The sequence below is a fragment of the Haemophilus sp. HMSC068C11 genome (assembly GCF_001815355.1).
Classification (GTDB): Bacteria; Pseudomonadota; Gammaproteobacteria; order Enterobacterales; family Pasteurellaceae; genus Haemophilus_D.
The window spans coordinates 341,627-422,537 of the sequence record NZ_KV820360.1; the positions used below are offsets into that span (position 1 = coordinate 341,627).

At 39.4% G+C, this 80,911-nt stretch carries 69 protein-coding genes, 4 tRNA genes and 1 riboswitch; of the genes, 22 read left to right on the plus strand and 51 right to left on the minus strand.

Annotated elements, in window-relative coordinates:
* Positions 1-77 precede the first annotated feature (77 nt).
* The 6 genes from HMPREF3020_RS03400 to gloB form a co-directional block, all read right to left on the minus strand.
* Positions 78-152, minus strand: a tRNA-Gln gene (locus HMPREF3020_RS03400).
* Between the two features lie 27 nt (positions 153-179).
* A tRNA-Leu gene (locus tag HMPREF3020_RS03405) sits at positions 180-264 on the minus strand.
* Positions 265-269: 5 nt separating this feature from the next.
* Positions 270-346 (minus strand) — tRNA-Met (locus HMPREF3020_RS03410).
* A 123-nt stretch (positions 347-469) separates the two neighbouring features.
* Positions 470-1,213 carry a phosphodiester glycosidase family protein gene (locus HMPREF3020_RS03415; protein WP_070775557.1) on the minus strand — a complete coding sequence of 248 codons (744 nt, stop codon included), beginning with the start codon at positions 1,211-1,213 and terminating at the stop codon, positions 470-472.
* On the minus strand, positions 1,197-2,519 hold the full coding sequence (gene hemA, locus HMPREF3020_RS03420) for a glutamyl-tRNA reductase (protein WP_070775558.1): 1,323 nt from the start codon (positions 2,517-2,519) through the stop codon (positions 1,197-1,199). Before hemA ends, HMPREF3020_RS03415 begins: the two co-directional genes overlap by 17 nt.
* A gap of 135 nt (positions 2,520-2,654) precedes the next feature.
* Positions 2,655-3,356 carry a hydroxyacylglutathione hydrolase gene (gene gloB / locus HMPREF3020_RS03425; protein ID WP_070775559.1) on the minus strand — a complete coding sequence of 234 codons (702 nt, stop codon included), beginning with the start codon at positions 3,354-3,356 and terminating at the stop codon, positions 2,655-2,657.
* A 10-nt stretch (positions 3,357-3,366) separates the two neighbouring features.
* Between gloB and HMPREF3020_RS03430 the strand changes: the two genes are divergently transcribed.
* A complete protein-coding gene (locus HMPREF3020_RS03430) occupies positions 3,367-4,083 on the plus strand; it encodes a class I SAM-dependent methyltransferase (RefSeq protein WP_070775560.1) in 717 nt (238 codons plus the stop codon).
* Here the strand turns inward: HMPREF3020_RS03430 and HMPREF3020_RS03435 are convergent, their stop codons facing one another.
* Entirely contained in the window at positions 4,084-4,422 is a 339-nt protein-coding gene (locus HMPREF3020_RS03435) for a YegP family protein (protein ID WP_005695704.1), read from the minus strand. It abuts the gene before it with no gap.
* Between the two features lie 179 nt (positions 4,423-4,601).
* Between HMPREF3020_RS03435 and ycaO the strand changes: the two genes are divergently transcribed.
* Positions 4,602-6,365, plus strand: a complete 1,764-nt coding sequence (gene ycaO / locus HMPREF3020_RS03440) for a 30S ribosomal protein S12 methylthiotransferase accessory factor YcaO (protein ID WP_070775561.1) — start codon at positions 4,602-4,604, stop codon at positions 6,363-6,365.
* A gap of 153 nt (positions 6,366-6,518) precedes the next feature.
* Complete coding sequence (gene gyrA, locus HMPREF3020_RS03445; RefSeq protein WP_070775562.1) at positions 6,519-9,164, plus strand: DNA topoisomerase (ATP-hydrolyzing) subunit A; 2,646 nt, start codon at positions 6,519-6,521, stop codon at positions 9,162-9,164.
* A 98-nt stretch (positions 9,165-9,262) separates the two neighbouring features.
* Here gyrA and HMPREF3020_RS03450 read toward each other — a convergent pair whose 3' ends face one another.
* Genes HMPREF3020_RS03450 through sstT form a run of 6 tightly spaced genes read right to left on the minus strand, consistent with a single transcriptional unit; the run spans position 9,263 to position 14,660 of the window.
* Positions 9,263-9,820 (minus strand): TorD/DmsD family molecular chaperone, encoded by a 558-nt coding sequence (locus HMPREF3020_RS03450; protein WP_049370903.1) that lies wholly within the window; start codon positions 9,818-9,820, stop codon positions 9,263-9,265.
* A gap of 26 nt (positions 9,821-9,846) precedes the next feature.
* Positions 9,847-10,449: an NAD(P)H-dependent oxidoreductase gene (locus HMPREF3020_RS03455; protein WP_065243116.1), complete on the minus strand. Its 603-nt coding sequence runs from the start codon at positions 10,447-10,449 to the stop codon at positions 9,847-9,849.
* Positions 10,446-10,901 (minus strand): NfeD family protein, encoded by a 456-nt coding sequence (locus HMPREF3020_RS03460; protein WP_065243115.1) that lies wholly within the window; start codon positions 10,899-10,901, stop codon positions 10,446-10,448. Before HMPREF3020_RS03460 ends, HMPREF3020_RS03455 begins: the two co-directional genes overlap by 4 nt.
* Positions 10,902-10,953: 52 nt before the next feature.
* On the minus strand, positions 10,954-11,868 hold the full coding sequence (locus tag HMPREF3020_RS03465) for an SPFH domain-containing protein (RefSeq protein WP_049370905.1): 915 nt from the start codon (positions 11,866-11,868) through the stop codon (positions 10,954-10,956).
* A 44-nt stretch (positions 11,869-11,912) separates the two neighbouring features.
* A complete protein-coding gene (gene modF / locus HMPREF3020_RS03470; protein WP_070775563.1) occupies positions 11,913-13,361 on the minus strand; it encodes a molybdate ABC transporter ATP-binding protein ModF in 1,449 nt (482 codons plus the stop codon).
* Positions 13,362-13,418: 57 nt separating this feature from the next.
* Complete coding sequence (gene sstT, locus HMPREF3020_RS03475; RefSeq protein ID WP_070775564.1) at positions 13,419-14,660, minus strand: serine/threonine transporter SstT; 1,242 nt, start codon at positions 14,658-14,660, stop codon at positions 13,419-13,421.
* Positions 14,661-14,933: 273 nt separating this feature from the next.
* On the opposite strand from sstT, the gene HMPREF3020_RS03480 reads away from it, so the two are divergent.
* On the plus strand, positions 14,934-15,383 hold the full coding sequence (locus HMPREF3020_RS03480; RefSeq protein WP_080971343.1) for a LexA family protein: 450 nt from the start codon (positions 14,934-14,936) through the stop codon (positions 15,381-15,383).
* 84 nt (positions 15,384-15,467) lie between these two features.
* Here the strand turns inward: HMPREF3020_RS03480 and HMPREF3020_RS03485 are convergent, their stop codons facing one another.
* The 4 genes from HMPREF3020_RS03485 to aceE all read right to left on the minus strand — a co-directional run bounded on the left by HMPREF3020_RS03485 (position 15,468) and on the right by aceE (position 22,353).
* The gene (locus HMPREF3020_RS03485) at positions 15,468-16,019 is read right to left on the minus strand and encodes an NlpC/P60 family protein (RefSeq protein WP_005695690.1); all 552 of its coding nucleotides are present in this window, start codon (positions 16,017-16,019) and stop codon (positions 15,468-15,470) included.
* Between the two features lie 163 nt (positions 16,020-16,182).
* A complete protein-coding gene (gene lpdA, locus HMPREF3020_RS03490) occupies positions 16,183-17,607 on the minus strand; it encodes a dihydrolipoyl dehydrogenase (RefSeq protein WP_070775565.1) in 1,425 nt (474 codons plus the stop codon).
* Between the two features lie 91 nt (positions 17,608-17,698).
* Complete coding sequence (aceF, locus tag HMPREF3020_RS03495) at positions 17,699-19,597, minus strand: pyruvate dehydrogenase complex dihydrolipoyllysine-residue acetyltransferase (RefSeq protein WP_070775566.1); 1,899 nt, start codon at positions 19,595-19,597, stop codon at positions 17,699-17,701.
* An 89-nt stretch (positions 19,598-19,686) separates the two neighbouring features.
* Positions 19,687-22,353, minus strand: coding sequence for a pyruvate dehydrogenase (acetyl-transferring), homodimeric type (gene aceE / locus HMPREF3020_RS03500; RefSeq protein ID WP_070775567.1), 2,667 nt, complete (start codon positions 22,351-22,353; stop codon positions 19,687-19,689).
* Between the two features lie 308 nt (positions 22,354-22,661).
* Here aceE and mgsA point away from each other — a divergent pair, with 308 nt between their 5' ends.
* Positions 22,662-23,120, plus strand: a complete 459-nt coding sequence (gene mgsA, locus HMPREF3020_RS03505) for a methylglyoxal synthase (protein ID WP_070775568.1) — start codon at positions 22,662-22,664, stop codon at positions 23,118-23,120.
* Between the two features lie 85 nt (positions 23,121-23,205).
* Here mgsA and HMPREF3020_RS03510 read toward each other — a convergent pair whose 3' ends face one another.
* Positions 23,206-24,708, minus strand: coding sequence for a YdgA family protein (locus HMPREF3020_RS03510; protein WP_070775569.1), 1,503 nt, complete (start codon positions 24,706-24,708; stop codon positions 23,206-23,208).
* A gap of 268 nt (positions 24,709-24,976) precedes the next feature.
* Between HMPREF3020_RS03510 and dnaK the strand changes: the two genes are divergently transcribed.
* The 4 genes from dnaK to dnaJ all read left to right on the plus strand — a co-directional run bounded on the left by dnaK (position 24,977) and on the right by dnaJ (position 30,132).
* The gene (gene dnaK, locus HMPREF3020_RS03515; protein ID WP_070775570.1) at positions 24,977-26,878 is read left to right on the plus strand and encodes a molecular chaperone DnaK; all 1,902 of its coding nucleotides are present in this window, start codon (positions 24,977-24,979) and stop codon (positions 26,876-26,878) included.
* Positions 26,879-26,998: 120 nt separating this feature from the next.
* Positions 26,999-27,397 carry a GyrI-like domain-containing protein gene (locus HMPREF3020_RS03520; RefSeq protein ID WP_070775571.1) on the plus strand — a complete coding sequence of 133 codons (399 nt, stop codon included), beginning with the start codon at positions 26,999-27,001 and terminating at the stop codon, positions 27,395-27,397.
* 76 nt (positions 27,398-27,473) lie between these two features.
* Positions 27,474-28,742 carry an O-acetylhomoserine aminocarboxypropyltransferase/cysteine synthase family protein gene (locus HMPREF3020_RS03525; protein WP_070775572.1) on the plus strand — a complete coding sequence of 423 codons (1,269 nt, stop codon included), beginning with the start codon at positions 27,474-27,476 and terminating at the stop codon, positions 28,740-28,742.
* A gap of 253 nt (positions 28,743-28,995) precedes the next feature.
* Positions 28,996-30,132: a molecular chaperone DnaJ gene (dnaJ, locus tag HMPREF3020_RS03530; protein WP_070775573.1), complete on the plus strand. Its 1,137-nt coding sequence runs from the start codon at positions 28,996-28,998 to the stop codon at positions 30,130-30,132.
* A gap of 59 nt (positions 30,133-30,191) precedes the next feature.
* Here the strand turns inward: dnaJ and modC are convergent, their stop codons facing one another.
* From modC to modA, 3 genes are all read right to left on the minus strand, one after another.
* Entirely contained in the window at positions 30,192-31,247 is a 1,056-nt protein-coding gene (gene modC, locus HMPREF3020_RS03535; protein ID WP_070775574.1) for a molybdenum ABC transporter ATP-binding protein ModC, read from the minus strand.
* Positions 31,234-31,950 carry a molybdate ABC transporter permease subunit gene (gene modB, locus HMPREF3020_RS03540; protein WP_257281792.1) on the minus strand — a complete coding sequence of 239 codons (717 nt, stop codon included), beginning with the start codon at positions 31,948-31,950 and terminating at the stop codon, positions 31,234-31,236. Before modB ends, modC begins: the two co-directional genes overlap by 14 nt.
* Before the next feature lie 94 nt (positions 31,951-32,044).
* Positions 32,045-32,806, minus strand: coding sequence for a molybdate ABC transporter substrate-binding protein (modA, locus tag HMPREF3020_RS03545; RefSeq protein ID WP_070775576.1), 762 nt, complete (start codon positions 32,804-32,806; stop codon positions 32,045-32,047).
* A 137-nt stretch (positions 32,807-32,943) separates the two neighbouring features.
* Between modA and HMPREF3020_RS03550 the strand changes: the two genes are divergently transcribed.
* Complete coding sequence (locus HMPREF3020_RS03550) at positions 32,944-33,711, plus strand: TOBE domain-containing protein (RefSeq protein ID WP_070775577.1); 768 nt, start codon at positions 32,944-32,946, stop codon at positions 33,709-33,711.
* A 51-nt stretch (positions 33,712-33,762) separates the two neighbouring features.
* Here HMPREF3020_RS03550 and yfbR read toward each other — a convergent pair whose 3' ends face one another.
* From yfbR to HMPREF3020_RS03595, 9 genes are all read right to left on the minus strand, one after another.
* Entirely contained in the window at positions 33,763-34,359 is a 597-nt protein-coding gene (gene yfbR, locus HMPREF3020_RS03555) for a 5'-deoxynucleotidase (protein WP_070775578.1), read from the minus strand.
* A gap of 6 nt (positions 34,360-34,365) precedes the next feature.
* Complete coding sequence (gene degS / locus HMPREF3020_RS03560; protein WP_054418592.1) at positions 34,366-35,388, minus strand: outer membrane-stress sensor serine endopeptidase DegS; 1,023 nt, start codon at positions 35,386-35,388, stop codon at positions 34,366-34,368.
* 3 nt (positions 35,389-35,391) lie between these two features.
* Positions 35,392-36,522 carry a bifunctional diaminohydroxyphosphoribosylaminopyrimidine deaminase/5-amino-6-(5-phosphoribosylamino)uracil reductase RibD gene (gene ribD, locus HMPREF3020_RS03565; protein ID WP_070775579.1) on the minus strand — a complete coding sequence of 377 codons (1,131 nt, stop codon included), beginning with the start codon at positions 36,520-36,522 and terminating at the stop codon, positions 35,392-35,394.
* A gap of 1 nt (position 36,523) precedes the next feature.
* Positions 36,524-36,973 (minus strand): transcriptional regulator NrdR, encoded by a 450-nt coding sequence (gene nrdR / locus HMPREF3020_RS03570; RefSeq protein ID WP_005695670.1) that lies wholly within the window; start codon positions 36,971-36,973, stop codon positions 36,524-36,526.
* Positions 36,974-37,050: 77 nt separating this feature from the next.
* Positions 37,051-40,410 carry an exodeoxyribonuclease V subunit gamma gene (recC, locus tag HMPREF3020_RS03575; protein ID WP_070775580.1) on the minus strand — a complete coding sequence of 1,120 codons (3,360 nt, stop codon included), beginning with the start codon at positions 40,408-40,410 and terminating at the stop codon, positions 37,051-37,053.
* A gap of 37 nt (positions 40,411-40,447) precedes the next feature.
* A complete protein-coding gene (locus HMPREF3020_RS03580) occupies positions 40,448-40,714 on the minus strand; it encodes a DUF5374 domain-containing protein (RefSeq protein ID WP_014065666.1) in 267 nt (88 codons plus the stop codon).
* Positions 40,715-40,727: 13 nt separating this feature from the next.
* On the minus strand, positions 40,728-41,414 hold the full coding sequence (locus HMPREF3020_RS03585; protein ID WP_070775581.1) for a DUF2572 family protein: 687 nt from the start codon (positions 41,412-41,414) through the stop codon (positions 40,728-40,730).
* Positions 41,411-42,127, minus strand: a complete 717-nt coding sequence (locus HMPREF3020_RS03590; protein WP_080970278.1) for a type II secretion system protein J — start codon at positions 42,125-42,127, stop codon at positions 41,411-41,413. Before HMPREF3020_RS03590 ends, HMPREF3020_RS03585 begins: the two co-directional genes overlap by 4 nt.
* On the minus strand, positions 42,124-42,642 hold the full coding sequence (locus tag HMPREF3020_RS03595; protein ID WP_070775582.1) for a prepilin-type cleavage/methylation domain-containing protein: 519 nt from the start codon (positions 42,640-42,642) through the stop codon (positions 42,124-42,126). Before HMPREF3020_RS03595 ends, HMPREF3020_RS03590 begins: the two co-directional genes overlap by 4 nt.
* 200 nt (positions 42,643-42,842) lie before the next feature.
* On the opposite strand from HMPREF3020_RS03595, the gene suhB reads away from it, so the two are divergent.
* Positions 42,843-43,643 carry an inositol-1-monophosphatase gene (suhB, locus tag HMPREF3020_RS03600; protein ID WP_005695663.1) on the plus strand — a complete coding sequence of 267 codons (801 nt, stop codon included), beginning with the start codon at positions 42,843-42,845 and terminating at the stop codon, positions 43,641-43,643.
* A 44-nt stretch (positions 43,644-43,687) separates the two neighbouring features.
* On the opposite strand, the gene bioB is transcribed toward suhB, so the two are convergent.
* The 9 genes from bioB to ompA form a co-directional block, all read right to left on the minus strand.
* Complete coding sequence (gene bioB / locus HMPREF3020_RS03605; protein WP_049374926.1) at positions 43,688-44,704, minus strand: biotin synthase BioB; 1,017 nt, start codon at positions 44,702-44,704, stop codon at positions 43,688-43,690.
* A 73-nt stretch (positions 44,705-44,777) separates the two neighbouring features.
* Complete coding sequence (thiQ, locus tag HMPREF3020_RS03610; RefSeq protein ID WP_049366108.1) at positions 44,778-45,407, minus strand: thiamine ABC transporter ATP-binding protein; 630 nt, start codon at positions 45,405-45,407, stop codon at positions 44,778-44,780.
* Positions 45,400-47,004, minus strand: a complete 1,605-nt coding sequence (thiP, locus tag HMPREF3020_RS03615) for a thiamine/thiamine pyrophosphate ABC transporter permease ThiP (protein WP_049366110.1) — start codon at positions 47,002-47,004, stop codon at positions 45,400-45,402. Before thiP ends, thiQ begins: the two co-directional genes overlap by 8 nt.
* 5 nt (positions 47,005-47,009) lie before the next feature.
* Positions 47,010-48,008: a thiamine ABC transporter substrate binding subunit gene (gene thiB / locus HMPREF3020_RS03620; protein WP_070775583.1), complete on the minus strand. Its 999-nt coding sequence runs from the start codon at positions 48,006-48,008 to the stop codon at positions 47,010-47,012.
* Between the two features lie 35 nt (positions 48,009-48,043).
* Positions 48,044-48,136, minus strand: a riboswitch (TPP riboswitch).
* Between the two features lie 144 nt (positions 48,137-48,280).
* Complete coding sequence (gene grxD / locus HMPREF3020_RS03625; protein WP_005699458.1) at positions 48,281-48,607, minus strand: Grx4 family monothiol glutaredoxin; 327 nt, start codon at positions 48,605-48,607, stop codon at positions 48,281-48,283.
* Between the two features lie 75 nt (positions 48,608-48,682).
* Entirely contained in the window at positions 48,683-49,477 is a 795-nt protein-coding gene (locus HMPREF3020_RS03630) for a TPM domain-containing protein (protein WP_049374043.1), read from the minus strand.
* The gene (locus HMPREF3020_RS03635) at positions 49,470-49,919 is read right to left on the minus strand and encodes a TPM domain-containing protein (RefSeq protein WP_014065676.1); all 450 of its coding nucleotides are present in this window, start codon (positions 49,917-49,919) and stop codon (positions 49,470-49,472) included. Before HMPREF3020_RS03635 ends, HMPREF3020_RS03630 begins: the two co-directional genes overlap by 8 nt.
* A gap of 9 nt (positions 49,920-49,928) precedes the next feature.
* The gene (locus tag HMPREF3020_RS03640; protein WP_049364356.1) at positions 49,929-50,510 is read right to left on the minus strand and encodes a LemA family protein; all 582 of its coding nucleotides are present in this window, start codon (positions 50,508-50,510) and stop codon (positions 49,929-49,931) included.
* 101 nt (positions 50,511-50,611) lie between these two features.
* A complete protein-coding gene (gene ompA, locus HMPREF3020_RS03645) occupies positions 50,612-51,685 on the minus strand; it encodes a porin OmpA (protein ID WP_070775584.1) in 1,074 nt (357 codons plus the stop codon).
* A gap of 401 nt (positions 51,686-52,086) precedes the next feature.
* On the opposite strand from ompA, the gene HMPREF3020_RS03650 reads away from it, so the two are divergent.
* Complete coding sequence (locus HMPREF3020_RS03650) at positions 52,087-55,164, plus strand: D-2-hydroxyglutarate dehydrogenase YdiJ (RefSeq protein WP_070775585.1); 3,078 nt, start codon at positions 52,087-52,089, stop codon at positions 55,162-55,164.
* An 82-nt stretch (positions 55,165-55,246) separates the two neighbouring features.
* Here HMPREF3020_RS03650 and valS read toward each other — a convergent pair whose 3' ends face one another.
* From valS to HMPREF3020_RS03675, 5 genes are all read right to left on the minus strand, one after another.
* The gene (valS, locus tag HMPREF3020_RS03655) at positions 55,247-58,111 is read right to left on the minus strand and encodes a valine--tRNA ligase (RefSeq protein ID WP_070775586.1); all 2,865 of its coding nucleotides are present in this window, start codon (positions 58,109-58,111) and stop codon (positions 55,247-55,249) included.
* Between the two features lie 22 nt (positions 58,112-58,133).
* On the minus strand, positions 58,134-58,604 hold the full coding sequence (locus HMPREF3020_RS03660) for a hypothetical protein (protein ID WP_070592434.1): 471 nt from the start codon (positions 58,602-58,604) through the stop codon (positions 58,134-58,136).
* Positions 58,601-58,918, minus strand: a complete 318-nt coding sequence (gene yqfB / locus HMPREF3020_RS03665; protein WP_070592437.1) for a N(4)-acetylcytidine aminohydrolase — start codon at positions 58,916-58,918, stop codon at positions 58,601-58,603. Before yqfB ends, HMPREF3020_RS03660 begins: the two co-directional genes overlap by 4 nt.
* A gap of 76 nt (positions 58,919-58,994) precedes the next feature.
* The gene (locus HMPREF3020_RS03670; RefSeq protein ID WP_070775587.1) at positions 58,995-59,576 is read right to left on the minus strand and encodes a hypothetical protein; all 582 of its coding nucleotides are present in this window, start codon (positions 59,574-59,576) and stop codon (positions 58,995-58,997) included.
* A gap of 31 nt (positions 59,577-59,607) precedes the next feature.
* A complete protein-coding gene (locus tag HMPREF3020_RS03675) occupies positions 59,608-60,039 on the minus strand; it encodes a DNA polymerase III subunit chi (protein ID WP_005695644.1) in 432 nt (143 codons plus the stop codon).
* 238 nt (positions 60,040-60,277) lie between these two features.
* On the opposite strand from HMPREF3020_RS03675, the gene fumC reads away from it, so the two are divergent.
* Positions 60,278-61,672, plus strand: a complete 1,395-nt coding sequence (fumC, locus tag HMPREF3020_RS03680) for a class II fumarate hydratase (protein ID WP_049384494.1) — start codon at positions 60,278-60,280, stop codon at positions 61,670-61,672.
* A 112-nt stretch (positions 61,673-61,784) separates the two neighbouring features.
* Positions 61,785-62,387, plus strand: coding sequence for a chalcone isomerase family protein (locus tag HMPREF3020_RS03685; protein ID WP_049370214.1), 603 nt, complete (start codon positions 61,785-61,787; stop codon positions 62,385-62,387).
* A 38-nt stretch (positions 62,388-62,425) separates the two neighbouring features.
* Here HMPREF3020_RS03685 and HMPREF3020_RS03690 read toward each other — a convergent pair whose 3' ends face one another.
* Positions 62,426-63,325, minus strand: coding sequence for a RimK family alpha-L-glutamate ligase (locus HMPREF3020_RS03690; protein ID WP_070775588.1), 900 nt, complete (start codon positions 63,323-63,325; stop codon positions 62,426-62,428).
* 130 nt (positions 63,326-63,455) lie between these two features.
* Here HMPREF3020_RS03690 and HMPREF3020_RS03695 point away from each other — a divergent pair, with 130 nt between their 5' ends.
* A complete protein-coding gene (locus HMPREF3020_RS03695; RefSeq protein ID WP_049366131.1) occupies positions 63,456-63,719 on the plus strand; it encodes a GrxA family glutaredoxin in 264 nt (87 codons plus the stop codon).
* Between the two features lie 49 nt (positions 63,720-63,768).
* On the opposite strand, the gene HMPREF3020_RS03700 is transcribed toward HMPREF3020_RS03695, so the two are convergent.
* The 6 genes from HMPREF3020_RS03700 to rsgA form a co-directional block, all read right to left on the minus strand.
* Entirely contained in the window at positions 63,769-66,795 is a 3,027-nt protein-coding gene (locus HMPREF3020_RS03700) for a glycoside hydrolase family 2 TIM barrel-domain containing protein (RefSeq protein WP_070775589.1), read from the minus strand.
* A gap of 121 nt (positions 66,796-66,916) precedes the next feature.
* Positions 66,917-68,116, minus strand: a complete 1,200-nt coding sequence (gene manA / locus HMPREF3020_RS03705; RefSeq protein WP_070775590.1) for a mannose-6-phosphate isomerase, class I — start codon at positions 68,114-68,116, stop codon at positions 66,917-66,919.
* 73 nt (positions 68,117-68,189) lie between these two features.
* On the minus strand, positions 68,190-68,690 hold the full coding sequence (gene crr, locus HMPREF3020_RS03710; protein ID WP_049374055.1) for a PTS glucose transporter subunit IIA: 501 nt from the start codon (positions 68,688-68,690) through the stop codon (positions 68,190-68,192).
* Between the two features lie 59 nt (positions 68,691-68,749).
* Positions 68,750-70,477, minus strand: a complete 1,728-nt coding sequence (gene ptsI, locus HMPREF3020_RS03715; RefSeq protein WP_070775591.1) for a phosphoenolpyruvate-protein phosphotransferase PtsI — start codon at positions 70,475-70,477, stop codon at positions 68,750-68,752.
* Positions 70,478-70,556: 79 nt separating this feature from the next.
* Positions 70,557-70,814: a phosphocarrier protein Hpr gene (ptsH, locus tag HMPREF3020_RS03720; RefSeq protein ID WP_005695633.1), complete on the minus strand. Its 258-nt coding sequence runs from the start codon at positions 70,812-70,814 to the stop codon at positions 70,557-70,559.
* Between the two features lie 152 nt (positions 70,815-70,966).
* Entirely contained in the window at positions 70,967-72,004 is a 1,038-nt protein-coding gene (gene rsgA / locus HMPREF3020_RS03725) for a small ribosomal subunit biogenesis GTPase RsgA (protein WP_070775592.1), read from the minus strand.
* A gap of 76 nt (positions 72,005-72,080) precedes the next feature.
* On the opposite strand from rsgA, the gene orn reads away from it, so the two are divergent.
* The 7 genes from orn to glnE all read left to right on the plus strand — a co-directional run bounded on the left by orn (position 72,081) and on the right by glnE (position 80,758).
* Positions 72,081-72,629, plus strand: a complete 549-nt coding sequence (gene orn, locus HMPREF3020_RS03730; RefSeq protein WP_049366140.1) for an oligoribonuclease — start codon at positions 72,081-72,083, stop codon at positions 72,627-72,629.
* 93 nt (positions 72,630-72,722) lie between these two features.
* Positions 72,723-72,798, plus strand: a tRNA-Gly gene (locus HMPREF3020_RS03735).
* A 116-nt stretch (positions 72,799-72,914) separates the two neighbouring features.
* Entirely contained in the window at positions 72,915-73,385 is a 471-nt protein-coding gene (gene tsaE / locus HMPREF3020_RS03740) for a tRNA (adenosine(37)-N6)-threonylcarbamoyltransferase complex ATPase subunit type 1 TsaE (RefSeq protein ID WP_070775593.1), read from the plus strand.
* An 11-nt stretch (positions 73,386-73,396) separates the two neighbouring features.
* Complete coding sequence (locus HMPREF3020_RS03745; protein ID WP_070775594.1) at positions 73,397-75,010, plus strand: N-acetylmuramoyl-L-alanine amidase; 1,614 nt, start codon at positions 73,397-73,399, stop codon at positions 75,008-75,010.
* A gap of 8 nt (positions 75,011-75,018) precedes the next feature.
* Positions 75,019-76,866 (plus strand): DNA mismatch repair endonuclease MutL, encoded by a 1,848-nt coding sequence (mutL, locus tag HMPREF3020_RS03750; protein WP_070775595.1) that lies wholly within the window; start codon positions 75,019-75,021, stop codon positions 76,864-76,866.
* Position 76,867: 1 nt separating this feature from the next.
* The gene (gene miaA, locus HMPREF3020_RS03755; protein WP_070775596.1) at positions 76,868-77,821 is read left to right on the plus strand and encodes a tRNA (adenosine(37)-N6)-dimethylallyltransferase MiaA; all 954 of its coding nucleotides are present in this window, start codon (positions 76,868-76,870) and stop codon (positions 77,819-77,821) included.
* 3 nt (positions 77,822-77,824) lie between these two features.
* Positions 77,825-80,758 (plus strand): bifunctional [glutamate--ammonia ligase]-adenylyl-L-tyrosine phosphorylase/[glutamate--ammonia-ligase] adenylyltransferase, encoded by a 2,934-nt coding sequence (gene glnE, locus HMPREF3020_RS03760; RefSeq protein WP_083315427.1) that lies wholly within the window; start codon positions 77,825-77,827, stop codon positions 80,756-80,758.
* The last annotated feature ends 153 nt before the right edge of the window (positions 80,759-80,911 follow it).

Genomic DNA, 80,911 nt, shown 5'->3' on the forward strand with positions numbered 1-80,911 from the left:
CCCGGTGCCTTACCGCTTGGCGATACCCCAACAGAAATTCTTTGATTGAAAATAAAGAAGATTTTATTTAGATAGTATGGCTGGGGTACTAGGATTCGAACCTAGGGATGCCGAGATCAAAACCCGGTGCCTTACCGCTTGGCGATACCCCAACTACTATTTGACTGCAAGCTGATAAATGGTGCGGGACGAGGGACTTGAACCCACACACCTCTCGGCGCCAGAACCTAAATCTGGTGCGTCTACCAATTTCGCCAGTCCCGCAAATTTGGTGGCTACAGCGAGATTCGAACTTGCGACCCCAACATTATGAGTGTTGTGCTCTAACCAACTGAGCTATGTAGCCATCATTTGCTTTACCTTATCGGCTTTGCGGGGCGTATTATCCTGATTTGACCTATTCTCGTCAATCATTTTTTTGCAAAAAACGGATTTTTTGATTTAGTTGATTATAAATAAAACGCTTTTGCTATTTTTTGTTCACATCAAGAACGGAGATCATTCCCACAAAATGCTTCCAATGCAAAGAGCTAAATTGCCCTGGAATGTACCAATTAGAAATGGTTCCATCAAGATATAAAGCATCCTGGCAACCAATTTTAAGCAAACCTTGACTCAAGGTATAAAGATTAGGCTCACCTTTTATCGTCATCAAAAATAGTAATTCATTTTGCTTCGTCAAACACACTGCATTACGCTTATGATAGCTTTCTAGATTTGCTTTAAATTGCGAATTCATTTTGCCATGAATAATCAACATCGGGCCTGATTGAAGCGCAAAATCTGGCTTGAGTTTGCTTTTCTGATAAGCGACTGTAGTTAAAATGTAGGGCTTATTTTTTGCAATGGCAAACACACCATTGGGTTGTACATGAAAGTTACCTTTGCCTGATTTTGTATTTAACGCATTGAGCTCTTTTCCATGTTCAATCCATAATCCCGCTGGCGTGTTATTCATGCTATAAATGCCTGCATTCATGATCATTTTCACGTTATAGCTAGGCTCTAAGGCATTTTTGAGACGCGTTAGACTTTGATAATCTTTACCTTCAGCATCTTTCCAATGTAGCTGTACTTCTTCAGGCTTTGCTTGAAAAATTCCGTAAGTAATATTGCCATCATCAAAAGTTCGGTATTCCGCTAGGGCTGGCACACTCATCAGTAACGATGCGCTACTGAAAAGTGCGGTCAAAAATTTAATCGTTTTTTTCATTTAAAGGATGGGTTAAATGCAACGCATTTGAAAAGGCATGCAACCCTTCTGCATTACCCGATCTCATCATGGATTGCATAGTTTGGGTTGGTGTATGAATGAGTTTATTTGTTAATTTATAACTTAATTCTTGTAGAATCTTTTCAGCATTCTCACCTTGTTGAATTTGGTGTAACGCTTTTTCGAGTAATTCTTGGCGAGTATTTTCTGCCTCATCACGATAATGACGAATTAAATTAGAGAACTGTTGCACTTTCAACCACTCAAAGAAGGCATTACATTCTTGCGTGATGATATCTTGTGCTTGCTCTGATGCTTGCTCACGTTGAGAAAGATTACGTTGGATAATATCTTGCAAATCATCCACGGTGTAATGATATACACTTTCTAATTCCGAGACGTTTTCATCAATATCACGAGGTACGGCGATATCAACCATTAAAGTCGGTCTAAATTGGCGTGCTTTCTCCGCAATTTCAGCCATCGCTTTAGTGATTAAAATAGTCGGACTTCCTGTAGAGCTGATAACAATATCGGCTTGATTTAGCGGGGTTTGCAATTCATCAAGCGAATACACATCAATCGGTGTATTAGACGCTAATTTTTCCACCAACTGCTCAGCACGAGATAAAGTGCGGTTAGCAATCATCAATTTTTTTACACCGTGGCGTAATAAATGACGACTCACCAATTCAATGGTTTCCCCTGCCCCAACGAGCAAAATTTGTAATTCACGTAGAGATTCAAAAATTTGACGCGCTAAGCTACAAGCTGCATAAGCCACCGATACAGCACTTTCACCAATATTGGTTTCAGTACGCACTCGTTTTGCTGTTGCAAAGGTTTTTTGGAACAATCGAGAAAGCGTGCTCGAAAGCGGAATATTCGCCGCTTGATAATAATCTTCACTAATTTGGAAAGCTTGCTTCACCTGTCCTAAAATTTGCGGCTCCCCCAAAATTAATGAATCCAAACCACAGGCCACTCGCATTAAATGATTTGCGGCTTGTTGATTTTGATGTGTGTAAATACTTTTATTTAACTCATCCACAGAAAGCTGATGAATGTTAGCAAACCAATTTGTACAGTTCGTTTGCCATTGCTTACACTCTTGGGGGGAAATTTGACGATGGTGAAGATAAATCTCTGTACGGTTACAAGTAGAAAGAATAACCGCACTTTCAGCCAAATCTTGTTGGTGAATTTGTTGTAAGGCAAGCTGCCGCTTTTCTTCAGAAAAAGCGACTTTCTCACGAACAGCGACAGAAGCTGTTTTATGATTAATGCCTAGAACAAGAAGGGTCATAAAAACCTAATAAAAACAACCGCACTTTTATGAACATGCGGCTTAAGTAGAAAGTAAAAGTTTCGCTATTTTAATGAATTGTTGAGAATTGAGCAAATTTCAATAGAAAAAACTCAAACAAATAACTAAAATGAGTTAAAACTTATCTTTCGCTAAACGCCATTGTGTAAATTCGTCTAAATTTTTTGCCTGTAAAAACGGATTAATTTGTTTCTCTAATCCAATTGTTGTCGGCAAACTCTGTTTCCCCTCTGATCGATAACGCTCCACTAAAACACGTTGATTTTCAACCGCACTTTTATCCGCCAATACGGTTTCCGCAAAAGCTAAATTACCCAGCGTATATTCATGAGCCGGGCAAACCACGGTTTCATTAGGTAATTGATTAAAACTCTGCATGGTTTCAAACATTTGAGCAAAATTTCCCGTGAACACGCGACCACAGCCCGCAGAAAATAACGCATCGCCACAAAATAGATGCCCATCCACTAAATAGCTGACATGCCCTGCCGTATGGCCACCGCTTGGCAAAACTTCAATATGATAATGTGCCGTATTAATCACACCACTATCCACGATATTGGTTGCTCCTTTATTTGCACATTCTGTTGGGCCGAAAACAGGTACATTTGGATAATATTGCTTAAATTCCGCGACACCTTGCACATGATCATCGTGATTATGGGTTAATAACACCGCCTCTACGTCTAACTTATTCGATTCTAAATACGGAATTAAACGGGTTATTTCTGGGATATCGATCACAATTACGGGGAAATTTTCTCGTCTATAAAGCCAAATATAGTTATCATTGAGCGCAGGAATAGGAACTAGCATAAATTACCTTATGAAAATAGGATTAACATTGAATTGGAAAGCCAAATGGCACAAACCACTTCTTTCACCTGAAAGTTGGCAAGCGTTACCACAAGGTGAAGCCTATTGTAACGTATTAACCGATTATTTTGCCCAATGGACACCAAAAATTTTAGGCTATCAAATTCTGAAAATCGGGGCTTTAAGTGGTGAAATCGCCTTTGACTTGCCTTTACGTCACCAAATTGTATTAGCTGAAAAAACAGCGTATTTTCCTACCGCACTTTTAAATGAAAGTGATAGCTTACTCCAAGCATCGCCATTAGCCTTGCCTTTTATTGAAAAAGAAATGGATGCCTGCTTATTGGCAAACACCTTAAATTTTGCGCAAGATCCTCACCAAATATTGCGTGAAGCACATCGCGTTTTAAAGGATGACGGCTGGATTTTCATCACGTTATTTAGTCCGATTAGTCCATTGCTTTTCAAACCGAAGTTAGGTGACTTCAAATTCCGACAATATGCTACTTGGCGAGTCATTGACTGGTTATCGTTATTAAATTTTGATGTGATTGCAGAAGAAAGACTATCTATAAAACAAGAAAAGATCACGCTCTGCTCTCCGCTCACGGTCATCGTTGCTCAAAAACGAACCTATCCATTAACACTAAATCCTGAGAAAGCGCGGTCAAAAATGCCGGCGTTTTTAGAGCCGGCAGGTGCATTTAAAGAAATAAGAACAGAATGATTATTCTGTTACTTCTTTGATTACTGCAGAAGATGCGTTATTGATCACTGACTCAACGCCTTTTTCTGCTGCAGCTTGAGAAGAATAATATTGGCTACGGCCAATTTCTTGGTGGTTAGCTGCTTTTAATACGAAATAAGGTTTATCATTTTTCGCTACGCGATATTCAAAGTTTTTCGCATCTACGCCATTTTTTTGCACTGAAGCAATACCGTTTTCAGCTGATGCTTTAGTTTTATAAAGTTCGCTAGTTAAAATCACTTGTCCGTTTGCTGCTTTTAAGTTGAACATAAATTGTCCGTCTTTAGCCACTTTTAATTCATAAAATCCTTGAGCCATAATATCTCCCAATTGGTTGATTTGTTTATAATTTTACCCACACAGAAAATGCCTTTCTGCGCCAAGCTAATTTACCCTTAAAAATCAAGGAAAACAAGAGCAAAAGTGAATAAATTTTATGCTTGATTAGCTCTCTAAACTCCCCTATGATGCTGGGGCTTTTTATAACAGGAACAATTATGACCGAACAAACATTTATTCCCGGCAAAGATGCCGCACTTGAAGACAGTATTTCAAAATTTCAACAAAAATTGACCGCACTTGGTTTCAATATTGAAGAAGCCTCTTGGCTTAATCCTGTGCCAAATGTATGGTCTGTACACATTCGTGATAAGGATTGCGCACAATGTTTTTCTAACGGCAAAGGCGCAAGTAAAAAAGCAGCGTTAGCATCTGCATTAGGTGAATATTTCGAACGTCTTTCCACCAACTATTTCTTTGCTGATTTCTATTTAGGACAAGAAATTGCTAACGGTGATTTTGTTCATTACCCAACTGAAAAATGGTTTCCAATTGAAGACGACGCCCTTTTACCAGAGGGAATTTTAGATGATTATCTATGGGATTATTTCGATCCAAATCAAGAACTAACCCCAGAATTGCTTGTGGATCTGCAATCCGGTAATTACGATCGTGGTATTGTCGCCATGCCTTATGTGCGCCAATCCGATCAACAAACCGTCTATATTCCGCAAAGTATCATTGCGAATTTATATGTTTCTAATGGGATGTCAGCTGGCAACACAAAAAATGAAGCGCGTGTGCAAGGGCTTTCAGAAGTCTTTGAGCGCTATGTGAAAAATCGCATTATTGCAGAAGCGATCAGTCTTCCTGAAATTCCAAAATCCGTCATGGATCGCTATCCATCCATTCAAGCCTCTATTGCCAAATTAGAGGAAGAAGGTTTCCCTATTTATGCCTTTGACGCCTCATTAGGTGGCAAATATCCTGTGATTTGCGTGGTATTGCTCAACCCCAATAACGGCACGTGCTTTGCCTCTTTTGGTGCACATCCAAACTTTCAAGTGGCACTAGAGCGTACCGTAACGGAGCTTTTACAAGGCCGCAGTTTAAAAGATCTCGATGTATTCTCGCCTCCATCATTCAATAACGATGATGTAGCTGAACACGCTAACCTTGAAACTCACTTCATTGATTCTAGTGGTTTGATTTCTTGGGATTTATTTAAAAATACGCCAGATTATGTATTTGTAGATTGGGATTTTTCAGGTTCAACGCAAGAAGAATATGAAAACTTGATGGCAATCTTTAATACAGAGGGAAAAGAAGTCTATATCATGGATTATAACCATTTAGACGTTTACGCTTGCCGCATTATTGTGCCTAGCATGTCTGATATCTACCCTGCTGATGACCTCATTTATGCTAATAACAATATGGGGATGGACTGGCGCGAGATCTTATTAGATTTACCACACCATCATCATGATGCTGAAACTTATGAAGAGTTATTAGCAGAATTAGATGAGCAAGATATTGACGATGCCACACGTGTTCGAGAATTTATCGGTATCGTGGCACCAAAAGCAAGCGGTTGGACAACATTACGTGTTGGTGAGCTCAAATCCATGCTTTACTTAGCATTAGGTGAATTAGAATTAGCCTTAGATTGGGCAAACTGGACGATGAATATGAACAGCTCTGTGTTTACACCAGAGCGTACAAATTACTATCGTGCTTTAATCAGTATCATTGAATTGCATTTAGACAATACTCGCGATCCTCAAGAATATCGTACTGTATTTGAAAGAATGTATAGCAAAGAAGCTGTTCAACAAGCTTGGGCTGCGGTGGCAGAAAAAGGTAATCCGTTCTATAACTTGCCAGCCAGCGATGAAACGCTTGAAAACTTTAAAGAACATCAAGCTTTACTTGGCGCTTATGCGAAATTACAAAAAGCTAAACGAGAAAATTGGAAATAGACGATTTTCTCTCAATCATAAGGCGGACTTTATGTCTGCCTTATTTATTTCCGCATTAAAAAACTGCTTTAAAATCAACCGCACTTTTCACACAAAAACGCTTAAATTTATGCTATAATTCGTCACAATTTTTTGATCAAAAAAGGAATAAAAATGACGGATTCAATCCATTCCTCTATTACCCCAGTCAATATTGAAGAAGAACTAAAATCTTCTTACCTTGACTACGCCATGTCGGTGATTGTTGGGCGTGCTTTGCCCGATGTGCGTGACGGTTTAAAACCGGTGCATCGACGTGTGCTTTTCTCCATGGATCAATCTGGCATCACTGCCGGCAAAAAATACGTAAAATCTGCCCGTGTGGTAGGTGATGTAATCGGTAAATATCACCCGCACGGTGATTCTGCGGTGTACGACACCATTGTGCGTATGGCACAGCCGTTCTCATTGCGCTACATGTTGGTAGATGGGCAAGGTAACTTCGGTTCAATCGACGGTGACGCGCCTGCGGCAATGCGTTATACCGAAGTCCGTATGCAAAGAATCACCCAAGCGTTATTAACTGACTTGGATAAAGAAACCGTAAATTTCTCGCCAAACTATGATGGCGAATTAATGATTCCGGATGTATTACCAACCCGTATTCCTGCACTTTTAGCAAACGGTTCGTCCGGTATCGCGGTGGGGATGGCAACCAACATTCCACCACATAACTTAAATGAAGTTTTAGATGGCTGCTTGGCTTATATTGATAACGAAAACATCACCATTGATGAGTTAATGCAATATATTCCTGGCCCAGACTTCCCGACAGCGGCATTAATTAATGGCCGTAAAGGGATCGAAGAAGCTTATCGCACCGGTCGCGGCAAAGTGTATGTTCGCGCTCGTGCTAGCGTAGAAACCACAGATAAAGGCAAAGAGCAAATCATTGTTACCGAATTACCTTATCAGGTGAATAAAGCCAAATTAGTGGAAAAAATTGCTGAGCTTATCAAAGATAAAAAAATCGAAGGCATCAGCAATATTATCGACCTTTCTAACAAAGAAGGGATCCGCATTGAAATTGACATCAAACGTGATGCCGTAGGTGAAGTGGTATTAAATCACCTTTATGCCCTTACCCAAATGCAGGTGACTTTCGGGATCAACATGGTGGCCTTAGATCACGGTCAACCACGTTTATTCAACTTAAAACAAATCATTGAAGCCTTTGTGATGCACCGTCGCGAAGTGGTGATTCGCCGTTCTTTATTTGAATTGCGTAAAGCCCGCGAGCGTACGCATATTTTAGAAGGTTTAGCGGTTGCAACATCAAATATCGATGAAATCATCGATATCATCCGTCAATCGAAAGAGCGTAAAGAAGCGGCGGAAAAATTAATTTCTCGTCCTTGGAAACTGAATAACGAAATTTTAGGTTTGTTTGATGCAGCGGCACGTCCGGCTGAGTTAGCGGCTGAATTTGGTATTAAAGGTTCTGATTACTACCTTTCTCCTGAACAAGTTGATGCAATCCTAGAACTTCGCTTACATCGCTTAACTGGTCTAGCTACCGAAGAAGTGATCAATGAATACAAAGAGTTATTAGTTAAAATTACAGAACTTCTGCACATCATCAACAGCCCTGAGCGCTTGATGGAAGTGATTCGTGAAGAGCTTGAACAAGTACGTGCACAATTCGCCGATGAACGTCGTACTGAAATTACCGCAGCTTCCGGTGATATTGATTTAGAAGATTTAATTGCCCAAGAAGATGTTGTCGTGACCCTTTCTCACGAAGGTTATGTGAAATATCAACCACTTACCGACTACGAAGCTCAACGTCGTGGTGGTAAAGGTAAATCCGCAACGAAGATGAAAGATGAAGACTTCATCGAAAAACTCTTAGTGGCGAATACTCACGATACGATTCTCTGCTTCTCTAGCCGTGGTCGTTTATATTGGTTGAAAGTCTATCAATTACCACAAGCGAGCCGTGGCGCGCGTGGTCGTCCGATTGTGAATATTCTACCGTTACAAGAAAACGAACGTATCACTGCAATCTTGCCAATCTCTGCTTATGAAGAAGATAAATTCGTCATCATGGCAACGGCCGGCGGTATTGTGAAGAAAATTGCACTAACCGAATTCAGCCGTCCACGTTCAAGCGGTATCATCGCCTTGAACTTACGTGATGAAGATGAATTAATCGGTGTGGATATCACTGACGGTTCTAACGAAATCATGTTGTTCTCTTCGCAAGGTCGCGTAGTACGTTTCGCGGAAAGTGCAGTCCGTGCAATGGGGCGTTTAGCAACAGGTGTACGCGGTATTAAACTTGCCCTTACTAATGACATCGCTGACGATGAAAGTGCGGTCGAAATTGAAGAGGTTTCTGACGATAATGCAGAAGAAACCCTCGATCTCAATATCGATAAAGTGGTTTCCTTAGTTGTACCGAAAAATGATGGTGCAATTCTTACCGCAACGCAAAATGGTTACGGTAAACGCACACAATTAAGCGAATACCCAACCAAATCCCGTAATACCAAAGGGGTGATTTCGATTAAAGTGAGCGAACGTAACGGTAAAGTCGTTGCGGCGACACAAGTGGAAGAAACCGACCAAATTATGCTTATTACCGATGCGGGTACCTTAGTGCGCACTCGTGTAAGTGAAGTGAGCATCGTTGGCCGTAACACTCAAGGGGTTCGTTTAATTCGCACCGCAGAAGATGAGCATGTAGTCAGTCTTGAGCGTGTTTGTGATGTGGATGATGAAGACGAAGGCTCTGAAGATGTGACTTCTGAAGAATAATTGGCCTTCCATTAAATAAAAGCCCCGCGTTTTGACACGCGGGGCTTTTTTATTATTGTCTAAAAATCTCTTTTAGGGATCTATTCTATTGATGAAAACTACTCGCCTTCTTCTAATTCATCAGCCATTGCAGCCAAGATTTCACGGGTTAAATACGCTAATGAACGATAGAAAGGAAGTGTGGCATAAGTTTCCACTTGGGTTAAGAATTTCGCTGCACAAGGTAATAAGAAATCACCGAATAAATCTTGTTGAGCGGATAGCGATTCCGTGTTGTCTTCTAACCAAGAGGCTGTAAGCAATAACAAGGCGAAATGATCCACATTCTCTGCCTCTGGCACGTTACGAGCATGACGGAAATCCATAAAACGTTGCACATCTATATCATAACTTGAAATAGCTGTCGGCACGTTACCGTTTGGACCAAACAATTTTTGATATTCTTGATCAAGTAACGTTAAATCAATTTTCATCTGTAAATTATCAATGGCGGCTTCACTTTCTTTATCTGTAGAAAGTGCCCAAACTTGACTTAAACCTTGTTGTTGCAGCCAATCAAATACTCCACTTAAAATTGGATCCGTAGGGCTGCGATAAAATAAATTGCCGAATAAGCGGCTAATTAAAGAGAAATTATTGACTTGAGTTTCTGACATCCGTTGCTTTCCTATAATTGTGCTCACTATTGAGCTAAAAGTGCGGTCAATTTTGCCGTTGTTTTTTCAGCGGCTTCGTCAAGCATCGCTTGGCGGGCTCCATCATCGATAATGTGAATATCTCCGAACAGCGTGTAATCCACATTTTCAATACCGCAATAATTAAATAAACCATTAACCAAACAATGATTAAGGGATTTATCTACGCCAAATTCTTGGTATTGCGCCACGCTGCTACCAATGGTGATAAATTGCTGCATTGCTTTACCGTGAATAAGCCCTTTGGACTCACCATTCTCCGTTTTATAGGCAAAACCATGCGTGAGTACGCGGTCTAAATAGCCTTTTAGCATCGCCGGAAAGCCCATCCACCACAACGGATAAACCATCGTAATCAAATCCGCTTGGCGAATAAATTCATGTTCCTGCTGGATTTCTGCTGGGATAATGCCTTTATTGGCCGATTGTAATTCTTCAAAGGAAATAATCGGGTTAAATTCCATCGTGTACAGATCACGCAAATGGGTTTCAACACCAAGTTGTTGGCTTGCTTTTACAATACGTTCCACGATTGCACGACCAAAACTTTTTTGGCTATTGGGATGTGCAAAAATAATTAAATGATTCATTCTGCTACCTTTTTAACTAACAATGTGATGCCATCAACGCGTTCGACCACCACAAGATCATTCACCGTTAAATGCTCGCCTTGAATGCGCCATGTAGTATCAGCAAAAGCACCTCGACCAATCCCGTTAGAACCGATTTCTAATACCGTACCTTTTTTACCTAACAGAGTATGATCTCTTTGATTTAAGGTTGTATGAGATTGATCCTGATTATCTTTGCTATGTTGGTATTTCCACCAAAGCAACGAGAGAATAATCGCTAAAATTGCATAAAAAACGGCTAACGCGGTTAAGGATAAACTCGGCACCAACGCCATTACGCCTGCTGCCACAATCGCAGCCAAGCCCCACCACAATAAAAATACGCCGGGTACAAGGATTTCAGCAATTAACAATACAAAACCTAATACCAACCAATGCCAAACCGACCAAGTTGTTAACCAATCTGCCATATCAACTCCTTGAGAGAAAAAGTGCGGTCATTTTTAACCGCACTTTAAGAAATTACGCTTTTTTATCGCCTTTTAACAGTTCGGCAATACCCGCTACCGAGCCAATTAAATTGCCTGCTTCAAGCGGCATCATAACCACTTTACTATTCGGTGAGCCACCGATTTGTTTTAAAGCTTCCGTGTATTTTTGTGCGATAAAGTAATTGATCGCTTTGGTATCACCGCTAGCAATCGCTTCTGACACCATTTGGGTTGCTTTCGCTTCCGCTTCCGCTGCACGTTCACGTGCTTCTGCTTGTAAGAAGGCTTCTTGACGCTCCCCTTCCGCTTTCAGAATACGGGCTTGTTTTTCCCCTTCTGCACGTAGAATTTCCGCCTGACGAATCCCTTCCGCTTCCAAGACTTCCGCACGTTTATTACGTTCTGCCTTCATTTGCGCATTCATGGAATCAATCAATTCACGTGGTGGACGCACATCACGAATTTCAATACGGGTAACTTTAATCCCCCAAGGATTGGTCGCCTCATCCACAATTGCCAACAAACGACCGTTAATGGAGTCACGTTGGGAAAGCATTTCATCCAATTCCATCGAACCTAATACGGTACGAATGTTGGTCATAGTTAAATTGATAATCGCCTGTTCTAAATGGTTCACTTCATAAGCTGCACTACGAGCATCAATCACCTGAACGAAACAGACCGCATCAATGGATACGTTGGCGTTATCCTTAGAAATGACTTCTTGTGAGGGAATATCTAATACCTGTTCCATCATATTGATCTTACGGCCAACACGATCCACAAATGGTACGACAAAGTTTAAGCCAGGCATTAAAGTGTGGGTATAACGCCCAAAACGCTCAATCGTCCAGTTATAACCTTGCGGTACAGTTTTGAGTGCTGAAAAAAGTACGACTACAACTAATACAATAAAGACGATTGCGGCAACGGATAAGCCTTCCATAGATTGCTCCTTAATGTGAGGAAATATGAGAAAAGTCTAACAAATTAGACCGCACTTTGTATATAAATATATTTATCGTTTTCTCTTATAAATTCAAAAAGATGTGTAATGCAATTCGGGGCATCTAAATCTTGATGAGAAACAAATAAAAGCTGTGTTTCACTATTATTAACGAGTTGCTCAATAAAATGTTTTACTAACTTGCGATTTAATCCATCAAGCCCTTGAAAAGGCTCATCTAAAATTAAAACAGGTGGATGCTTCACCATCGCTCGTGTAATTAAAAGCAAACGTTGCTGTCCCCAAGAAAGTGAACGAAATGGCTTTTTTGCTAAATGAGTCAGATTTAAACGAGCTAACCATTGCATGGCTTTCAAACGAATTGCCTCTGGCACTTGTTGATAAATCCCAATACTGTCAAAAAAACCTGAAATGATCACATCTAGCACGGAACAATTCACACGATAATCTAAATGCAGTTGGCTGCTTACGTAACCAATTTTTTGTTTGATATCCCAAATGGTTTCGCCTGAACCACGTTGTTTACCAAAAATCACCACATGATTCGCAAAGGCTTGAGGATGATCACCTGTAATTAACGAAAGTAAGGTTGACTTCCCTGCTCCATTTGGTCCTTTAATCCACCAATTTTGATTTGGCTGAACAACCCAATTTAAATGATCCAAAATCACTTTATCGCCATACTGAACTGTAACATTTTTAAGTTCAAAGTGCGGTTGGTTTTCAGATAGTTTTAGTAATGGTGAGGCCGGCTCAGGCAACGCAACATCAACAGACTGTTCCACATACACTAATTGTTGATAAATACTTTGTTGCTCAATGGATTGGCGTACACCTTCTAATACTAACTCTAAATTTTCCAACATGGCTAAATGAGTGGACTGTTCTGGAATATCTGCGAGACGATTAACGATCAGAACGATAGCACATTCTTTTTTCAGTTCGTTCAGCATCGCCATCCAATCTTGTACTGATTGCTGATCTAGCCCTTCAAAAGGTTCATCTAAAATTAATAGATCGGGCTTTTGTAATAATGCTTGTGCCAATAAGACTTTTCGAGTTTCCCCAGTGGAAAGTTTGATAAAGAAACGATCTAAGAGATAAGTAATACCTAATTTTTCTGCAATTTGTTCACAAAAAGCCAGCTCCGTACTGCCATTTAAAATGGTTTCTCTTGCCGTTTTACCAAAGAAATCTGGATCAGTATCATCGTTGTTTAAATTCTTTAACGTGGCTTCAAGAATTTCTCGTTGTTTTTCAAAAGAAAAGGAGTGAACACGTTTAAAAGAATTATGATACACCCCTTCCTGTAAAGGCAACTCATTTTGCAAAGCTAACGCAAACGCTGATTTTCCACTCCCATTACCGCCTACCACAACCCAATATTGTTGTGGCTCAATCGCAAAGTGCGGTAAGTTTAAGGTCTGTTTTTGATAAAGCTTAAATTTTGCTTGCTGAATTAAAAGTGCCATTCTCTTTCCCTTAAAAACAAAAGGCGAGCAATTGCCCGCCTTGTGAAATGAATTGAATTAACCGTTTTTACGCTCTTCTTCGATACATACTGCCGCAGTAAATAATACGTCAGTTGAAGAGTTAAGTGCTGTTTCTGTTGAGTCTTGTAAGATACCAATCACGAAACCAACACCGATCATTTGAGCTGCAATGTCATCATTAATACCAAATAAGCTACAGGCTAATGGAATTAACAATAATGAACCACCAGCCACACCAGAAGCACCACACGCACAAAGTGCCGCAACAATACTTAATAACACCGCACTAACAAAAGAAACTTCAATACCCAATGTATGAACAGCTGCTAACGTTAATACAGTAATGGTAATTGCCGCACCCGCCATGTTGATATTCGCACCTAATGGAATAGCCACAGAATAGGTTTCTTCATCAAGATTTAAGCGTTTTGCTAATTCAATGTTTACAGGAATGTTTGCTGCAGAGCTACGTGTAAAGAATGCGGTTACACCACTTTCGCGCACACAAGTCCACACTAATGGATATGGGTTACGACGAATTTTCCAATAAACGAGAATAGGATTAAGTACAAAGGCAGTAAATAGCATTGTACCAATTAACACGAATAATAAGTGAACATATCCACCTAACGCAGATAACCCTTTGTCAGATAATGTTTCAGCCACTAAACCGAATACACCGAAAGGTGCAAATGAAATAATCACGTGAACAATTTTAGAAATGCCTTCTGCAAAATCAGCCACAACCTGTTTAGTTGCATCTGATGCATGACGAAGGGCTAAACCTAAACCGATAGACCACGCTAAAACACCGATAAAGTTTGCTTTGAAAATTGCATTTAATGGGTTATCCACCACATTCAATACTAACGTTAACATGACTTGACCAACAGATTGAGGCGCTGAACTCGCATCCTCTTTTACTGCAAGAGCCACATCTGATGGGAATGCCATACTTGCAATTACTGCAGCCACAGCAGCTAAGAACGTACCCAAAAGATAAAGCACGACAATTTCTTTCATGTTACTTTTAGAGCCCACTTTCTTATTAGCGAGTGCCGCCATAACAAGGAAGAAAATTAAAATTGGTGCAACAGCACGCAATGCTTTAACAAAAATTTGACCCAGCACGCCAAAGCTAGATGCAAGATCAATACCTGCTGAATTTTTTACACTCTCATTCACCAACGCAACAAGGATCCCGAGTACCAAACCAACGGCAATTCGTTTTACCAAATTACCTTGGAAAAGAAAATGAAATAAACGTGATGTATTCATAATAGTTTTAAATAAAGATTAAGTTGAACTTCAGATCGTTACGATCCACCGAAACACGATAAAGATAGCTCAAATTTTATTTAAAAGAAAATTTTTTCTTTATTATTTTGCTAAAAAATTGAACTTTTTAAGCTAAGAATGAATTTTTTCTAAAATTTTCGCCTATAAAAAAATTTTTTCTATGCCCTATTGACATACTGTATCTAATACCAGTATATTACACCTGTATAAACAACCACTGATTAAAAACACACAAACTAAAAGGAACACAAGATGATGAACTACGCAAATACAGTTGCACAAAATGATATGACGTTTTCTTATCATCCTATGCCATTTTTCAATGATGTTGAAAGCAAATCGACATTTAATAAAAAATTAGATCTCAACCTTTATTGCATCAAACGTCCACAACAAACTTGTTTTATTCGTGTTAGCAATCCGAATATGCTTGCTTGGGGAATTGAAATGGGCGATATGTTAGTGGTTGAAAAAAATGATAGCCTTTTCATTGGTGATCTTGTCGTATTAGAAAAACAAGACGAATTCCATATTTATGAATTTGCTGGTGTAAGCGGTAATGAATTTGTATTCATGGCATTAGATTCTAAAGTGGAAAATATTAAAACAACACAATGGACAAACCTTCCATTAGTTGGCACGGTGACGAATACTATCCATCAAATGAAACCAAGAAGAGACTTAATGAAATTTGCGGCTTAAGCCAATCATCAAATAATCTAAATTCTAAATAAAGAAAAAGTGCGGTTAAAATTAACCGCACTTCTTGTTGAAATAAAATTGTCATTACATCACACGACGAGATTGTGTATAAGTTCTTGACCAGTAATCTTCATCTAATGAACTAATTGTTACACCTTGGCTTGTACTTGCATGCATAAATTGGTTATTACCAATATAAACGCCAACATGATTGTTGCGACGGAAGAACACTAAATCACCTTTACGTAATTCATGTTTTTGGATTTGGCGACCTAAATAGCGTTGTTCTGAGGTTGAACGTGGAAGTTCCATGCCATAAGCATCGAGAAAAGCAGTTTGCATAAATGCAGAGCAATCAATACCATGTTTTGAAGTGCCCCCCATTCTGTAACGAGTACCAACCCATTCGTTATAAACTTGAGCAAGCGCTTTATCACCAATTAAACCTGATTTAGGACGGTTAGTTCTTAATTTAGGGTAAACGCCCCCTTTTTTCCCATCTAAACCAGCAATCAAACCCGTTAACTCAGCATCATCACTTTCACTAATCATGCCGTTTTGTGCCTGCCCCGAGTTGTTAGAGCAGGCTGTTGTCAAAACAGCCAAACCTACAATAATCAAAATCTTCTTTAACATAGCTTTTAAATAATAAAAAAATATAAAAACAAAACTGGTCGGATTTTATCAAAAAGTCATTATGCCCGCCAGTTTTTATTGAATTTTTATGCAATTTTGTGAGTGAGATCTCAAAAAAAATAAGGACTACTCAATGAGTAGCCCTTAAAAGGATTAGAATTGATTATTTTTTCTTCGCTTTTGCATTTGGAAGATCGGTAATTGAACCTTCAAATACTTCAGCCGCAAGACCTATAGATTCATGAAGTGTCGGGTGAGCATGAATCGTTAATGCGATATCTTCTGCATCACAACCCATTTCGATCGCAAGACCGATTTCACCTAATAATTCACCACCGTTAGACCCAACGATTGCCCCACCAAGTACACGGTGAGTATCTTTATCGAAGATTAATTTGGTCATACCTTCAGCACATTCTGAAGCAATCGCACGACCTGAAGCAGCCCAAGGGAATTTAGCCACTTCGTAGTTTAAACCTTCTTGTTTACATTCTTTCTCAGTTTTACCTACCCAAGCCACTTCTGGTTCAGTATAAGCAATAGAAGGAATGACTTTTGGATCGAAGTAATGTTTTTTCCCTGCGATCACTTCCGCCGCAACGTGACCTTCATGAACACCTTTATGTGCTAACATTGGTTGGCCAACGATATCACCGATTGCAAAGATATGAGGCACATTAGTACGCATTTGTTTATCAACATGAATGAAACCACGCTCATCCACTTCAACACCTGCTTTACCAGCATCGATTAATTTACCATTTGGCGTACGACCGATTGCGACTAATACTGCATCATAACGTTTAGTATCGTTGCATGCTTTACCTTCCATTGAAACATAGATACCATCATCTTTTGCTTCAACTGCAGTCACTTTAGTTTCAAGCATTAACTTGAATTTTTTCTCAACTTGTTTGGTATAAATACCTACCACATCTTTATCTGCCGCTGGAATTACTTGGTCAAACATTTCAACCACTTCAACTTCAGAACCTAATGCATCATATACGGTACCCATCTCTAAACCGATGATACCACCGCCCATGATTAAAAGTTTTTTCGGTACTTCTTTTAATTTAAGTGCATCCGTTGAATCCCAAACGCGTGGATCTTCATGTGGAATGAATGGTAATTGAATTGGGCGAGAACCTGCTGCGATAATCGCATTATCAAATTTAATTGTGGTTGGTTTACCATCACGATCACGTGCTACTAATGTATGTGGATCGGTAAATGCCGCTAAGCCTTCAACAACGGTGACTTTACGTTGTTTAGCCATGCCTGCAAGACCACCAGTTAATTTCGCCACAACCGCTTCTTTACCTGCACGCACTTCATCTAAATCAATGCGAGGCTCTGCGAAATACACACCATTTTTGCTTGCATGTTTCGCTTCTTCAATTACTTTCGCTACGTGAAGTAATGCTTTAGAAGGGATACAACCTACGTTTAAACATACCCCACCTAATGTTGAATAACGTTCAACAAGTACTGTTTCTAAACCTAAGTCCGCACAACGGAATGCCGCTGAATAACCTGCAGGACCAGCACCAAGTACCACAACTTGGGTTTTAATTTCTTTACTCATTTTTACCTCGTAAAAACGTTCAAATTTTTGACCGCACTTGCGATCCTTTCTGTAAGATATGAGCCTAATCACTCACATCTTACCGTGTTAATTACATCACTAAGCGACGTAAGTCAGCTAATACGCCATTGATATAGCTTAAGAAACGAGCACCATCAGCACCATCGATCACGCGGTGGTCAAAAGATAATGATAATGGAAGCATTAAGCGTGGCTCAAATTCTTTACCATTCCAAACTGGTTGCATTTCTGATTTAGACACACCTAAGATAGCCACTTCAGGTGCATTTACAATTGGTGTAAAGTGAGTTGTACCAATACCGCCTAAGCTTGAAATGGTGAAACAACCACCTTGCATATCAGAACCTGAAAGTTTACCGTCACGTGCTTTTTTGGAGACTTCCATTAATTCACGAGAAAGTTCGATAATACCTTTTTTGTTCACGTTTTTAAATACAGGTACAACGAGACCGTTTGGTGTATCTACCGCTACGCCAATGTTGATGTATTTTTTAAGTGTTAATTTTTGTCCGTCTTCAGAGATAGAGCTATTGAAACGTGGGAACGCTTCCAATGCTTTCGCTACCGCTTTCATAATGAACACAACAGGTGTAATTTTCACATCCAATTTTTGTTTTTCAACAATCTTATTCTGTTCTTTACGGAATGCTTCTAAATCGGTGATATCTGTGCGATCGAAGTGAGTAACATGTGGAATCATTACCCAGTTACGATGTAAGTTCGCACCAGAGATTTTGTTGATACGGTTTAATTCAACTTCTTCTACTTCACCAAATTTGCTGAAGTCAACTTTCGGCCATGGTAATAAGCCTAAGCCTGCACCATTTGCCACACCATTACCTGCGGCTGCAGAAGAAACCGTGCCGGTTTCAAATGCTTTAACAGCGGTTTTCACGTAAGCTTGGATATCTTCTTTTACTACGCGACCTTTACGACCCGTACCTTTTACGCGATCAAGGTTGATACCGTATTCACGTGCTAAACGGCGAATCACTGGAGTTGCGTGTGCATAGCCAGCGCTTGCGACAACTTGTTCTTGGCTTAAGCCAGATACATTACCTGGTTGTGCTACCGGCGCTGCTGCAGGTGCTGCTTGAGGCGCTGGAGCTGCCGCTACTGGAGCCGCTGCAGGAGCAGGTGCTGCACCCGCCACTTCAAATTTCATAATTAATGAACCAGTTGAAACTTTATCACCTGATTTCACTAAAATTTCTTTTACCACACCCGCAAACGGAGCTGGCACTTCCATTGAGGCTTTATCGCCTTCAACGGTAATTAAAGATTGCTCTTCAGAAACGCTGTCGCCAACGGCAACCATGATTTCAGTTACGTTAACTTCATCACCACCAATATCAGGTACATTCACTTCTTTAATGGCTGAAGCTGTTGGTGCTGCTGCAGGTGCTGCCGCCTGTTGAACTAGCGCTGCGGCTGGTGCTGCACCCGCCACTTCAAATTTCATGATTAATTTGCCTGTAACAACTTTATCGCCCACGTTGATTAAAATTTCTTTTACGACACCAGCAACTGGAGCAGGGACTTCCATTGACGCTTTATCACCTTCAACATTGATGATTGATTGGTCAACTTCAACAGTATCACCGACTTTCACCATAATATCTGTCACGTTAACTTCGTCTGAGCCGATATCGGGTACATTAACTTCAACTACACTTGCAGCTGCTGGTGAGGCTGCCGGCGCAGGTGCTGCTGCCGCTGGAGCAGGCGCTGCCGCATCCGCTGACTCTAATACAAGCATTGGTGTGCCAGTTGTGACTTTATCACCCACTTTTACTAATACTTCTTTTACCACACCGGCTTCAGGTGCAGGGACTTCCATTGAAGCTTTATCACCTTCAACATTAATAATACTTTGATCAGCGGTAATGGTATCACCTACTTTCACCATCACTTCTGTTACGGTAACTTCATCACTACCGATATCAGGAATTTGAATTTGTTTTGACATGTTATCTTACCTTTAAAAAACGCAGTTAAAATCAACCGCACTTTATTTGTAGATGATCCTGTGCGTTTTAGCGCACAGGATATTGTTTATTAAGCGTAAAGCGGATTTAAAATTTCAGTTTTTAAACCAAATTTCGCGATTGCATCAGCCACCACTTTCGCATCAAATTTGCCTTGTTTTGCAAGCTCATGTAATGCAGCAACCACAACATAACGCGCATCCACTTCAAAGTGTTCACGTAAGTTTGCACGGCTGTCTGAACGACCGAAACCATCAGTACCTAATACGTGATAGCTTTGTGCTGGAATGAATGCACGAACTTGTTCTGCGAACAATTTCATGTAGTCAGTAGCCGCAACAGCTGGAGCATCGTTCATGACTTGTGCAATGTAAGGTACGCGTGGTGTCTCAGTTGGATGTAACATATTCCAACGTACGGCATCCGCACCTTCACGAGCGACTTCAGTGAATGAAGGCACACTATATACATCTGAGCTTACGCCATATTCATTTGCAAGGATTTGTGCCGCTTCACGAACGTGACGGAGGATCGCACCAGAACCTAATAATTGAACATGACCTTTGTTGCCTTTGGCTTCAACGGTTTCAAATTTATAAAGACCTTTACGAATACCTTCTTCTGCACCTTTTGGCATTGCTGGTTGTTCGTAAGTTTCATTTAATGTGGTGATGTAGTAGAACACATCTTCTTGTTTTTCACCGTACATACGGTTGATACCATCTTGTAGGATAACTGCCACTTCATAAACGTAAGCTGGGTCATAAGACACACAGTTAGGAATAACAAGAGATTGAATATGGCTGTGGCCATCTTCGTGTTGTAAACCTTCACCATTTAATGTTGTACGGCCAGAAGTGCCACCAATCATGAAACCACGTGCTAATTGGTCACCTGCTGCCCACATTAAGTCACCCACACGTTGGAAACCAAACATTGAGTAGTAGATGAAGAATGGAATCATCGGAAGGTTATTGACAGAGTATGAGTTTGCTGCCGCTAACCAAGATGATGCAGCACCTAATTCATTGATACCTTCTTGTAATACTTGACCATCTTTCGCTTCACGGTAGTAAGCCACTAAGTCACGGTCAGAAGGCACATAGTTTTGACCATGTGGATTGTAAATACCGATTTGACGGAATAAACCTTCCATACCGAAAGTACGCGCTTCGTCAGCGATAATTGGCACAATTTGTTTACCAATATTTTTATCTTTCAATAAGGTATTTAAGAAACGTACAAATGCCATTGTGGTTGAAATTGGACGAGCTTGTTCTTCCAATAATGGGGCAAATTCCTCCAATGATGGCACTTTAAATTCAGTGGTGAATTTCGGTAAACGTTTTGGTAAGTAACCATTTAACGCTTTACGTCTGCCGTGAAGATAATTGTACTCTTCCGAACCTTCTGGGAAGGTGATGTATGGATAGTTAGGAATATCTTCATCTTTAATATCTAATTGGAAATGATCACGGAAAGATTTTAAGCTTTCGAGAGACATTTTTTTAGATTGGTGCGCAGTATTTTTACTTTCTGCTTCAGGAATTTTATAACCTTTAACCATGTGCGCTAAGATCACAACAGGTTTACCTGCAGTTTGCGCTTTATGGAATGCCGCATAAAGTTTTTCAGAATCATGACCACCGCGTCTTAATGCCCAGATTTCATCATCTGTCATATCCGCTACTAATGCAGCGGTTTCTGGATAACGACCAAAGAAGTGTTCACGAACATAAGCACCATCTTTAGATTTGAAGGTTAAATAGTCGCCATCGAGCACTTCCATCATCAATTGAGTTAACTTACCTGAGGTGTCTTTGGCAAATAATTTGTCCCAGTTAGAGCCCCACATGACTTTGATCACTTCCCAACCAGCACCCGCAAATAAACCTTCTAATTCTTGAACGATTTTGCCGTTACCCGTTACAGGACCATCTAAACGTTGCAAGTTACAGCTTACGACGAAGATTAAGTTATCTAAGCCTTCACGTGCTGCGAAGGTTAAATCACCTTTTGCTTCGATTTCATCCATCTCACCGTCACCAAGGAAAGCATACACTTTTTGATCTTTGGTGTCTTTTAAGCCACGGTTATCTAAGTATTTTAAGAAACGAGCAGTACGGATTGCATTTACAGGACCTAAACCCATAGATACGGTCGAGAATTGCCAGAATTCAGGCATTAATTTCGGGTGTGGGTAAGAAGAAAGACCTTTACCTGGTTCACATTCCTGACGGAAATTATTCATTTGATCTTCAGTAATACGACCTTCAACAAATGCACGAGCATACATACCAGGTGCTGCGTGGCCTTGGAAGAAGACTAAGTCACCGCCGTTTTTATCAGTCGCCGCTTTGAAGAAGTGGTTAAAACAGACTTCATACATGCTTGCTGCAGATTGATAAGTTGAAATGTGACCACCTAATTCAAGATCTTTTTTCTGGCCACGTAATACCGCCATGATCGCATTCCAACGTACAGCACTACGAATACGACGCTCAATAGCTTTATCACCTGGGTATGCTGGCTGTTCAGAAACAGGGATGGTATTAACATAAGGGGTTGTTACGCCACCTTTTGCAATATTCACACCACCATTACGTGCCTGATCAATCACTTGATTGATGATGTAATGCGCACGCTCTGCGCCTTCTGCACGAATTAATGAATCAACAGCTGACAACCAATCTTGTGTTTCAATTGGGTCAATATCGTTTACTAAGGTATCTGACATAGTCTTTCCTTATTTTACTGAGTGAAAATGAAGTTTGGTTATGACCAAACACGAAAATCAAGCTTGTTAATCAATGTTACAAACATTTAACAAATCTTGTAAATTTTAGAAGATTTTTTGCAAGAAAGATAGTAGATTTTCACTGTTCTCATGCATTTCTTCCTGTTATTGCAATAGTCTTCATTAAAAGTGCGGTCATTTTTAAAGGATTTTCAGGTTTAAGTTAAAGCATACTTTATATATTGCATTCCCTACCCGCTTTGATCTAAAGTGCTCACATACTTTTTTAGCTTTTTAGAGGATAAAATATGAACACGACAACTCGCCCAATCTTTTCTCATAAACGAATAGCGCTCGTTGCACATGATAGCTGCAAACAAAACCTGCTCAATTGGGTAAAGAAACATAAAGAAGCTCTCGCTCCCCATCAACTTTATGCAACAGGTACAACTGGCCATTTATTGTCTAGAGAAACGGGACTTGAAATAGCCTCGCTATTAAGTGGCCCGATGGGCGGCGATCAACAACTTGGTGGACTGATTGCCGAGAAAAAAATTGATATAATGATTTTCTTTTGGGATCCGATGAATGCCGCGCCACATGATCCCGATGTAAAAGCCTTAATGCGTATTGCAACCGTTTGGAATATTCCGGTGGCGATTAATCAAAGTACAGCCGATTTTCTTTTAACATCAAGCTTATTTGATCAAGAAATCAATATTGATATCCCTGATTATGACGGATATTTAAAAGCGCGTTTAGACTAAACGATGATACCGTAGTCAAATAATCTCAACCTAATAAAAAAGGAGATAAATCACTTTATCTCCTTTCTGTTTATTTACTCGTTAATTATTTACCCTGCATTGCAGCGCTCATGATTAACATAAATAGCACACCTTGCACCTGCTCTTCTGGAATCACTTGACCATTAAGTTTTAATTCACCTTTTTCGAGTACTAAGGCAAGCGTCACATTTTTATCGTTATTCACCACAATATTTTGTGCTGCTGCTTGTTTGGCTTGCTCTTCAATTTTCTCTTTAATCAACGCTTTATCTTCTTCTGGAGCAAATTGTGTCATGATTTTTTCTACTGTCGCTTTATCTACATGAATATGCACCGCAAAATCCGTAAATTGTTTATATAAACTCCCTTTCATTAAATCAAATTTCGGATCTTTCGCTAATGCCACATTTAAATCTAATGACACTTTACCTTGATTATCTGAAATTGACACAGGGTTGAGTTTAAGTTGAGGCTGATTATTAAAAATAGCCATACCATGATTTTCAACCCATGAACTTAAAATTTCAGATACCACTTCATCATTCACATTTTTATCATCTCTAACAGACTTAAATACAGTGAAAACAGCTTCAATCAACGCATTTACTGCATTCGCTTCAATGTGGTTGAATTCAGCATTATAGGTTAATTTTCCTAAATCTTTTCCATCAATGATGACTGAGTCTAATGCATTTTCATTTTTAAAGTTTACAAAATCACTATCGAGTGAAATATCAGATGTGGCTTTTAAACCTTTTTCAATAATAGACGTTGTTTTCCCAGCATAATCCGTGCTCGTCATTTCGAAGCTTTCAGTTGAAGAAGAGCCTTTTCCTGTATAAATATAAGCCCATTTTGTTGGATTAAATGAAGCGTCCAATTTCATGCCCTTCATCTTCATTTTTACCGATTTAACTGCAGTAGCGTACTGGCTATTTTCCCCATCTGCACTACTAGGGCCTAAATCAGCAGTCACTTCGTCTAAGGTCATGTCATATTTACCTGCTCGATCTTTATCTACATCAAAACCAATGTTGATATTTGACCATGCGATCTTATTTTGTGGAGAATTTGGATCCGTCATTTCCCCTGCCGCTAATTCAACTTTACCTTTTGTTGCTAAGCTATAGCTAGTCGAAGCTTGATATTGAACAGGCTTATCTGATTTAAGAAAATCAAATAGCGGCTGAGTTGTTTCATTTTTACCAATCACACCTTGTGCAGAAAACATTGTTGGTACAAAGTTGAATTTTTCTAGCTGATTAAGCGGAAATGGACCGTGATAAAGCTTGGTTGATAGTGGAATGGTAAATACTTGTCCTTCTTTTGGTAAAGAAATAACTACTTCATCTTCCACTTGAGAAGTAAAGAAACTGCGATCAAATTGCTTATTTTTATAAACAAGATTCACTGAATCTGACAAACCTAAACTTTGGAATTTTTGGTTTGCTAACTCAATTTGACGTAAATATTCAGTTTGTGCTTTTTCGCCAGTAAACCACGCACCACCGAGGCCTACAACACCAAGGGCAACAATGATACTTAATGCTACGGTTGATTTTTTCATTTTGATTCCTTTGCTAATTAATAGTTGATTAAAATTGCTGGCAATTTATCACAAATCACAACTTTTTTCTTATTTTTAAAAAATAATTTTATACCCCCCCTTGAACTTCTCATCTCTGGACTTATTTTGTAAAACAAGAACGGAAATGACCGCACTTTAAAAGGAAGAAAAAATTTTAAATCTTGCCTCTTGAAATGCGAAAAAGTATCCACATCTTATTCATCGTAATAGTTTACAACGAATTTAAAATTTAATTAGGAGTAACAACATGGGAAAAATTATTGGTATTGACTTAGGTACAACAAACTCTTGTGTCGCTGTAATGGATGGTGATAAACCACGCGTAATTGAAAACGCAGAAGGCGATCGTACTACCCCGTCAATTATCGCTTATACAAATGATAACGAAATTTTAGTGGGTCAACCGGCAAAACGCCAAGCAGTGACCAACCCAAAAAATACATTATTCGCGATTAAACGTTTAATCGGTCGTCGCTTTGACGATGCTGAAGTAAAACGTGATATCGACATTATGCCATTTGAAATCACTAAAGCAGACAATGGTGATGCATGGGTAAATGTAAAAGGTGACAAACTTGCTCCTCCACAAATTTCTGCGGAAGTATTGAAAAAAATGAAGAAAACTGCGGAAGATTTCTTAGGTGAGCCAGTGACTGAAGCAGTAATCACTGTTCCTGCATACTTTAACGACGCTCAACGTCAAGCAACAAAAGATGCAGGTCGTATCGCAGGCTTAGAAGTTAAACGTATTATCAACGAACCTACAGCTGCAGCATTAGCTTACGGTTTAGATAAAGGTCAAGGCAACAAAACTATCGCTGTTTATGACTTAGGTGGTGGTACATTCGACTTATCTATCATCGAAATTGATGAAGTAGGTGGCGAAAAAACTTTCGAAGTATTAGCAACCAATGGTGATACTCACTTAGGTGGTGAAGACTTCGATAACCGTGTTATCAACTACTTAGTGGATGAGTTCAAAAAAGAACAAGGCGTTGACTTACGTAACGACCCACTTGCAATGCAACGTTTAAAAGAAGCAGGTGAAAAAGCGAAAATTGAACTTTCTTCTGCACAACAAACTGATGTGAACTTACCTTACATCACTGCAGATGCTACAGGTCCTAAACACTTAAACATTAAATTAACTCGTGCTAAATTAGAATCTTTAGTAGAAGATTTAGTGGCTAAATCACTTGAACCTGTAAAAGTTGCATTAAATGATGCTGGCTTAAGTGCATCACAAATTGATGATGTTATTCTAGTGGGCGGTCAAACCCGTATGCCATTAGTACAACAAAAAGTAGAAGAATTCTTCGGTAAAGCACCTCGTAAAGATGTGAACCCAGACGAAGCCGTTGCTATCGGTGCAGCAGTTCAAGGTGGTGTATTAGCGGGTGATGTAACTGATGTATTACTGTTAGACGTAACACCGTTATCTTTAGGTATCGAAACCATGGGTGGCGTGATGACTACCTTAATTGAGAAAAACACGACGATTCCAACTAAAAAATCGCAAGTATTCTCAACAGCAGAAGATAACCAAAGTGCAGTAACCATTCATGTGTTACAAGGTGAACGTAAACAAGCATCAGCGAATAAATCTTTAGGTCAATTCAACCTTGAAGGTATCAACCCAGCTCCACGCGGTATGCCACAAATTGAAGTAACCTTTGATATCGACGCTGACGGTATTATCCATGTTTCTGCGAAAGATAAAGGTACTGGTAAAGAACAACAAATCACCATCAAAGCCTCTTCAGGTTTAAGTGATGAAGAAATTCAAAAAATGGTTCGTGATGCAGAAGCAAACGCTGAAGCAGACCGTAAATTTGAAGAATTAGTACAAGCTCGCAACCAAGCAGATCACCTTGTACACAGCACACGTAAACAATTAGAAGAAGCAGGTGACAAAGTTCCAGCTGAAGATCGTGCAGCAATTGAAGGTGCATTAAGCGATTTAGAAACAGCTGCGAAAGGTGAAGATAAAGCGGCTATCGAAGCTAAACTTCAAGCGCTTGCAGAAGTTGCTCAAAAACTTGTTCAAGTGGCTCAACAGCAAGCTGATGCACAACAAGCTCAAAGCAACAGCAAACCAAATGATGATGTTGTTGATGCTGAGTTTGAAGAAGTGAAAGACAACAAATAATTTCACTTTAACCTAAATCAAAGGGCGTAGCAATACGCCCTTTTGGCATATTCATTAAATGCCATTTTTCCTGACTTTATTTAAAAAAGTGAAGTCAGGAAAAATAAACCCGGAGGATAAATGGCGTTAAAACTCTACCCAATCGTACAACAACGCTTAAATAACAACATAGCAAATGAGATAATCTCAACCCTTTGGCAAAACAATCTTGATAAACTACCACAAGGTCACTGTTGTTATGGCATCTATTTTAATTATGCTACGAATCACCTAGCAGACTATGATTTTGCGATTGCAAGTGAAGTAGTATTAGAGACAGATATTCCGGTGATTGAAATTGAAGATTTGAGTTTCTACGAAGTTTTTCGTTGCAAAGTAAATGAAATTTATCAAACATGGCAACTAATCTGGAAAAAAGAACAACAAGATTTACTTAAGCGGGCTTATTCGGTGGATTTTGAAAAATACCACTCTGATGGTTTGGTAGAAATTTATATCGCTGTTGTACCACACTGCTAAGCTCAAAAGTGCGTAAAATTTTATAAAAAAAGACCGCACTTTACCCCAAAACAAACACAACTTAAAGGAAAAAACAATGAAATTCGAAACGAAATGCCTCCATGCTGGCTATAGCCCTAAAAACGGTGAGCCACGTGTTCAACCAATCGTACAAAGCACCACTTATACTTACGATTCTGCAGAAGAAATTGGCAAGTTATTTGATTTACAAGCAGCTGGTTATTTTTATACTCGCTTAGCAAACCCAACAACAAATGCGGCTGAAGAAAAAATCACGGCACTTGAAGGTGGCGTGGCAACAATGTGTACTGCTTCTGGTCAATCTGCGGTTTTCTATGCGATGTTGAATATTTTAGAAGCAGGCGATCATTTCATTTCCTCTTCTTATGTATATGGCGGTACTTACAATTTATTTGCCCATACATTCAAAAAAATGGGCATTGAAGTGAGTTTTGTGGATCAAGACTTACCGCTTGAAGAACTCAAAAAAGCGATTCGTCCAAATACAAAAGCTGTTTTTGCTGAAACTATTGCTAACCCTGCTTTACAAGTATTAGATATTGAAAAATTTGCTGCCTTAGCGAAAGCTGCAGAGGCGCCATTATTAATTGATAACACTTTTGCCACCCCTTATTTTTGTCGCCCAATCGAATTTGGCGCAAATGTGGTCATTCACAGCACATCTAAATATTTAGATGGTCATGCGATTGCCTTAGGTGGAGCCATTACTGATGGTGGTAACTTTAATTGGAATAACGGCAAATATCCGCAATTAAGCACGCCAGACCAAACTTATCATGGTTTAGTTTATACAGAAACCTTTGGTCCTGCGGCTTATATTGTTAAAGCACGTGTGCAATTAATGCGTGATTTAGGTGCTACTCCTGCCCCACAAAATAGTTTCTTGTTGAATGTAGGCATGGAAACCCTTGCTCTTCGCATGCAACGTCATTATGAAAATGCACAGGCTGTAGCAGAGTTTTTAGAAAAACATCCGCAAGTTGCTAAAGTGAATTATCCTGGCTTACCAAGTTCGCCAGATTATGCCCTCAAACAAAAATACTTACCTAACGGTTTGTGTGGCGTTATTTCCTTTGAGATTAAAGGTGATAAAGAAACCGCGGCAAAATGGTTAAACGCATTGCAAATGACCTCTCGTGAAGTACACGTAGCCGATATTCGTACTTGTGCATTACATCCCGCAACTTCAACGCATCGCCAATTAAGTGAAGCTGAATTAGAAAAAGCGGGGATTTCTGCAGGACTTATTCGACTTTCTTGCGGTATTGAAAATATTCAAGATATTTTAGCTGACTTAGAGCAAGCATTCGCTGCAGCTAAATAAGTATTATAAGGCAGGCAGATTGCCTGCCACTTTAAATAACGAGAGATAAAAACGTTCAGCTTATCGCTTATTTTTATTTGTTTACTTATCTTAATAGTAAGCAAACAAAAACAAGTATAAATTAACGTATTTACCCTTGATATTTCTGCCTTCGGCATCATTTTTATTGTTAGGTATGTTGTTAATGCAGTACCACACAATAACAAAATAAAATTTTTTAAATTTATATTTTTAAACGGAAAACGAAAACATTATGGCAAAGAAAGATTATTACGACGTTCTTGGTGTTGAACGTGGCGCAGATGAAAAAGCAATTAAACGTGCTTACAAAAAACTCGCCATGCAATATCACCCCGATAGAACCAAAGGTGATAAAGCCAAAGAAGAAAAATTTAAAGAAATCCAAGAAGCCTATGAAATCCTAGGTGATAAAGAAAAACGCGCCGCTTACGATCAATACGGTCATGCAGCCTTTGAACAAGGTGGCATGGGAGGCGGCGGCTTTGGTGGTGGATTCAGCGGCGCTGATTTCGGTGATATTTTTGGTGATATGTTCGGCGATATCTTCGGTGGTGGCGGACGTGGTCGTCAGCGTGTAGTACGCGGTGAAGATTTACGTTATGACATCCAAATTACGTTAGAAGAAGCCGTAAAAGGTACAACCAAAGACATCCAAATCAATACGCTTGCTCACTGTGATAGCTGTGATGGCTCTGGTGCAGAAAAAGGATCAAAAGTTGAAACATGTCCAAGCTGTCATGGTTCTGGTCGTGTTCGTCGTCAACAAGGTTTCTTCGTAACTGAAGCGGTTTGTCCAACTTGTCATGGCTCAGGTAAGAAAATTGAAAAAACATGTAAAAGCTGCCATGGCGAAGGTCGTGTTCACAAGAAGAAAAACCTTTCCGTTAAAATCCCAGCGGGTGTGGATACCGGCAATCAATTACGTTTAAGTGGTGAAGGTGCGGCTGGCGAAAATGGTGCACCAGCAGGCGATTTATATGTGGTCATTCACGTTAAAGAACATCATATCTTTGAACGTGATGGAAATAACCTTTACTGTGAAGTACCAATCAGTTTCTCAATGGCAGCGTTAGGTGGAGAAATTGAGGTTCCAACCTTAGACGGTAAAGTGAAACTCAAAATTCCTGCGGAAACCCAAACAGGCAAACTCTTCCGCATGCGTGGTAAAGGGGTAACCTCTACACGTAGCGGCTACGCAGGCGATCTCATTTGCCGCGTGGTGATTGAAACACCGGTAAACTTAAATAAAGAACAAAAAGAATTATTAGAAAAACTGGAAGAAAGTTTGAAAGGGCAAAAATCTCATAGCCCAAAATCTTCAAGCTTTTTAGACGGTGTGAAGAAATTCTTTGATAATTTAGGTAAGTAAGCCTAAACAGAAAGTGCGGTCAATTTTAAAACTATTTTGAAATTGACCGCACTTTTACTTTATACGACTGAAATGGCTTTTATTTGTACATAAACATCCATGCCTTGAGCAAGGCGTAATTCATTAAATGCCCATTTACTAATGCTTGCCCAAACTTTATGACCTTCCACCAACACCGCAATATCAATGCGATTCTCTTGCGGAACGATTTGTACAATTTGCCCACGTAAGATATTACGAATACTCGTTTGTTCAGGCTTGCTGAGAGTGAGTGATACATCAGAACTGTAAATACAGATACGTACCTTTTCATTTGCTTGATGATGCACTTCGTTGATCCAAAGCTGTTGTTCGCCCAAAGAAAGAGCGGTCATTTTATAGGTTGGATTATGTAAATATACAGGCAACGCCAACACACTACTCTGCTCCGATTCACCTTTCCAAGGGGCAAATAACGGACTGTTCCATACATTTTCTAAGGTGTCATAGGCTTTGACTTTACCGTTTTCCATCAGCACAACACGATCTGACAAACGTAATAACTCGTCTAAACTGTGCGTCACATATAAAATCGGCACATTAATTTCTTTGGATAGACTTTCCAGATATTGCATAAGCTCACGTTTGCGAGGCACATCTAAAGCTGAAAGCGGTTCATCCATTAACAAAATATCAGGATCTGTTAATAAAGCTCGCCCAATCGCCACACGTTGTTTTTCGCCCCCCGATAAAGTCAGAGGATAGCGTTTGAGTAACGGTTCAATACCAAGTAGCTGAACGATATAGTCAAAGTCTTCACGGCTGACATTCTTCATGCCATAACGTAAATTGCCTTTGACGTTGTAATGCGGAAATAAACGGGCATCTTGGAATACATAGCCAATTTTGCGCTGATGCACGGGGAGATTCTCACCGTTCTCCACATCCACCAAAGTGCGGTCATTTAAACGAATAAATCCCTGATCAGGATGAGTTAAACCACTCACCAAATTAATCAATGAGGTTTTACCCGAACCTGACAAACCAAAAATAGCCGTCACACCTTGTGTTGGTAGCTGGAGATCCGCTTGCAAAGTCAGGCGACCTAATTGTTGTTGTACATTAATGTGTAGCATCGCCCTGCCCCAATTTTTTCTGCATCCGTTTACTTAAGGCTTCGGAAAGCAATAAGGAAATTAATGAAAGGATCACCGCAAACAAGCAAAGGCGTGCAGTTTGTGCTTCTGCGCCAGGTGTTTGGATAAACGAATACATTGCTAAAGGAATGGTTTGAGTTTCACCCGCAATATTGGAAACGAAAGTAATAGTCGCACCAAACTCCCCTAAAGAGCGTGCAAAACCTAATACTAAACCCGCCAATACACCTGGAAGAGAAAGAGGTAGCGTGATTGTAAAAAAGACTCGCCAAGGCGAAGCACCAAGCGTTTGTGCGGCTTGCTCTAATTTAAAGTCAATGCTTTCTAAGGAAAGACGAATCGCCCGCACAACCAATGGAAATGCCACCACAGCTGAAGCTAATACTGCCCCCTTCCAGCTAAAGCCGAAGGATAAGCCAAACCATTGATATAAATACTTGCCAATAAAGCCATTACGCCCCATGGCGACTAATAATAAATAGCCGATTACCACCGGCGGTAACACCAAAGGCAGATGGATAATTCCTGTAATCAAAGACTTACCGTAAAATTCTTTACGAGCCAGTAACCAAGCAATAAAAATTGCTAAGGGCAAACTCCAAAGCATAGAACTCAATGCGACACTCATGCTTAAGTGAATCGCATCCCATTCCATCGGGCTTAATTGAAACCAAGAGAGCAAAATATTTCCTTGTGTATATATCGATATGACGAAATTTCTTTAGAGATAACAAAAAGGACAGTTTCCTGTCCTTTCTTTATAAAGTCTGAGCTCATTATTTCACAGAGAAACCATATTCAACAAATATTTTTTTCGCTGCGATAGATTCTAAGTAATTAAGGAAATCACGGGTATCCGCATTGTCATGATCTTTTAAAATCGCAACAGGATATTCAACTGGTTTATAGCTATCTTTAGGGAATACACCTACTGCTTTCACGTCTTTACTCACTTTCGCATCGGTGCTATACACAATACCATAAGGAGCTTCAGCCCGTTCAACTAAGGCTAATGCACCACGCACGTCTTTCGCACGCGCTAATTTATCTTTAACTTGATCCCATAAATTTAATTTGGTTAATGATTCTTCTGCATATTGTCCTGCAGGAACATGCGCAGGATCACCCACAGATAAATAGCTGTCTTTTAAACCTTTGATCCATTCACCTTTAGCAATATCCACTGAATTAACAGCACTTTTAGCCGGCGCAATTAATACTAATTCATTGCCTGCTAATACTTTTTCAGTTTCTTTTACAGTGAGATTTTTGTCTGATAAATATTTCATCCATTTGTTGCTAGCTGAAATAAATAAGTCTGCTGGTGCACCTTCTTCAACTTGTTTTGCAAGGGTGGAAGAAGAAGCAAAAGAGAAAACCACGGTATTATTTGGCTTTTCAGTTTGGTATTGATCCGCAATTTGTTTTAACGCATCAGTCATTGAAGCTGCAGCAAACACAGTCACTTTTGCTGATGCAGCAAAAGATACACCCATACCCGCAATTAAAAGTGCGGTTGCAAATTTAGTTAATTTCATTATTTATCTCCTATATAAATGAAACTATATATAAAAAAATATACTACGGGTAAATTATAACTTGAATTTTTAAATAAGCATACAGAAAAACTTAAAGATCAAGTAAAATAAACAAAATTGTGTATTAGGAGGAGATGATGAAACAAACTGAAATTTTACTGACGATCAAACTTCATCAAGAATTATTTATTGATCCAAAACGTGTTCGCCTCTTAAAAGAAATTAAAGAATGTGGCTCAATCAACCAAGCAGCCAAAAACGCCAAAGTAAGCTATAAAAGTGCTTGGGATCACCTTGAGGCAATGAATAAAATCAGCCCCAAACCGCTTTTAGAACGTAATATAGGTGGGAAAAATGGGGGGGGAACTTCATTAACCACTTACGCAGAACGTTTGCTGCAGCTTTATGATTTGCTCGAACAAACACAAGAGCATGCCTTTCATATTCTGCAAGATGAGACGATCCCGCTAAACAGCCTACTTTCAGCAACGGCAAAATTCTCCTTACAAAGTAGCGCTCGCAATCAATTTTTTGGTAAGGTGGCAAGCCAACATATCGTGGACTCCCGCTGCATTGTTGCAGTAAATATTCAGGATTTAGCTCATCCATTACATGTTTCGATCACAATGCGCAGTGCTGAGCGTCTCAGACTCATCACTGAAAAAGAAGTGATGGTCATGTTTAAAGCCCCTTGGGTGAAAATTAGTACCACCCCATTAGAAGAAAAAAATAACCTCTTCCAAGCGACGATTCTTTCAATGGAAAACGAAGAAGCCATTGTGCAATTAAAGGACAGCTCAATTGAATTTTGCGCGAGCATTCATAGCCAAGATGGTTGGAAAGTGGGACAAGATGTATGGTTACATGTGGAGCCAGAACAGATTATTTTAGCCACATTGAAATAATCCCCAAAACAAAAAGTGCGGTCAAAATTAACCGCACTTTTTTATTTTCGCTTATAACGCAATCTCATCAATTGAGCGTCCAAAACTCGGCAAAAAGACTTGTAAAAAATAATCCATTTCTTGACTGTGCCATTGTTCCATTAAATTTTCTAAGCGTTTTTTCGCTGTTTTAAATTCATGGTTACCATGCTCCAATTCAAATTGAGCTTTAATATACGCACAAATCAAATCCGCTTGTTTTACTAAATGCTTTTCTTCTGGGCTAAATTGCTCGCTATCTAAATATGGTGCAAAACTCTCTTGCAATTCAGTTGGGAGCAAACTAATTAAATGCAATTCTGCAGCTGCTTCAATATCCTTATAAGCATGCGTTATTTCAGAGTTGAAATATTTAATTGGTGTGGGTAAATCACCGGTGAAAATTTCAGAGGTATCATGATACATCGCCATCACCGCAATACGTTCAGGATTGACTTTACCACCAAAAAAGCGATTTTTAATAATGGCTAAAGCTTGTGCCACAAAGGCAACTTGCAGACTATGCTCCACCAAGTTTTCCTTTTCAATATTGCGCATCAATGACCAACGCTGAATTAAGCGAAGACGATCTAAACAGGCAAAAAAGTGACTGGTTTTAACTTCCACAATATATCCTTAATTAGACGGGAACTCTTCAATAATCACAGGGAGATCAATCACTTTACCTAAGCGAGAAATGGTAACGATGACTTCAGTATTCGGTTTAGTATCACTAATAATTTGCATCATTTCACGAATAGACAGGTTATCTTGTTTATTTAAACGTAAAATCACATCCCCCACCTGGATTCCCGCTTTCGCTGCAGGGCTATTGGCAGTCACGCCTGTAATCACGATACCACCGTTTGAATTAGCGGTGATTTCACTTTGTACCCCAAAATAACCACGAATCACGCGTCCATCGCGAATAATTTTATATAACACATCATTGGCAATGCTGATTGGAATCGCAAAATTCAGACCTTCTGCAATTTCATTGGCTGTTTTACCAATACTTAACGTGCTGATCCCTACTAATTCGCCTGCTGAGTTAATCAACGCGCCACCAGAGTTACCACGGTTAATTGATGCATCTGTTTGAATAAAGTTTTGACGACCTAAAGAATCCCCTACGGCACTACGCCCTACCGCACTGATAATCCCTTGAGAAACACTTTGACCAAGGTTATACGGGTTACCAATAGCAAGAGCAATATCACCAACTCGTACTTGGCGTTCTTTATTTTGTGGAATGGTAGAAAGATTGGTTGCTTTGATTTTCAATACCGCAAGATCCGTCAAATTATCCGAACCGATTAAATTCGCTTCATAAATATTGCCGTTTTGCAGTGCCACCACAATTTGATCGGCATTTTGAATAACGTGTTTATTGGTGAGAATATAACCGTCTTTAGTCATAATCACACCAGAACCTAAGTTATTTACCTGTAATTGATCGCTATCATTAATGCTGGCAGAAGAAAAAGATCGGTTATACACGTTTACCACGGCAGGAGAAGCAATTCTCACGGCACTATTAAACGAAACGATATCATCAGCAGAGAAAAGGCTGCTGTTATTGAGCTTAGGAACGGCAAATAAAATAACGCCTGCCGCAGCAAGCCCCCAAAGAGCGGAGTGGAAAAGTTTTTTAAACATTTTTTATTCTTTTATTAATAAGTTAGGTAAATAACTGAGCTTTAAATCATCCCCAATTCTTTCACATTCTTGCAGTTGCCACAATGGGGCATCCGCAAGTTTTTCCAAATGCGGGAGTTGGCATAATCCTCGAGCGTTATCCCCCAAGAGTTTCGGAGCGACATAAATGATTAATTCATCTACAGCATGTTGTTCAATCAGGCTTCCCGCTAAATTGGCGCCAGCTTCAACCCAAACAGAATTCACTTGTCGCTTACCTAATTCTGTCATCAATAGATCAAAATCATAGTTTTCTGGCAGTAACATTTGCTCACAGAAATCAGGGAATACAGACATATCCCGTGGAATTGAACCCACAAGCCAAACTGGCGAATGGGTATGGAATAATTGATGGTTTGGTTGAACTCGATTTTTAGAATCTAAGATTATGCGAATAGGCTGACGCACAGTATCTTCAGCATATTCCGCTTTTAGATCATCGGGGAATTGATTCCAACGCACGTTCAAGCTTGGATCATCGGCTAACACGGTAGCACTTGTAGATAAAAGTGCGGTCGCTTTGGCTCGCATTTTTTGTACATCTGCACGAGCGGCTTCACCCGTGATCCACTTGCTTTCACCGCTCGCCATAGCTGTTCGGCCGTCTAAACTCATGGCTAGTTTTAGCTGCACATAAGGCTTGCCAGTTCGCATACGTTTGAGAAAACCTTTATTTAAGGCTTCTGCTTGTTCGTTCAATAAATTGACCGCACTTGGTATGCCTGCATCGGCTAACATTTTCAGGCCTTTTCCTGCCACTTGAGGATTAGGATCGGCCATGGCTGCGACAACTCGACTGACCCCCGCTTCAATTAAACCTAATGCACAAGGCGGTGTGCGTCCATAATGAGAACAAGGTTCAAGCGTCACATAAGCGGTTGCGCCTTTCGCTTTCTCACCGGCATCTGCTAATGCCACTCGTTCTGCATGAGGCTGACCGGCTTTAAAATGAAACCCTTTCCCGACAATTTCACCATTTTTTACTAACACACATCCTACGGATGGATTAGGCGTAGTGGTGTACTGCCCTTTTGCCGCAAGCTCAAGAGCCAGTTGCATAAATTTCACGTCATCAGGGGAAAAGGTGTCACTCATACTAATCCTTTAAGCTTTCAATTTCTTTGGTAAATTCATTGATATTATCAAAGCTCAAATAAACGGACGCAAAACGGATATACGCCACTTTATCTAATTCTTTCAGCTCATTCATGGCTAATTTCCCCACGAGATGACTTGGCACTTCGCGTTCACCCGTCGCACGTAATTGGATAATAATATGGCTGATAGCTTTTTCCACATCATCCGAACTTACAGGACGTTTTTCTAATGCATGTTGAATACCACTACGCAATTTATCTTCATTAAACGGCTCGCGTGACCCATCATTTTTAATAATTTTTGGCACCACTAATTCGGCCGTTTCAAAGGTGGTAAAGCGTTCATGACAATTCCCGCATTCCCGACGACGACGCACTTGATACCCATCAGAAACCAAACGGCTGTCAATTACCTTAGTTTCTTCAGTTGAACAAAACGGACAACGCATTTTAGATCCTTTTCAAAATTATTCTTAAGCTATTATCTTATCAAAAACCCAGGATCTTTTCGATCTGAAGATCCACTTTAAGACAACATTTCTCCAAACCAGGAGGTGGTTTGTTTCACCAACTGCAAAAGGCCATCCTGCGATTTAAATTGTTCTGTTTGCCCCAACACCCTCGCCCAATAAGGATCAGCTTTACCGTAACCATAAGGATCATCTTTCGCAAGGGATTCGATATTCGTCAAAACATTGTCAAAATTGACCGCACTTTCATCTTTTTCAATAAACTTCGAGATATTTCCCGTTGGAATGAGCTGAATTTGTTGCTGGCTTTGTAAATAAGCCTCGACATACATTTTCAGTTTCTCAAGTGCGGTTGATTTTTCTATTGTTTTTAATGTTAAATCCTTATCTTTAGCGATAATACGTGGTGGCAGTGCGCTCTCTTTTGTCGCCAGTTGAATGAGATAATAAAGCCATGGGCGAATACGATAACGATCCTTATATTTTGCAAATCGCCATTCGATTATCTGATTTTCATCTCCAAATAATGGCTCCATATAGCCAAATAAGCGAATATTGCCTTGTGCCGTTTCCACCATAAAATCAACACTCTCACTGTGTGGTGAAGAATAATCCTTAATTTTCTCTTTAAAAGCCAATACATCAGCGCGAATGGATTGTGCACAGACTTCCGCAAACTCGCCGCGTGGCATGATGCCTTTCACTCGCTGTTTGGCGAAATAATCGTTAAATTGCACTTCCTCTAAATGCAATAACTCATTACTAATGCGATAATGATCCAAACCATTTAACGTAAAGTTTTCACTTTCTTCAATGCGATCATCTTCATCTCGGAAATACACGCCAAGCTGCTTTTCAAAAAAGAATTTCACTGGATTTTCAATAAAACTCACAAAACGATCGAGTTCAATTTCCGTTATTGGCTCTTGATTTTCGCCCATCGGCACAACAAATTCATGACATTTTCTTTCTTGGAATTGCGCAATCGGCAGCCATTTTTTTGCAAAAGAGCGGTTAATTTTCCCTTCATGTTGGAAATTACTTGGACTAAACGCCGTCATTGGATGTTGTTCAATTCTTAAGCCATTTTCTGAATAATGAGTAATATAATCAATTAACTGGCTCACCAATACTGAAGGTTCTTTAGGTTGATTATCAATAATTGAAGAGCCTACATAACTCACATAAAAATGGGATCTTGCGGCCAGTAAGGCTTCAAGGAATAAGTAACGATCATCATCTCGACGAACACGATCGCCTTTTTGATGATGATATTGCATTAAGTCAAAACTATTTGGTGTATGACTGCGTGGGTAATCCGCCTCATTCATTCCGAGCAAACACACCACTTTAAAAGGAATGGAACGCATTGGTAAAAGTGTGCAGAAATTCACTTTACCCGCTAAGAAACGAAGGCTGTTTGGTGTTTCTTCTAAACGTGCAGACATCACTTCCGCAATGACATCCGCTTGCAAGGTTTCTTCAAAATTGACGGTCAGCAAATCATCGGCAAAGGCATTGATACAATCCTGAATATAAAATAAGGTATCTGCAGTTTCTTCATTTTGCACAAAGAAATCCGTCAAAAGTGCGGTCAATTTTTCACGCCATTTTTCAATATTGTGTGCCTTTTGCAGATCTTGATGCCATTTATTTAAGGCCGTAAAAAATTGATTCACCGCACCGACTAACTGCCCTTTCAATCCATAGCTACTATCAAGTCCAAGACTGTCTTGCCAAACGCCTTGTTCTTCACGCATCGCATAACCTAAGGTCATACGTTCAAGCCCCGCCTGCCACGCGTTAAAATTCAGTGTATTCTGCAGTTTTTCTAAACCAAAGCGAATACCCGACTCTTTCACCCATTCACGAATTTGTTCGAGATCTGCAAGGGCAATATTAAAACGCTCACGGATAGCCGGAATATCTAATAAAGCCAGTACTTCTTCCGCGCCAAACTGACTTTCTCTTAAATTTAACAGAGAAAGATAGCTCGACACGATCACATCACTTTCAGACAATTTACTGTCAGAAATCGAGAATGGAATAACAGGTGCATCCGCACTATTCGCACCAAAGACAGCCTGAATATAAGGTGTATATTGGTTAACATCGGCCACCATGATCACCACATCTTTTGGTGTAATCTGTTCTTCTTTTGGCTTATACTGATTTTGATTGAATAAATCCAACAAATAATCATGCAGCACTTCAACTTCTCGCATCGCGTTATGGCAAGATTTCACGACCAAAGAGCGGTCGTTTTTCGCTACATTTAATGCACCATGACCAAACGCCAAAATTTGATTTTGGATCTGTCCTAACAACGTTTTTTCGGGAAGTTCTGCATAGTAATCACGGGAAATGGCTTGAATATTTTCCTCATCTCGCACTAATTGATAGAGAAAATCTCGTCCCATTTTTCCCCAAGAGGCTAAAAGCGGATTTCCACTGAACAATTCTTCTTGTTGATTGGTATAATCAAGGTCAGCAGGTTCCCATGACACTTGCTCGGCTGAAATTAAAGGCTTAACATCATTACTTTCTTGCACGAAACGCTGTCTTTCTAATAAATAGGATTTACTCAGATCTCGCAAGTCGCCCCAATATTCTTGACATGGATTATTGAAGAATAAATGTACATCTGTTTTAGCTGAAATACCTTGGAAAATATTGAGATAAACCGTTGGCAATGCTGGAATACCAAAAATAAAAATACGTTCCGGCAAGTTGAGTGTCGCATTTGGATCACGACATAGCTCTAAAAATTGTTGATTGAGTGCAGCACGATGCTTTGCTTTTCCACCGAAATCACGTTGGACATCATCCACCAATGCTCGCCATAAAATCCCTTGCCAATGAATATTGCCTTTAATTTGAGAAAGAAAGGTAGGATTTAACGCCGAAAGGCCCTGCTTTTGCTGATTAATTTGAGCCAAGATTTTTTCATCGTTATTTTCTTCCCATGCGGCAATCCATTCGGGACGATAGACGAGGTATTGGTCAAATAAATCGGCAACTTTTAGGCTTAATTGATAAAGTTTTTGCTGTTCTGATGCCGGTGAGGACGCTAAATATTTTTTTAATGGTTCAAATTCTTTTTGCTGTAAAAAAGTAGGGATTAATCGCATTAATCGCCATAACGTTGAATCTTTTTCAAAAGGGTTTTGCGTGGAAACATTCGGCAAATTATCAGCGTAAAGTTTCCAAATAAAACTGGAAGGCATGGGGAATTGGAAATTCGCTGCAACGCCGCGTTTTTTAGCAATTTCCATTTGTAACCATTGTGCCATACCAGGGCTTTGCACTAACACAATGTCAGATTGAAACGGATCATGTTGAGGTAAATTTTCCAACAGCGAAACTAAAATATCCTTTTGAATTTCCGGTTGGTTTGAATAATAAGTAACGAACAAAGTAACGCCCTTTTGAAAGCAAAAACAATGCGTTATTTTACTCGGTTTTCAATAAAAATTCACCTTGAGGATAGCGTATATTCACTTGATGATGACTGCATTGAATTGCAAATTGAATGCCATTTTGTTGTACGCTATTTTCACAAGACAAGCCTAAAAACTGACGTTGAGCCTGATTCTCAGCAATTTGAATTGCCTGAAATTCTTGAAAAATTCTGACCGCACTTTTCCGTTGCTCACTCGTCCATCGGTTAAAGATCAAAAATAACCCGCTGAAAATCGATAATGCTAATAAAAGTGACATTAACGACATGCCTTTATTCACTTTGATCTTGCGCACTTAAATCACTCCAACTTTTATCCACCAAACGCCATTGGCTATATTCTTGTACGAGTTTGGTCACCACGGCTTTACCGTAAGCCACCGTCACGCCCTCCTCTAACTTAAGCGAACCACCTGTAATCACTGCACCACTTATTCGCCCTTTGCCGGTTAAAGTTAAATCCCCTTCTGCTAACAAAATGCCACTCACATTCCCTTTAACCTCTAATTGGTTTTGCGTTATCCAATACACTTGTAGTGTTTTTTGAGCAGTTAAAGTAGTATCTACTTTCACAAAGTGCGGTTGAAAATCAGCTTGTTTTTCGCTGGAAATAAAATCTCGCAGCATATTTTCATTAATGCCTTTTGTCGGCGATTTCTTAAATAACTCTGCTCGTTTACACCAAACAGAATAGGCCACTTTATCCTCTGCCCCATTAGACTCGAAAAAGACTTGTTTCACTTTTTCAGCACCATTTAAAGGCAAGTTTTGGCAAATATGTTTTTGTTGCTGCTGACTGATTTTCTGTAACGCCAGGCCTTGTTCTACATAATATTTTCGCTGACTTATTTGAGCTCGAAAAAATGCAAAGATCTGTTCATCAAATAATAAGATCAGCGCCAATAAGCCTGAAAGTAAAATCAGTGCCGTCAGTGTCACCATCCCTTTTTTCATGATCATTCTTCTTGATTTAATAAAGGCACCACAAGCGAAGTTTCATATTGAATATGCTTATGTGTTGCAAGATTTCCCGCGAGTTTGATTTCAATCCCTTTCCCTGCCTTTAACCAATCAAAACGTAATTGAGAAATCTCAAACTCTTTTTCATCCAATAAATCAGTCCATCCACCACCAGCGTTACAAGTAGATTGTGCTAAGGCTCTCTGACACTCTTCTGAGCGACAATCTGCATTTACCGAATTTTTATAGGTTTGTTTAGTTTCGATCATTTTGTCGTTAAGTTTGTAACCAAATAGCTCTTTTTCGATATTTTTTGCCACATTTTTAACGCCATTTACGCAAGTGTTTTTTGTGTATTTTTCACCAATACAGCCATTACTATTCAAATCATAAAAAAATAAAACACAGCTATTTGATGGAGCATTATCAGCTTGAGCAATGGTTATTGCAGTGCCGTTTTCATCCAATTCAAATAAAGCCAGATTATCCTCGATGAGTTTTTGGTTTGCGGCTCGAAAACCTACGCGACGCAGATCTTTCCCGATGAGTTGAATTGTACGTTGTAATTCCGTTTGTAGTTTGAGTTGTAACATTAAACGCTGATTTTGCTGTTGAGTTTGGGCATAAAATTGTGCAACCAATAGCAATAATAAAGCGGATAAGCCAAGTGAAATCAACAAACTCACCAATGTTTCGCCTTTTAATGGTTTCATCTTGTACATGCACTCGCCGCTTGATCAGGCTTTAATTTGATACTGCCCACGTTGAAAAAAGAAAACAATGTACGATGTTCTTCCGCCTGTAACATAAAACAATTTGTTTCCATGGTATTTCTGGCCCCATTAAATTTCACCGCCACTTCTGACGGATATAATTTAGGGCCTATCAGCATCGTTTTTCCTTCAAAATAAGGATAGTAAAAATGCGCATAAAGGTTTTTAGGACAATTCTGGGGATGAAAACAATCACAAAAATGATCGTTTTTTACTTGAGCAGTAATACACCAACGTTGATTCGCTCTATCTTGATTAGCCAAAATAAACCAAATCGCTGATGAATTTTCTGCCCTCGCTTGAATATTGCGTAAGAAAAAATAAAGCCGTTGTTGCTCTTTTTCGAGAAAATATTTGGGATCGTTTTTCTGCCATTTAGGCAATGTAAACGCCAACGTTAAGCTTAAAATAAACAATGCAATCAAGGTTTCTAATAAGGTTATCCCTTTATACATAAAATGCCTTCTTTTTTGACCGCACTTTAAAATTCCTTAAGAAGAAAGCCAAATTGGTTACGTTATTTTTGCGATACTGATCGCAAATTTCCTTTAAAAAACGGGAAAAACCGTGAATTAAACATTTTCAACTGGCTATTTACTAAAACTCCCTTATAATAGGCGACCTATTTATCTGTTCTTTAAAATCTGGTGGAAATATGAATCCAATGTTAAATATCGCGATTCGTGCGGCACGAAGAGCGGGCAACGTGATTGCTAAAAACTATGAACGCCGTGATGACATCCAAACAAGTAAAAAAGGTATTAATGATTATGTGACTAGCGTCGATAAAGCCGCTGAAGCAGAGATCATTGAAATCATTCAAAAATCTTATCCTGATCACACAATTATCAGTGAAGAACGTGGTGCATTAGAAGGCAAAGACAGTGATATTCAATGGGTAATTGATCCACTAGATGGCACAACCAACTTCGTAAAAGGTTTGCCACATTTCTCCGTTTCTATTGCTATCCGTGTAAAAAACCGTACCGAAGTGGGTGTGGTTTACGATCCTATTCGTAATGAATTATTCACGGCCGTGCGTGGTGAAGGCGCAAAATTAAATGAAGTGCGTTTACGTGTAGATAGCCAAAATGAACTTAACGGGGCGATTTTAGCCACTGGTTTCCCATTCAAACAACCAAGCTTGATGCCAACTCAATTTGCTATCATGAATAACTTAATTGATGAAGCTGCAGATTTCCGTCGTACGGGTTCTGCCGCATTAGACCTTTGCTATGTGGCTTCTGGTCGCGTTGACGGTTATTTCGAAATGGGCTTAAAACCTTGGGATTGCGCAGCAGGTGATTTAATCGTGCGTGAAGCGGGCGGTTTAGTATGTGATTTCAATGCGGGTCACGGCTATTTACGTTCCGGCAATATCGTGGCTGCACCAGCACGTATTTTAAAAGAAATGCTAAATAAAATTCAGCCTTGCTTAACCGAACAAGTTAAGTAAGCCTAAATAAAAAGTGCGGTGGATTTCACCGCACTTTTTTATAACTAATTTCTGTCGAGTGGCTTTCTATTTTCTTCCGTTTCCGGCTCTAGATCTAATTTTGCCATAAGAAGTTGATCGCCATCTTCTTCTGGGTTGCCTGTCACCAACAATTTATCCCCATAGAAAATCGAATTTGCTCCCGCCATAAAACACATGGCTTGCATTTCTTCACTCATACCTTGACGACCTGCAGAAAGGCGAACATAACTTTTTGGCATGGTAATACGCGCCACAGCAATGGTGCGAACAAATTCTGTCCAATCTAAATCAGCTGCATCAGCCATTGGTGTACCTTCTACTTTCACTAATTGGTTAATCGGAACTGACTCTGGCTGAGGATCAAGATTTGCCAAACTTGCAATGAGACCAGCTCGCTCTTTACGGGTTTCATTCATCCCCACAATACCGCCGCAGCAAACTTTTAAACCGGCATGACGCACTTTCCCTAATGTGCTTAAACGATCATCAAAACGGCGTGTGCCAATGACATTGTGATAATTCTCCGGTGCTGTATCAAGATTATGGTTGTAATAATCCAATCCAGCATCTTTTAACTCTTCCGCCATACCATCTTGTAGTAAGCCAAAAGTACCGCAAGTTTCTAAGCCAATATCTTTTACCGCACGAATAATCGCCGTGACTTTTTCCATATCTTTAGGCTTAGGACCACGCCATGCCGCGCCCATACAAAAACGTCCTGCACCACGTGCTTTAGCAATTTTGGCTTTTTCGACAATTTCATCAATATCCAAGATCTGCTGATTTTGTACGCCTGTTTGATAACGGGCAGATTGTGGGCAATAACCACAGTCTTCAGGGCATCCACCCGTTTTAATCGACATCAACGTCGATAACTGTATCGCACCTGGGTTAAAATGCTCTCGATGCACTTGAGCCGCACGATAGACTAATTCTAAAAAAGGTGTTTCAAATAACGCTTCTACTTTACAAACAGACCAATACTCTACTGAGGGATGGGGCGTAATAGATGAAAGCTGTACTACATTTGTTGTGGTCATTATATTTTCCTCGTTTAAGCTATATAGCTTTTATTAAGTTGAGCATATTACTCTGCAATATGATAAAAAGAGATCAGATCACTTTTCCTTGATGAATTTCAATCACTCGATCAATATGCCGTTCAATTTCTTTGGGTTGATGTGTCACCAGTAACATGGTGAGTTTTTTCTCTTCACATAATTGATCCATTAAATCCTGCATTTCAATGCGTAATTTAGGATCAAGTGCGGAAAAAGGCTCATCCAATAATAAAATGGGTTTATCTCGTAGCAAACAGCGCGCTAATGCCACTCGCTGTTTTTGTCCACCTGAAAGTGCGGTCGGTTTTCTCGTTAAAAAATCCTGTAAATTAACTGCTCTAGCAGCTTGTTCTACAAGTGCTTTTTCTTCTGCATTTAAGGCTAAATTCGGTTTTAAACCTAAGGCGACATTATCTTCTACGGAAAGATGAGTAAAGAGATTATTTTCCTGAAATAGCATGGAAACAGGGCGTTCAAAAGGTGCCGTTTTAGTATGGTTTTCACCACTGAGCCAAATCTCGCCACTATCAGCATATTCAAAGCCGGCAATTAAATTCAGCAAGGTACTTTTTCCTGCACCACTTTCACCAATGATGGCGATTTTTTCCTGGGCTTGAATATGTAAATCAAATACCATTGGCATGGATTGATAATTGAAGACTACATTATTTAATTTAATCATGTTGTTCCTTCTGCCCTTCAATGAACATAAATAAACCTAAACATAAGCCCAATAAAATCAATGCCGTCACTGCCGCTTCTTGGCTTCGATATTGCCCAATTTGTTGATAAAGCAAATGAGGCAAAGAAGTAAAATCAGGGCTACCAAATAAGGCTATCGCTGTAAAATCGCCGAGTGATAAAGTTGTCGCAAGCGCCAAGGCATATTTCAACGGTGCTTTTAGTAGCGGATATTCAATTAAACGAAAACGCTGCCAGCCTGTAATATTCAGCGATAAACAGAGTTTTTCATAATATTGCATCGATTGATTCATTGGTGTATTGAGAATTTTGATAACAAATGGCAAGGCAGCCAAGGCGTTACAAACAGATACCACAACAAACAAATGCCCTGCTGAAAAATCAATATCTTGCAACCAAAGGAATAAGCCAACTGCTAAGACAATCGTCGGAATGGCTAAAATCATCATGCCCCCCGTTAAAATTAAGTGAGCTAATTTGGGATGATATAGCCATTGTAGCTGACGGGAGAGTAACAATAAGAAGAATCCAAATAATACCGATAAAATCCCGGCTGTCGGTGCCATGGTTAATGAATAAGCGAGCGCTTTCCATAATTGTGGGTTTTGCCAATAGCCAAATAATTGGGTCGCAGATAAACCTTGAAAAACAATATTGAATAAGGGACTTAAAATAAATAAGCACACCGAGAATAAGACAAAAACATGTCCAAATTTGACCGCACTTGAAACAGGTAAAACCCAGCGATAACGTTGTGAAATCTGCGTTTCAGGTGCTTTTGCCCAATATTGTGAAAGCGAAAATAACGCAAAACAAAACGCAAATTGTACAAGCGCAAAAAGTGCGGCTTTGGGTAAATCAAATTCAAAGAAAATGGCTTGGTAAATCGCAACTTCTAGCGTGCTATTTTGTGGCCCGCCACCCAGTGCCAATACAATGGTAAAACTGGTGAAACACAGCATAAAAATCAATACAAAGGCTGACACGATTTGACTTTTCAAATAAGGCCATTCAATTAAGCGGAAAAATGTGAAACCTTTGATATTCAATTGTGCCGCGAGTTGATGCTGCTCAGTCGGAACACTTTGCAAAGCCTGCAAACTCATCCGTGCCGCTAAGGGAATATTAAAAAATAAATGGGCAATGAGAATACCACTTAAACCATAAATGGAGGGTTTCCACGAAATACCTAAGGTTTGCAGCAGTTGTGTTAGCCAACCGGCCGTGCCATAAATCCCAATCAAACCGAAAATAGCCAGTAATGCTGGCAAAACAAAGGTGAGGGAAAAAATGCGTAAAATGAGCGATTTGCCTTTGAAATCTAAATAGAAAAAAGCACGCGCAAATAACATACCAATTATGCTAGAAAGCAAGGCAGATAATAATGCTTGACCGAAACTAAAGGCGATAACTTGATGCAGATAATCGTCTTTTAAAAAATCAGATAAGGCATAATCACTTCCTACTGAAAAAACCGCAGAAAGGGAAAATCCATAAAGTAAAACGATGAAAAAAATAACCGCACTTCCGCCCAAATAATGGCGAGGACGAAAATGCGGATGTTGCAATAAGCTCATTAATACTATTTAGATAAGGCTTTTTGCCATTGATTGATCCAGCCTTTAAGCTGCTCACTTGTTACCGTTGTGGTATCTAAAATACGCATTGATTTTGCACGAGAATTAAGCGCATCAATATGACTTTCGATATTGGTCTCTACCACGGGTAACATCACATTATTTTTAGCAATATCCACTTGAGCTTGCGGTGAAAGTAAGAATCCTAAAAATTCATCAGCACAGGCATTATTGCGGTTAGCGACTTTTGCCGCGACTTCAACTTGTAATACGCTACCCTCTGCAAATTCCGTTGCCACATAATTGTCTTTTTGTTCAGAAAGAATATGGTAAATCGGTGACGTATTGACGCTTAAAACCAGATCACCTTCGCCTTTTAAGAAGGCCCCATAAGACTCAGTCCAACCTTTGGTGACCGTGACCGTATGTTTAGAAAGGGTCTTCCAGGCATTTGCGACATCTGCTTCTGGATAAACTATATTCATCCAAAGTAATAAACCACGTCCAATACTGCTTGTACGCGGATCTTGATATAACACTTTAAGATCTTGACGCTCAACTAATTCTTTTAAGCTCTTTGGTGGATTAGCCAGCTTATTTTTGTCATAAATAAACGCATATTGCGCATAATCAAATGGTAAGAACGTGTGATTTTCCCATTTAATGGGTAAACGTAACTGGCTTAAATCCACTTTATTTGGCTCAAAAATATTGAGTTTTTGTGCAGCCTCAATTTGATAACTATCTAAACCGAGTACCACATCCGCCTTAATTTTTTTACCTTCTAGACGAACACGGTTAAACAAGGTGCCATTATTGTCAAAAGCCACATAATTCAGCTTACATTGCGGGAATTGTTGTTCAAAAGCTGCTTTTACTTTTGGTCCAGCACTCCAATCAGCACTAAATGAATCATAAGTATAAACATCTAATGTTTGAGGTGCAGCTTGTGCGAAAGCGGAAGCGGTAAAAAGTGCGGTTAAAATGGGAAGTGTTTTGTTCATTATGCGTTCTCCTTATTTTTGCATAACGAAACAGCATAATGAGATGATTAGTTTCCTACGCCAGCATTATCTGTTTCAGGTTCACGGGTATTTCTCAGCCATTAATAGAGGCACCCCGACTAACGCGATGTAGTCTAACGTAAGGGAATTTTATCAACAAGTTATTTAACTTAAAAATGTTAATCCGATCACACTTTTATATCTGATTTATCATTTTTTGAACAAAAGAAAACCTGCTAAAAAGCAGGTTTATCTCAGTAATCTATCGTCAATTAAGCTTGATGTTTAGCCGCTACTTCGCTTAATAAAGTTTGAAGTTCGCCAGCTTGATACATTTCTAAAATAATATCACAACCACCAATTAACTCACCTTCCACCCATAATTGCGGGAAAGTTGGCCAGTTTGCATAAGCCGGCAATTCAGCACGAATATCTGGGTGTTGAAGAATATCAACATAGCCGAAAGGCACTTTGCAATTCATTAATGCTTCAGATGCACGCGCAGAGAAACCACAAGAAGGTAATTTTGGTGAACCTTTCATGTAAATTAAAATTGGGTTTTCAGCGATTTGTTTTTTGATTTTGTCTAACGTTTCCATAATGTTCCTTGTTCAAATAAGTCTGAATAGGGCGCTATTCTAGCATAAGATAGAACCTGAGTGAAAGACTTGGTCTTACCAACTTCCACCAGCTCCGCCGCCGCCAAAGCCACCGCCACCAAAGCCACCACCGGAAGAACCACCGCCACCGAAGCCTCCACCAAATCCGCCTCCGAAACCGCCACCACGGCGACGAGAAATCGTACTTTGACGAATGATTTTATTCAGTTGGTCACGTTGATTCGGGCTAATATAGACTTCATCTTTGTGATATTGGAATTCACCAAATAATACAATAGCAATAAATGCCAATACCATTAAGAATGGGATGTACTTATCGAACACATCTTCTTCAACTTGTGCCGCATCAAACTCGCCTTTACTTGCCGCAATAATTTGGTTTAAGCCATCATTAATACCTTGGGCATATTGGCCTTGTTTAAATTGTGGCAAAATTGCCGAACGGATGACTTGCGATAAAAAAGCATCCGGCAATACACCTTCTAAACCTTGTCCTGTTGCGATAAAAACTTTGCGATCATTTTTCGCAATCAACATCAACACGCCATTGTTCAGATTTTTACGCCCAATGCCCCATTTATCACCTAAAGCAAAGGTATAATCAGCAATTTCATATTCACCGGTTGTAGGAACCAAAACGACAGCGATTTGTGAACTCGTTTCTTTACTATAAGCAATCAGTTTATTTTCTAAAATTTGCTTATGTTCTGATGAAAGTGTGTTGGTGTAATCGTTTATATAATGGAAAGGATTTGGTACAGGCGGAAATTCTGCCGCAACAACCATTTGAGCAAAAAAAACAAGGCTAAAAATAACCGCACTTTTCATAAAAGATAAAAGCTTAGCCATTAATAATTACCTCATTAGATAATTCATTCACATCATCAGGCTGAATAGGGAAATGGCGAGATAAAATATCACTAATACGATCAATCGCATCGACAATGCCTTGTGTATAAGCTTTTTGTTTAAACTGCTCAATCATTAAATCGCATTGTAACTGCCAATAAGCCACATCAACAAATTGATGAATGCCTTTATCACCTACGATTGCACAGAGATGATTTTTATATCCCACATAAATCAACACGGCATTTTGTGCCGCTGTTTTATGCATTTCCAGCTCGTCAAAGACTTCTAAAGCTCGTTCCATTGCAGACAGTTGTGCTGAAGCCTTTGGTACTTTACGTTCAATATAAACACGTAACTCAGCCGAACTTAAGCTTTCGAGGCGACTAATCGCCGCCTCGATTTGCTTTTTATCTACCGGAATTCGGGAAAAAAATGGCATAGATAAACCTTAGTTAAAGTTTACAGTTGGTGCATTTTCAGCGCCTGCAGCTGATTTAAAGTAAGGTTTAGCTTTAAAACCAAAAATCATTGCTGCTAATTTAGTTGGGAATTGACGTACTTTTTCATTATAGATACGTGCAGCTTCATTAAATTTATTACGAGCCACATTGATACGGTTTTCTGTACCTTCAAGTTGCGCTTGTAAGTTCATAAAACCTTCATTTGCTTTTAATTGTGGGTATTGTTCTACTGTAACAAGTAAGCGAGATAATGCTGAACCCACTTGATTTTGGTTTTGTTGGAATTCGTTTAATTGTTCTTCTGTTAAATTAGACGGATCAATTTTAGTTTGTGTCGCTTTTGCGCGAGCTTCGATGACATTGGTTAATGTTTGTTGTTCAAAATTAGCTTGACCTTTTACAGTATTCACTAAGTTCGGAATTAAATCAGCACGACGTTGATAAGATGATTCAACATTTGCCCAAACAGAATCAATTTCAGTTTCTGCTTTTACTAAGCCATTGTAGCTAGACATTAAGCCAAAACCTGCAGCAACAGCAATAATAATCAAGATAATCCACTTTTTCATTCAAAAATTCCTTCAATTATAGGTTTAATTTATATAAGAAAAGACCTAAACCGAAGTTTAGGTCTTCTAATGTTAATCCGTTAATGGATAACTAAATAAAATTATTTAGTACCGTTAACTGCGATTTCAACACGACGGTCTGGTGCTAAACAAGCGATAAGTGCTTTACGACCTTTAACCGCATCACAAGTAGAACCTGTAACTGGGTTAGCTTTACCGTGACCAACTGCAGAAATGTTTTGAGCTGGAACACCTTTAGCTACTAAGTAGTTAGCTACAGAGTCTGCACGACGTTGTGATAATTTCACGTTTGGTGCATCTTTACCGATACGGTCTGTATAACCAGCAACAGCTACGTTAGCGTTATTAACTTGAGCGATTTCACCGTAGATACCGTCTAAAGTTGCTTTAGCTTGTGGTTTTAAGTTAGCTTTACCAAACGCGAAAGTTACATCAGAGCTTAAGTTGAAAGTTTTGCTTACAACTTCAGGTGCAACAACTGGAGCAGCGCCTTGACCGAAACGGTAAGATAAACCAGCGTTGATAGAACCGATCCATGGGTTGTAATCTACAGAGCTATTTGGACGATCTTCAGTACGTAATTTACCTACGCGAGTTAACCATTGGTATTCTAAACGTAATGCTAACTCTGGTAATGATGGTAATGCATATTCAACACCTGCAGCGAACATACCAGAAGTACGTAAGCTATGACGACCGTCTGCGTGGACACGAGCACCACCGTTTGTTACATCATAGAATTTGTAGTCTGAACGAACTAATGCTACGCCTGCACGACCATAAACATCTAAGCCTTCTAAAGCAGAAGTTAAACCACCAAGATTGTAGCTACCTTTTAAGCTTAAGTGAGCACCATGGTTAGTGTGTTTGAAATAAGTTTGACCTAAGTCACGACCTTTAACGCGACCGAAGTCATCGTAACCTAACTCTACCGCTAAACCTAAGTTATCACGGTTTAAGATTTGGTAACCACCGAATACACCATAAGTAACAGAGTTACGGTGATAAGAACCTAAGTTGTCTTTAATACCATCATGGAAAGATGCTTGACCAACTTTAGCACCTACATAGAAAGTATTTTCTTGTGGAGCTGCTTGAGCTACAGAAGCTGCTGCTAAACCAGCAACGACTAATGCGATTGCAGTTTTTTTCATTTTGATGTCCTCTATTTAGTCATCGTTATTAATTAAGAAAAGTTTCCTTGTTTATTGTGAACTTTATAAAAAAGAAACACTCTAAACATTGCTTAACTAGGGTTTTGAATTTGCCCTAACTTATCCTTTTGACAAATTCAATTCCTTTGCCATAGCCAAAGGAACGTTCAAAAGTATGGTTATTATCCTATAAAAACACCAAAGATCAAACTTTTTTTGCCTTTTTTGGTTATTTTATAGACAAACAACCCCTAAAATGAACATTTGTTCACAAAAATCGGGTTAATTTTTAACCCGATTTCTATTCTAACAAAAAATATCTTTTGTTGAAATCGACTTTTTTTTGAGCTTCATATATCATCAAATTCACTTTCTTCTCTATTATATAGGTGAGTGATTTTATGTTGCCCCGTCTTTCTAATGTGCCACAACTTAATAACGTGGTAAGTGATTATCTTAGCGAACTCCAAAAGCAGCATTTTGAAGGTGATATTGCCTCAAATTATGCTGACCGTTTAAGTCTTGCGACAGATAACAGTGTCTATCAACAACTTCCTCAGGCTATTTTGTTCCCTAAATCTGTTGCCGATGTAGTACGTATCACCAAATTAGCCAATAAAGAGAAATACCTTCAGCTAACTTTCACACCTCGCGGTGGTGGCACGGGCACAAATGGGCAATCTATTAATAACAATATTATTGTGGATCTCTCTCGCCACATGACAGGCATTTTAGAGCTTAATATAGAAGAACGTTGGGTTCGTGTGCAGGCGGGAGTAGTAAAAGACCAACTAAACCAATTTTTAAAACCTCACGGTTTATTCTTTGCGCCAGAACTCTCCACCAGTAATCGAGCAACCCTCGGTGGCATGATTAATACCGATGCTTCCGGTCAAGGCTCACTGCAATACGGAAAAACCTCTGATCACGTTTTAGCATTACGTTCTGTTTTGATGAATGGTGAAATATTAGATACAAGTGCGGTCAAATCCGACGATGTTTTAGAAAATTACCCGCTTGCAGAAAATGGAAAAACATTACATCAAACGATTTTCCAACGTTGTAAAGAGAAGCGCGCCTCAATCATTCAAGATTTACCACAACTCAATCGCTTTCTTACCGGTTACGATCTTAAGAGTATCTTTAATAAAGATGAAAGTGAATTTAATCTCACCCAAATTTTAACGGGGTCAGAAGGTTCACTTGCGTTTATCTGCGAAGCTAAACTCAATTTATTGCCGATTCCTAAATATCGCACCTTAATTAATGTGAAGTACAGCTCATTTGATGCAGCACTTCGCAATGCGCCTTTTATGGTGAAAGCCAATGCCCTTTCCGTTGAAACTGTCGATTCCAAAGTGCTGAACCTCGCTAAGCAAGATATTATTTGGCATTCAGTGAAAGAACTTTTAACAGAAGAAGAACAAAATCCAATTCTGGGTTTAAACATTGTGGAATATGCGGGTAACAATCAAGCTAAAATCGACAGCCAAGTGACCGCACTTTGTCAGCAATTAGATGAAAAAATTGCACAGGGCAAAGATCATATTATCGGCTATCAACTTTGCTCTGACTTACCTTCTATTGAACGTATTTACGCCATGCGTAAAAAAGCGGTGGGGCTATTGGGGAATGCGAAAGGCGCTGCCAAACCGATTCCTTTTGTGGAAGATACCTGCGTGCCACCAGAACATCTTGCGGATTACATTGCTGAATTTAGAGCCTTATTAGATAGTCACAATCTGCAATATGGGATGTTTGGCCATGTGGATGCTGGTGTATTACACGTTCGCCCCGCTTTAGACTTATGCGATAAAGAACAAGTCAAACTCTTTAAACTAATTTCAGATGAAGTGGCAGAACTCACGGTGAAATACGGCGGTTTGCTATGGGGGGAACACGGTAAAGGTGTACGTTCTCATTATGGCGAGAAATTCTTTACACCTGAACTTTGGCAAGAATTACGTTATGTGAAATTTTTATTTGACCCAAACAATCGTCTCAATCCAGGTAAAATCTGTGCGCCACTTAATAGCGATGCGGAACTCTATTCTATCCTCTCGCCAATGCGTGCGGACAATGATCGCCAAATCCCAATTCAAATGCGAGACGAATTCAAAGGCGCGATGAACTGTAACGGTAATGGACTTTGCTTTAACTTTGATGAGCACAGCATTATGTGTCCTTCCATGAAAGTGAGTAAAAACCGCGTATTCTCGCCAAAAGGACGAGCCGCTATGGTACGTGAATGGTTGCGATTAATGGCCAATGAAAACGTATCGCCTGATCAATTAGATTTTCATAAAACACAAGTGAAACTGACCGCACTTGTGGAACGTTTCCGCAATAGCGTACAGAAATGGCGTGGTGAATATGACTTCTCACATGAAGTAAAAGCAGCAATGGATACTTGTCTGGCTTGTAAAGCCTGTGCAAGCCAATGTCCGATTAAAATTGACGTACCAAATTTCCGTGCGAAATTTTTCCATTTCTACCACAGTCGTTATTTGCGCCCAGCCAAAGATCATCTTGTGGCAAATTTAGAAGTTGCTGCCCCTTATATGGCGAAACAACCAGCATTATTCAATTATTTCACCAAGCTGAAAGTCACTCAAAGCTTGGTTGAAAAAACACTTGGCATGACCGATTTACCTCTCCTTTCAGAGCCAAACCTTCAACAGCAATTAGTGGAAATTGGCTACCAAGGCAAAAAATTAGAAGAATTGGAAGGTCTCAGTGCCACAGAAAAAGCCAATATGCTCTTTATCGTACAAGATCCCTATACCTCTTATTACGATGCTAAAGTGGTCCGAGACTTTGTCGCTCTCACACAAAAATTAGGGTTCGATCCAATCCTTCTGCCTTTTAAACCCAATGGCAAAGCCATGCACATTAAAGGTTTTTTAGCTCGCTTTAGTAAAACCGCTAAAACACAAGCCGAGTTTTTAAATCGCGTCGCCAAATTAAATGTGCCTTTGGTCGGCGTAGATCCAGCTATTGTGCTTTCTTATCGAGATGAATATAAAGAGGCTTTAGGCGATTCTCGCGGTGATTTCCATGTGCTCACAGCACATGAATGGCTGACCAATCAATTAGAAAGCAACGCATTACAAAGTGCAGTGAAAAATATCGCAAAATCTGACCGCACTTTTGAGTGGCATTTATTCCCTCATTGTACTGAATCCACCTTTATGCCAAACAGTACCAAAGAATGGCAGCATATTTTTGCGCAATTTGGACAAACCTTGACGGTAGAAAAAGTCGGCTGCTGTGGTATGGCGGGTGTATTTGGTCATGAAGTACAAAATCAAACCATGTCAAAAGATATTTACGATGTATCATGGGGTAAAAAATTACAAGGTAAAGATCCAAATCATTGTCTCGCAACTGGCTATTCCTGCCGTAGCCAAGTGAAGCGATATGAAAAAGCCATCTTGAAACACCCTGTTCAAGCATTGCTTGAAGTATTGAATAACTAGAATAGATTTTCTACTTACCACAATATCGCAGAAAATAAAAAGCGGTCAGACTTTAAATCTGACCGCTTTCTTTATTTAAAAACTACAACGCTTCAATCGCTTTATACTGCTCTTGGATTTTTTCTAATCCAGATTGGTATTCTGCTTGTTTTTCACGTTCTTTCGCAATCACCGCTTCAGGCGCTTTAGCCACGAAAGCTTCGTTGCTAAGTTTGTTTTCGATACGTTTAACTTCATTTTGATATTTTTCAATCTCTTTGGTTAAACGGGCAAGCTCTGCTTCTTTATTGATAAAGCCGGCCATTGGCACAAGTAATTCAGCATTGCCAACGAGTTTCGCTACCGCAAGCGGTGCGGTTTCGTTTGTCGCTAACACTTGAACGTTATCTAATTTCGCCATGGCTTTTAAAAGAGCGGTCTGCTTTTCGAGAATTTTTGCATTTTCTGCACTTAAATTACGGAATAACAGATCTAAACCTTTGCTTGGTGCGATGTTGCTTTCTGCACGGATGTTACGTACCGCAACGATCACTTCTTTTAACCACTCAATTTCAGCTTCTGCTTCTGGATCAAAGCCGTTCTCTTCCACTTGTGGGAAAGGTTGTAACATAATGCTATCAGCCGTAATGCCCACAAATCCTTTCACTTTTTGCCAAATTTCTTCGGTAATAAATGGAATGAGCGGGTGTGCTAAACGTAATAATTTTTCTAACACATGAACCAAGGTTTGGCTTGCCGCACGGATTTGTGCTGCATTACCGTTTGCAAATACTGGTTTAGTTAATTCTAAATACCAGTCGCAGAATTGGTTCCAAGTAAACTCATAAATCGCATTGGCACAAAGGTCAAAACGATATTGGCTTAATGAGTTACGGAAAGTTTCCACTGTGCGGTTGAATTCTGATTGAATCCAACGATCCGCTAATGAGAATTCGATCTCGCCTTCGCTTAAATCTAATTTTTCATTCGTAAGAACGAAACGGCTTGCATTCCATAATTTGTTACAGAAATTACGGTAGCCCTCTAAACGTTTCATATCCCAGTTGATATCACGGCCGTTTGAAGCCAATGCTGCTAATGTGAAACGCAATGCGTCTGTACCGTGAGCCGGAATACCTTCAGCAAATTCTTTGCGCGTTGCTTTAGCAATTTTCTCTGCCAATTGCGGCTGCATCATGTTGCCGGTACGTTTTTCAAGCAAATCTTCAAGGCTGATACCGTCGATCATGTCGATTGGATCGAGCACGTTACCTTTCGATTTCGACATTTTTTGTCCGTTTTCATCACGGATTAAGCCCGTTACGTACACGGTTTTGAATGGCACTTGTGGTTTGCCGTTTTCATCTTTTACGAAGTGCATCGTAAACATAATCATACGCGCAACCCAGAAGAAGATGATGTCGAAGCCGGTAATCAACACATCCGTTGGGTGGAACATTTTGAGCTCTTTGGTTTGCTCTGGCCAACCTAAAGTTGAGAATGTCCATAAGCCTGATGAGAACCACGTGTCTAACACGTCTTCATCTTGCTTGAGTTCAACCGCAGAATCTAAGTTATATTTTGACCGCACTTCTTCTTCGTTGCGTGCAACATACACGTTGCCTTCCGCGTCATACCACGCCGGAATACGGTGTCCCCACCAAAGTTGGCGAGAGATACACCAATCTTGAATATCACGCATCCAAGAGAAGTAAAGGTTTTCGTATTGTTTCGGCACGAATTGGATTTCGCCATCTTCCACCGCTTTAATCGCCACATCAGCAAGCGGTTTCACGCTCACATACCATTGGTCGGTTAACATCGGCTCAATCGGCACACCACCGCGGTCGCCATAAGGCACTTTCAAATCATGTGGTTTAATTTCATCTAATAAACCAAGCGCTTCAAAATCTGCCACGATTTTCTTACGTGCAGCGAAACGCTCTAAACCACGGTAATCAGCTGGAATAGTTGCTTCATAGCCAGCAAGTGGTTTGCCGTCTGTGCCGATAATTTCCGCTTCATCACGAATATCCGCATTTAAAGTTAACACGTTAACCATAGGTAAGCTGTGACGTTTACCCACTTCGTAGTCGTTAAAGTCGTGCGCAGGGGTGATTTTCACCACACCGGTACCAAATTCACGATCCACGTATTCATCCGCAATAATCGGAATTTCACGGTTTGCCAATGGCAGAACCACTGTTTTACCGATTAAAGATTGGTAACGCTCATCTTCAGGATGCACTGCAACCGCCGTATCGCCCAACATGGTTTCTGGACGTGTAGTTGCCACCACTAAATAATCTTTACCATCTGCCGTTTTCGCACCGTTGGCTAACGGATAACGGAAATGCCAAAGCGAACCTTTGCTCTCTTTGTTTTCCACTTCTAAATCGGAAATCGCGGTGTGAAGTTTTGGATCCCAGTTTACTAAGCGTTTGCCACGGTAAATCAAACCTTCTTCGTGCAAACGAACAAACACTTCTTTTACCGCATTGGATAAACCATCGTCCATCGTGAAGCGCTCACGTTCCCAGTCGATAGAGTTTCCTAAACGGCGCATTTGTTGGCTAATTGTGCCGCCTGAATAGGCTTTCCAATCCCAAATTTTGTTGATGAATGCTTCACGACCATAATCGTGGCGAGTTTTGCCTTCTTCAGCCGCAATTTTGCGCTCCACCACCATCTGAGTTGCGATACCCGCGTGGTCTGTCCCCGCTTGCCATAAGGTGTTATGCCCTTCCATACGGTTAAAACGGATTAAAGTATCCATTAAAGTTTGTTGGAAAGCGTGCCCCATGTGTAGGGAGCCTGTTACGTTCGGCGGTGGAATCGCAATGCAATAGCTTGGCGCATTTTCATTTTCAGACGGTTTAAAATAACCACTCTCTTCCCAATGTTGATAAAGGGCTTGTTCTACCGCAGACGGATTAAAACGGTCTGCCATTTCGAATTTTTGTGTCATTTATATTTTCTCTAATTAATGATTATTTAGATAATTGTAGTTGTACTTTTAAAAGGCTTTCTCTAGCTGCCTGCAATTCAAAATCTTTTTTGTGTTGACATTCTTGATCGTAACAATGTCTAGCTTTTATATTACTAATCTCATTTTTCCAATAATTAACTTGATTACTTAAATTCTCTATTCCCTGTAAGTTTTTTATTGAGGTTACAATCCAATCGACATTACTTTTTGACAGATGTTGGTACTTATTGAACTCTTCTTTAGTAATTAAGTTATGATACTCGTTTCCCCAAAAAACATTACTAGTCTCAACTGTTTTTTGGAGTTCTGTAACTCTTTTTTCTAATGCTTGAATTGGGGTAATAACCTCTATTCCTAATTTGCTACGTATATTATCAACTAAATTTTTAGGAACTATAAAACCTAAATAAGTGCAAAGCAAAAATGATAGAATAAGAAAATTAATCCAAGACAACCATGATGGCTTATTCATAACATTTCCTTCAATAATTTAAATTCAATTAAATAAAACCCTGCCTCACTCGGATAAATCCCCCGAATCACCTCTTTCAATTCTTCCAATCCCATATTTTCCTGCTTGGCATGCTGTTCAGTCAGTTCATCAAGGGTAATCGGCGACACGCTTAACACTTCAATCGTGCAGAAATATTGATTATCTTCAAAGCGCCCTACACGCAAAATATCGCCCGTTTTAAAATGGCTTTCGGATTTATCTCGAATGGTGATGGTTTTACGCCCGGCGAGAATATCGGCTTCGAAACGTTGATAAAAGGTAATATCGTTCATAAAGTGCGGTCACAAAAAATCTATTTTTTTATTTTGAGGGCGAATTAATCACGCCCTCATATTACTAAGGATGAGATTATTCCTCAATCCCTCTTAATTCATCTTTAATACGTTGAATTTCTAAGAATAAACGGCGTTCTTCTTGACGGCAGAAACTATCACCACTTAAGTTTTTCGCATCAGCAGAACAACGAACTTCTTCGTATTGTTTTTCTAACACATTTAATACAGCTCTTTGCTGTTTACGTTCTGCACTTTCTTTTGGTGCTTTTTCAGTCACTACCACGCGTGGTTTCTGAGGGATTGTTGCTTGTTGAGCGACAACCGTCTCTTTTTTCTCAGATACTTTTTCTGCCAAATCATCCGCTTTCGCCTCATTTTTAACTTCGGCTTTCACTGCGTCAGATTTTACTTCTGCAGTTTTAACATCAGCTTTAGCTTCTGTACTTTCTGTTTTTTCAGCAGTTTTTTCTGTGGATTTAGTTTCAGCCACTAATTCTTTTGATTTTTCAACCGCACTTTCTGCTTTTTCTGTTGGTGCAGGTACTCTTACTGCTTTCTCAACTTGGGTTGATGTATTTTCTTTATTGTCACAAGCAGATAATAAGGTGCTTGCGCCAAGAATAAGGCTTAAAGCCACTTTAGCGTTTAAATTCATGTTAATTTCCTAGGTTTTAAAGTTAAAAATATTAAGTGTTTTCAGTAGAAAGCGTCCAACCTTGCGAGCGAAGGACTTTATAACGTTCACGCGCTTGGGCTTTTTGCGTTTCTTCTACCGGTACAAAATCAATTAATTGTGTAAAGCTGTGGCTAAAATCTGGCACTTCCATTTGTAAATTGATCAGCAAATCTCGACGTTGAGCATTGCGTTTGCCTTTCCAACTAATCTCAATTGGCGGCGCATATTGTGTTGCTTCGCCTGAAAGATTATGAGGAACAAACTCATTCGGATCCCGTTGCCATAATGCTTCATCAATTAAAAATGCTTGCTCTTCTGTTTCGCATGCGATTAAAACTCGCTTGCCTAAACGCCACGCTTGAGCGGCAAGATCACAGGCAAGTTGCTCAACGGTTATCTTCTTTTCTGGATTTAAGAGATAAAATTGTGCGTTTTTTGCCATGATTGCGACTTCTCCATTTATCGTTTTGTAAACTGGCGGATTCTATCAAAAAAGCACTAAAAAATAAATCATCAACAAGGTGATTAACGTAAATAGAAAAAACACGGAAATTTTTTACCGCACTTTTATGATCTACATCACAAAAGTAACTTTTAACCTTTATGTTACATTCCATTCATAACTCGTAGGTGTTAGAATTTCGAAGATTTATTTTTATTTTCGATGATAGGAGTATCACATGGCATTTCGTATTGAAAAAGACACTATGGGCGAAGTTCAAGTTCCTGCAGATAAATACTGGGCAGCACAAACCGAACGTTCTCGCAACAACTTCAAAATTGGTCCGGCTGCCTCTATGCCGCACGAAATTATTGAAGCGTTTGGTTATTTGAAAAAAGCCGCGGCTTTCGCAAACTGTGATTTAGGTGTATTACCTGCAGAGAAACGTGATTTAATCGCAACCGCCTGTGATGAAATCCTGGCAGGGAAATTAGACGACCAATTCCCATTAGTCATTTGGCAAACTGGTTCAGGTACACAATCAAACATGAACGTGAACGAAGTGGTAGCAAACCGTGCTCACGTTTTACATGGCGGTAAATTAGGTGAAAAATCATTCATCCATCCAAATGATGATGTGAACAAATCCCAATCTTCAAACGATACCTTCCCAACTGCAATGCACATTGCGGCATACAAAAAAGTGGTTGAACACACTATTCCTTGTGTAGAACGCTTACAAAAAACGTTCGCACAAAAATCAGCAGAATTTAAAGATGTGGTAAAAATTGGCCGTACTCACTTAATGGATGCCACCCCATTGACATTAGGTCAAGAGTTCTCTGCATACGCCGCACAATTAGATTTCGGTTTACGCGCACTAAGAAACACCCTTCCGCACTTAAGCCAATTAGCACTTGGTGGTACTGCAGTGGGTACTGGTTTGAACACACCAAAAGGCTATGATGTGAAAGTGGCGGATTACATCGCAAAATTCACTGGCTTACCATTTGTGACTGCAGAAAACAAATTTGAAGCGTTAGCCGCACACGATGCGATTGTGGAAACTCACGGTGCAATTAAACAATTAGCGATGAGCTTATTCAAAATTGCAAACGACATTCGTTTATTAGCATCAGGCCCTCGTTCTGGTATCGGTGAAATTTTAATTCCTGAAAATGAACCAGGTTCTTCAATCATGCCGGGTAAAGTGAACCCTACACAATGTGAAGCGTTAACCATGGTGTGTGCACAAGTATTCGGTAACGATACCACTATCGCATTTGTTGGCTCACAAGGTCATTTCCAATTAAACGTATTTAACCCTGTCATGGTAGCGAATTTCTTACAATCTGCACAATTATTGGGTGATGCTTGCGTATCATTTGATGAACACTGCGCAACTGGTATTCAACCTAACTACCCTCGCATTAAACAACAATTGGAAAATTCATTGATGTTAGTAACCGCACTTAATACCCATATCGGTTACGAAAATGCAGCGAAAATTGCAAAAACTGCACACAAAAATGGTACAACCTTACGTGAAGAAGCGATTAACTTAGGCTTAGTTTCAGCCGAGGATTTCGACAAATGGGTTCGTCCAGAAGATATGGTGGGTAGCTTAAAATAAACTCACCCAAATAATTTGGTGTCAAAGGCAGGTATTCCTGCCTTTTTATTTGTGTTTTTTTAAAGGGCTTTTTTGTTATAATCACGGCAATATTTTTGACATGAAAAAAACTATGAAACTGAAATTTATTATTGCTGCCATTTCAGCCTTATTTTCCACCGCACTTTTTGCCCAATGGCAACCAGTCGGCAATGCTGAATACACATGGGGGCCATTCCATGTTTATACTGTCGGCTTGTATTCTGAAACGGGTTCCTATGAAAAAAATGAACGTCCGTTAATGTTTTCGATTAAATACGAAAAACCAGTTGAAGGGAAAAATTTTGCGATTGCATTAACCAAAGAAATGGAATCACAAAATTTAAGTAAAGATGACACCACGGCATGGCTCAAAAAAATGCAGGAAATCTTCCCTGATTTTTCACCAAACGATATCTTAAATTTTGTTGCCTTAGCGGATAAAGGCTACTTTGTATTAAATGACACGGTGTTAGATCACGAATTCGATCAAAAATTTACACAAGCGTTTATTGATGTATGGCTTTCAGATAAAAGTAGTTTTATCAAATTACAACCGCAATTATTAGGTAAAGAAAAACCGGCTCACGATAGCAAAGAATTTCAACATCAACCAGCAAGCGAGCCTTTTGATGAAGAAAATACGATGCCGGAATTACCACCGAGTTACGATTTTAAACAAGACACAAAAGGGTAAACAACAAGGGCGAACATGATATAGTTCGCCCTTTTCTTTTATTGTTTCACTTGCTGTTCTAAAAACAAGATCATCTGCAATGCAATATCAATGCCACTGGTCTTCTCAATCATTTCTAAACCAGGACTAGCATTCACTTCAAGTACCAATAATCCTTCTTTTGAACGAATCAAATCAACACCGGCCACCGCAAGCCCTAAGGTTTTAGTTGCACGAATGGCGATGGATTTTTCCTCTTCAGTGAGTTTAATTTTTTCTGCTGCGCCACCACGGTGAAAATTTGCACGAAACTCGCCATCTTGTCCAATACGCTGCATTGTAGCGACGACTTTATCACCGATCACAAAACAGCGAATATCTGTCCCTTTTGCCTCTTCTACAAAATCTTGCAATAAAACAGGCACATTCGCATCTTTTAACGTTTCTAAAATACTGACCGCACTTTGTGGACGTTCAGCCAAGATCACGCCAATACCCTGTGATCCTTTTAAGGTTTTAATAATCATTGGAGCGGTTGTTTGCTTAATAGCTTGTTTCGGCTCAACTTCACAACCGGATAAGACTGAACTCGGTACTGCAATACCTTGCTCCAATAACATCTGCAAACTACGCCATTTATCGCGTGCGGCTAAAAATGCCTGTTCTTTATTGACGCAATAGATACCTTTTCCTTGGAAATGACGCAATACGGCACAGCCCATTTGGGTACTTGTCGTCCCAAAACGTGGTAACACTGCATCATAATTGGGCAATAAATAAGGCTCACTGTCTGCATTTTGTTGATAATACAAAGCAAAGTGCGGTTGATTTTTGTCGAGTTTTAAAATGCAACGATTAGGATCCAAAATATCCATTTGATGCCCGCAACTTTCTGCTGCTTCTTTTAAACGCTGGCAGCTATAAAGGCGAGGCTCGCGGCAAAGCATCAATAATTTCATTCAGTTATATCCTTAGGGGAAGATGAGTTGATATATTACACCAATCACAATAATCCTGAAAAATGATTTCTGCTTTTGTGGAAATAGAGTAAAATCACTAGGAATTTTGTTTAAATAAAAGGAAAATTTTATGTTCGTAGTTATTTTTGGTCGTCCAGGCTGCCCTTATTGTGTACGTGCAAAAAACCTTGCTGAAAAATTAAAAGGTGAAGTAGCGGATTTCGATTATCGCTATGTAGATATTATCGCTGAAGGCATTTCTAAAGCAGATTTATCAAAATCTGTCGGTAAAGAAGTGGAAACTGTGCCACAAATCTTTATCGATGAAAGACCAATCGGCGGTTGCACCGATTTCGAAGCATTAATGAAAGAACAATTTAACGTTGTTGCTTAATTTTTGCTAAAAACATAAAAGTGCGGTTAATTTTAACCGCACTTTTTTATTATTTAATTTGCAACAAAATCGACCAATCCCATTCTGTTTCATTCAAACGATATTGCGCTTTTAACGCGGGTCCACAAGAGTTAGAACCCACTCCACTCATTTTGTAATCCACACACAAGATCGTACTGCCACTTTTCTCCAAATCATATTGGTGCTTTTTACTGCCCAATTCTTCTTGAGAATAAGGGGAAACATTCATACTAAAAGACATATCACTTTGCACGGTAAAGCAATCAGACGAATGCGCCACCTTCACTTCACGACAAGCGTAGTGACTGCCATTTTCTTGTGGTTTTAAATAAGATACATGATTACTTTCTGGCGTTGTCTTATAACGACCGAAAGCCGTGGCGTGATGTTTATCCAGATAACTTTCCGTTGGACCATAGCCTACATACTGCACTTGATTAAATCCTTGATTAAGGAAGAAACGTAAACCAAAGCGTGGTAAAAATGGCAAATGCGGTTGTTTTTCAGCATGAATATTAATCTGAAGCAGCCCATTTTGCTCAATACGATACACCACATTCAATGTCAAAATTCGCGCTTTTGATACGGCGACTAGCCCCAATTTAAAGATAATTTCAACCGCACTTTCCAGCTCGGTTAAATGGTAATCATAGACTCGACTCGTCACACGATCGTAACCTGCAGCAAGCCAATGTGTTTTCATTAAACTATCATTATCTAAAGGCGCACGCCAAATATTGAAATCAGCGGCTTGATTTAACCACGGCTTGCCATCTTTAGTAATTTGTTGAATGGTGCCTTTATATTGATCAAACTGGTATTCAATATCTGCCACTTTAACTGAAATTAAATTGGCATGTTCTGAAACAGAAATCGAGTGATGATTTGGTTTGAATTCATTTGTAGAGAATTGTTGTTGCTCCGACAAAATGATCTGATCAAATCCCAAACAATGCCCTTGGGGAATTAAGCCCGTTTCTGTTTTTTGATGATAGGTCAATGTTAAAACTTGTAATGAACCGTTACTTGCCGGCAATGTTAAAGGCAAAAGTGCGGTTGATTTTGGTGCAATGTTTAAACCATCTATTTGGCCTTCTTGTATAACAGCAAAATCTTCGGTGATTTGATAATGAATCGAAATAGCCTCTGCCGTATCCGTAAAATCCAAATAATTTTTGAGTTCAATATGACCATTTTTTAAGGTAGCGCGAAATGGACGATATACATTTTTGTATTCCAACAAATTGCTTTGAATTTGACGGTCTGCCGTGACTAATCCATCAGCACAAAAATTACCGTCATTCGGTGTGTCATTAAAATCCCCGCCATAGCCCATTCTGTTTGAATTTGGCAAATAAGGGGAATGATTGCACCACTCCCACACAAAGCCACCACAAGCGCCTGCATGTCGTTCCATCGCTTGGAAATAATCTTCTGTGTCTCCGCAAGAATTCCCCATCGCATGCAAATATTCACAGAAAAGATACGGCTTTTGATTTTGGGTATCAGCAAAATAAGCATCCAATTCTTCCGTACTGGTGTACATTTCGCTATGAAAATCTAAATTGGATGTATCATTTTGATGCGCTGAATGTTGAAAGATCGCATTTTCATAATGCACCAAGCGACTTGGATCGCGCTGTTTCACCCAAGCGGCTGCTTGCTCAAAATTTTCACCGTAGCCACTTTCATTTCCCAATGACCAAATCACAACAGAAGGCCGATTTTTATCTCGCTCAACATTGGCATAAGTGCGGTCTAAAATGGCTTGATTAAATTCGGAGCTTCGAGCCATATAGCAATAATTGTCGATTGTTTTTTGACGAATTGCGTCATGATCAATCTCTGTTTTTACCCCTAACAAAATGCTTGTTTCTGGCGACTCTACATAAACTGCATTCGTGCCGTGTGATTCAATATCACTTTCCGCAATCACATAAAAACCATATTCATCACATAATTCAGTAAACCAAGGTGCATTCGGATAATGCGCTGTGCGAATGGCATTAAAATTATGCTGTTTCATTAAGCGTAAATCTTGCAACGCTTGTTCTCGACTAATGACATAACCCGTTTTCGGATCGCTATCGTGACGATTAACGCCTTTAAACTTTATCGCTTGTCCGTTAAATAACATTATGCCATTCTTCACTTCGATATGGCGTAAGCCGACCTTTTGGCAAATCACTTCTGAACCATATTGCAAAATCAACGTGTATAAACATGGGTTCTCTGCATGCCATAATTGTGCATTTTCAATTTCAGCATGAAAGGCATGGCCCTTTTGTTCAGTTATCAATTTGCCTTGAGGATCCAATAATTGCCAAGAAATGGGTTGCTCGCATTCTGCAAACTGACAGGCTACATGTAATTGAGCCTTGGTAAGGTCTTGATTAAATTGTGTTTGAATGAAGAAATCTTGCAAGTAATTTCTTTCTCGCGCTAATAGATAAACATCTCGGAAAATACCAGACATTCGGAATTTGTCTTGATCCTCTAAATAACTGCCATCACACCATTTCAGCACTAAAACATGTAATTGGTTTTTCCCTTGTTGCAAAAAGTCAGTAATATCAAATTCGCTAGTGCAATGACTAATTTGGCTGTAGCCCACAAATTGGTGATTCACATAGACAAATAAACAACTGTCTACCCCTTCAAAATTTAAGAGATACCGTTTTCCTGCATTGATTTCGACATTTAAAACGCGATGATACAAACCACAAGGGTTTTCAATGGGTACATAAGGTGGATCAAAAGGGAAAGGATAATTTACATTTGTATATTGATGATTATCGTAACCATGATTTTGCCAATTGGATGGAAGAAGGATTTTATCCGTAAAGGAAAAATGAAGGAAATCTTGAGGCAAGTGAGTATAGCTTTCAAAATAAGCAAAATCCCATTCCCCATTTAGTAAGGTAAAGTAAGGGGAAAATTCTCGTGTCTTTTTGACCGCACTTTCTGTTGAAGAAAAAGGAATAAAATAAGCATGATGTGGTGTGGTATTCACATGTAAGGTTTGTGGATCTTCAAAATAGCGAGGCAACAACATAAAAACTCCCAATGCAATTTAGACACATAAAAAAGGGCGCCTGAATGACGCCCACTATACCTAAAATCGTCGATTAATCTAGCGATAAGTTCACAAATCGTGATACTTATCACATTAATTTTTATGGCAATTTTGCCAAGAAGGCATAACCTCCTTTTTCACTCATTATATCAACGTTAGAATCCGCTGTAATGAATGCTGACTCACCTTGTTTCAAGGTAAGTGCGGTTGATTTTTCTTGTATTTTTAGCTCACCTTGCATCACCAACAAAATACCCGCACTTTGAAGATTCACTTTAGTATGCTGTTTTGGTTCAACACGAATTTGAGCTAAAGCAAAATCGTTTACTGGCGTTTTATAAGTAAATTCTGACTGACTTTGAGGTGCGACTGAGATAATTTGAGGTGTCACTTCACGACAATCCACAATTTTTAATAATTCAACAATATCGACATATTTTGGTGTTAAGCCACCACGAATCACATTATCAGAACAGGCCATTAACTCCACGTTTTGTCCGCGAAGATAAGCATGAGGAATCCCTGCATCCTGGAAAATACCTTCCCCTTCTTTCAAATGCACAATATTAAAGAGATAAAAACACACCAAACCCGCATCTAATTTTTCAGGCGAAATTGCCATGGCTTCCATGGTATAAAGCACCCAATAATCGGGGTTGTCTAGTGCCAACTCGCCATTTTTATAAGGCTGTTGGTTGGCTTCAATAATGGGTACTAGCCAATTTGCGAGCATTGATTGATCCGCCAACATCACATCTGCATAGAATTCAGCTAGGTTTTGTGTGCCAAGTTTTTCAGCCAAAGGTTGCAAAGAGGGTCGTGCATTTAATGTGGCAAGGATTTGAGCTTTTGTTTTAAAACCATGTAAAAGCCAGAAATCAGATAAGGCAATCATCATTTCTGGTTTATGATTTCTATCTTTATAAGTCCGCGTACTGTCTGTTAATGCCACGCCTTTTGCATTCTCAGCCTCAAAGCCCTTTTCAGCTTGAGCTTTAGTCGGATGTAATTGAATCGACAACGGTTTTTCAACATCTAAAATCTTTAACAAATAAGGGAGTTCATCACCAAATTGCTGACGGCTTGCCTGTCCAAGTGCGGTCGGATTTTGCAATAAAAATTCAATAAGGGATTGCTTACCTGTTACATCCTCAATTTCAGAAGGTGCTGATGTATGAGCTCCTAACCACCACTCTGCACAAGGTTGATCTTTCGCTGAATATAATCCAATTAATGATGCAATATAGTTTTTTCCGCCCCATGCATAATGCTGTACTTGGCCAGTTAATCGATAAATCATCTTTACCTTCTTTAAAAAAGAATAAGGATAAAAAAATCCGCTTATTTAAAGCGGATCTTTTAGTCTATAAATCTTATTTTGTTAAACTTAAAACAACCGATTCTCCAGCAATCACTTCACCCGATTTTTTCTCGATAGATGAGATTTCATCCATGTTAGAGATAACCACTGGTGTTAAAACTGATTTTGCTTTTGATTCTAATGTTGCTAAATCAAACTCGATTACTGTGTCGCCGCGTTTTACACTTTGACCTTCGTGTGCGATGCGAGTGAATCCTTCACCTTTCAATTCAACGGTATCAATACCGAAGTGAACGAATAATTCAACACCCTCTTTTGATTCCATTGAAAACGCATGGTTGGTTTCAAAAATTTTACCAATTACACCATCAACAGGTGCAACAATTTTGTTACCTGTTGGGCGAATTGCAATACCATCACCCACGATTTTTTCAGAGAAAACAACATCTGGTACATCTTCGATATTCACAATCTCACCAGAAAGTGGCGCATAAATTTCGACTTCCACTGTTTTGTTTTCTTTTGAACCAAATAATTTGTCAAATAAGCCCATTTTAATCTCCTATCTATTAAAGATGGCTAGTATTTTAACGTAAAACTCTGTTTTTGTATCTAGTTTAACGATTTTTCTGCTAAAAAAGCTTGAATTAATTGCTCAATTTCAGCAGCGGTTGGTTTTTGTAATGCTTCATCAGCTAAGGCTTTCACCTCTTGATAATTCACATGACGAATTAATTTTTTAATACGTGGCACAGAAATTGCACTCATACTAAATTCATCTAAGCCCATACCGAGTAACAATAAGGTTGCTCGTTCATCACCGGCTAACTCACCACACATACCTGTCCATTTACCTTCTGCATGAGAAGCATCAATCACTTGTTTGATCAAGCCTAGTACTGAAGGTGACATTGGGTTATATAAGTGAGAAATCAATTCGTTACCGCGGTCAACAGCTAAGGTATATTGCGTTAAGTCGTTTGTACCAATACTGAAGAAATCCACTTCTTTCGCTAAGAATTTCGCATTCACCGCTGCGGATGGCGTTTCAACCATGACACCCACTTGGATGTTTTCATCAAAAGCTTTACCTTCTGCACGCAATTCTGCTTTTAAGGTTTCCAATACAGATTTTAATTCGCGAATTTCTTCTACCGAAATAATCATCGGGAACATCACGGCAAGTTTACCAAATGCAGACGCTCGTAATACCGCTCTTAATTGTGCGTGTAAAATCTCACGACGATCAAGGGCAATACGCACCGCACGCCATCCTAAGAATGGGTTCATTTCTTTTGGTAAATTTAAATATGGAAGCTCTTTGTCACCACCGATATCCATGGTACGTAATACCACTAGACGCCCTTCCATTGCTTCAACCACTTCTTTATAAGCAATGAATTGCTCTTCTTCGCTCGGTAATTGATCACGATCCATAAAGAGGAATTCAGTACGGTATAAACCCACCCCTTCTGCACCATTACGATGTGCACCTTCGCAATCACGAATCGTACCAATATTCGCTACTACATCGACTTTATGACCATCAAGGGTCACAGCTGGTAAATCTTTTAATTTCGCTAATTCTGCTTTTTCTTCAGCGAGTTTTGCTTCTAAGGTTTTTAATTCATCAATTTCAGCTTGAGTCGGATTCACGTAAACACGGTTGTTTACCGCATCCAAAATAAGATAATCACCTGTATTTACTCGTGCTGTGACATCATTTGTCCCTACAATGGCCGGCAATTCAAGTGAACGAGCCATAATTGAGGTGTGAGATGTTCTACCACCAATATCCGTGATAAAACCTAATACTTTTTCTAAGTTTAATTGAGCAGTTTCTGATGGGGTTAAATCGTAAGCCACAAGGATGGACTCTTCGGTAATATCACCAAGATCCACAATATGCATGCCTAAAATATTTTTGATTAAACGATTACCGATATCGCGAATATCACCCGCACGTTCTTTTAAGTATTCATCATCAATTTCAGACAACATTTCAACTTGTTGATCGATGATTTTACTTGCTGCCACACTCGCATTCACTTTGTTTGAACGAAGATAATCAATAATTTCCTCTTCTAACTCTTCATCTTCAAGGATCATTAAATGGCCTTCAAAGATGGCCGCTTTTTCTTCACCTAAAGATTTTAATGCACGTTGATGAATAGAATTAAGTTGCTCAACTGCAGCTTCACGACCAGCATAAAAACGGGCAACTTCTGCCTCAACTTGATTTTCTGAAATTTTTTGCGTATCAAGAACAATTTTTTCTTCTTTTAATACTAAGGCTTTACCAAAAACGATACCTGGTGACGCTGGAATACCTGTAATCATACTTTTACCTTCCGAGATAATTTATTAAAGGTTAGATAAACAATAGCCATAGAATAGAAATCCTATGGCTAATCGTAAATTATTCTAAAGTAGGAATTAATGCTACTAAATGTTCAACGGCTTGTTGTTCGTCTTCACCTTCCGCCGAGATGGTGATTACAGTTCCTTGCGTTAAGCCTAAGGTTTGTAGCTTAAATAGGCTTTTCGCACTTGCACTTTTACCACCGGAGGTCACTGTTACATCAGAAGCAAATGCTTTAGCTTCTTTAACAAATTGCGCCGCCGGACGGGTGTGTAAACCATTAGGAGCTGTAATTTCTACATCTTTTGAGAACATAATGTTACCTCTATAGTAATTGTAAAATTTAGTCTATAAATCCGCTGTAGTATCTCTATTAAATGCCCAATAATCAAGGCTAAACACAAAAAAACTTGAGCTACATCACGAAATTAGGGGTACTTTATACCTAATTTACAGTAAATTGTCTACTACACAGAAAAATGACGTTGTGATTTTGTCTCACTTAAACTTTCAATTAAGCGATGATAATTCTCATAACGTATAGGTGAAATCCGACCTGCTTCGACAGCCTCACGTAATGCACAGCCAGGATCGTTCAAATGCTTACAATCTCGGAATTTACATGTACCTAAGACATATTGAAATTCACGATAGCCTTTGGTGATCTGATCTGGCTCCAAATGCCATAAACCAAACTCACGAATCCCAGGTGAGTCAATCAAATTACCGCCTCGTGGCAAATGATATAAACGAGAAGAAGTTGTGGTATGTTGTCCCAAGCCTGAGGTTTCGCTGATGCCACCGACTTGCGCATTGACGGTTGGCAAGATATGATTAATTAAACTGGATTTGCCTACCCCTGACTGCCCCACAAAAATGGAAGTTCCATCACTTAAAAGTGCGGTCAATTTTTCCATATTTTTTCCGGTTTCAGCAGAAATAATGATGGTTTGATAACCAATATCACGGTAAATCTGTAACTGGCTTTCCACTTCCTGCTCTTGCTCAGCATCCAGTAAATCGCCTTTATTCACTACAATGACAGGCTCGATCCCTGCATTTTCACACACCACTAAATAACGATCGATAATATTGAGTGAAAGCACTGGTACAACGGCTGAGACAATAATAATACGATCGATATTGGCCGCGATTGGTTTCAACCCATCATAGTAATCTGGGCGAGCAATTTCATTTTGTCTTGGGTGAATAGCTTCAATCACCCCACTCACGCCTTGGAGCTGTTCATTGCCTTGTCGCCAAATCACTTTATCTCCAACCACAAGACTAGAAAGTGTACGACGTAAATTACAACGGAAAATTTCCCCTTGTGCATTTTCCACATCGGCATGAACTGAATAACGAGTGACTACTACCCCATCTTGGCTTTCACCTAGCATATCATCTTGCCATTCCACTTCTTTCTTTTTGTGGCGATGCAAGGCTTTCGCGTTATTTGATTGAATGCGACGAGTTTGATTTTGCGTTAGTTTACGTTTGCTCATAAAGTGCGGTCGTTTTTTCCGATGTTTTTCGTTAAAATAAACGGGATTAAAAAATGTTCATAGGATACCTTATATTATGCAATTAGATAAACAAAATCTGATTTGGATCGATTTAGAAATGACAGGATTAGATCCTGAAAAAGAACGCATTATTGAAATCGCAACCATTGTGACAGATAAAGATCTCAATATTTTAGCTGAAGGACCTGTGATTGCAGTTCATCAAAGTGATGAATTATTAAACAAAATGTCGGAATGGTGCGTAAAAACCCATACAGCAAATGGCTTAGTTGACCGTGTCAAAGCGAGCAAACTCACCGAACGTGCAGCAGAATTACAAACATTAGATTTTTTAAAACGATGGGTACCAAAAGGTGCTTCACCGATTTGTGGCAACAGCATCGCACAAGATAAACGCTTTCTTTATAAATATATGCCTGATTTAGCGGATTATTTCCATTATCGTCATCTAGATGTGAGCACGTTAAAAGAATTAGCTGCTCGCTGGAAACCAGAAATTTTAGACGGGTTCAAAAAAGGCAATACTCATTTAGCCCTTGATGATATTCGAGAGTCAATAAAAGAGTTAGCTTACTACCGTGATCACTTTATTAATCTGGGTTGATGAAAACTTAGGCAAACTCAATCATTTGCAAAATCTGCGCTTGCGTTGAATAAATTTTTTCGTATAATGTTGCCTCATTCACCAATGTGAAATGCGGGAATAGCTCAGTTGGTAGAGCACGACCTTGCCAAGGTCGGGGTCGCGAGTTCGAGCCTCGTTTCCCGCTCCAAATTCTCAATCCGTTGCTGAAAAGCAGCGGATTTTTTTATTGTATTTTCCCTACATATTCCCTTCAAAATACGATAAAATCCCCTAGAAACTTTAACCTAAAAAATCACTCTAATAATGACCGAATTCACCCAATACATTCCTGATGAAGGCACGATGCTCCGTTTTGGTAAAAAACTCGCAGAAGTGCTTGTAAAACAACCGAAAGATAACGCTATTGTGCTTTATTTTAATGGCGATCTTGGTGCAGGGAAAACCACTCTGACTCGTGGAATGGTGCAAGGTTTAGGTTACCAAGGTAATGTCAAAAGTCCTACTTATACCTTAGTGGAAGAATATAGCATCGCAGGAAAAATGATTTATCACTTTGATTTATATCGTCTTGCCGATCCTGAAGAATTGGAATTTATGGGTATTCGTGATTATTTCAGCCAAAATTGTATCTGCTTAATCGAATGGGCAGAAAAAGGTGAGGGCATCTTGCCTGAGGCTGATTTATTGGTAAATATTGATTATTACGACGATGCTCGAAACATTACGCTAATTGCTCAAAACTCAGTGGGCGAGCATATTTTGACACAACTATAAAACTGACTTACATGAAAGCAAAATTTTCGTTTCTTTTTGGAATATTTTCTCTAATTTCTACTACCGTATTTGCCGCGCCACAATGGACAATTGCCATTGATCCCGGCCATGGCGGTAAAGATCCCGGTGCTATCGGAAAAAATCTCGGCATTTATGAAAAAAATGTCACCCTTTCGATTGCACGAGAATTAAAAGCCTTATTAAATAAAGATCCTAATTTCAAAGGCGTTTTAACGCGCAGTAGCGATTACTACATTTCTGTGCCAGAACGTTCCGAAATTGCACGTAAATATAAAGCAAATTTCCTTGTGTCTATCCATGCTGACTCCTCTCTTAATTCAGACCAACGTGGCGCATCTGTTTGGGTGCTATCCAATCGCCGTGCCAACGATGAAATGGGACAATGGTTAGAAGACGATGAAAAACGCTCTGAGCTTTTAGGTGGCGCAGGAAAAGTACTTTCCAATAACAATGACAAATATTTAGATCAAACTGTACTCGACCTACAATTTGGTCACAGCCAACGTACAGGTTATGAACTTGGCAACAGCATTTTACGTCGTTTTGCTCGCGTGACCTCATTAAGTCGTAGCACTCCACAACATGCGAGCCTTGGCGTATTACGTTCACCCGATATTCCTTCTGTTCTGGTGGAAACAGGCTTCCTTTCCAATATGGAAGAAGAACAAAAATTGAATACCATTGCTTATCGTCGTCGTATTGCTTATATGATTTATGAAGGCTTAGTCGCTTATCGCAATGGTAATTTAAAAGCGATTGCAGTCCCACCTAGTGATGAGCAAGACAGCAAATCAACAAAATCAAACGATAAAAACAATGAAAAATCTGACCGCACTTCCGATGTGAAAGACAGCGGTGTTCGCCATAAAGTGAAACCAGGTGAAAGCATTGGTAGCCTAGCAAATAAATATGATGTCAAAGTCAGTGAAATCATTGAGTTAAATAAACTGAAACGCAAAGAACTTTGGCTAAATGAAACCATTAAGATTCCTGATAATGGCAAAGGCAAAAAAGCGGAAGAACCAACTAAAAAAGAAGAGAAAAACATCGAAAAATCTGACCGCACTTCCGATGTAAAAGACAGTGGCGTACGTCATAAAGTGAAACCAGGTGAAAGCATTGGTAGCCTGGCGAACAAATATGATGTGAAAGTCAGTGAAATTATTGAGTTAAATAAACTGAAACGTAAAGAACTTTGGCTGAATGAAACCATTAAAATTCCTGATAACGGCAAAGGTAAAAAGGTAGAAGAAAAACCCAAATCGGATGATAAAGCCAAAGCCGATAACAAAGGAAAAAACAGCAAGATTGTTGAAGCTGAAAAAGCCGTTTCTAAAAAAGATCAAAAACAAGAAAAAGCTGAGAATAAAAAAGAGCCTGAGAAAAAAGGTAACGATAAAAAAGACACTTCTTCAAAAGGAAATGAGAAGAAAGATGATGGCAAGAAAGAAACCCCGCTTTACCATACAGTGAAAGCCGATCAAACTATCTATGCTATCTCTCGTGAATACAATGTACCGGTTAATCGTCTTTTAAAACTGAACCCAACATTGAAAAACGGCAAAGTCGTGACTGGGCAAAAAATCAAACTTAAAGAAAAATAAGGAATCCTATGGCAATCAAAATTCTTTCTCCACAGCTGGCTAATCAGATTGCAGCAGGTGAAGTGGTCGAACGCCCTGCCTCTGTGGTGAAAGAATTGGTGGAAAACAGCCTTGATGCCGGTGCCAATAAAATTCATATTGATATTGAAAACGGCGGCGCCAGTCTGATTCGTATTCGAGATAATGGCAGTGGCATTCCTAAAGAAGAATTAAGTCTCGCACTCGCTCGACACGCAACCAGTAAAATTGCCGATCTTGATGATCTCGAAACCATTTTAAGTTTAGGTTTCCGCGGTGAAGCCCTTGCCAGTATCAGTTCTGTTTCTCGTCTAACCCTTACCTCTCGTACTGCAGAGCAAAATGAAGCATGGCAAGTCTATGCGCAAGGACGAGAGATGGAAACTACAATTAAACCTGCATCTCATCCAGTCGGTACAACAGTTGAAGTGGCAAATCTCTTTTTTAACACACCTGCTCGTCGTAAATTCTTACGAACCGATAAAACAGAATTTGCTCATATTGATGAAGTTATTCGCCGAATTGCTTTAGCGAAATTTAATATCGCTTTTACGCTCACACATAACGGCAAAATTATTCGACAATATCGTCCTGCAACAAATGAAGAACAACAACTAAAACGCGTTGCCGCCATTTGTGGCGATGATTTTGTTCAACATGCCTTACGTATTGATTGGAAACACGATGATTTGCATCTTTCTGGTTGGGTGGCGACACCTGAGTTTACACGCTCGCAAAATGATTTAAGTTATTGCTATATCAATGGACGAATGGTTCGCGATAAAGTGATCACCCACGCCATTCGTCAAGCTTATGCGGAGTATTTGCATGCTGAGCAATACCCTGCATTTGTACTATTTATCGACCTCAATCCACATGATGTCGATGTCAACGTGCATCCTACAAAACACGAGGTACGTTTCCATCAAGCTCGTTTAATTCATGATTTTATCTGCCAAGGCGTAATAAACGCGCTCAATGCCATTCCTCAAGCTGAATTGGATTTAGTGCCAATGATGAATGAGGCAAGAGAGCCTTCGGCTTCATATCAAACCCACTATGAACCGAAACCCAATCGTGCAGCGGCAGGGCAAAATATTTTCGCCTCGAATTATCATCAGCCTCGTGAAAAACAATCAGAAAATCAACCGCACTTTTCAAACCGTAGTGAGTACGTTCCGTCGTATGGTTATCGTGAACAACCTACAAAGAGCGAACAACGCTTATATGGTGAATTAGTACGTCCTGCGGAAAATTCTCAACTTTTAACAACACCTGTCGTTGAACAACAACTCCCACAGACAAGTGATGCAGGCTATTTACGTGCATTGGCATTAATTGAAAATAAAGCCTTGCTTTTACAACAAAATCAACAATTTTATTTGATGTCATTAGCTAAATTGCAAACCTTAAATTATGAATTAACCTTACAACAAGGTGAAATTTCACAACAGCCGTTGCTTATTCCGATTATTTTTCGCTTAGATGAAAAACAATTTGAACAATGGCAAAAACAAAAAGCTTTTTTCCAACAAAGTGGTTTTGAATTTATTGAAAATGAAGCTCAACTACGCCTCACATTAAACAAAGTGCCTGCGATTTTACGTACACAAAATTTACAAAAATGTGTGGTGAGCCTACTTGCTGAACATCTAGAAAATATGCCTGATTTCCTGACTGCACTTTGTCATAAGCTAGAGATGAAACCAATTCAAGTGTTAGCGGACGCAGTCAGCTTATTAAGTGAAACGGAACGCTTACTGAATAAAGCTCATCAAGAAAAATTTAATACATTACTGAAACCGATTAACTGGCAGCCTTTTTTAACTGATTTGTAATATGACACAAAAAACTGACTCCAAACCAACTGCACTTTTTCTGATGGGGCCAACAGCCTCAGGAAAAACAGATCTTGCTATTCAATTACGTCAAAGCCTGCCCATGGAAGTGATCAGTGTCGATTCTGCATTAATTTATAAAGGGATGGATATTGGTACGGCAAAGCCTTCTAAAGAAGAACTAGCCCTTGCCCCTCACCGATTAATCGATATTTTAGATCCCGCTGAAAGTTATTCTGCGATGAATTTTCGTGATGATGCACTCAGAGAAATGGCTGATATTACCGCGCAAGGTAAAATTCCGCTTTTGGTTGGCGGTACCATGTTGTATTACAAAGCATTGATTGAAGGCCTTTCTCCCCTTCCATCTGCTGATGAAAAGTTACGCTTAGAGATTGAAGAAAAAGCGCAAAAACTTGGCTGGCCAGCACTTCATCAAGAATTACAAAAAATTGATCCTGTTTCAGCAGAACGTATTAATCCCAATGATTCACAGCGCATTAATCGTGCATTAGAAGTATTCTATTTAACAGGCAAATCATTAACGGAATTAACCGAACAAAAAGGCGAAGAATTGCCTTATCAATTTTTACAATTTGCTATTGCACCAGAAGATCGCGCGGTGTTACATCAACGTATCGAACAACGTTTCCATAAAATGATCGAATTAGGTTTCCAAGAAGAAGTGGAAAAACTCTACCAACGAGAAGATCTCCATCCTGATTTGCCTTCTATCCGCTGTGTGGGCTATCGCCAAATGTGGGAATATTTACGTGGTGACTATGATCATGAAGAAATGGTCTTCCGGGGGATTTGTGCAACTCGACAATTAGCCAAACGACAAATCACTTGGTTGCGCGGCTGGAAAACACCATTAAATTGGCTAGATAGTCTACAACCGCAACAGGCCAAAGAAATCGTACTACGCAAGATTGATGAACATTTTAAGGGGTAAATTATGGCGCTTTCACTTCCGCTTTCGACTGAAAAACTCATTCAACTTGGCGAAGTGTTTTGCCAACATTTCCCTGAAATGAATCTTGATGAAATAATCCAACAAATCGAGCGAGACGCAACAGATCTCACGACAGCAATCGGACAAATAAACTATGCCATCAGCCTGTCTGATTTCTTGGAAAAAGTCTTAAAAAAACACCCGCACTTTTTAGCCCAATGGTGGCAAACACCTCCTCAATTTTCAGATTGTCAAGATTATACTAGCCGTTTAGCTGAGCAACTCTCCACTATCCAAAACGAAGAGCAGCTTTACAAAACGCTACGAAATTTTCGCAATCAAGAAATGGCGAAACTCAGTTTCTGTCAAAGCTTGAATCTTGCCACCGTAGAAGAAATTTTTATTCATCTTTCTCAACTTGCTGAGAGTCTTATCATCGGTGCGAGAGATTGGCTGTATAAACAAGCTTGCGAAGAAATGGGCATACCTTGTGATGAAAATGGCAACCCTCAACAACTCTATATTCTTGGTATGGGAAAATTAGGTGGTTTTGAGCTAAATTTTTCCTCTGATATTGATTTAATTTTCACCTACCCTTCACAAGGTGAAAGCGTTGGTGCAAGACGAGCCGTTGATAATGCTAAATTTTTTACTCGTTTAGGACAACGCCTGATCAATGCTTTAGATCAATTCACGCCAGATGGCTTTGTCTATCGTACAGATATGCGTCTTCGTCCTTTTGGCGACAGCGGTGCGCTTGCCTTAAGTTTTTCGGCAATGGAGCAATATTACCAAGATCAAGGGCGAGATTGGGAACGTTATGCCATGATCAAGGGGCGGATTTTAGGCGCTGATGCGCAAGATCCCAATGTAAAAACCTTACAACAACTACTTCGTCCTTTTGTGTATCGACGCTATATTGATTTTAGTGTGATTCAAGCTTTACGTGAAATGAAAGGTAAAATTGAGCGTGAAGTACGCCGCCGTGGCTTAAAAGACAATATTAAACTAGGCGCAGGTGGGATTCGAGAAATCGAATTTATTGTGCAAGTTTTTCAACTGATTCGGGGTGGACGTGAGATTAAGCTCCAACAACATGAATTGCTTAAACTTCTCCCTGAAATACGAGATCTTGGTTTAATTACGCCTCAACAATATCATGAATTAAGAGATGCTTATATCTTCCTTCGTCGTACTGAAAACGTGCTACAAGCCATTGATGATCAACAAACGCAACTACTTCCAACAGATGAAGAAAATCGTCTTAGATTAATAGTTGCTTGTCGAGAATACACTTATTTAGATGAGAACAATCAAACTACGATGAAATCTTATCCAATTGAAAACTGGGATGATTTCTATCAAATACTACAAGCACACCAACAAAAAGTGCGGTCAGTTTTTGATGCATTAATTGGTGAAGAAAAAGATGAACGTACCGATGACAATAATCAGTGGATTGATTTTTTAGAAAGTGATCTTGATGACATTGAACAAATGTTGGTTGATAATCACATTGATGATGACGCAATTTCCGATATCTTAGATAAACTTATTCAATTCAAAGAGGGGCTTGCGCGCCGTGTTATTGGCTCTAGAGGTCGAGAAGTTCTAGCTCACTTATTACCAAATATCTTCACTCAAATATTTGAACAAAAAAATTACCGCACTTTATTGCCACGCATCCTCAACATTGTCGATAAAATTGCGAGTAGAACGACGTATTTAGAATTACTCTTAGAAAATCCTCAAGCCATTGAGCAGCTTATTGAACTATGTGCGCAATCACAGATGATTGCCGAACAAGTCGCTCGTTTCCCTATTCTACTCGATGAATTATTAAATACTGAAGCGCTACGTAATCCATTGCCGTTCACACAGTATCCTGATGAATTGAAGCAATATATGCTGCGATTACCGCAAGATGATGAAGAACAATTTATTGACGGTTTACGCCAATTCAAACAGTCTATTTTATTACGCGTTGCAGCGGCAGATATTCTTGGCGTACTGCCTGTTATGAAAGTGAGCGATCATCTCACTTATCTGGCTGAAGCAATCATTGATGCCGTTGTCAATTTTGCTTGGCAACAAGTCAGTCAACGATTTGGTGTACCTGAACATTTAGTAGGTAAAACAGAAAAAGGTTTTTTAGTAATTGGCTACGGTAAATTAGGCGGAATTGAACTCGGTTATAAATCTGATTTGGATTTAGTCTTTTTATACCAATCCGTTGAAGGTCAAACCATTGGTGGAAAAAAATCCATTGATAGCAATCAATTTTATTTAAGATTGGCTCAAAAAATTGTCAGTATTTTTAGTATGAATACGAGTGCAGGTATACTCTACGATATTGATATGCGATTACGACCTTCAGGCGATGCAGGCTTATTAGGCTGTTCACTTCAAGCATTTGAAAACTATCAACTCAATGAAGCATGGACTTGGGAAAAGCAAGCACTTGTCCGTAGCCGTGCTATTTTTGGAGAAACTGAATTAAAAACAGAATTTGAAAAAATTCGCTGTAATGTGCTTTCTGCTCAAAGAGATATTAATCAGCTAAAAATTGAAGTAAGAGACATGCGTGAAAAAATGTACGAACATTTATCTCACACAAAAGAAGGCTTTTTTAATATCAAAACAGATCGTGGCGGCATTACCGATATTGAATTTATCGCCCAGTATCTGATGCTCGCAAATGCCCCAGCTAATCCAATATTAACCAAATGGTCTGATAATGTCCGTATCTTTGATTCCATGGCAGAATATCACATTATTTCTCTAGCAGAATGTGAAAAGCTCAAATCCTGTTACGTGACACTGCGTAATAAAATCCATCACCTAAACTTATTAGGAAAGCCTGTCATTGTTGATGATTCGGAATTTATAGAAGAAAGAGAATTTGTTTGTTCTTTCTGGCATAAGCTCTTTTCTTAAAAAATTAAAGGAGTCTATCCCCAGATATTTGGGATAAACTCCTTTTTATATATTCTTTACGTAAAAACAGCCTAACTTTCTACCGCACTTATATTGTCAAAGTAATCTTTAACAAAACTCCATAAACAAAAACCCCAAGCTATTCAGCTCGGG

Excerpts from the sequence above, each read along its gene's own strand:
- gloB (WP_070775559.1), bottom strand. The coding sequence starts at position 3,356 with ATGCTAGTTCCTATTCCTGCGCTCAATGATAACTATATTTGGCTTTAT.
- HMPREF3020_RS03580 (WP_014065666.1), bottom strand. The coding sequence starts at position 40,714 with ATGTCACTTTTATTAGCATTATCGATTTTCAGCGGGTTATTTTTGATC.
- mgsA (WP_070775568.1), top strand. The coding sequence starts at position 22,662 with ATGAACACGACAACTCGCCCAATCTTTTCTCATAAACGAATAGCGCTC.
- orn (WP_049366140.1), top strand. The coding sequence starts at position 72,081 with ATGCAATTAGATAAACAAAATCTGATTTGGATCGATTTAGAAATGACA.
- ompA (WP_070775584.1), bottom strand. The coding sequence starts at position 51,685 with ATGAAAAAAACTGCAATCGCATTAGTCGTTGCTGGTTTAGCAGCAGCT.
- miaA (WP_070775596.1), top strand. The coding sequence starts at position 76,868 with ATGACACAAAAAACTGACTCCAAACCAACTGCACTTTTTCTGATGGGG.
- HMPREF3020_RS03700 (WP_070775589.1), bottom strand. The coding sequence starts at position 66,795 with ATGTTGTTGCCTCGCTATTTTGAAGATCCACAAACCTTACATGTGAAT.
- suhB (WP_005695663.1), top strand. The coding sequence starts at position 42,843 with ATGAATCCAATGTTAAATATCGCGATTCGTGCGGCACGAAGAGCGGGC.
- yqfB (WP_070592437.1), bottom strand. The coding sequence starts at position 58,918 with ATGAACGATATTACCTTTTATCAACGTTTCGAAGCCGATATTCTCGCC.
- mutL (WP_070775595.1), top strand. The coding sequence starts at position 75,019 with ATGGCAATCAAAATTCTTTCTCCACAGCTGGCTAATCAGATTGCAGCA.
- HMPREF3020_RS03745 (WP_070775594.1), top strand. The coding sequence starts at position 73,397 with ATGAAAGCAAAATTTTCGTTTCTTTTTGGAATATTTTCTCTAATTTCT.
- HMPREF3020_RS03450 (WP_049370903.1), bottom strand. The coding sequence starts at position 9,820 with ATGTCAGAAACTCAAGTCAATAATTTCTCTTTAATTAGCCGCTTATTC.
- valS (WP_070775586.1), bottom strand. The coding sequence starts at position 58,111 with ATGACACAAAAATTCGAAATGGCAGACCGTTTTAATCCGTCTGCGGTA.
- fumC (WP_049384494.1), top strand. The coding sequence starts at position 60,278 with ATGGCATTTCGTATTGAAAAAGACACTATGGGCGAAGTTCAAGTTCCT.
- HMPREF3020_RS03460 (WP_065243115.1), bottom strand. The coding sequence starts at position 10,901 with ATGGCAGATTGGTTAACAACTTGGTCGGTTTGGCATTGGTTGGTATTA.
- HMPREF3020_RS03590 (WP_080970278.1), bottom strand. The coding sequence starts at position 42,127 with ATGAAACCATTAAAAGGCGAAACATTGGTGAGTTTGTTGATTTCACTT.
- HMPREF3020_RS03525 (WP_070775572.1), top strand. The coding sequence starts at position 27,474 with ATGAAATTCGAAACGAAATGCCTCCATGCTGGCTATAGCCCTAAAAAC.
- grxD (WP_005699458.1), bottom strand. The coding sequence starts at position 48,607 with ATGGAAACGTTAGACAAAATCAAAAAACAAATCGCTGAAAACCCAATT.
- modF (WP_070775563.1), bottom strand. The coding sequence starts at position 13,361 with ATGGCACTTTTAATTCAGCAAGCAAAATTTAAGCTTTATCAAAAACAG.
- thiB (WP_070775583.1), bottom strand. The coding sequence starts at position 48,008 with ATGAACAAAACACTTCCCATTTTAACCGCACTTTTTACCGCTTCCGCT.
- thiQ (WP_049366108.1), bottom strand. The coding sequence starts at position 45,407 with ATGATTAAATTAAATAATGTAGTCTTCAATTATCAATCCATGCCAATG.
- ptsI (WP_070775591.1), bottom strand. The coding sequence starts at position 70,477 with ATGATTACAGGTATTCCAGCGTCACCAGGTATCGTTTTTGGTAAAGCC.
- modA (WP_070775576.1), bottom strand. The coding sequence starts at position 32,806 with ATGAAATTAACTAAATTTGCAACCGCACTTTTAATTGCGGGTATGGGT.
- HMPREF3020_RS03685 (WP_049370214.1), top strand. The coding sequence starts at position 61,785 with ATGAAACTGAAATTTATTATTGCTGCCATTTCAGCCTTATTTTCCACC.
- bioB (WP_049374926.1), bottom strand. The coding sequence starts at position 44,704 with ATGACCACAACAAATGTAGTACAGCTTTCATCTATTACGCCCCATCCC.
- HMPREF3020_RS03675 (WP_005695644.1), bottom strand. The coding sequence starts at position 60,039 with ATGGCAAAAAACGCACAATTTTATCTCTTAAATCCAGAAAAGAAGATA.
- rsgA (WP_070775592.1), bottom strand. The coding sequence starts at position 72,004 with ATGAGCAAACGTAAACTAACGCAAAATCAAACTCGTCGCATTCAATCA.
- HMPREF3020_RS03510 (WP_070775569.1), bottom strand. The coding sequence starts at position 24,708 with ATGAAAAAATCAACCGTAGCATTAAGTATCATTGTTGCCCTTGGTGTT.
- sstT (WP_070775564.1), bottom strand. The coding sequence starts at position 14,660 with ATGAATACATCACGTTTATTTCATTTTCTTTTCCAAGGTAATTTGGTA.
- HMPREF3020_RS03455 (WP_065243116.1), bottom strand. The coding sequence starts at position 10,449 with ATGAATCATTTAATTATTTTTGCACATCCCAATAGCCAAAAAAGTTTT.
- HMPREF3020_RS03435 (WP_005695704.1), bottom strand. The coding sequence starts at position 4,422 with ATGGCTCAAGGATTTTATGAATTAAAAGTGGCTAAAGACGGACAATTT.
- HMPREF3020_RS03635 (WP_014065676.1), bottom strand. The coding sequence starts at position 49,919 with ATGCCATTTTTTTCCCGAATTCCGGTAGATAAAAAGCAAATCGAGGCG.
- HMPREF3020_RS03550 (WP_070775577.1), top strand. The coding sequence starts at position 32,944 with ATGAAACAAACTGAAATTTTACTGACGATCAAACTTCATCAAGAATTA.
- HMPREF3020_RS03695 (WP_049366131.1), top strand. The coding sequence starts at position 63,456 with ATGTTCGTAGTTATTTTTGGTCGTCCAGGCTGCCCTTATTGTGTACGT.
- dnaJ (WP_070775573.1), top strand. The coding sequence starts at position 28,996 with ATGGCAAAGAAAGATTATTACGACGTTCTTGGTGTTGAACGTGGCGCA.
- HMPREF3020_RS03585 (WP_070775581.1), bottom strand. The coding sequence starts at position 41,414 with ATGATCATGAAAAAAGGGATGGTGACACTGACGGCACTGATTTTACTT.
- modC (WP_070775574.1), bottom strand. The coding sequence starts at position 31,247 with ATGCTACACATTAATGTACAACAACAATTAGGTCGCCTGACTTTGCAA.
- gyrA (WP_070775562.1), top strand. The coding sequence starts at position 6,519 with ATGACGGATTCAATCCATTCCTCTATTACCCCAGTCAATATTGAAGAA.
- aceE (WP_070775567.1), bottom strand. The coding sequence starts at position 22,353 with ATGTCAGATACCTTAGTAAACGATATTGACCCAATTGAAACACAAGAT.
- dnaK (WP_070775570.1), top strand. The coding sequence starts at position 24,977 with ATGGGAAAAATTATTGGTATTGACTTAGGTACAACAAACTCTTGTGTC.
- HMPREF3020_RS03415 (WP_070775557.1), bottom strand. The coding sequence starts at position 1,213 with ATGAAAAAAACGATTAAATTTTTGACCGCACTTTTCAGTAGCGCATCG.
- aceF (WP_070775566.1), bottom strand. The coding sequence starts at position 19,597 with ATGTCAAAACAAATTCAAATTCCTGATATCGGTAGTGATGAAGTTACC.
- glnE (WP_083315427.1), top strand. The coding sequence starts at position 77,825 with ATGGCGCTTTCACTTCCGCTTTCGACTGAAAAACTCATTCAACTTGGC.
- nrdR (WP_005695670.1), bottom strand. The coding sequence starts at position 36,973 with ATGCGTTGTCCGTTTTGTTCAACTGAAGAAACTAAGGTAATTGACAGC.
- HMPREF3020_RS03630 (WP_049374043.1), bottom strand. The coding sequence starts at position 49,477 with ATGGCTAAGCTTTTATCTTTTATGAAAAGTGCGGTTATTTTTAGCCTT.
- HMPREF3020_RS03670 (WP_070775587.1), bottom strand. The coding sequence starts at position 59,576 with ATGAATTTAAACGCTAAAGTGGCTTTAAGCCTTATTCTTGGCGCAAGC.
- ptsH (WP_005695633.1), bottom strand. The coding sequence starts at position 70,814 with ATGTTCTCAAAAGATGTAGAAATTACAGCTCCTAATGGTTTACACACC.
- HMPREF3020_RS03640 (WP_049364356.1), bottom strand. The coding sequence starts at position 50,510 with ATGAAAAAGTGGATTATCTTGATTATTATTGCTGTTGCTGCAGGTTTT.
- HMPREF3020_RS03480 (WP_080971343.1), top strand. The coding sequence starts at position 14,934 with ATGATGAACTACGCAAATACAGTTGCACAAAATGATATGACGTTTTCT.
- crr (WP_049374055.1), bottom strand. The coding sequence starts at position 68,690 with ATGGGCTTATTTGACAAATTATTTGGTTCAAAAGAAAACAAAACAGTG.
- ribD (WP_070775579.1), bottom strand. The coding sequence starts at position 36,522 with ATGAGTGACACCTTTTCCCCTGATGACGTGAAATTTATGCAACTGGCT.
- HMPREF3020_RS03660 (WP_070592434.1), bottom strand. The coding sequence starts at position 58,604 with ATGAATAAGCCATCATGGTTGTCTTGGATTAATTTTCTTATTCTATCA.
- HMPREF3020_RS03650 (WP_070775585.1), top strand. The coding sequence starts at position 52,087 with ATGTTGCCCCGTCTTTCTAATGTGCCACAACTTAATAACGTGGTAAGT.
- ycaO (WP_070775561.1), top strand. The coding sequence starts at position 4,602 with ATGACCGAACAAACATTTATTCCCGGCAAAGATGCCGCACTTGAAGAC.
- tsaE (WP_070775593.1), top strand. The coding sequence starts at position 72,915 with ATGACCGAATTCACCCAATACATTCCTGATGAAGGCACGATGCTCCGT.
- hemA (WP_070775558.1), bottom strand. The coding sequence starts at position 2,519 with ATGACCCTTCTTGTTCTAGGCATTAATCATAAAACAGCTTCTGTCGCT.
- HMPREF3020_RS03485 (WP_005695690.1), bottom strand. The coding sequence starts at position 16,019 with ATGTTAAAGAAGATTTTGATTATTGTAGGTTTGGCTGTTTTGACAACA.
- HMPREF3020_RS03595 (WP_070775582.1), bottom strand. The coding sequence starts at position 42,642 with ATGTATAAAGGGATAACCTTATTAGAAACCTTGATTGCATTGTTTATT.
- thiP (WP_049366110.1), bottom strand. The coding sequence starts at position 47,004 with ATGAGCTTATTGCAACATCCGCATTTTCGTCCTCGCCATTATTTGGGC.
- lpdA (WP_070775565.1), bottom strand. The coding sequence starts at position 17,607 with ATGAGTAAAGAAATTAAAACCCAAGTTGTGGTACTTGGTGCTGGTCCT.
- HMPREF3020_RS03520 (WP_070775571.1), top strand. The coding sequence starts at position 26,999 with ATGGCGTTAAAACTCTACCCAATCGTACAACAACGCTTAAATAACAAC.
- manA (WP_070775590.1), bottom strand. The coding sequence starts at position 68,116 with ATGATTTATCGATTAACTGGCCAAGTACAGCATTATGCATGGGGCGGA.
- HMPREF3020_RS03465 (WP_049370905.1), bottom strand. The coding sequence starts at position 11,868 with ATGGAAGGCTTATCCGTTGCCGCAATCGTCTTTATTGTATTAGTTGTA.
- degS (WP_054418592.1), bottom strand. The coding sequence starts at position 35,388 with ATGTTTAAAAAACTTTTCCACTCCGCTCTTTGGGGGCTTGCTGCGGCA.
- HMPREF3020_RS03430 (WP_070775560.1), top strand. The coding sequence starts at position 3,367 with ATGAAAATAGGATTAACATTGAATTGGAAAGCCAAATGGCACAAACCA.
- HMPREF3020_RS03690 (WP_070775588.1), bottom strand. The coding sequence starts at position 63,325 with ATGAAATTATTGATGCTTTGCCGCGAGCCTCGCCTTTATAGCTGCCAG.